This is a genomic window from Roseovarius sp., assembly GCF_048262375.1.
GTDB lineage: Bacteria > Pseudomonadota > Alphaproteobacteria > Rhodobacterales > Rhodobacteraceae > Roseovarius.
In genome coordinates this window covers 1-82,314 of the sequence record NZ_JBLXFE010000016.1, presented here as the reverse complement: position 1 = coordinate 82,314, position 82,314 = coordinate 1, and the positions used below count along the sequence as shown (strand labels likewise).

69 protein-coding genes, 1 tRNA gene, 2 pseudogenes and 1 riboswitch are annotated in these 82,314 nt (G+C 60.3%); of the genes and pseudogenes, 27 read left to right on the top strand and 45 right to left on the bottom strand.

Annotation, left to right across the window (positions count from 1 at the left end; translation table 11 throughout):
• The 3 genes from ACN0SW_RS15620 to cueR all read left to right on the top strand — a co-directional run.
• The coding region (locus ACN0SW_RS15620; protein ID WP_417728855.1) for a hypothetical protein at nucleotides 1-246 on the top strand (246 nt) is incomplete at its 5' end.
• A 53-nt stretch (nucleotides 247-299) separates the two neighbouring features.
• Nucleotides 300-2,759, top strand: a complete 2,460-nt coding sequence (locus ACN0SW_RS15615) for a heavy metal translocating P-type ATPase (protein ID WP_417728854.1) — start codon at nucleotides 300-302, stop codon at nucleotides 2,757-2,759.
• Nucleotides 2,756-3,142 carry a Cu(I)-responsive transcriptional regulator gene (gene cueR, locus ACN0SW_RS15610; protein WP_417728853.1) on the top strand — a complete coding sequence of 129 codons (387 nt, stop codon included), beginning with the start codon at nucleotides 2,756-2,758 and terminating at the stop codon, nucleotides 3,140-3,142. The genes ACN0SW_RS15615 and cueR overlap by 4 nt, the downstream gene beginning before the upstream one ends.
• Nucleotides 3,143-3,233: 91 nt before the next feature.
• On the opposite strand, the gene ggt is transcribed toward cueR, so the two are convergent.
• Genes ggt through ACN0SW_RS15595 form a run of 3 tightly spaced genes read right to left on the bottom strand, consistent with a single transcriptional unit; the run spans nucleotide 3,234 to nucleotide 7,157 of the window.
• Nucleotides 3,234-5,006 carry a gamma-glutamyltransferase gene (gene ggt / locus ACN0SW_RS15605; protein ID WP_417728852.1) on the bottom strand — a complete coding sequence of 591 codons (1,773 nt, stop codon included), beginning with the start codon at nucleotides 5,004-5,006 and terminating at the stop codon, nucleotides 3,234-3,236.
• 12 nt (nucleotides 5,007-5,018) lie between these two features.
• Complete coding sequence (locus tag ACN0SW_RS15600; protein ID WP_417728851.1) at nucleotides 5,019-6,131, bottom strand: THUMP domain-containing class I SAM-dependent RNA methyltransferase; 1,113 nt, start codon at nucleotides 6,129-6,131, stop codon at nucleotides 5,019-5,021.
• Nucleotides 6,132-6,170: 39 nt separating this feature from the next.
• Entirely contained in the window at nucleotides 6,171-7,157 is a 987-nt protein-coding gene (locus ACN0SW_RS15595; RefSeq protein WP_417728850.1) for a 2-hydroxyacid dehydrogenase, read from the bottom strand.
• A 103-nt stretch (nucleotides 7,158-7,260) separates the two neighbouring features.
• Between ACN0SW_RS15595 and ACN0SW_RS15590 the strand changes: the two genes are divergently transcribed.
• The 3 genes and pseudogenes from ACN0SW_RS15590 (at nucleotide 7,261) to ACN0SW_RS15580 (ending at nucleotide 9,525) form a co-directional block, all read left to right on the top strand.
• Entirely contained in the window at nucleotides 7,261-7,764 is a 504-nt protein-coding gene (locus tag ACN0SW_RS15590) for an SH3 domain-containing protein (protein WP_417728849.1), read from the top strand.
• A 128-nt stretch (nucleotides 7,765-7,892) separates the two neighbouring features.
• Nucleotides 7,893-7,967: transfer RNA gene (locus ACN0SW_RS15585), tRNA-Gln, on the top strand.
• Nucleotides 7,968-8,907: 940 nt separating this feature from the next.
• A pseudogene (locus ACN0SW_RS15580) lies at nucleotides 8,908-9,525 on the top strand (transposase).
• Between the two features lie 62 nt (nucleotides 9,526-9,587).
• Here the strand turns inward: ACN0SW_RS15580 and ACN0SW_RS15575 are convergent.
• Genes ACN0SW_RS15575 through ACN0SW_RS15565 form a run of 3 tightly spaced genes read right to left on the bottom strand, consistent with a single transcriptional unit; the run spans nucleotide 9,588 to nucleotide 11,878 of the window.
• On the bottom strand, nucleotides 9,588-10,553 hold the full coding sequence (locus ACN0SW_RS15575; RefSeq protein ID WP_417728848.1) for a glutathione S-transferase family protein: 966 nt from the start codon (nucleotides 10,551-10,553) through the stop codon (nucleotides 9,588-9,590).
• Between the two features lie 12 nt (nucleotides 10,554-10,565).
• Entirely contained in the window at nucleotides 10,566-11,387 is an 822-nt protein-coding gene (ygiD, locus tag ACN0SW_RS15570; RefSeq protein WP_417728847.1) for a 4,5-DOPA dioxygenase extradiol, read from the bottom strand.
• A gap of 59 nt (nucleotides 11,388-11,446) precedes the next feature.
• Nucleotides 11,447-11,878 (bottom strand): DoxX family protein, encoded by a 432-nt coding sequence (locus ACN0SW_RS15565; protein WP_417728846.1) that lies wholly within the window; start codon nucleotides 11,876-11,878, stop codon nucleotides 11,447-11,449.
• Nucleotides 11,879-12,023: 145 nt separating this feature from the next.
• Between ACN0SW_RS15565 and ACN0SW_RS15560 the strand changes: the two genes are divergently transcribed.
• Nucleotides 12,024-12,929, top strand: coding sequence for a LysR substrate-binding domain-containing protein (locus ACN0SW_RS15560; RefSeq protein ID WP_417728859.1), 906 nt, complete (start codon nucleotides 12,024-12,026; stop codon nucleotides 12,927-12,929).
• 151 nt (nucleotides 12,930-13,080) lie between these two features.
• Here the strand turns inward: ACN0SW_RS15560 and ACN0SW_RS15555 are convergent.
• Both ACN0SW_RS15555 and ACN0SW_RS15550 read right to left on the bottom strand, forming a co-directional pair.
• Nucleotides 13,081-13,513: pseudogene (locus ACN0SW_RS15555) on the bottom strand (hypothetical protein); the annotation flags it as partial.
• Nucleotides 13,486-13,662: a hypothetical protein gene (locus ACN0SW_RS15550; protein WP_417728858.1), complete on the bottom strand. Its 177-nt coding sequence runs from the start codon at nucleotides 13,660-13,662 to the stop codon at nucleotides 13,486-13,488. The pseudogene ACN0SW_RS15555 and the gene ACN0SW_RS15550, both read right to left, overlap by 28 nt.
• Nucleotides 13,663-13,853: 191 nt before the next feature.
• On the opposite strand from ACN0SW_RS15550, the gene ACN0SW_RS15545 reads away from it, so the two are divergent.
• Nucleotides 13,854-15,680: a S8 family serine peptidase gene (locus ACN0SW_RS15545; protein WP_417728845.1), complete on the top strand. Its 1,827-nt coding sequence runs from the start codon at nucleotides 13,854-13,856 to the stop codon at nucleotides 15,678-15,680.
• Between the two features lie 290 nt (nucleotides 15,681-15,970).
• Here the strand turns inward: ACN0SW_RS15545 and ACN0SW_RS15540 are convergent, their stop codons facing one another.
• Nucleotides 15,971-16,132 (bottom strand): hypothetical protein, encoded by a 162-nt coding sequence (locus tag ACN0SW_RS15540; protein ID WP_417728844.1) that lies wholly within the window; start codon nucleotides 16,130-16,132, stop codon nucleotides 15,971-15,973.
• A 148-nt stretch (nucleotides 16,133-16,280) separates the two neighbouring features.
• Here ACN0SW_RS15540 and ACN0SW_RS15535 point away from each other — a divergent pair, with 148 nt between their 5' ends.
• Nucleotides 16,281-16,949 carry a nuclear transport factor 2 family protein gene (locus ACN0SW_RS15535; protein ID WP_417728843.1) on the top strand — a complete coding sequence of 223 codons (669 nt, stop codon included), beginning with the start codon at nucleotides 16,281-16,283 and terminating at the stop codon, nucleotides 16,947-16,949.
• Between the two features lie 565 nt (nucleotides 16,950-17,514).
• Here ACN0SW_RS15535 and ACN0SW_RS15530 read toward each other — a convergent pair.
• Genes ACN0SW_RS15530 through ACN0SW_RS15510 form a run of 5 tightly spaced genes read right to left on the bottom strand, consistent with a single transcriptional unit; the run spans nucleotide 17,515 to nucleotide 23,801 of the window.
• A complete protein-coding gene (locus tag ACN0SW_RS15530) occupies nucleotides 17,515-18,840 on the bottom strand; it encodes an aspartate aminotransferase family protein (protein ID WP_417728842.1) in 1,326 nt (441 codons plus the stop codon).
• A 5-nt stretch (nucleotides 18,841-18,845) separates the two neighbouring features.
• Complete coding sequence (locus ACN0SW_RS15525; RefSeq protein WP_417728841.1) at nucleotides 18,846-19,901, bottom strand: phosphotransferase; 1,056 nt, start codon at nucleotides 19,899-19,901, stop codon at nucleotides 18,846-18,848.
• Nucleotides 19,901-21,190 (bottom strand): ArgE/DapE family deacylase, encoded by a 1,290-nt coding sequence (locus ACN0SW_RS15520; protein ID WP_417728840.1) that lies wholly within the window; start codon nucleotides 21,188-21,190, stop codon nucleotides 19,901-19,903. Before ACN0SW_RS15520 ends, ACN0SW_RS15525 begins: the two co-directional genes overlap by 1 nt.
• Nucleotides 21,191-21,213: 23 nt before the next feature.
• Entirely contained in the window at nucleotides 21,214-22,776 is a 1,563-nt protein-coding gene (locus ACN0SW_RS15515) for an acetolactate synthase large subunit (RefSeq protein ID WP_417728839.1), read from the bottom strand.
• Entirely contained in the window at nucleotides 22,773-23,801 is a 1,029-nt protein-coding gene (locus ACN0SW_RS15510) for a histone deacetylase family protein (RefSeq protein ID WP_417728838.1), read from the bottom strand. The genes ACN0SW_RS15515 and ACN0SW_RS15510 overlap by 4 nt, the downstream gene beginning before the upstream one ends.
• A gap of 164 nt (nucleotides 23,802-23,965) precedes the next feature.
• On the opposite strand from ACN0SW_RS15510, the gene ACN0SW_RS15505 reads away from it, so the two are divergent.
• The 10 genes from ACN0SW_RS15505 to ACN0SW_RS15460 all read left to right on the top strand — a co-directional run bounded on the left by ACN0SW_RS15505 (nucleotide 23,966) and on the right by ACN0SW_RS15460 (nucleotide 36,208).
• Complete coding sequence (locus tag ACN0SW_RS15505) at nucleotides 23,966-24,700, top strand: GntR family transcriptional regulator (protein WP_417728837.1); 735 nt, start codon at nucleotides 23,966-23,968, stop codon at nucleotides 24,698-24,700.
• A gap of 35 nt (nucleotides 24,701-24,735) precedes the next feature.
• The gene (locus tag ACN0SW_RS15500) at nucleotides 24,736-26,310 is read left to right on the top strand and encodes an ABC transporter substrate-binding protein (RefSeq protein ID WP_417728836.1); all 1,575 of its coding nucleotides are present in this window, start codon (nucleotides 24,736-24,738) and stop codon (nucleotides 26,308-26,310) included.
• Between the two features lie 82 nt (nucleotides 26,311-26,392).
• Nucleotides 26,393-27,364 (top strand): ABC transporter permease, encoded by a 972-nt coding sequence (locus ACN0SW_RS15495; RefSeq protein ID WP_417728835.1) that lies wholly within the window; start codon nucleotides 26,393-26,395, stop codon nucleotides 27,362-27,364.
• Nucleotides 27,361-28,200 (top strand): ABC transporter permease, encoded by an 840-nt coding sequence (locus ACN0SW_RS15490; protein WP_417728834.1) that lies wholly within the window; start codon nucleotides 27,361-27,363, stop codon nucleotides 28,198-28,200. Before ACN0SW_RS15495 ends, ACN0SW_RS15490 begins: the two co-directional genes overlap by 4 nt.
• Nucleotides 28,197-29,819, top strand: a complete 1,623-nt coding sequence (locus ACN0SW_RS15485) for an ABC transporter ATP-binding protein (RefSeq protein WP_417728833.1) — start codon at nucleotides 28,197-28,199, stop codon at nucleotides 29,817-29,819. Before ACN0SW_RS15490 ends, ACN0SW_RS15485 begins: the two co-directional genes overlap by 4 nt.
• A gap of 71 nt (nucleotides 29,820-29,890) precedes the next feature.
• A complete protein-coding gene (locus tag ACN0SW_RS15480; RefSeq protein WP_417728832.1) occupies nucleotides 29,891-30,910 on the top strand; it encodes a histone deacetylase family protein in 1,020 nt (339 codons plus the stop codon).
• Between the two features lie 150 nt (nucleotides 30,911-31,060).
• The gene (locus ACN0SW_RS15475) at nucleotides 31,061-32,440 is read left to right on the top strand and encodes an FAD-binding oxidoreductase (protein ID WP_417728831.1); all 1,380 of its coding nucleotides are present in this window, start codon (nucleotides 31,061-31,063) and stop codon (nucleotides 32,438-32,440) included.
• A 327-nt stretch (nucleotides 32,441-32,767) separates the two neighbouring features.
• Nucleotides 32,768-34,072, top strand: a complete 1,305-nt coding sequence (locus ACN0SW_RS15470) for a glycosyltransferase family 2 protein (RefSeq protein WP_417728830.1) — start codon at nucleotides 32,768-32,770, stop codon at nucleotides 34,070-34,072.
• Between the two features lie 8 nt (nucleotides 34,073-34,080).
• A complete protein-coding gene (locus ACN0SW_RS15465; protein WP_417728829.1) occupies nucleotides 34,081-34,293 on the top strand; it encodes a hypothetical protein in 213 nt (70 codons plus the stop codon).
• Between the two features lie 4 nt (nucleotides 34,294-34,297).
• Nucleotides 34,298-36,208 (top strand): glycosyltransferase family 2 protein, encoded by a 1,911-nt coding sequence (locus ACN0SW_RS15460; protein ID WP_417728828.1) that lies wholly within the window; start codon nucleotides 34,298-34,300, stop codon nucleotides 36,206-36,208.
• 111 nt (nucleotides 36,209-36,319) lie between these two features.
• On the opposite strand, the gene ACN0SW_RS15455 is transcribed toward ACN0SW_RS15460, so the two are convergent.
• The 4 genes from ACN0SW_RS15455 to smc form a co-directional block, all read right to left on the bottom strand.
• Nucleotides 36,320-38,566: a mechanosensitive ion channel domain-containing protein gene (locus ACN0SW_RS15455; protein WP_417728827.1), complete on the bottom strand. Its 2,247-nt coding sequence runs from the start codon at nucleotides 38,564-38,566 to the stop codon at nucleotides 36,320-36,322.
• A 285-nt stretch (nucleotides 38,567-38,851) separates the two neighbouring features.
• Nucleotides 38,852-40,651 carry an NAD(P)-binding domain-containing protein gene (locus ACN0SW_RS15450; protein WP_417728826.1) on the bottom strand — a complete coding sequence of 600 codons (1,800 nt, stop codon included), beginning with the start codon at nucleotides 40,649-40,651 and terminating at the stop codon, nucleotides 38,852-38,854.
• Between the two features lie 153 nt (nucleotides 40,652-40,804).
• A complete protein-coding gene (locus ACN0SW_RS15445; protein WP_417728825.1) occupies nucleotides 40,805-42,562 on the bottom strand; it encodes a sigma-54-dependent Fis family transcriptional regulator in 1,758 nt (585 codons plus the stop codon).
• A 162-nt stretch (nucleotides 42,563-42,724) separates the two neighbouring features.
• Nucleotides 42,725-46,180: a chromosome segregation protein SMC gene (smc, locus tag ACN0SW_RS15440; protein ID WP_417728857.1), complete on the bottom strand. Its 3,456-nt coding sequence runs from the start codon at nucleotides 46,178-46,180 to the stop codon at nucleotides 42,725-42,727.
• 209 nt (nucleotides 46,181-46,389) lie between these two features.
• Nucleotides 46,390-46,615: riboswitch (cobalamin riboswitch) on the top strand.
• Between the two features lie 32 nt (nucleotides 46,616-46,647).
• Between smc and ACN0SW_RS15435 the strand changes: the two genes are divergently transcribed.
• Genes ACN0SW_RS15435 through ACN0SW_RS15425 form a run of 3 tightly spaced genes read left to right on the top strand, consistent with a single transcriptional unit; the run spans nucleotide 46,648 to nucleotide 48,038 of the window.
• Nucleotides 46,648-46,812, top strand: coding sequence for a CbtB domain-containing protein (locus ACN0SW_RS15435; protein WP_417728824.1), 165 nt, complete (start codon nucleotides 46,648-46,650; stop codon nucleotides 46,810-46,812).
• Between the two features lie 3 nt (nucleotides 46,813-46,815).
• Entirely contained in the window at nucleotides 46,816-47,496 is a 681-nt protein-coding gene (locus tag ACN0SW_RS15430) for a CbtA family protein (protein ID WP_417728823.1), read from the top strand.
• Nucleotides 47,497-47,552: 56 nt separating this feature from the next.
• Complete coding sequence (locus ACN0SW_RS15425; RefSeq protein WP_417728822.1) at nucleotides 47,553-48,038, top strand: hypothetical protein; 486 nt, start codon at nucleotides 47,553-47,555, stop codon at nucleotides 48,036-48,038.
• Nucleotides 48,039-48,042: 4 nt separating this feature from the next.
• On the opposite strand, the gene ACN0SW_RS15420 is transcribed toward ACN0SW_RS15425, so the two are convergent.
• A complete protein-coding gene (locus ACN0SW_RS15420; RefSeq protein WP_417728821.1) occupies nucleotides 48,043-48,372 on the bottom strand; it encodes a DUF1636 family protein in 330 nt (109 codons plus the stop codon).
• 72 nt (nucleotides 48,373-48,444) lie between these two features.
• On the opposite strand from ACN0SW_RS15420, the gene cobW reads away from it, so the two are divergent.
• The gene (gene cobW, locus ACN0SW_RS15415; protein WP_417728820.1) at nucleotides 48,445-49,533 is read left to right on the top strand and encodes a cobalamin biosynthesis protein CobW; all 1,089 of its coding nucleotides are present in this window, start codon (nucleotides 48,445-48,447) and stop codon (nucleotides 49,531-49,533) included.
• Nucleotides 49,530-49,979, top strand: coding sequence for a GNAT family N-acetyltransferase (locus ACN0SW_RS15410; protein WP_417728819.1), 450 nt, complete (start codon nucleotides 49,530-49,532; stop codon nucleotides 49,977-49,979). Before cobW ends, ACN0SW_RS15410 begins: the two co-directional genes overlap by 4 nt.
• Nucleotides 49,980-49,981: 2 nt before the next feature.
• Here the strand turns inward: ACN0SW_RS15410 and ACN0SW_RS15405 are convergent, their stop codons facing one another.
• Nucleotides 49,982-50,143 carry a hypothetical protein gene (locus tag ACN0SW_RS15405; RefSeq protein ID WP_417728818.1) on the bottom strand — a complete coding sequence of 54 codons (162 nt, stop codon included), beginning with the start codon at nucleotides 50,141-50,143 and terminating at the stop codon, nucleotides 49,982-49,984.
• 92 nt (nucleotides 50,144-50,235) lie between these two features.
• Between ACN0SW_RS15405 and cobN the strand changes: the two genes are divergently transcribed.
• Both cobN and ACN0SW_RS15395 read left to right on the top strand, forming a co-directional pair.
• Nucleotides 50,236-53,964, top strand: coding sequence for a cobaltochelatase subunit CobN (gene cobN, locus ACN0SW_RS15400; protein ID WP_417728817.1), 3,729 nt, complete (start codon nucleotides 50,236-50,238; stop codon nucleotides 53,962-53,964).
• Nucleotides 53,965-54,031: 67 nt separating this feature from the next.
• Nucleotides 54,032-54,511 carry a GNAT family N-acetyltransferase gene (locus ACN0SW_RS15395; RefSeq protein ID WP_417728816.1) on the top strand — a complete coding sequence of 160 codons (480 nt, stop codon included), beginning with the start codon at nucleotides 54,032-54,034 and terminating at the stop codon, nucleotides 54,509-54,511.
• 2 nt (nucleotides 54,512-54,513) lie between these two features.
• Here ACN0SW_RS15395 and ACN0SW_RS15390 read toward each other — a convergent pair whose 3' ends face one another.
• From ACN0SW_RS15390 to ACN0SW_RS15320, 15 genes are all read right to left on the bottom strand, one after another.
• Nucleotides 54,514-54,903, bottom strand: coding sequence for a hypothetical protein (locus ACN0SW_RS15390; RefSeq protein WP_417728815.1), 390 nt, complete (start codon nucleotides 54,901-54,903; stop codon nucleotides 54,514-54,516).
• Nucleotides 54,904-55,359: 456 nt separating this feature from the next.
• Nucleotides 55,360-57,051 carry an ABC transporter ATP-binding protein gene (locus ACN0SW_RS15385; RefSeq protein WP_417728814.1) on the bottom strand — a complete coding sequence of 564 codons (1,692 nt, stop codon included), beginning with the start codon at nucleotides 57,049-57,051 and terminating at the stop codon, nucleotides 55,360-55,362.
• Between the two features lie 4 nt (nucleotides 57,052-57,055).
• Nucleotides 57,056-58,294, bottom strand: coding sequence for an ABC transporter permease (locus tag ACN0SW_RS15380; RefSeq protein WP_417728813.1), 1,239 nt, complete (start codon nucleotides 58,292-58,294; stop codon nucleotides 57,056-57,058).
• Between the two features lie 12 nt (nucleotides 58,295-58,306).
• Complete coding sequence (locus tag ACN0SW_RS15375; protein ID WP_417728812.1) at nucleotides 58,307-59,263, bottom strand: ABC transporter permease; 957 nt, start codon at nucleotides 59,261-59,263, stop codon at nucleotides 58,307-58,309.
• A gap of 204 nt (nucleotides 59,264-59,467) precedes the next feature.
• Complete coding sequence (locus ACN0SW_RS15370; RefSeq protein WP_417728811.1) at nucleotides 59,468-61,078, bottom strand: ABC transporter substrate-binding protein; 1,611 nt, start codon at nucleotides 61,076-61,078, stop codon at nucleotides 59,468-59,470.
• Between the two features lie 217 nt (nucleotides 61,079-61,295).
• On the bottom strand, nucleotides 61,296-62,603 hold the full coding sequence (locus tag ACN0SW_RS15365) for a replication-associated recombination protein A (RefSeq protein ID WP_417728810.1): 1,308 nt from the start codon (nucleotides 62,601-62,603) through the stop codon (nucleotides 61,296-61,298).
• Between the two features lie 3 nt (nucleotides 62,604-62,606).
• A complete protein-coding gene (locus ACN0SW_RS15360; protein ID WP_417728809.1) occupies nucleotides 62,607-63,983 on the bottom strand; it encodes a trypsin-like peptidase domain-containing protein in 1,377 nt (458 codons plus the stop codon).
• 163 nt (nucleotides 63,984-64,146) lie between these two features.
• On the bottom strand, nucleotides 64,147-64,569 hold the full coding sequence (gene rplQ / locus ACN0SW_RS15355; RefSeq protein ID WP_417728808.1) for a 50S ribosomal protein L17: 423 nt from the start codon (nucleotides 64,567-64,569) through the stop codon (nucleotides 64,147-64,149).
• Nucleotides 64,570-64,738: 169 nt separating this feature from the next.
• Entirely contained in the window at nucleotides 64,739-65,755 is a 1,017-nt protein-coding gene (locus ACN0SW_RS15350) for a DNA-directed RNA polymerase subunit alpha (protein WP_417728807.1), read from the bottom strand.
• A gap of 114 nt (nucleotides 65,756-65,869) precedes the next feature.
• Nucleotides 65,870-66,259 carry a 30S ribosomal protein S11 gene (gene rpsK, locus ACN0SW_RS15345; protein WP_009816463.1) on the bottom strand — a complete coding sequence of 130 codons (390 nt, stop codon included), beginning with the start codon at nucleotides 66,257-66,259 and terminating at the stop codon, nucleotides 65,870-65,872.
• A gap of 15 nt (nucleotides 66,260-66,274) precedes the next feature.
• The gene (gene rpsM, locus ACN0SW_RS15340; RefSeq protein ID WP_417728806.1) at nucleotides 66,275-66,643 is read right to left on the bottom strand and encodes a 30S ribosomal protein S13; all 369 of its coding nucleotides are present in this window, start codon (nucleotides 66,641-66,643) and stop codon (nucleotides 66,275-66,277) included.
• Between the two features lie 212 nt (nucleotides 66,644-66,855).
• The gene (locus ACN0SW_RS15335) at nucleotides 66,856-67,500 is read right to left on the bottom strand and encodes an adenylate kinase (RefSeq protein ID WP_417728805.1); all 645 of its coding nucleotides are present in this window, start codon (nucleotides 67,498-67,500) and stop codon (nucleotides 66,856-66,858) included.
• Entirely contained in the window at nucleotides 67,497-68,861 is a 1,365-nt protein-coding gene (secY, locus tag ACN0SW_RS15330; protein ID WP_417728804.1) for a preprotein translocase subunit SecY, read from the bottom strand. Before secY ends, ACN0SW_RS15335 begins: the two co-directional genes overlap by 4 nt.
• Before the next feature lie 111 nt (nucleotides 68,862-68,972).
• A complete protein-coding gene (gene rplO, locus ACN0SW_RS15325) occupies nucleotides 68,973-69,446 on the bottom strand; it encodes a 50S ribosomal protein L15 (protein WP_417728803.1) in 474 nt (157 codons plus the stop codon).
• Between the two features lie 134 nt (nucleotides 69,447-69,580).
• Complete coding sequence (locus tag ACN0SW_RS15320) at nucleotides 69,581-70,219, bottom strand: 2-hydroxychromene-2-carboxylate isomerase (RefSeq protein ID WP_417728802.1); 639 nt, start codon at nucleotides 70,217-70,219, stop codon at nucleotides 69,581-69,583.
• Nucleotides 70,220-70,378: 159 nt separating this feature from the next.
• Here ACN0SW_RS15320 and ACN0SW_RS15315 point away from each other — a divergent pair, with 159 nt between their 5' ends.
• Nucleotides 70,379-71,101, top strand: a complete 723-nt coding sequence (locus ACN0SW_RS15315; RefSeq protein WP_417728801.1) for a vWA domain-containing protein — start codon at nucleotides 70,379-70,381, stop codon at nucleotides 71,099-71,101.
• Nucleotides 71,102-71,107: 6 nt separating this feature from the next.
• On the opposite strand, the gene folD is transcribed toward ACN0SW_RS15315, so the two are convergent.
• From folD to ACN0SW_RS15265, 10 genes are all read right to left on the bottom strand, one after another.
• The gene (gene folD / locus ACN0SW_RS15310; RefSeq protein WP_417728800.1) at nucleotides 71,108-71,998 is read right to left on the bottom strand and encodes a bifunctional methylenetetrahydrofolate dehydrogenase/methenyltetrahydrofolate cyclohydrolase FolD; all 891 of its coding nucleotides are present in this window, start codon (nucleotides 71,996-71,998) and stop codon (nucleotides 71,108-71,110) included.
• A gap of 188 nt (nucleotides 71,999-72,186) precedes the next feature.
• Nucleotides 72,187-73,863, bottom strand: coding sequence for a formate--tetrahydrofolate ligase (locus ACN0SW_RS15305; RefSeq protein ID WP_417728799.1), 1,677 nt, complete (start codon nucleotides 73,861-73,863; stop codon nucleotides 72,187-72,189).
• Nucleotides 73,864-74,013: 150 nt separating this feature from the next.
• The gene (locus tag ACN0SW_RS15300; RefSeq protein ID WP_417728798.1) at nucleotides 74,014-74,619 is read right to left on the bottom strand and encodes an MOSC domain-containing protein; all 606 of its coding nucleotides are present in this window, start codon (nucleotides 74,617-74,619) and stop codon (nucleotides 74,014-74,016) included.
• Nucleotides 74,620-74,684: 65 nt separating this feature from the next.
• On the bottom strand, nucleotides 74,685-75,401 hold the full coding sequence (locus ACN0SW_RS15295) for a methyltransferase domain-containing protein (protein WP_417728856.1): 717 nt from the start codon (nucleotides 75,399-75,401) through the stop codon (nucleotides 74,685-74,687).
• A 62-nt stretch (nucleotides 75,402-75,463) separates the two neighbouring features.
• Complete coding sequence (gene ftsH / locus ACN0SW_RS15290; RefSeq protein WP_417728797.1) at nucleotides 75,464-77,386, bottom strand: ATP-dependent zinc metalloprotease FtsH; 1,923 nt, start codon at nucleotides 77,384-77,386, stop codon at nucleotides 75,464-75,466.
• 79 nt (nucleotides 77,387-77,465) lie between these two features.
• Entirely contained in the window at nucleotides 77,466-78,725 is a 1,260-nt protein-coding gene (tilS, locus tag ACN0SW_RS15285) for a tRNA lysidine(34) synthetase TilS (protein ID WP_417728796.1), read from the bottom strand.
• Nucleotides 78,722-79,564: a tol-pal system protein YbgF gene (ybgF, locus tag ACN0SW_RS15280; RefSeq protein WP_417728795.1), complete on the bottom strand. Its 843-nt coding sequence runs from the start codon at nucleotides 79,562-79,564 to the stop codon at nucleotides 78,722-78,724. Before ybgF ends, tilS begins: the two co-directional genes overlap by 4 nt.
• A gap of 21 nt (nucleotides 79,565-79,585) precedes the next feature.
• A complete protein-coding gene (gene pal, locus ACN0SW_RS15275; RefSeq protein ID WP_417728794.1) occupies nucleotides 79,586-80,095 on the bottom strand; it encodes a peptidoglycan-associated lipoprotein Pal in 510 nt (169 codons plus the stop codon).
• A gap of 74 nt (nucleotides 80,096-80,169) precedes the next feature.
• Nucleotides 80,170-81,495 (bottom strand): Tol-Pal system beta propeller repeat protein TolB, encoded by a 1,326-nt coding sequence (tolB, locus tag ACN0SW_RS15270; RefSeq protein ID WP_417728793.1) that lies wholly within the window; start codon nucleotides 81,493-81,495, stop codon nucleotides 80,170-80,172.
• A partial coding sequence (locus ACN0SW_RS15265) for an energy transducer TonB (protein ID WP_417728792.1) occupies nucleotides 81,492-82,314 on the bottom strand: 823 nt, incomplete at its 5' end. The genes tolB and ACN0SW_RS15265, both read right to left, overlap by 4 nt.

Sequence of the window (82,314 nt, the reverse complement as noted above, 5' to 3'; positions counted from 1 at the left end):
GCTAACCTACCTAGCGCAACCCGCCGATCCTACCTCCAAATTCCGTCCCGCGTTACAACCCGAAGCATCCGCCCCAGTCCGTCCCGCGTCCCAGTCAGCCGCCTCAGCAGCGCCGGTGAAGGGGTATTTACGGCTGAGCTCGGAGAGTCGCAAGGGCTTTTTTACAGAAAAATGAATTTTTCTTTGATCGGCCTGTTTTTTTCGCAAATCGCCCTGTTTTCCTACGTTTTGAGCATCAACCCTTGACCCTCCAGTCACTGGAAGCCCTATCTGCAGGGCAGTAAAGCAAAGGAATCATCATGTCCAAGTCGTCAGAATTGAGAATCGAGGTGCAGGGGCTTAACTGTGCGGGCTGTGCCGGTCGCGCTGAACGCGCGCTTTCCGGCGTCACAGGCCTGCGCGATGTCTCAGTCAATTTTGCCAATGGACAGGCACAGATGTTGCTGGATGGGGCACGCGCGACGGATATTGCTAATGCTCTGCGTGCTGCCAATTACCCGGCACGTGAAGAGACAGTCACCCTCACTATAACCGGGCTTAGCTGTGCGTCTTGTGTGAGCCGCGCCGAACGGGCGCTTACGGCCCAGCCCGCCGTGCTCGAGGCTCAGGTCAATCTGGCGAATGAGACCGCCTATGTCCGCTATCTGTCGGGCAGCACCGATGCGCGCACTTTTGCGCGCGCGCTCACCGAAGCGGGCTATCCCGCACGCATCAAAGAGCAGAGCGGCGATGATCAAGCCGCGCGACGTCTGGCAGAGATTGACCATGCACACCGACAGGTCTGGATTGCGGGTCTGCTGACTTTGCCGGTCTTCGCTCTTGAAATGGGTAGCCATGTGATTCCCGGTCTGCATGATCTGATCATGGGGACCATCGGCATGGGTACATCGTGGTCGGTGCAATTCGCCCTGACCACTCTGGTATTGCTCTGGCCCGGACGTCAGTTCTACCGTTTGGGCCTCCCCGCACTGTACAAGGGCGCACCGGATATGAACACGCTCGTCGCGCTTGGCGCTTCGGCGGCTTGGGTCTATTCCGCTGTCGCACTGTTTTTCCCGATGCTGCTTCCAGAGGGAACGCGCGCAGTCTATTTCGAGGCCGCCGCAGTGATCGTGACGCTGATCCTTGCAGGCCGCTGGCTTGAGGCGCGCGCCAAGGGGCGCACGGGCGCCGCGATCCAGCGGCTGATCGGATTGCAGCCCAAGACGGCGCGCGTTGAACGCAAAGGTCAGATTGCAGACCTCCCGATCGAAGACGTGGCCCTTGGGGATCTTGTGCATCTCCGTCCCGGTGAAAAAGTGGCGATTGATGGCGAGGTCATCGAAGGCAGTTCTTATATCGACGAATCCATGATTACGGGCGAGCCGACGCCCGTAGCCAAGGGCCCTGGCGATACGGTCGTGGGTGGAACGATCAACGGCGCTGGCGCGCTCAGCTTTCGCGCGACGGCCGTAGGACGCGACACGGTATTGGCCCGGATCGTCGCCATGGTCGAGGCAGCGCAGGGTGCCAAGCTGCCAGTGCAGGCCTTGGCAGACCGGGTCGTGCGGCTGTTTGTGCCGGCCGTAATCGCGATTGCCCTGCTGGCGATTGCGATCTGGTTGGTCTTTGGCCCGGCCCCGGTCCTGACCAATGCGCTGGTGGCCGGGGTTTCGGTGCTGATCATCGCATGCCCCTGCGCCATGGGGCTAGCGACGCCCACCTCGATCATGGTGGGCACGGGACGGGCTGCAGAACTGGGCATGCTCTTTCGTAAAGGCGAGGCATTGCAACGGTTGGATGATGTACGCGTGATCGCCTTTGACAAGACTGGAACGCTGACGCGCGGCAAACCAGAGGTGACCAAGATCGCCATAACACAGGGGCAGACCGAGGATGACGTGTTGCGCTGCGCCGCTGCGGCACAGGTCAGGTCAGAACACCCCATCGCCCGTGCAATCGAGTCAGAGGCGGCGCGCAGGCACCTGAGCGTGCCAGCAGCTACGGGGTTTCGGGCTATTGCCGGACATGGGCTGATTGCAGAGGTCGAGGGTCGCACTGTGGTCATCGGCGCACTGCGGTTGATGACGCGTGAAGGGATCGAGATCGACGCATTGGCTGGGGCCGCGCAAATTCTTGCAGAGGCAGGGCAAACAGCTATTCACATGGCGATTGATGGACGTCTGGTGGCGATCTTCGGCGTTGCAGATGCGGTCAAACCGACGAGCAAATCTGTCATCGCAGCGTTGCACGCCAAGGGCGTCAGAACCGCCATGATCACCGGGGACAGCAAGGCCACGGCCCAAGCAATCGCCCGCGACCTGGGAATCGATCACGTCGAGGCCGAAATTCTGCCAGATGGCAAGGTTGCGGCGGTGCAGGCATTGCAAGAACGATTTGGCACCCTCGCCTTTGTCGGCGACGGTATCAATGATGCGCCTGCGCTGGCGCAAGCCGATGTGGGCATTGCGGTGGGCACTGGTACCGATGTGGCGATTGAAGCGGCGGATGTGGTGCTGATGTCTGGCGACCTGACTGGCGTTGTAAATGCGCTCGATCTCTCGCATCGTACCCTGCGCAACATCCGGCAAAACCTGTTTTGGGCCTTTGCCTACAATGCTGCGCTGATCCCGGTGGCGGCCGGGGCGCTCTATCCGGCAACAGGGATGATGCTCTCGCCTATGCTGGCGGCGGGGGCAATGGCGCTCTCGTCGGTCTTTGTTCTGTCCAATGCGCTGCGCCTCAAGGGCCTGCGCCCGGTGATGGAGAAGGCAGCATGAATATCTCCGAGGTGTCACAGCAAACCAGTCTTCCGGCCAAGACCATCCGCTACTACGAAGACATCGGGCTTATTCACCCACTGCGGGAGACCAACGGATATCGTGTCTTTCGCGAAAGTGACATTCACAAACTTGCTTTCTTGGGCCGTGCCCGTGCACTAGGCTTTTCTATCGAAGACTGCCGCAAACTCATGGCGCTCTATGAGGATCAGGACCGCGCCAGCGGGGATGTCAAAAAGTTGGCAGAGGAACATCTGGCGCAGATCGAAGACAAGATCGCACAGTTGCAATCCATGCAAGCAACGTTGCGCCATCTGGTGCGGGAATGCGCCGGTGACGCCCGCCCCGATTGCCCGATCCTGCGGGATCTGGCCGAGGGGTGAAACGGCAGAGCGACATCCCGGCAACGCCCATAGGATTTTTGGCAAGAAGAATACGACAGCCGTTTCTTCTCGGGCTCAAACACTCAGATCTTTACTGGCCAAAGGCGAGCCCTTCGCGGCGCGGATCAGCCCCACCAAACAGGCGCGTTCCGCGCTCGATCGCATGCAGACCAGAGGTTAGATCTGTTTCGCGCACGTCAAACCCCATCTCCGCCAGGGGACCAGCCAGCGGCGCGGCTGCGGCTTCCATGTCATAGGGGCCAAAACGATTCACAAGATGCGGAAGGCTGACCGCCTCCTGAACCGTCATACCCCAATCCACCCAAGCGATGATGGCATTCGCCACATAACCAATGATTCGACTGCCGCCCGGACTTCCCAGAATCAGCGCCGGTTGACCATCACGGCGCAAAATCGTCGGTGCCATAGAAGAGCGCGGGCGCTTGCCCGGAGCCACCGCATTGGCAATCGGCACGCCATTCGCATGGGTGGCGAATGAGAAATCAGTCAATTCGTTATTGAGCAGGAACCCCCTGACCAAAAGGCGCGAACCAAAGCCGTTCTCGATGGTCGTGGTCATCGACACCGCGTTGCCATAGGCATCAACGATCGAGATATGCGAGGTCGAAGGCAATTCCAGTGACTGATCATCAGACCAGATGAGCGCGTGTTCGAATTCGGGTTTGCCCGGCACCACCTCTGGCAAGGCATCATCGCCCCGCAAAAGATCAGAGCGGGATTTGAGATATCCGGGCGCAAGCAGTCCTTTGAGCGGCACGGGAACAAAATCGCTATCCGCCAGATAGCGACCCCGGTCAGCAAAGGCGAGACGGCTGGCATCACCAATAAGTCGCCATGCCTCAGGGCTGTTGGGACCGAGCGCCGCCAGATCAAACGGCTGGAGCATCCCCAGAATTTGCCCCAAGGTACTCGCCCCCGACGAGGGCGGGCCCATGCCGCAAACCTCATAGCCACGATACGGCGTGCAAAGGGCGGGGCGCTCCTTGACCCTGTAAATCGCCAGATCAAGCGGGCTAAGCACGCCTGACCTATGCCCCGAGCGTTGGACCCGCTCCGCGATATCTAGCGCCATTTCGCCAGTATAAAACGCCGAGGCTCCATCAGAGGCCAGCAGGCGCATGGTCTCGGCATAGTCCGGATTGCGCAGGGCTTGACCTGCCTTGATCGGCATGCCGCCCGGCAGGAAATAGTCGCGGGTTTCGGTAAAAATCTTTAGGCGGTCAGCATCCTCGGCAACCAGTCCGGCCAAACGTGGGCTAACCGGAAATCCGTCCTCTGCCAATCGGATCGCATCCGCGAACAGCCCCGCCCAATCGGCGCGGCCCCAGCGGGCGTGCGCCTCAGCCAAGAGTGCCGGCGTTCCGGGCGTACCCACGGATCGCCCTCCCACTACCGCATCAAAGAATTGCAGCGGTTGACCGTCCTCATCCTGAAAGAGTCTTGGTGTCGCGGCAAGCGGCGCTGTTTCGCGCCCGTCCAATGTGGTGATCTCTCCTGTCGCGCCATCATGCCAGACCAGAAATGCCCCACCGCCCAGGCCAGAACTTTGTGGCTCAACCAGACCCAGCACCAGTTGCACCGCAACCATCGCGTCCGCAGCGGTGCCGCCCTCCGCCAACACCTTTGCCCCGGCCTCTACTGCCAAAGGGTGCGCAGCGACAATCATCCAGTTTGAGGCAACGGCCGGGAGGCCTGCGTCCTTGGCCGTCTGTGAGGTTGCAAGCATGGGTGGCACTTGCAAGACCCCTGCCCCGGCCCCTTCGGGCGCAACCAAGTCTGCCGCCTGCTGCGCCGGAACCGGACCGCAAAAGATCATCCCCAAAGCCAGAACGAGCGCGCGCATGAAACTCTCTCCCTACAGCGGATCAGTACGCCAGAGCGTCACCTTGAGCCCACCATGCGCCACCGGTGGCCCCGGTGGCAAGAAGGGCAGGCCCGTGGTCTTGGCTAGCCCAGCGTCGCTTGTGACGATGCCAACGCGCCAGCCGCGCATCTCGCGCATGAGCACCTCGCCCAGACTGGCATAGAGGCCAAAGAGCAGCTTGCGATTCCCGATCCGCGCACCATAGGGCGGGTTGATCATCACCAATCCCGGCGGGCCCTCAGGCCGCGTCAGTGCCGAGAGCGGCTGACAGGTGAACTGCGTAATGCTCTCCACCCCGGCACGCATGGCATTCTCGGTCGCCATCCGGACCGCACCTGCGTCACGGTCAAAGCCTAAAAAGCGCAGGGGCGTTTCGCGGGGGCTGACGGGACCGCTCATCGCTGCCCAGACGGCGGGATCAAACCCCACCAGATCCTGGAACGCAAAGGACCGCGCCCGGCCAGGTTTCAAGCCTGCGGCGATTTCTGCCGCCTCAATGGGGAATGTGCCCGAACCGCACATCGGATCGAGCACCGGTTCGCGCCCATCATAACCGCATTGCCGCAAAAAGAGCGCCGCCAAGGTCTCGCGCATTGGGGCCTTGCCCACGGCCTCCTTATAACCACGCCGATGCAGCGGCTCACCCGAAGTATCCAGACTGAAGGTCACCAGATCGTCCTCAATCCGCGCCATAAGACGAAGTGCGGCCTCGTCCTGCACCTGCACGCCAAGCGTCTCGGTGAGTGCCTTGACGATCCTCTCAGTGGCAGCGCCTGCATGATAGATTTTCGACTTGCGACAGGTGACTTCGACACGCAGCGGCACATCCGGGCGCAGATACGCGGCCCAGTCGAACTTGCGCGCACGTTTGTCGAGCTGAGCCAGATGAAACGCACGAAACGATCCGATCCGCGCCAGCACACGTCCTGCCCCGCGCAGCACCAGATTGGCACGCCAGACATCGGGCCATGTGCCCATGAAGCTCACCCCACCGGGCAGGACCGTGACCGGACCAAACCCGTGCTCACGCGCCTCTTCGGCAAGGGCGTCTTCATGCCCGGGCAGGGCGGCGAGGAAGATTTCAAAAGGCTGCGGCTGGCTCATCGCGCCGTCGTAAGGCAAATTACGGCCAAAGGCGAGCGGTCACAGCATCGCCGGAACGACTTGATCAGGTGGTCGGTGACCATCATCAAAGGTCTTGATGTTGATGATCACCTTTTCACCCATCTCAATCCGGCCTTCGACCGTAGCCGACCCCATATGCGGCAGCAGAACCACGTTTTTCAGTTCGCGCAGGCGCGGATTGATTTCGGCACCGTGCTCATAAACATCAAGGCCCGCGCCCGATATCTCTCCGGCCCGCAGCATACGGGTAAGCGCATTCTCGTCGATCACTTCGCCCCGGCTGGTGTTGACGATGACCGCGTCGGGTTTCATCAGCTTCAAACGCCGCGCATTCATCAGGTGAAAGGTCGAGGGGGTGTGAGGGCAATTGATACTGAGCACATCCATCCGCGCAACCATCTGATCAAGGCTTTCCCAATAGGTGGCCTGCAGCGCCTCTTCGATCTCGGGACGCAAGCGGCGTCGGTTGTGATAATGCACCTGCATGCCAAATGCCGCAGCACGCCGCGCCACCGCCTGACCGATCCGTCCCATGCCGAGAATGCCCAGACGTCGCCCGGCAACACGCCCCCCGAGCAAAGCGGTTGGCGACCAGCCTTGCCAGTCGCCCGACTGCATCATCGCCAATCCCTCGGGCAGGCGGCGCGTGACACTCAGAATGAGCGCCATGGTCATGTCAGCGGTGTCATCCGCCGAAACACCCGGCGTATTCGACACCAGAATGCCATGCTGGCGCGCCGTGCCAACATCGATATGGTCTACCCCCGCGCCATAATTGGCGATCAGTTTCAACCGATCCCCGGCCTGTGCGATCAGGCTGGCATCAATCCGGTCCGACAGGGTTGGCACCAACACGTCAGCCTCTTTGACGGCACGGGCCAGCTCCTCTCTGGTCATGGGAACGTCGATCTCGCGCAGACGGACGTCAAACAGTTCGCGCATCCGCGCCTCAACAGGTTCGGGCAAACGTCGCGTAACGACAACACTCAGGCGTGCAGATGGCATGAAGCCCTCCTTAAAACTTTCCTTTCAGGCGCGTTGCTGCCAGAGTGGCTCAGGAAAGAGCGGGGCACAAGAACCCCCATGCAATTTGTCGGGCAGAATTCGAATGACGTCGCTAAAATCAGGCCTTGTGGCCCTTGTTGCGTTGATATGTTTAGGCCCTCTGGCGGCCATCGCCGAAGAGCGTGGACCAGTAACAAACCTGCCCTTGCCACGCTTTGTGTCGATGAAGGCCTCAGAAGGCAATGTGCGCCGTGGCCCCAGTCTGACGCACCGCATCGACTGGATTTTCAAGCGCCGTGACATGCCGCTTGAGATTACCGCCGAACATGGCCACTGGCGGCGGGTGCGCGACAGAGACGGAGTGGGCGGATGGGTGCATTACACGCTCTTGTCAGGCGCGCGCACGGCAAGTGTCGAAATTGAGATGCTGGACCTGCTGGCCAAGCCTGAGCCGAGCGCCCTGATTGTCGCCAGACTGGAACAGGGTGTTATAGCTCGAGTCGAAGAATGCCAGCCCGACTGGTGCGCGGTCTCCGCTGCAGGATATGACGGTTGGGCTCCGAAATCAGCGCTCTGGGGCATCACGGCCGACGAAACATTCGAATGACGCAGCTACAAGGCCGGAAGATTAAGACGCTTTTTCAATTACATAGACTATCAATATGGAATGCCGACGTTTTTTTTGTCAAGCACTCTTGAACCGCGTCAAGGTCCAGAGTAATTAGCGCGTCACGTTGGGGTGTAGCCAAGTGGTAAGGCATCGGTTTTTGGTACCGTGTATCGTAGGTTCGAATCCTACCACCCCAGCCAAGTCCTCCCGATCCTTGATCTGATGAGCCGCTCGGGCTGTGTTCAGCGCGAGAGTGCCCCTTTTTATGCCCCCGCTACCGGGTGGCTCGGGTGGCTCGGGTGATACGGCGTGGGCTCATCCGGCGCGGCGGCCTCAGAGATAGTCCGGCAATTGGGGTTAGTATGGAGAACGCTTCCGGTATTACGGATAAGTAATGGGAAGAGGGGTCAGAGGGTGTCAGGCCAAGAATAGGTAGTTGTTCATGTCCCCCAAAGATGGAAAAAAGACCTAGGACAGAACAGGTGGGATGCTACAAGTCACCATGGCACGCATCGACCCGCACCACTCCCGCCCTTTGGACGTTCACCGCTGGTCCGACCATCCCGAGGTCAATCGGGTGGTGGCGGAGGTGTGGGGCAGTTTGTTTAGCGGACGGCTCTCAGGAAAAAACTAGACGTATCCTTCGCCGCCGCAGTTTCTACAACGCATTGTTTTCGAGCCAAAGCAACCACTGCACCGAGTATATTTCGTATTACCGAATGGGTCGCGTCCCGCAATCACTTCGCCCCTGCCGCCGCAAATCTCGCACGGTAATCGACCGGTCGCATAGCAACGGGTGCATCTTCGCTTGTCAGGTTTACTCTTTAGGCGAGAAGGGTGTTCTTCCATTCCTGATAACTTTCCAAGTTGACCAGTTATATTTTAAGAAAGCATAAATTGGTCCTTCTGTAACGCGAAACTGATTGTTGCTTGTGATCAGATCCGCTGGTTGACTCAAATGCCAATGGTATAGCAGGTTTCAACCGCTGCGGCTTCTGCTGTCCGATTACTGAGTCCTCATCGATTCTCCCCTTCCCCGCCTCGAACATTGCCTGGCACTCCAGAGAGCCACGCGTAGGTTTGAGCCGCCTCACCTCAGCGTAATCTGCCCTTCTCTCCTCGGGCGCTTCATCCCACCCCATCCAGTCGTTGGCGATCGGTAGCGGCTATGCGGTCAGCGAAGTGGCGGAGCGGCTGGGTGTGAGCACCAAGTCGCTTACACATGGAAGGCGAAGTTTGCGAAGCCTGCCAAGGCTCGAGAGGCGGAGGCGGATCTGGCCATCGAGCTACGTCGGGTGAAGAAGGAACTGGCCCGCGTCACAGAGGAGCGCGATATATTAAAAAAGGCCGCAACATACTTCGCGCGAGAGTCCCGTTGAAGTATGGTTTCATTCGGGCTCATCGCTGCGAGTTTTCGGTGACGTCAATGTGCCGCGTGCTGATGGTCCACGTCCGCGGCTTTTACGCATGGCTTAAAGAACCGTTAAGCCAGCGCACGCAGGACGATGAACGGCAGACAGAGTTGATCCGACAGGCTTGGGGCGACAGCGGCAACGTCTATGGCTACCGTACCCTACACGCGACGTCGCAAGGCAGGACATCTGCGAATACATCGAGATGTTCTACAATCCCAAACGCAAACACACGAACAACGGCATGCTGTCGCCCGTTTACTTCGAAGCAAGACAGCAAAACTGGACGAGGCAGGTGTCTAGGAAACTAGGCGCACCTCAGAACATCAAACTTCGGACGCGTTAGATTCAAATCTGCAAGAAGCTTGCTACTGATAGTTGTGAATGGTCCAACACTTTGTTCGTCCCCTACTTCGATTGCTCAAAAAGCAGCTGCACATGCTCAGGTGCCTTCGGTATCACACCCAGAGGATTGAGCGCCTTGATCGAATAATAACCCTGCAGAATATGTTCCATGTCTATAGTTTCACGAATACCGGGGACTTGCAGCATGCGCACGAGATAGGCCGACAACCGCGGGTAGTCCCGGATCGCCCGACGGTTGGTCTTGAAGAGACCGTGATAGGCCGCATCGAACCGGATCAGCGTGACGAAGGTCCTCAGATCAGTTTCCGTCAGCGTGTCACCAATCAGGAAATTGCCGGTCAGCCGGTTTTCGAGTTCGTCGAGCGTCGCGAAGATGCCGTTCATCGCCTCGTCATAGGCGGCCTGCGACGTCGCGAACCCGGCCTTGTAGACGCCGTTGTTCAAGAGATCATAGATGCGCGGGTTGAGCACATCGATCTCCGCCGCATATGCCTTGGGATAGAGCCGAATATCCGACGGCACGAGATGCTCGAAGGCGGTGTCGAGCATGCGCAGTATGTCGGCGCTTTCGTTGTTCACCATCACGTCCCGCTTCATGTCCCAAAGGACCGGCACGGTCGCGCGTCCGGTAAAATGCGGATCGGCGCGGGTGTAGATCTCGTGCATGTAGCGCGCGCCTAACAGCGGGTCCTCGTCCGCGCCGGGAAAGCCGCCAAAACGCCACCCCTGATCGGTCAGGATCGGGTTCACCACCGTCACCTCGATCATCTCCTCAAGGCCCTTCAGCTTGCGCGCGATCAGCGTCCGCGACGCCCATGGGCAAATTAGCGCGACATAAAGCCGGTAACGCCCCGGCTCGGCCTCGAAACCGCCCTCACCTGTCGGGCCCGGACGGCCATCCGGCGTGATCCAACTGCGAAAGCTCGAGACCTGGCGTACGAAGCGCCCCCTCTCGTCCGCCTTTTGAACCGGCTGCCACTTTTCCATCCATTTTCCGTCGACAAGCATGATTCCCTCTCCTCAATTCGCGTGAAAGATGAACGAACGCATCGACACAGATCCAAGATCAATGGCATCGGTCATAAACATCAGGTCGTCGCGCGCATCAGATGCGCCGGCAACAGCAAGCGCGGGCAGGTAGTGATCCACCGTCGGGTGGGCCGCAGAAAGAAGCGCGCCCAGCCCTTCGGCATCCGCAAGCGCGGCGAAATCCCGATCCGTAAGACGGTCAGCAAAAAGCGCATCGAATTCCAGGGCGAAGTCGAGCGGTTGGCCGCCCCGTCGCATTGCACGCAGATTATGGACGACATTGCCCGAACCGAGGATCAGGACGCCACGGTCGCGCAATTCGGACAGTGTTCGACCAACCTCGAGATGGTGACCAAGCCCGCGGCTCATGTCGATCGAGACCTGGAAAACCGGCACATCGGCCTCCGGGTAAAGAAACTTCAAGACGGCCCAAGCCCCGTGGTCGAGCCCCCAGCGGTCATCTTCCTGCGCCCGGTGGCTCTTCAGCAGTGTGACAACGTCCCGTGCGAGGTCAGGCTGGCCGGGTGCCGGGTATTGCTGATCAAACAAGGCCTGGGGAAAGCCGTAGAAGTCGTGGATCGTGCGCGGCATCGCCGAGATGTCAACCAGTGTGGAACCTTGGGTCATCCAATGGGCCGACACCACGAGAATCGCATTGGGGCGCGGGAGACTCTTGCCAAGCGCGGACCAAGAGCGGCTGTAGGCATTATCCTCAATTACATTCATCGGACTGCCATGGCCGAGAAAAACAACCGGTAGCCGGTCAGAGCGTGCGAAGCGGTCACGGACGTTTTGCAGGCTGTGGATTTGCATTATGAGTATCCCGGGTCACACCGGATCGCCACTTGACGATCCGGTCGCTTAAGCTGAGATCAGGCGAACTTGCCGAGGATGCGGTCAAGTACCGGCAGACGTAGTGCATAGGCACCCGCGCCAAGCATCAGGATCACAGTTTGGATAAGTGCCCAGAACAGTGGGAATTCCCAACCACCGCCTGAGTTCGAGAAGGTCCAGCCGTTGCCTAAATGCGCCCAGAGCGACCCAAGCAGGACCGCGATCAACGGGATCGAGACGGCGCGGACGCCTACGCCGAGGATCAGTGCCAGGCCACCACCCAATTCGGCGAGAATGGTCAGATAGGCGAAGAACCCAGGTAAACCGAGGCTTTCGAAGAAGGCCACGGTGCCGGGGATGGTAAATACGCTTACCTTCAGCCAACCATGGGCGAGAAAGGCCACGCCGCTTGTGACCCGAAGGACAAAGGCCGCATAATCCGTGCTGTTAGTTTCAGAATTGGTGGACATGTCAGTCGCTCCTTGGGATTTGGTCACGCCACTTGTCTACACAAGTGACGGATTTTTTCTGATGCCCGCAACCTAAGGCTTGAACACCATCAATAAAATAGAGATGTTATGGAATGACTATCTTCATTTTGTTCTGAATAGAGCTGTGGACCTCCTCGACCAGATCCGCGCCTTCGTCGCCACGGCCCAAACGGGATCGTTCACCGCAGCTGCGGGCCAGATGGGTATCTCGAACCGGTTAACCTCCAAATACGTCGCCGAACTGGAAGCACGTCTCGGCGTTCGCCTGTTCCAGCGCACCACACGCAAGGTTGGCCTGACGCCAGCAGGCGAAAATCTTCTTGCGCGGGCACCCGAACTTCTGGAAAATTTCGACGCCGTCCTGAGCGAGGTTGCCGAGGGATCGAAAGGACTCTCCGGGACACTGCGCGTTTCCGCACCCATCACGTTCGGAGAAATTTACGTTGTGGGCATGCTTGCGCGCTTCGCGGCCGCTCATCCTGCGGTGTTGATCGATCTGAGGCTCAACGATCGGTATCTCGACCTCGCGGCCGAAGGCCTCGATCTGACTTTCCGGCTCGGTCATTTCGACCAGGCCTCACTCAAGGTCCGCCGCCTCGGTGAGTTCCGAAGTGTCCTGGTGGCAAGTCGGGATTATCTTTCGCGACACGGCGCCCCTAAGGCACCGGAAGAGCTCTCAAACCATGCGTGTATTGTTGACACGAACCGACGGAACCCGCGTCGCTGGATGTTTCACAAAGACGGTGTCGAGACGATTGTGAATGTGACTGGTCGTTTTCATGTCAATTCCGCCACCGCCGCCGTGGAACTGGCGGCCGATGGTCTTGGCCTCGCCTACGTGCCAAGTTTCGCCTTGCGTGGCACCCTCAACGACGGCGAACTCGTCACACTCCTCGATGAATACCAATGCGAAAGCGGTTCGGTCGGCGCAGTCTATCTGGAAGGTCGGACCCTGCCTCGCAAGGTTCGCGCACTGATCGATTTCGCTTTGGACGATATTAAGACGGCAAGCCTGATGCAGGGCCTTTGACCAAGAAAAGGCCGCTCGCCATGATCGATGCCCGCTGTTTACCGGATATCTTGTACCAAAGGCCTACAGTGAAGCGCGCCACATTCGGAAGCGGCTTTGTCCAGTCACCTCGCCAATCAGGTCCTGCGCCTCTATCCACGCAAGGTTTCCCCAGGCGGCAGCGCGACGTGCGCCCGTCGATACTTCGGCCATGTTGCCCGTGACCCGCTAGGCTCCAGAGGGGAAACCCCATGCGGGCACGCGTGATTGGGTTTAGATCGGCTGCCAAAGCTATTACGTCCAGCCATCAGGCCCGGACCACCCGTCAGGCGACGAACAACCCATCCAATCCGGGCTAGTATATTTAGATCATCCTGCAGACCTGACAATCGCATGGAAATCCAAAGTGCCAGCCGATCTGGACTCACCCGATCACCCGCAAACCAGCTGAGGTCTGCCGCCTCAATCAGAGCCAGTCTATGCCGACAGCACTCTGGGCCGCGCAGCAATCGTTCATCCAGCGCACCCACACGTCCAGCCACCCTTGCGAGGCACCCAGCCTGAGCCGCTTCCGCTTTTACCCAGTCGTCGATGACCGAGTTATCGGGCGGTTGCCGTGATGCACATCCAGATCGAGGATCGCGACCCGCCGACCTTCAGAGGCCGCCAACTCTGCGGCAAGCGCCGAATTGTTAAGGTGACAGAAGCCGCCCGCAAGGTCGCGCGTGGCGTGATACCCGGGGGGCCGAGCCAGTTGTTTCCGACATGGGTCAAAATCATCAGCCGCACCGCAATTGACGCGAATAGCGCAACAAATTCATAATAAAACCATGATCTATTTGTAATGATAACGCTGCGGTGTTTTTCTTTATGGACTGAATTTTATCTCCTGGCTCTGCAGCAGGGGGTCGTCCTGTGGATTTTAGACCAATAGGAGAACACCATATGACTTTTTCCACAAAGAGATTTTCCACAGCTTTGCTCGCCTCGGCACTTCTGCCCGCAACAACTTGGGCGCAGGGCGTGCCGGTTGAACACTATATCGTCGTTCTGCACCCCGGTTCGGGCGCCCCCGCAGAGGTGGCGCAAGGGACTGCGAACCGCACAGGTGGCCGGGTTGGATACGTTTATAACGAGGCATTGCAGGGGTTCTCGATATCAATTCCGCCGTCGGCAGTCGCCGCACTGGAAAGCAATCCGCGAGTCGCCTTTGTCGAGAAGGACCGCCCCGTGAGCCTTTTCCAGGAGACCTCGCAGGAAATACCAACAGGCATCAAGCGCAGCTTTACCAACGAAGCGGCGCTGGATATCGACGGGACCAATGATTTCGTTGTCGATGTGGATGTAGCCGTGATCGACACGGGCATCGACTATGAACACCCCGACCTGAATGTTGTTGGCGGAACCAATTGTAATCAATCTGAAGCGGGCGGTCCGCCTTGGGCGCGCAGTTATTTCTGCGATGACAGCCTTGGCGGCGATGATGACCATTTCCACGGCACGCATATCGGAGGAACAATAGGTGCCTACGACAACGGAATCGGGGTTGTCGGTATCGCGCCTGGCGCACGTCTATGGGCGGTCAAGGCTCTGGATAGCCAGGGATCCGGTGAGTTGTCAGGGATCATCGCCGGTATCGACTGGGTCGTCGCACACGGTGGCATTGAAGTGATTAACATGAGCCTTGGCGGTGCCGGAACCAGCGCAGCAATGAATACCGCAGTTCAAAATGCCGTTGATGCCGGGGTTACGGTCGTCGTGGCCGCTGGCAACAGCGATGTGGATGCTGCGGGCCATACCCCGGCCAACGCACCCGCAGCAGTCACCGTGTCGGCTTTGGCCGATTTCGATGGTACCCCCGGCGGGTTCGGCGCCCCGACCTGCCGTGTCGATCAGGATGACACGCTCGCAGATTTCAGCAACTGGGGTTCGACAGTAGATATCGCCGCCCCCGGAGTGTGCATCCTGTCGACCTATCCGCTTGAGCAAGGCTCTTATGCATCGATCAGCGGCACCTCGATGGCATCACCGCATGTGGCGGGCGCTGCCGCGCTACTGGCCAGCAACGGCAGCACCCCGGCGCAGATTCGCAGCACGCTGCTGAACACTGCCAATTTCAATTGGGTGGACGACTCGGGCGATGGCCTTCTTGAGCCACTACTGGATATCCGCAACGCAGCCTATACTCCGGCACTGATTGTCAGCGACGGCGCAGTCGGAACGGGCAATGAAGCGCCGCTGGCGGCCTTCACCGCATCTTGCACGGGTCTGGAATGCAGCTTTGCCGATGAATCAACCGACAGTGACGGCAATGTCGTGAGTTGGGAATGGAGCTTTGGCGACGGGGCGAGCTCGACCGAGCAAAGCCCCGTTCATACTTATTCGGGCGATGGCAGCTATGGTGTTGCGCTGACCGTGACCGACGATGGCGGGCTGAGCGCTGAAACCGCAACCACTGTGACGGTCAGCAGCGACAGTACTACCGGAACGCCTGACAGCTGTGACGGACTTGCCGATATGGTTTTCCTGACCGGCAGTTCAGCCAGTCAAGGTTCGACATGGATAGCGACAGTTGATGCCCTTAAATGCGAGGCGGGCGACGTGGCAAATTTCACCATCCAACCGCAGTGGATAAGCAATGGCGGCAGCGCGAGCGGTGATTGTTCAACCGCAACGGGCGAATGCACGTCGACCCTTTCAGGCATGCGCAAGAATGTCGGCTCAGTCACGTTTGAAGCCGATGGCGCGAGCATCGTTATCAACAAGCCCTGATGGGGCGCTACAGGACTGAAATACGCCGGTCCGGAAAACCTGGGCAGGCGTATTTATTCCGGTCGGCTTGTGTTCATGATGTGGCTCTGCACCCCCGATCAACCGACAGCGGCCCCTGTCCGGGCAGGCCGTAGCAGTGTTCAAGCGGGGAGAACCTTGAAAAATCCTATGCTCTGGCGGTCCGGCTGAAAAGTAGCGGGGCCGACCGCGATTGGCGGCAGGCACACATGAAATCACGGCGAGAAATCTGAAGATGGCCCGACTGCAACTCTGCGACGGCCTGACAAGTTTCAATCTCGCTGTTCATTGCGGACAGACCTAAGACCACCGCCCACCGGCTCATTGATCGGCTCACCAGAGAGCGAGAGCAGCTTGGACGGCATTGCCAGAACGTCATAGCCCAGCAACTTGATAGCGATCCAGTTCTCGGGCTTCATCCGGGCCAGCGGCATTTACGCCGTGAGAACAGGTCGGACAACTGACCGCTACGCAAAAAGATCAAAACGACAACGAAAACTCTTGCAAACAGCGACCATCCACAAATGACAATGCCTCTGAAACTTTGGTAATATCCTCATTCATTAGAACGGAGAGACTTTGATGAGCAAACCACAGGCAGAAGGCATCGTTCATATCGACGATGTGCGTTTCAAGGTAACCGAATGGCGCTTTGCCCCCGGTGCGGAAACTGGCTGGCACGTTCATGGTCATGACTACGTCGTCGTGCCGCTGACGGATGGCACGCTGGGTCTGGACAATGCAGGGGGGACGGCACAGACCGCAGCGCTTACACAAGGCGTACCCTATTCTCGTCGCGAGGGCGTGAACCACAACGTCACCAACGCCGGTACCGCGCCGCTCGCTTTCCTCGAAATTGAAGCCGTGGCAGAGGCGTCCGCGCTGCGGCGGCGCGAGGTGCTCGAGCGTTTCATGGCGGCGTGGAATGCACGCGACCTTGATGCGCTGATGGCCTGTATGGCGACGGAATGCGCGTTCAACGCTGCTGCGGGGCCCGAGGCAGAAGGGCACCATGTTTCTGGTCACGATGGCGTGCGCGCCGCCTATGCCACCGTGTTTGACACCTTCCCAGAGGCTGCTTGGACCGCTGGCACCCATCACGTCTTTGGGGATACAGGCCTGTCGGAATGGCGCTTCACCGGCACCGACAAGGCGGGCCAGCGCGTAGATGTACATGGCTGTGACATCTTTCGCTTTGAGGGGGATCTGATCGCCCTAAAGGATACATACCGCAAGGCGCGCAGTGCCTGACGTTTTCGGTTGTCGTGGCGAAAGGGGGCCGCTCAGGCGACGCGGTCATAAAGTCGGCGCGCTTCGGTTTTGAAATGCTAGGTCAGCCAATAAACTGCGGGCGTGCCATTGGCATCGTCCGCAGCAAAGAGGCCTTAATCCAGACGCGGCCAACATCTGTTCCCCGCACCGCGGGGTCATCATCCAGATCTTTCAGATAGCAGATGTTCCCGACCTTCCGGCAATGGCGGTGGAAAGGTTGTGGACCAAGCCCACAGGAAGACCGGGCGAAGTATAGCTAGTACGGCCTTCTGCATTCGCGATCGCATGGATTTCGCATCTGTCAGCAAAATCCAAAGCCCTCGGGCCTGTTTTACAGGTGCGGGCGAGCGGAGTTGTCGAAACCACGAAACGTCTTGGTGCCGTCGTCAAAGAAAGCCTCGACGATTGTCCGCAACCCCGGGGGCGGTTCCCCTCAAATTGAACGCTCGTCTTTATTCGGTCAGGCGAGGTTGAGAAATCTTGCGGACCATCATCGCAGGCAGAGCGCGCTCGATAGCTTGATGATGCCGGTTGGCACTGAATGTTATGCGCTGGACGCAGCAGCAAAGGCAGCCTTCACAGCGTCCAGAAAAATCTCTGCTTCTACCTCTTGCAGCACCAGCGGCGGGCGAATTTTCAGGATGTTGGCCCCAGGGCCAGAGGCGCTGATCAGCACGCCGTTCCGGCGCAGGTGATTTACGACAAAACCCGCCGTGGCGGCGTCTGGTGCGTTGGTTTGTCTGTCGAGCACACATTCCACCGCCAGAAACAGCCCTGCGCCGCGCACCTGCGCGATCGCGGGGTGACAGCGCGCAACCTCTTCGAGCCCCTCTTTCAAAAACGCGCCCACGCGGCTGGCATTCTCCTGCAAACCTTCATCTTGGATCACATCCAAGACGGCCAGTCCGGCTGCGGCGGCGACCGGATTGCCACCAAAGGTGTTGAAATACCGGGCTTTCGCCCCGAACTCCTGCACCAAATCTGGTCTCATCGCTACGCCTGAAACCGGGAAGCCATTGCCCATTGGCTTGCCCATAGTAACCATATCTGGAACCAGATCATGCCTCTGGAAGCCCCAGAAATGATCTCCGGTACGGGCAAATCCCGGCTGGACCTCGTCGGCGATGAAAATCCCGCCTTCCGACCGTATCAGATCGACGGCGGGTTGCAAAAATCCTGCGGGATCCGGGTGCAACCCGTCACTGGAAAAGACGGTATCGACCAGAAACGCCGCTGGTTCGACTCCGTCGGCCCGCATATCGGCAATCGCAAGCGCCAGATCCGCAGCCAATTTCACGCCCTGATCGGCTGCGGGTATGCGCAGCCCGTCGGGCGCATCAATCAGCCGGACACGCGAGCTGCGCGGCACGAAATCACCCAAGGAAGGGGACAATTCCGACACGGCTTCGGTCACCCCGTGATAGGCCAACCGGGTGATGATCACCCCCTGCCGTCCGGTGTAACTGCGTGCAATCCTCAGGGCCAAATCATTCGCCTCAGAACCGGTACAGGTGAACATCACATGCCCGAGCGTATGAGGCATGGTGGCCAGCAACCGTTCGGCATAGGTGACAATGTCTTCGTGCAGATACCGTGTGTGAGAGTTTAGGACACTCATCTGTGCGGAAACCGCCTCGACAACGCGGGGGTGGCAATGGCCGAGCGAGACCACGTTGTTATACGCATCAAGATATTTGCGACCCGCCTTATCCCAAAGCCAGACCCCCTTGCCCCGGACAATGTGCAGCGGTTCCTCATAAAACAGGCGATAGGCGGGGCCCAGCGCCCGCTCGCGCCGCGCGATTAGGGCACGGTCCTGTGGATCAAGCTGCCCGGCGCGGGCCCTGTCATAGGCGTTGATCATGGTCATAACAGTTACTCCGATTGGAGGGCGTCCAGCGCTGCCTGCGTGCCTAGCCGGTCCAGCACCGTCAAGCCAAGCAAAGAGGCGGCGGCGTTGCGCCGGATATAGGCTGTGTTCTCAGGATACCGCTGGGCTCGCCAAGCGCCGATGGCCAGCGTGGTGGCATGGCGAAGACGTATAAGATCAGGCAGCAGCAGGAGCTCCTCTGCCTCCAAAGGCAGATGCGCAGCATAACCCGCAACCAGCCTTGCGACCCCTGCCAGCGGCTCAGGCCCGTCTCCGACATGGTAGGAACAGGCCACGGCCAGATCACAGACCAAAGGCGTGTGCACCATGTCGCCAAAGTCGATCACGCCAGTCAACCGGGTGCCACCGGGCGCATCAACCAACAGGTTGTCCGGGTTGAAATCATTATGCACGACCTGCGCGCGCAAGGCGGGCAGACGCGGGGCGATTTCGGCCTCAAAATGGTCGATCAAACGGGTCAGGCGGCAGCGCAATTCACCATCTTCAATCGCCTGCAACATGGGGCGTAACCTGTGCGCCTGTTTGATGTCCCATTGCAGCACATGCGTGCTGGCCGGATGAGCAAAGCCGCGCAACCCTAGCGTCAGCCGGGCCAGTAGGGCGCCCACCTCACGATGCAGCCCAGAAGCGGATCCCGCCGCCTTGAGCGTTGTGCCTTCGAGAAAACTCAACAGCCGCACGACATGGCTCTGACCATCGGTCAGAATGACGGTCTGCGATGGTGCCCCGTCCCGCGTGGGAAGGATATGCGGAACCGGGAGCGTAGAATCGACGCGGGCCAGATGCATCAACGCAGCCGTTTGCATGTCGGTCACGCCACGATCCTCAACCGCGTTGGTGATCTTCAGGAGCACGGACGGACCGGTGCGCGGCACAATCCGGAAATTCGCATCCTTTTCCGCTCTGAGCCTCTCTATATCGCCAGTGACGCCAAAAATATTGCGCGCCAGTTCTGCTGCCTCCGCCGGATTGATGGCGGGCGCAGCATGGTCAAGCAGGTCTGGCTGGTCGCCGCACTGGGCACGAGTCGGTCTTTGCATTACTGTTCCAATGGCTCTACACCGCACCACTCAGCGATAAACAGCGCCATGGCCTGCGTAATCCGCTGGACCGAGGACAGGCTGACACATTCGTCGATGCCATGAATATTCCGCGAAACGGGCCCATAACAGAGCGCGGGTATCTTATTGTATAACGCATAAACGCGCGTATCGAGATAACCCGCCGTCATAAAGGACTTGAGGGGCGCGCCGATAGCAGCTTCATGGGCCCGTCCCAGCACCGCTTCAGCCTCGCTTCCCGGCTCCAGCACATAGCCTTCGGCATAAAACCCATTGAACACCACCTGCGGCGGGTTGTTGGACAAAAAGGCATCATTCTGGGCGAATGCCGCTACTCGCTCGCGGATTTCGCACGCCGCGTCCTCGGCGCTGCGGCCCGGATATATCGAAACCCGGCAGTCGATGGTGCACCAGCTGGGCACTGACGAGGCCCAATCGCCCCCCTCGATCTTGCCGATATTCAGGTTGATCGGATGCTCTTCCTGTTCGAAATACGGATGATTGGCCTTATCGGCGTTCCAATCGGCCTCCATTTCGCGCAGGGCTCCCATGACGCGTGTCACGCTGTCAATGGCGTTCGCGCCTTCGCCCATCTCGCGCACATGCACGGGCACTCCACGCACTTGGACCTGAAACCACAGCACGCCGATATTCGCACGCACCAGCATTTCATCTTCGGGTTCGGGAATCAGTACCGCATCGGCGCTGTACCCCTGAAGATAGGTCTGCAATGCGCCATTACCGGTACTTTCCTCTTCGACCACCGATTGCACATAAACCGTAGCCGCCGGTTGCAGCCCCGCCCGACGCAGAGCATCGAGCGCAAAAATGTTGGCCGCCGCGCCCGCCTTCATGTCAGCCGCACCGCGACCATACATCCAGTCGCCCTCGACCTTGCCTGAAAAGGGTGGATCGGACCACATCTCATGCAGGCCCTCGGGCACAACATCGAGATGCGATTGCAGAATCAGCGACCGACCCTTTTCCTCGCGAGGGCGGTAGATGCCCACGACTATGGGCGCGTCGGAGTGATCATCGGAAAATTTCGACCCTCCCTCATGCGCCGAGATTGCCTCACGGTCCATATTGAAGCGGTCCATGGCAAAACCCCGCGCCTGCAATTCGCAAAAAACGAAATCCTGGACGGGGTGTTCGTGCCCGCGCAGCGAAGGCATTTGGACCAGTTTCTGTGTAAAGGTGATCTGATCGTCAAACCCGTCACTGACGGCTTTCAGGATGCGGTCGCGCAAGGCGGCATCAAGAGGCATTACATTTCCTTTCACATAAAGGCTCAGATCATCGCTTCGATCAGGTAGGGGCCAGGTTCGGCCATCGCATTGCGCAGGGTGCGCATGAAATCCTCGGCGTTTTCCACCCGGCAGCCCGGCACGCCCATTCCTTTGGCAAGCGCTACGAAATCCAGATCAGGGCGATTAAGGTTGAGCATGCTCAGCGCATCAGCCCCTGGCTGAGCGCCGACATTGTACAATTCGCCTTTGAGAATTTCATAAGCGCGATTGGCGAGGATTACGGTGGTGACATTCAGGCCTTCTCGCGCCTGCGTCCAAAGACCCTGCAATGTATACATGGCAGAGCCATCGGCCTGAAGTGTCACCACCGGCCGGTCGGGACAGGCAATCGAAGCACCCGCCGCCAGAGGAATGCCAATGCCGATGGACCCGCCGGTCAGCGCCAGCCAGGAATTGGGCGCGGCGGCATCACCATACGGAAAGATTAATCCGCTGGAGGATACGCCTTCATCTATGACAATCGCCCCCTCGGGCAGCGTGTTGGCCAGAACGGCGCCGATAATTTCTGGGGTCAGCGCCCCCCCCTGCGGCACTGGGGGTGGGGTTGTGTCGCGCGGGCCTCCGGGCCGGGCGCCAATCCGGTCGGCCAATGCGGCGAGCGCACCGGGGCCATCGCCGTCGAACCCTGCCAGAGTTGTGGTCTGGCAAGTGTCCGGCAGCAGCAGGCTGGGCTTGCCCGGATAGGCAAAAAAGGCCACCGGCGGCTGCGCTTCCACGAGAATGGCGCGGGAATAGGGGCTGAGCATGTCGAGCGCGGCGTTGATCGGATACGGGATTTTAGTCACCGCCACGCGCCCGTGCCCGCGCTCCATCCGCCGATTCGAGGTAGGGGCGAGGATGTCCGCCCCGGTTTTCTCGGCGATCCCTTGAAGTTGGGCCAGCGCCCGCACATCCTCCAGCACCGAGAGGCCTGCGATGATCACCGTCCTCTCGCCACTTTCCAACGCGGCGACGGCGGCATTCAGTGCATCCTCATCCAGCGGAGCAGGGCCAGACGGCGCAACCGGCCCGGCCATCCGCCCACCTTCATCCCAACCGATATCGGCGGGAGCGATCAGCGTTGCAACCTGTCCCGGCTTGCCCTTGGCCACGGCCAGCGCTTCCATCGCATCGGCGGCAAAGCTTCCCGCATCCCGGCCAGATCGCACCCAGTCGCTGAACGGCGCGCATGCGCCTTCCACATCCGCTGAGAGCGGCGCATCATATTGCTGATGACGCAAGGCATGATCGCCCACGAGGTTTAGCATTGGCACCCGCGCCTTGCGCGCGTTGTGCAGGTTGGCGGCGGCATTGGCGAATCCGGGGGCAAGATGCAGCAATGTCACCGCTGGCTTTCCGGCCATGCGCGCATAGCCATCAGCGGCGCCGGTCACCACACCTTCGAACAGGCCCAACACGCAATGCATCAACTTGGTGCGATCCAGCGCATCAACGAACTGCATCTCGGACGTGCCGGGATTGGCAAAACAGACGTCTACGCCTTCTGCATGCAGGCTGCGCACGACACTTTCGGCACCGTTCATCTCGGCAGGATGGTCTTTCATTTTACGGCCTCGCGGAAAGTGGTGAGAAAACTGCGTGCATTATCGGCCAGAGATGGCCCCAGATAGCCGCCCTCCTGCACCAGCACGGTCGGCAGGTTTAAGGCCGCCAGACGACGGGCCATTTCGGAAAACCCGTCCGGGTATACCGCCACAGCAGCCAGCGGATCGTCGGCCGCCATATCAAAGCCCAGCGAGACCACCAGCGCTTCGGCACCAAAGCTGCGTATAGCGGCAAGCCCCTTGTCGAGTGCGTCCATCACATCTGCCTCACTTGCACCATGCTGCAAAAGAATGTTGAGCGATGCCCCCTCACCTTCGCCCTCGCCGATTTCGTCCTCATGGCCAAGATAGAAGGTGGGATAGGTCTTGGGATCGGGATGCAGCGAGCAAAAGAAAATATCACCCCGCTCGTACAGGATATCGAGCGAGCCGTTGCCGGTGTGCACATCCACGTCAATGAGCGCCACCTTGCGGAATCTGCGGGTCAGGTGTTGCGCGGCAATGCATGCATTGTTGAAAAAGCAGAACCCGTTGGCGCAGTCGCGCATGGCGTGATGACCCGGCGGACGGCACAGCGCATAGGACGCGCGCGCACCTGAAAGCACCTCCTCGGCGGCCTCAATGGCAGTCTGAGCCGACCAATAGGCCGCCTCCCATGTGCCTGCGGTCAACGGGGTCGATGTGTCGGTCATCCACCAGCCAAGCTGGCCGTGAATATCCTTTGGCTCCTGTCCCCGCCGTCGGCCCGGATGGGCAGTGGGGATGGCCAGCGCATCTGCCCCTGCATCGGCCACGAATCGCGTGTAAGCGTCAGGCAGGAAATCAACGTAGTCAGGATTGTGCACAGCCTTGATCGGCCCCAACCCGTGATCGCGCGGTTCGATGATGGGAAATCCTTCACCGATCAGCATATCGCGCAATAATTCGGCGCGGCGGGGCTGTTCCTGATGCGGCATCGCCGCGCCGCGCCGAAAATAGATTTCGGGCGCATGGCCAAGCTGGCGCATATCGAAAAAGGCTTTCATGGTCAGACCTTTCGTAACATCAACGGATGACGGCTGGCCGTTTTAGCTATTCGCCGCAGATTGAACCATTACAGTTTTGGTTTGCCGTTTCAATAAAAACGATGCATGATGCATCAAAATAAACCGACAGGCCTCGACAGCCCAAGCGATTCCGGACGGGAGCGATGAGAGAAATCAGCAAGGATTCACTCGGGGACGCGATCTACCGGCAGATGTGCCGGGATTTGGTGCGAGGCAAGCTTCGCCCGGATCAAAAGGTCACCATCCGCAGCCTGGCTGAGTCGTTGGGAACCAGTTCCACTCCTGTGCGCGACGCGGTCCAGCGGCTGTTGCGCGACAACGCTCTGGAGCAGCGCACGGTAAGAGATGTCCGCGTGCCGGTCCTGACGATCAAACAATACCTTGAGATTTCCCGGATTCGCGCGGAACTGGAAGGGTTGGCCGCTGAACAGGCCGCCAAACGGGCACAGGACAAAGATGTGGCGAGGCTCCGCCGACTGGTTCAGCGCAACGAAGACGCAATCGCTTCGGCGCGCTGGCCGCAGGCGACCGAGTCGAATCAGCAGTTCCATTTCGCTCTGGCAGAGATCGCAGATATGCCAGTGCTGCTGAATATGCTGGATCGGATCTGGCTGCGGATGGGGCCGCTGCTTGCTGGCTATTATGCGAGCACAAATCAGGACATGGTGGAACACCACCACATCATCATTGCAGCCTGTGAGAGTCACGAGCCCGAAAAAGCCCGTGCTGCAATGCGGGCAGATATCGAAACGGCAAGGGAGGGGATCACCGCTTACATCGCAACGCTCAATTCCGCCTTAAATGGTCGCTTATCTCTCGGACAGACAGATCAAATTGGGGAAAGCTTGGATTTTATTCAGCCGGGCAACCCGGAATAAACAAACATAAACAACATTAACGACAGGGAGTGAACATGTTAAAACATCTCAAAATTGCAGCGGCAGCCACAGCGGCGGCCTTTGCTCTGGCGGGGCCGCTGGCGGCGCAAGACGCCGCGCCGAAATCAGGCGGCACACTGAATGTCGTCATTCAGCCGGAACCGCCGGGGTTGATGATTGGCCTGATGCAGAACGGCCCGACGCAGATGGTCGCGGGCGAAATTTACGAGAGCCTGCTGCGGTACGATTCAGACCTCGAACCCTCGGGACAGTTGGCCGAATCCTGGGAGATTTCGGAGGATGGGAAAACCTACACGTTCAAGCTGCGTGAAGGAGTTGTCTTCCACGACGGTACGCCGTTCACCTCGGCGGATGTAAAGTTCTCAATGGACAAGTTTTTGCGGGAAACACATTCCCGCATGCGGACCTATATGAAGCATGTCGAGAGCATCGAGACGCCTGACGATCATACGGTGGTCTTTAAGCTCGTACAGCCTTTTGGCCCCTTCATCGGGATTTTCGAGCCGGGGACCGCGCCGATGATCCCCAAGCATATCTATGACGGCACGGATTTTGCCAATAATCCTGCGAATAACACGCCGATCGGTACTGGCCCCTTCAAGTTCGACGAATGGGTCAAGGGCAGCTACATCCATCTTGTTAAAAACGATGGTTACTACATGGACGGAAAACCCTATGTAGATGAGGTGTATTACCACGTCATTCCGGACGCAGCATCGCGCGCCGTCGCTTACGAAACCGGACAGGTCGATGTCTTGCCTGGCGGGTCAATCGAGAATTTTGACGTGTCGCGTATCCGCGCCCTGGACAACACTTGCATCACCGACAAAGGCTGGGAATATTTTGGGCCGCTGTCGTGGATGTGGATCAACCTCAACAACAAGCCTCTGGATGATCTCAAGGTGCGGCAGGCAATGATGCATGCACTCGACCGCCAGTTTGCCATGGACGCGCTATGGAACGGTCTGGGCAAGGTCGCCACCGGCCCGCTTTCATCTTCGACCAGGTTCTACGCAGGTGATACACCGGATATTTCCTATGATCCGGTCAAGGCCAAGCAACTGCTGGAAGAAAGCAGTTATAACGGTGAAACCATCCGTCTGCTGGGCCTGCCTTATGGTGAAACATGGCAGCGTTGGGCCGAAGCGGTAAAACAAAATCTGAGCGAGATCGGCATGAAGGTGGAAATCGTGCCGTCGGATGTGGCGGGCTGGAACCAAAAGGTGGCCGACCGCGACTTCGATCTGGCGTTCACCTATCTGTATCAGTACGGCGATCCGGCGCTTGGGGTCTCGCGGACCTATATGAGCACCAACGCCGAACCGGGGTCACCTTGGAACAACGTGGCCAATTATCAGAACCCCGAAATCGACAAGATGTTCGACGAGGCAGCGCTGATGGCCGACCCCGAAGATCGCCGCGCGTCGTATAAGAAGATACAGGATAAGATCGTCAGCGACGTGGCGAACCTGTGGCTGCTTGAATTGGGCTTTCCCACCATCTACCGCTGCAACATCAAGAACCCGGTCAGCACCGCCTTGGGCGTGAATGACGGCTTCCGCGACGTGTGGATCGACAAAGCCGAATAAGGACGCAAAGTCCGACGGCCCGGACCGCCTATGCGGTGGCTCGGGCCGTCCCAATCACAGGACAAAAAGCGGGACAGAAAGCGTGATACGGTTCATTCTCGGCAGGCTTATCAAGGGGGTCTTCATCCTACTTGCGATCCTGATATTCAATTTTCTGCTGATCCACGCCGCCCCCGGCGACCCTGCTGCGGTCATGGCGGGCGAGGCGGGCGCAGCAGACGCAAAGTTTCTTGCCGATCTGCGCATGCGCTTCGGACTGGATCAGCCACTCTACATCCAACTGTGGACGTATCTGAAGGGCGCGATCCAGTTAGATCTGGGCTTTTCCTATCGTCAGCAAATGCCGGTAGCCGAGCTGATTGCCGACCGGTTGCCCGCCACCCTGCTGCTGACCGGGGTCGCCTTCGTGTTATCGCTGGTGCTGGGGGTGATCGCAGGTGTTGCCGCCTCGGCCCGTCAGGGGTCTTGGGGGGACACGATTATCTCAACGCTGGCGCTGTTGTTTTATGCGACACCGTTGTTCTGGGTGGCGTTGATGGCAGCGCTTGTTTTTTCGGTCTGGTTGAATTGGCTGCCGGGCTTTGGCTATTCCACCATCGGCGCAAACTACACGGGTTTCGCGCATGTGGTGGACGTAGCCAAGCACCTGATCCTGCCAGCCTCCACGCTGGGTCTCTTTTTCATGGCGATCTACATGCGCATGACACGCGCCTCGATGCTAGAGGTCAGTCGGCTGGATTTCGTCAAGACGGCTCGTGCCAAGGGACTAAAGCGCCGCCTGATCCAGCGTCGGCATATCCTGCGCAACGCGCTTTTGCCTGTTATCACCTTGGCCGGACTTCAGGCAGGACAGATCTTTGGCGGCGCAATTCTGACCGAAACGGTGTTTGCATGGCCCGGTATCGGGCGGCTGATGTTCGAGGCGATCAACCAACGCGACTACGCTGTAATCCTCGGCGTCTTCTACATCTCGGGCGCCATGGTGCTACTCTTCAATCTGATCACCGATGTCATCTACGTCATCGTTGACCCGCGTATAAGGCTGACAGGATGAAGGATTTCTGGAAACGTTTTAGCTACAACCGCGGGGCGGTGATCGGGCTGGTGATTCTGGCCGTGGTGATCGTCACCGCCATCGCCGCGCCGTTCCTGTTCCCGACAAGCCCATGGAAGATGGTACAGCGTCCCTTCCTGCCCCCGTTCACGCAAGACGGTCTGCCACTGGGAACCGATGCGCTTGGGCGAGACGTGCTGTCGGGGCTCGCCCATGGCGCCTATGTAAGCCTGCTGGTCGGGCTGGTCTCGACCATCGTGGCGCTGACCATCGGTGTGCCGGTGGGGGCGCTGGCGGGCTATTTCGTGGGCCGGGTGGACGACGCGCTGATGCGCTTCACTGAGTTCTTTCAGACGATTCCCAGCTTTGCGCTGGCTATCGTTCTTTTGGCGATCTTCCAGCCAAGCCTGACCTTCGTGATCATCGCCATCGCCATTGTCTCTTGGCCACCCGTGGCGCGACTGGTCCGAGGCGAGGTGCTGAGCCTGCGCACACGCGAGTTTGTCGAGGCCGCCACCCTATCGGGGTTGGGGAACACCCAGATCATCTTGCGTCATATCCTGCCCAACGCGCTCCCGCCGATTATCGTGCTGGCATCGCTCATGGTGGCGCAGGCGATCTTGCTGGAAAGCTCGCTCTCCTTCCTTGGCCTTGGCGACCCGAATATCATGTCTTGGGGTTACATGATCGGCGCGGCACGCACCGTGATCCGTACCGCATGGTGGCTATCCTTTCTGCCCGGCATGGCAATCCTGCTGACGGTTTTGGCCCTGAACCTGATCGGCGAGGGATTGAACGACGCCCTGAATCCCCGTTTGACAAGGAAGTCCAAATGAGCCTGCTGAGCATCCGCGAGCTAGCCATCGCTCTCCCCGGGGGGGCTGACCGTAAATATGCTGCAAAGGACATCAATTTCGATCTCGCCCCCGGAGAGATCCTGTGCATCGTAGGGGAAAGCGGATCAGGCAAATCCATGTCCGCGAATGCGGTGATGGGTTTGTTGCCGCAGGGCGTCAAACCCGTCGCTGGCACCATCATGTTTGACGGACAGGATGTGCTTACCCTGTCCGAAAAACAGATGCTGGAACTGCGCGGGCGGCGGATCTCCATGATCTTCCAAGAGCCGCTGAGCGCGCTGAACCCCCTGATGCGGGTGGGCGCGCAGATTGCCGAAGTGTTCGAGGCGCATGGCGAACTTAACCGCCAGGAACGGCGCGCACGCGCCCTGAAACTGCTGGACGAGGTCGGCATCCCCGATCCCGAAGCGGCAATCCGCGCCTACCCTTTTCAGCTGTCCGGTGGGCAGCGGCAGCGGGTGATGATCGCGATGGCACTGGCGCTGGAGCCTGACATTCTGATCGCGGATGAACCGACCACGGCACTTGATGTCACCACACAGGCGCAAATCCTGAAGCTGATCGAGAGTCTGCGCCGCTCGCGGGACATGGCTGTGATTTTCATTACTCATGATTTTGGCGTCGTCGCTGACATTGCCGACCGCGTTATCGTCATGCAGACCGGCGAGATTGTTGAAAGCGGGCCTGCGAATGAGGTTCTGCTGCACCCACAGCACCCCTATACTCGCGCCCTGATCGACGCCATTCCCCGGCTAAACCAGCGTGAAGATGTCGAAACGCACGAGCATCGGCCAGTGCTGAGCGTCGAGGGGCTGAACAAGACCTTTATCACCGGCTCGGGTAAGCTTTTCGGCAAGCCGCGGGTGGTCAAGGCGGTGCAGGATGTAAGTTTCGAGCTTTACGCCGGTGAGACAATCGGCATCGTTGGCGAAAGCGGGTCAGGAAAATCCACCGTCGGACGTTGCCTGACCCGACTGATCCGCCCAGACGAAGGCCGCGTGATGCTTGATGGGGCCGATCTTGCGCATATGTCGGGGGCTGAACTGCGCGACCAGCGGCGCAAACTCCAGATGATCTTTCAGGACCCGTTTTCGTCACTCAACCCGCGTGCGCGGGTGTCGCGTATCCTGACAGAAGGGCTGATCGCCTATGGCACGCCCAGCGCGCAGGCAATTGACAAAGCCCGCGAGCTTCTCAATCTGGTTGGGCTTGATCCCTCGGCGATGCAGCGCTTTCCGCATGAATTTTCCGGCGGTCAGCGACAGCGGATCGGCATTGCCCGTGCGCTGGCACTCGACCCTTCGATCATCATCGCGGACGAGGCCGTTTCAGCCCTCGATGTGTCCATACAGGCGCAGGTTCTGGACCTACTGGCCGATCTTAAAACCCGGCTGAACCTGTCCATGCTGTTCATCACCCATGATCTGCGCGTCGCCGCGCGCATCTGCGATCGTATTATCGTGATGCAAAAAGGGGCTATTGTCGAAATGGGACCAACCAGCAAAGTTCTGCACGATCCCGACACCGCCTATACGCGCAGCTTGCTGGATGCGATTCCGGGACAGGAATACGAACGCGCATTGTCAGGAGCCCGGTAGGATGGCCGACGCCCAGCCAAACCGCAGTTTAGAACAAGCCCACGCGGCGCAGGCTTGAAAAGGATAGACGGATGAAAGTATTTTTTGACGACCGCCAGCGTATCCATGATCCGCAATTTCGCTTGTCGGATGGGCGCGTCATTTTAAATCCTGACCGGCCAGAGCGCGTGGATCAATTGCTGCAAGGCGTTGCAGAGGCGGGCCTTCGCACCCAAAGCCCTACCGATTTCGGACTGACCCCGCTGGCGGCGCTGCACACGCCACGCTATCTGGATTTTTTGCGCACGATCTATGCGCGCCGCAGAGCAGTAGTGCCTGATCTGGCCGAAGTCGTGCCCGGTCGAATCTGCGTCGATCCGCTTAGAAATTATTCGACCGACACTGAGGCTCAGATCGGGTTTCACAACGCCGATACCTCTTGCCCGATTTCCGAGCACACTTGGGACGCGGTCTACTGGTCGGCCCAGACCGCGCTAAGCGCCGCATCAGAGGTTCTGCACGGCGCGCGCGCGGCATATGCGCTTTGTCGTCCATCTGGCCACCATGCCTACCGCGAGATCGCTGGGGGCTTTTGCTTTTTGAACAACTCTGGCATCGCGGCAGAGTATCTGCGTAGTCAGGGGCACCGCCCGGCGATCCTTGATATCGACGTGCATCACGGGAATGGAACACAGGCGATTTTCTATGACCGCGACGATGTGCTGACTGTCTCAATCCATGTCGATCCAGCGCAGTTCTATCCCTATTACGCCGGCGCCGCGAACGAGGCAGGCAAAGGGCGAGGTGTTGGCTGCAACCTGAATCTGCCCTTACCACGCGGCGCTGACAATGCGACCTATCTCTCCGCCCTTGACATAGCGCTGCGGCAGATTGCTGATTTCGGGGCCGACGTGATCGTTGTGGCTGTGGGGCTTGATACCCATGAAAACGATCCGTTTCATGGAATGGCTGTGACGACCGACTGCTACGCGGATATTGCTGCCGCGATCCGTAGTGTCGGGGTTCCGGTGCTGAATGTACAAGAAGGCGGCTATTCACAGCCCTATTTGGGTGCGAACCTCGCCCGCTATCTTGGCGATTTTGCGGCCTGAGCCGTATCATTAAGGACGACCCGATGACCGCTATCTCCCGTCACGCGTTTGGCCCAAGGATGGACCAGGCCGCCTGCCACAGAGGTCTGCTCCGGCTTGCCGACATGGTCGAGGGGCAAACGATCATGACCAGTTTCAAAGGAGATATCCATGCGTCAGCTATTTGAAGATATCTGCCCGCCAGAGGCTATCGTTGCACCGGCACAGTTGCGCCTCCGCGATCCGGGCTACTCCGCCACCAGCCGTGATGCTGGCCTGTTGCTGCGTCCGGACACGACCGCGATGGTCGCGGCAATCTGCCGGACGGCGCAGGCGCAGGGTATCGGCATCGTGCCGCAGGGCGGTCTGACCGGTCTAGTCGACGGTACGGCGACGACAGCCGATCAGATAGCACTGTCGCTGGAGCGGATGACAGCGATCCTGCGCGTCGATCCGGTTCAGCGCATCATCGTCGCCGAGGCCGGGGCGACCCTGCAACAGGTGAACGACGCCGCAGCGCGCTACGGTCTGATGACCGGCATCGACATCCCGTCACGGGGCAATTGCACGCTGGGCGGTATCATCTCCACCAATGCTGGCGGCATTCGGGTGATCCGCTATGGCATGACGCGCGACAACGTGCTGGGCCTGACCGCCGTTTTGCCCGACGGGACGGTGATCGAGGACATGAACACGCTGCTAAAAAACAACACCGGCTATGATCTGAAACAGCTTTTCATCGGCAGCGAAGGCACGTTGGGGATCGTCACCGCCGCCGTTCTGCGGCTTTACCCACGGCCTGATACGACCGGGGTTGCGCTTTTGTCCTGCCCGGATTTGGGCGCGGCACAGGCGCTTTTGGCGATTGCACAACGCATGGCCAGCGGCAATCTGCTGTCCTTTGAGGCGATGTGGCCCGAATATTATGCCCTTACGAGCGGGCTTCTGTGCAAGGGGCACGAACCGCTGCCACCCGACGCGGCGCTAAAGATCATTCTCGAGGTCGCCGGCAAGGACAGTGACGCGACCGAAGCGCTGCTGCTCAGCATTTTCGAGGACGCCGCCGAGGCCGGGCATGTCGCGGACGGCGTGATCGCCAAATCGCAGACCGAACAGCTGGCGATCTGGTCGATCCGCGAAGACACTGATCTGATTGCCCAACCGCTTGGGGCATTTCTGTCCTATGATATCAGCATTGAAGCGAATGAGATCACGGGTTTTCTGGACCGTTGGGACCGCGCACGGGCCACACATTTTCCAGAGCTTGATAGTTTCGTCTTCGGCCATCTTGGCGACTGCAACCTGCATGTCTGTATGGCGGTATCACCTGATACAAAACAGAATCGCGGGCCAATTGATGATATCTTCTATGATACCGTTACCAGCACGCCGGGCTCATCAATTTCGGCCGAACATGGTATCGGGCTTGGCAAACGCAAGCAACTGCCCCACAACCGCTCGCCTGCCTCACTCGCGCTGATGCGTCAGATCAAGGCTACGCTGGACCCCAAGGCCATCATGAATCCCGGCAAATTGCTGGCCGAGATTTAGCCGGTATAGTCGCGCGGTTCCAGCGGCCTGTCTTTCCTTGACATGTCCAAGTCGGTGGATCGCGGCTCTGTGGGCCCAAAGCAGACATTGCACGGCTTCATCTCGCGGTATGGTCAACCCACAGGTCGAATGCGCCTGAGCGTACGCGGCGATAGGACTTGGCAACAAGGCCGGGACGGCTGGGCGAAAAGAGTACCGCACAGAAAATGGCACATTACAAATTACGACGCCAACTTGGCTGGTCTGGCCAATTTCCTGAAAATCAGTCACAAGACATGACGTTCGACAGGAAAGAGACCATCCGCCATGCCTGCCAAGCATTTAGACATGCCACACCTTCTGGCAGATCTCCTGCATTTTCTCGAAAGGCCGTCTATTGACCAATCCGGTGCGCCGTCATTGGCATTGGAACCACAGTTACAGGCAGGGTTGGCGTGGCTGCGGGGGCTGGACTCTGAAGCCGCTGAGCCCCTCGCTGACCTGATCGGGTGTTTGATCACACGGTTGGCTCAGGACCGGCTGGCCGGACGCATCGCCCTGCAATCTGCGCAGTTCGAGCTTCAAACTCTGCGACAAAACTGTGCCTCCGAGGATCAGGACCGCCTCACCGGCGAGGCGCGTGCATTGGGCCTGCTCCTGGCCCGTTTGCTGCCCGATTTACCAGACAGCTTGCAAACGGTGGCCTTTTCAACCGCAGACTATCTTGCGCTCAATCCGGACGTGGCCGAAGCGGGCCTCGACCCCTTGGAACATTACCTCTCAAGCGGCGCTATGGAAGGGCGCGCGCCCCGGCGACTGGCCACAGGGTCTACTCAACTCGGCGGTTCTGACGCCGGCAAGGGCCTGTCCGCGTTCACAGGATCGTCAGAGTCACCCCGGTTCTGTCGCGACATGCCTGAAACGCTGCGCGATGAGGCGCTGATGTTGCTAGGGGCCAAGAAACCCGATGTGACCGTTATTTTACCAACATGGAACCGGGCGCACACGGTGCTGTCATCAATCGCCTCAGCGCTCTTGCAATCCTATCCGCCAAAAGAGGTGATTGTCATAGACGACGGCAGCACCGACGCCACGGTCGAACTCTTGCAACAGCGCTTTCCTGAACCCTTGCAAGAGGGGCGGCTCGTGCTCATCACGCAGGCCAACATGGGCGTTTCGGCCGCCCGCAACGCAGGGCTAGAACGCGCACAAGGGGATTTTTTCGCCTATCTCGACAGCGATAATCATTGGGATTCCGATCACCTTCTCTATGCACTGGCAGGATTGCTTGCGGTGCCCCATGCCCAGTGCGCCTATACGGCGCTCAGCCGCCACAATCTCTCGCATGGCTGGAGCGACATTCTTTTTCACCCCTATGACAAGGCAAAACTGGCAGAGACAAACTACATCGACCTCAACAGTTTTGTGCATCATCGAACGCTCTTTGACAAACTTGGGGGCTTTGATACCGGTCTCACGCGGCTCGTGGATTGGGACCTTATAATGAGATACACAGCCACCGGGGACCCGGTCGCCCTGCCTGTCATCACCGGACATCATGTCGTAGACAGCGTTAGTCTTAACAACATCACGACCAGCGAAAACCTTGCACCGAACCTCGCCTATATTCGCGCCAAGCAAAGCATCACCTGAGAGGGCCCGTGACACAGTCCGAAGACGACAACGCACAGCGGGGCATCGCCGCACTCAAATACCAGAACAGGTTGCTTCTGGCTCAGGTCGAGGAACTGCGTGCAACCCTAGCCACGCGCGATGACGAAATCACCCGCCTGATCGGTCGCCTGCTAGAGCAAGAGGCTAAGACCATGGAACGGCCCGGCCATTTGGCGTGGCTGCGCAATTGGTGGCGCTGAGCACATGCGGCGATTGGTTAAAAATGGGGATATCGCGCGCATACGCACCAGCCCGCTCTTTGATCCCGGATGGTATAGCAACACCTATCCGGACGTGGCGCGCCTGCCGTTGGACCCCGCGTCACATTTCGCGCGTGTCGGCGCATTCCTCGGACGTGATCCGGGGCCTAATTTTGCGTCAAGATATTATCTTGCAACCAATCCAGACGTTGCGGCGGCAGGTCTCAGCCCCCTGTTGCACTACCTGACGGCGGGACAATCCGAGGGCCGGGCACCGCATCCCGGCGTACTGCCACCACGCCCCGCCGCACCGTTGCGACGGCTCAAGCATTTGCGCGACCTTTTGGAAACCGGCGGGCTCGACGCTGGACCGCGCGCCGCACTGGCAGATATGGCAGAGGGCGGGCACGGCCCTGACGCCGCGGCTGGCGCAGCCGAGGCGCTTGCCCTCATGGCGCTCCGACGCAATGACAACGCCGAGGCACGCCATTGGCTGGATACCCGCATCAAGATCAGCCGCGATGCCATGGCCCGGCTCGCGCCTCTCATGGCCCTTGCGGCAGCGCGCGATGGGGATGTGACCACAGCGCAGGGCGTGGCCGACGCAGCCCCCCAAACTGCTGCATTGCATCTGGCACGCATCTGGTGGGCTAAAACCGAAGCCGAAACTCTGGCCTGTCTGAATGCCGCACTGACCCAGTCCAATCTTTTGCCCGTCGCACTGCAAGAAGGGAAAGGCCCTTTGTTTGACCGGCTTATCCCCGGCATGCCGCGTCCGGCAAACTCTCCGGACAGCCCGGTCGTCAGCGTCTTGATGGCTGCATTTAACTGTGAGGATACGATACCGACAGCACTGCGCGCCATGCAGGCCCAGAGCTGGACCGCGTTTGAGCTTTTGGTGATCGACGACGCAAGCACGGACAACACCCCCCGGATCGTTGCTGAATATGCGTCCCAAGATCCCCGCATCCGTCTGATCCCCCTCTCCCGAAACCGGGGTGCTTATGCTGCGCGCAATGCCGGATTGGCCGAGGCGCGGGGCCAGTTCGTGACCTTGCATGACGCTGATGATTGGTCACATCCCGACCGGCTGCGTCTTCAAATCGAATTCTTGCTTGCAAATCGCGGCATTGTCGGCTGTCTCAGCCAACAGGCCCGCTGCACCCCCTATCTGCGTGTCAGCCGCTGGACGGGTCAGGGCGCGCTGTTCTTTGAGAACATGACATCCTTGATGCTACCCACTGACCTTGTGCGTAACTGTCTCGGGGGATGGGACGATGTGCGCGTTTCGGCCGATAGCGAACTGCTGCGGCGGGTGCGCCGCCTGTTCGGAGAGAGGGCCGTTGCCGCCCCGGACACCGGCCCGCTGGCCCTGCAACGCGCCAGTGACACCAGCGCAACAGCGGACAAAACCATCGGCATGGATTGGTTCTATTACGGGGCACGGCGCGAGTATTACGAGGCGCAGTTGCATCACCATGCCACCGCATGGCATTTGTGCTATCCACCGGACAAGGCCCGAACATTCCCCGCCCCCGACAACCTTCAGACCGGGCGCAGCGAGACTAGGCTCGACCGCGTTTATGCCGGGCTGCTGACCGTGCAGGATGAGGCGCTCAAACGTTTGCTTGACTGGCTCAATGAGGATCAAGCACAGGGCCGCAAGGTCGGGCTGGTGCCGCTTTATGCCAGTACAATGCCAAGCGACGGTGGCCTTTCGATCCATCCGCACCTGCGTCACCTTATCGACGGGATCAATCTGCGTGTGCTCTGCTACGGCGAAGAGGTGCACTGCGAACGCTATATCCGCTTGCCCGGACAGAGCATAACCGAGCCGCACCGCTATCTGCCAACGGTCCACGAGGGCAATCGCTGCGTGCTATCGCCGGGACGGGTGCCGGCAGAACAGGTTTAAATGCCGCCGCCCCCCTGCGAAGGGTGACAAAGTGGCGGGTCTTAAAATCATACTCAGATCGGTTCGGCGCAGGGTTTGCGGCCTTATCCCCAATCTCAAAGAAACTGGAAATCATCCAAGGGCAGTTCTCCCACCGAGCGGATCATTCCCTTCTTTCTGATTTTCCAGATCCACCTTGACGCTCTGCGTCTTGCCATCCTTGGACTCGCCGAAATAGATCGTCTGGTGCGGGAACGGAATCTCGATGTTGCGCGCATCAAAGACCGTCTTGAGTACGCCGTTATAGGCTCGCCCAATGCCCCATTGCCGCCCCGGAACGCATTTGATCCGGGCACGCAGCATCACGGCACTGTCACCAAAGCTGTTGACGCCGAACCACTCCAACTCGTCCAGAATTCCATTCGCCTGCTCGGGATCGCCCTTGAGTTCGGCAAAGGCGTCGAGCATCGCCTGTTTCGCCTCGTCGATGTCTTCGCGATAGGCAACGCCCATATCACAGACGAAATAGCCGTAGTCCTTGACGTAGTTTGACACCATATCGACCGACGAAAACGGAATAATGTGATAGGCTCCCTGCACGTCGCGCAGACTTACAGAACGGATCGTCAGGCGCTCTACGGTGCCAGTAACGCCCCCGACCGTGACCACGTCACCCACATTCATCGCATTCTCGAACTGAATGAAAATGCCGGTGATGATGTCCTGAACCATCTTTTGAGCGCCAAACCCAATGGCCAGACCCAGCACCCCCGCAGAGGCCAACAGCGGCGCGATGTCGAGACCGACTTCGGACAGCACAAACATCAACGTGATGACAACAAGAGCAATGGTCGCGGCGTTGCGCAGCAAGGTGAGCAACGTCTTTTCGCGCGCAGTGGCCACGCTGCCAAACTCCGGGTTGAGCCGGTAGTCCACCCAAGAGGTCAAGCCAAGCCATAGGCCAAAGGACACCAGCAGCACCAGAGCCACCGACAGGATCGTGCCGGTGAGGCGCAGACCAAACTGGCTGACCATCCAAGCGCGCAGGTCGATCAAACCGATGGCGTTTAGCGCCAGCAACATGACCAGACCAAAAATCAGGGCGCGCAGCGCAAAGAGCATCTTAGGCACAAAGGTATTAAGGCGTGCCTGCAAGAGCGGCACTCTCGCTGACACCCCCGCCGGAAGCATCACCCCCCGCACCATCGCACGGCTCAAGAACCCTGCGACAGAGAACCCCAAGAGGCCAACGACCAGAACCTGACCTGAGGCAAGGAAAGTCTGGAAAACCGCATTACCGGGGCGAAGCAGGACGATCACGAACATCGCCAAGAGATAGCCCACGACCGGCCAGTGCCAGTGCCGCGAGAGATAGGCCAGCGCACCCTGGCGGCGGGTCCCATCGTCACCATGTGCACCCAGCATCCATTCCGTCACGATCTTGCGATTGCGCAGCACCAACCAGATGGCAAAGGTCAGAACGACAAACGCGATCAGTGCCGATACCGCCCGCCCTGCGGCATAGGACACATTGCTGTTGATGATCGGCACAATCAAAAGCTGACCATATCCCACAACCCCGACAATCAGGTTGATCCGCGAAGACAGATAGGACGCTGCCCGGTCAGTGATCGGCAATGGCCGCAGTGACGTTGCAGAGGGCGACAAGACGAGCCGCACCGCGACCTTTGCCATTTCCACCAGAAGGAACGCATTGAGATAAAGCGTCTGACGGATGCCGATTTGTCCAAACTCGCCCAGCGCCAGAATTACCAGAACATATCCCGCAGCCCAAGCGACGAGGACAATCAAACCATCAATCACGGCGGACATGATAAAGAGCATCACAGCCCGCGCCATCCCGCCATCACGCGCAGAGGCGCTCATCCGCGCATAGAGCGATTTACCAAGACCACGCAGCACAAAGAACGCCGCCACCGTGCTGGCGATCACGAGCGCCAGTTCGGCCAAAGCATCAAGCAGGACGCTGGCCTCGCCGCCGCTCAACCCGTCGAACACCTCAGGCGCGCGCGCGATCTCGCGCGACAGGCGCGCGGTCCAACCGGCGATATCTTCGGCGGCAGCCTGCGTGATCAAGGCCACCCTGCGCCCGAGGGACAGATCCTCGGACGGGGCCTCGCCTTGGGTAAGCGTCGCGCTCACCTCTTCCCCGAGTGTGGCGGTATCAGACACGCCCACCGCACGCAGCCTATCAATCAACTCGGTTCTTGTCGCTTCGTTCTCGATCACGCCGATGAGCAGGTCAACGCTGGTCTGTTGTGCACTCGTATCGCTGGGGGCTGCCCGGCTCTGCTGTGCCGGGACCGCAGAGACCGTCAAGAAAAGTGCGACGAGAAAACTCGCAAAATATCTTACCATGACACACAGTCTCCATGTCCCGTTCGAGTTTTGGGCACATGGAAGCGCCCGTCAGGTGGCGTTGGTTCCGAATGAACCCGCACCTCGCCTTTCAGCGTCAGGACCCTGATATCTATTGGAATATCATTCGGGGTCAAGGACAGGCCGGTAATAAGAGACTTTCAGCGGGGATTTGCGACACGGGCTGAGCCCTCAGTCTGCCCGTCCTGATGCATAGTCAAACCACTGCGGAATAATCCCGAAAAGGATCGCGACCCGCCCCATCCAGACGGGCCGCAGTTTTCATCATCCGAGGTGGTGCACCTCCTGCCGCCCATAAACCGGCGTGGCAATTCCCTCCATCCGCGCCTTGAGTTGTAGGGCCAGGAATTGCGAGTAATGGCGTGACTGGTGCAGGTTGCCACCATGAAACCAGAGCGCGTCTTGCTGTGTCGGTTTCCACATATTACGTTGCTCACCCTCCCATGGGCCGGGGTCTTTGGTCGTATCGGACCCGAGCCCCCAAACCTTGCCCACACGGTCGGCCATGTCCTGCCCCATCAGGTCCGCAACCCAACCGTTCATCGAATTATAACCGGTGGCATAGACGATCAGATCAGCTTCCAGCTTTTCGCCGGTATCAAGGAGCACGCCGTCCTCCACCACCTCGGTCACCTGCCCCTTGGCAAGCTTGATCTTGCCGTCAATGATCAACTGACTCGCGCCCACGTCGATGTAGTAGCCAGACCCGCGCCGGAGGTATTTCATAAACAGCCCCGATCCGTCATCACCCCAATCGAGCCGGAATCCTGCCTTTTCAAGACCTGCGTAGAAATTCTCATCGATCTCGCGCATCTTGTCATAAAGCGGGATCTGAAATTCATGCATGATCCGATAGGGCAACGAGGCAAAGATCAGATCAGCCTTTTCCGTGGTCATGCCGTCACGCACCGCCTGTTCCGAGTAAAGCGCACCAAGACCAATATCCATGAGAGTGTCAGAGCGCACGATATGCGTGGACGACCGCTGCACCATGGTCACATCGGCGTCATGCTCCCAGAGCGCGGCGCAGATGTCATGCGCCGAGTTATTCGAGCCGATCACCACGCATTTCTTGCCTGCATAGGCATCGGGACCGGGGTGCTTGGACGAATGATGCTGCTCCCCCTTGAAGGTCTCCATACCCGGAAACTCCGGCATGCGCGGCTTGCCCGACATTCCGGTGGCCATCACAAGCTGTTTGGGGCGCAGCGTCACCTCTTCACCGTCACGGTCCACGACAATGGTCCATTCGCCCTTGGTCGCGTCATAGCGTGCCGATTGTGCCTCTGAGCGGGTCCAGTAATTCAGCTCCATCACCTTGGTATACATTTCCAGCCAATCACCGACCTTGTCCTTGGGAGCAAAGACAGGCCAGTTCTCGGGGAACTTGATATAAGGCAGGTGGTCGTACCAGACCGGATCATGCAGGCAGAGCGACTTGTAGCGCCGCCGCCAGCTATCGCCGGGACGATCGTTCTTTTCCACGATGATCGTGGGCACACCCAACTGACGCAGCCGCGCACCCAGCGCGATACCGCCCTGTCCGCCGCCGATGATCACCGTATAGGGCTGCGTCTCATAGCCCAAGCTCTGCAATTCGTGCTCGCGCTCTTCCTTCCAAGTCGTGCGATGTTTGTCTGCACCATGCTTGGCCCCCAGAGGCCGGTCAAATCCCTTGGCCTCCTCATACCCTTTCAGCTCGACCATAGTCGTCAGCAGCGTCCAGATCTTGCCGTCCTTGAGGCGGACCAGACCATAGCCGCGCGCCACATCCGTCTCAAACTCGATCCACGCCGTGATCACACCTCCCGCCTCATCTGGCATCTCGCCCGCCGCGAGCGTCCAATTGCGCGGTTTGGTCGTGGCAAGCTGATGGCGCAGCATATCCTCGACCTGATCCTTGCCTTCGACCGTCTTTAGGTTCCAGGTGAAACTGACCAAATCACGCCAATAGCAATCGTCCTGAAACATCTCGCGGGCGGCGGCGATGTCGCCTGCCTCCAGCACCTTACCGAACTGATCCAGAAACGCCTGCGTTTGATCGACCACTGTCGAATCGAGCATATTATCCTCCCTTGGTTGTGATTGCTCCCACACAAAGGGTGTCACGCGAAGCGCGCCACTGACTATGGCTTTAGATGGCACTCAAGACCAAATCCTCGCATATGCGTTTGCCGCGTTGCGCACGCAACAGCGTGCAACAGCAGGGGCACATGGCTAGTGCGGCGGCATGAGCCCCGCTTTGCGCACCCGTCGCAGCACCGTAGAACGATTGAGCCCAAGCCGTTTGGCTGCCTTGGACATGTTCCACCCGCAGGCATCCAAAAGTGCTTCGAGGTCCTGTTCCGCCGTTGTGTCCGTTTGCGGGGCAAAACAAGGCGCAGGCAAGTCCGGCAAATCAATCACCCTGCCCTCGGTTACGGTCACGGCGACCTTGATCACGCTTTCCAGCTCTCGGATATTGCCCGGCCAGTCGCGTGCACCCAATTCTGCGCGGGCGGACGGCGACAGGCTCAGATCCACATCACTGTGCCGCCTCAAAATCCGGTCGATCAACCAATCCACATCATGCCGCATGCGCAGCGGCGGCAAACGCAGGCGGTCTCCGGCCAGTCGAAAGAAAAGGTCAGTGCGAATCCGCCCGTCTTGCGCCGCGCGCGCCAGATCACAGCGCGCTGAGGCGATCGGGCGCAAACCGTCATGCGTCCCGAGCAACCGCAGCAACACCGCCTGACAGGCCGCGTCCAGGTCCTCGACACCTTTGAGAAAGAGCGTGCCGGCGGGTGCCTCGGCCAGAATTTCGATCGCTTCGGGCCGCAGGGCTGCACACTCCAGCACATGAAACGAGCGCCCCACCGAGCCGCAGACATGGATCGCCCGCACAAGGCGTTCCTTGCCAGTTCCAGTTTCACCCTCAATCAAGAGCGGCACCTGAGTTGCCGCCAACCGCGCGGCCCGCTGCAGTACCGGCCCCAACACCGGGTCAGCCCCGGCAAAGCTCGACAAGGCCCCCGGCAGTGGCGCGCGCTCCAGCCTCCGCGCCACGCGCGCCGCTTGTGGCGCAATGGCATGACCAAATAGGCCTCGCCCATCCTTAAGGCGCAAAACCCGGTCCTCTGCTGGCCGCCCGCGCATCAGGTCGGGCAGATCATCCACCGAAAGTTCGAGCAGTTGGTCAATTGGGGTGCCGATCACGCCTTCTACCCGCCCCGGTGACAAGAGGCTTACTGCGGCATGCGTCATGCCCACGATCCGGCCCGATCCATCCAGCGCCACCGCCGCCTCTGGATCCACCTCCAGAAACTCTGGCGAGGCGGAAAACCGCAGCACCCATTCCCGCCGCGTCATCGCCATGAGGTTGGCCATCTCCACGCGCCGCGCGGACGCCTTGACCAAATTGATCGCAAGGTTCTGGCTGGATTTCGGCGAGGGCGAGCGCAGCAGCGAAATATCCAAAACCGCCGCCAATTGCCCCTGCATGTCATAGATCGGCGCAGCGGTGCACGAGAGCGGCGTGTGCGCCAAACCGAAATGATCGCTTTGATGGATTGTCACCGCCTCGCCCGTGACCAGACAAGAGCCCACACCGCAGGTGCCCGCCAGATCCTCGGACCAATTGGATCCAAGGTAAAGCCCGGCCTGACGTAGATCATCCTCGAACCGTGGGTCGCCGAAAAAATCGACACATATCCCTTCGGCATCGGCCAAAAGCAGAACGTAATTCTGCCCTGCCACCTGACGAAAGAGCGATTGCAGCCCAGACCGCGCCGTCGCAATCAACCGTTCCGATTGTTCGCGGTGGCGGCGCAATTCCGCATCGGTCACGATATGCGCGGCGTCCGCCTGTGCCGGGTCCATGCCATAGGTCTCAACACAGCGCCGCCAACTGTCCAGCACCAGCGCATCACGGCCCGATCCCAGCGTCGCGCCCCGTAAGGCACGATCGATCTCTCTGACATGGTCCAGATCACTCATGCCGTCCTCCCTCGGCCTGAAAATCCTATCCTGACAAAATGAAGGGTTTCTCCCATTACGCAAGAAGAGTCACAGGCGTGCCATTGCGCCAAGCATATCAAATGCAGATCTCAAAGGCTCTAGGCCTTTGGTATCCCTGGCTCGCCCCTTCGCGTGCAGCCTTCAGGCCACCATTTGCGCAGCCTTCTTGAGATCCACCGACACAAGCTGACTGACACCTTGCTCGGCCATCGTGACACCAAACAACCGGTCCATCCGGCTCATAGTGACGGCATGGTGTGTAATAATCAGAAACCGTGTTTCGGTACGGCGGCACATCTCGTCCAGCAGATCGCAGAACCGTGTGACATTCGCGTCATCCAGTGGCGCATCGACCTCATCAAGCACGCAGATCGGCGCGGGATTGGCAAGAAAGACCGCAAAGATCAGCGCCAATGCCGTCAGGGTCTGCTCCCCCCCCGACAAAAGGCTGAGCGTCGAGAGTTTTTTGCCCGGTGGCTGGCACATGATTTCCAGTCCCGCCTCCAGCGGATCGTCACTCTCGACTAGAACAAGGTTGGCCTCCCCGCCCCCAAAGAGGTGACGAAAGAGCAGGGTGAAGTTGGAATTCACCTGTTCGAACGCTGTCAAAAGCCGTTCACGCCCTTCGCGGTTGAGGCTGGCAATACCGCTGCGCAGGGTCTTGATCGCCTCTTCCAGATCGGTTTTCTCGGTGATCAGGCTGCTATGCTCGGCCTCGACCTCCTTGGCATCCTCTTCGGCCCGCAGATTGACCGCGCCCAGCGCATCGCGCTGCCGCTTAAGCCGGTTCACATCCGCTTCGATCGCCTCAGAGGCAGGCATCGTGTCGGGATCGGCACCAAGACTTTCCAAGAGCGCCTCGGGTGTAACCTCAAGCGTCTCGTTGATCCGCTCTGCGGCATAATCGCGGGTTTCGCGGGCCGCATCGAGCCGCGCTTCGGCGCGGGCGCGCATCTCGCGGGCCTCCGAGGCCAGCCGCTCTGCCTCGCGTTCGTCCAGCGCGGCCTGACGCGCGGCGCCTTCAGCCACCGAGAGCGCATCAGCAGCAGCGGCCCTTCGGGCCTCGCTGCGGGTGATTTCTTCGCCCAACTCTGAACGTTTCGCGGCAAGTATTTCCGGCGCGGCACTGGCCTCGGCCAAGGCATCCTCGGACTCCAACTTGCGTTCCGCCAGTTCTGCAATGCGTCTTTCGGCGGTGTCCAGACGGTGCCGCCAGCCGCTGATTTCCTTGGTAATCTCCTGACTGCGGCGGGTCCGACGCTCGCCCTCACGGCGCAGTTCATCCGCGCCTGACCGTTTGGTCATCATCGTCATGCGCGCGGCCTCGACCGCCATCTTGATGTCTTCCAGATCGGCACGAGCCGCCTCCAGATCCCCCAGATCGGCCAGCCCTTTTTCCGCCTCGCTCAGGCTCTTGCGTGCGGACATCGCTTCTTCGTCATGGCGCGTCACGGCAAGGCCAAGGGATTCGAGCCGCGATCCAGCAAGGTTGCGATCTGCCTCGGCACGGCTGAGGGCGCGATTGGCCTCGTTCACCGCGGCATCGGCGGCACGCCGGGCTTCACGGGCGACGCGATCTTCTTCGGTGCGGCGGATCAAGGCCTCGCGCAATGCCTCATGGCCGCGCGCAGCCCCATCGGCACGGGCCGTGGCATGCTCCAGCTGCTGCTTGAGTTCCTCCAGTCGGTTGAGTTGTTGCAGACGCAGCGCGGCGGCAGAGGGCGCGTCCTCAGCCCAAGCGCGAAAACCGTCCCAGCGCCACAGATCGCCCTCGGTGCTGACCAGCCGCTGACCCGGCTTCAAAAGCGGTTGCAAACGCGGGGCGTCCTCGGGATCAATCAGTCCGATCTGCGACATGCGCCGGGCCAGCACCTCGGGGACCGAAACATGATTGCTGAGTACGGTCACACCCTCAGGCAGGGGTTGAGGGGCGGCATAGGCAGGCAAGACCGTCCAGCCCGACGGGCCCTCGGCGTCGACCTCGGGCGCGCGCAGATCGTCGGCCAGCGCGGCCCCCAGTGCCTTTTCAAACCCCTGCTGCACCTGAAGCCGGTCCATCACCTGCCCGCCCTCAGCCGTGTCGCGCTGCACCAGCTTGGCCAAGGCCGTCACCTCGGCGCGCAGGGCATTGACCTCGCCCTCGGCCTCCGAGCGTATGGCGCGGGCCTCGGCTTCTTGCGCCTGCGCCTCAGAACGGGCCTCGTCTGCATTGACAAGGGCCGCTTCCGCCGCTTCCGCCGCGGCCACGGTTTCAGCTTCGGCCCCTAGCGCTCTGGCATGATCGGCTTGCGCCTTGATCAAGGCATCGTTTGATTGTGTCTGTGCGGCGCGCGCGCGCTCGGCCTCGGCCTCGCTCTTGGCCAATGTTTTGCGATTGTCGTCCAGCAGGCGTTGCGCCGATTGGTGGCGGGCGGCGAGCCGCGCCATATCCTCGGTCATCTGGCTCAGATCGTTTTCGCGCTGTTGCAGGATCTGCGCCGCATCGCGGGCCTCGGCCTGCGCGGATTCCAGCCGGGTCTCATGCCCCTCCGCCCCCTTGGCCAGCTCGCCCGCTTCCCAATCGAGCCGAGCGATGGTTTCACCCGCATCCCGGTTGAGTCCCGCCTCGCGATCCATATCTCGGGCGAGTTGTTCAATCCGGTTGCGCAGGGTGGCAATCCGGTCGCGGGCATTGGCCTCTTGTTCCGTCAGCGTATCGCGTTGCACACTCAGCCTTTGCAGGATTGCCGCCGCAATCGCCTCTTCCTCGCGCAGCTTGGGCAGGGTCTCTTCGAGCTTGGCGCGGGCCTTACCCGCTTCGCGTGCCGTGACCTCTGCCCGCGCGGCTGCGGTTGTGCGATCGCGCAATTCATCCTCGGCGCGCGACCGCGCCAGATCCGCCTCTTTCCAGCGCCGATACAGCAACAACCCCTCGGCCAGCCGCAACTCCTCACCAATCTGCCGATACCGCGCCGCCTGTTTGGCTTGCCGCGCCAATTGCGCAAGTTGCGCCGCCAACTGCTCGACCACATCATCAACGCGGGTCAGATTGGTCTCTGCGGCGCGCAGCTTCAATTCCGCTTCATGACGGCGCTGATAGAGACCGGAAATGCCAGCAGCTTCTTCAAGAATGCGCCGCCGTGATTTTGGTTTGGCATTGATCAGTTCGGAAATCTGCCCCTGTCGGACAAGCGCCGGTGAATGCGCGCCGGTTGAGGCATCGGCAAACAGCATCTGAACATCGCGCGCCCGTACTTCCTTGCCGTTAACTTTGTACGCCGATCCGACATCGCGGGTGATTCTGCGGACGATTTCCAAATGGTCTGCATCGTTGAATCCGGCAGGGGCGAGCCGGTCGGAATTATCGAGATGGATGACAACTTCGGCAAAATTGCGCGCCGGTCGCGTGGCCGCCCCGGCAAAGATCACGTCCTCCATCCCATCGCCACGCATCGCGGTGGGGCGGTTTTCTCCCATCACCCAACGCAGCGCCTCAAGCAGGTTCGACTTGCCGCAACCGTTGGGGCCGACAACACCGGTCAGCCCACCCGCGATGATCAGATCGGTCGGGTCGACAAAGCTTTTGAAGCCGGTCAATCTGAGTTTCGAGAATTGCACCTGCGCGCGCGCCTCATATCCGATGATTCCGTTATCATGGAATTGTGAAGGTCCGGGCACATGCCTGTCAACGATCAACCACATGATATGGGGCGGAGCGCACAGTTATCCACACGATATTGGGCGAACCTTTGCCAAGGGACCCCAAAAGAATGCCGCGAACCGCACTTGAGCCGTCGGAATCATCCTTGACGCATGCCAGTGCAACCTCCATACCAAAGAGGCAAGGTTCCTCGTTTCGGTGCAAAGCGCCGCGAGGATAAATGGGAATGACGTGCCGGCGGACCCAATCAGGGCGTCCAGGCGTCAGCCGCCCCCGCGACTGTAAGCGGTGAGCCCCTGCCAAATGCCACTGAGGTGTCTATGACCTTGGGAAGGCGGCAGACAGGCGACGACCCGCAAGCCAGGAGACCAGCCCTGCGTTTGTCAATCCCGCCTCGGGTGAGAGGTTTAAAGGAGATACTGCTATGACTGCACTGGTTCAAACCGCCGCAAAATCCACTGTCCTGCCCTTCGTCGCCGCGCTCTTTCTGGGCCTTGGCATCGTAACTGCCGCAGGTCATGTGCAGGCCTCTGCCCTGCATGACGCCGCACATGACGTGCGCCACGCGACCGGCTTTCCCTGCCACTAACCTATGTTTTCAAAAATCGTCACCAGCGCGTTGTTCGCTGGTTTCTGTGCGGGGCTGATTGCCGCCCTGTTGCAGTTGGTATTCGTGCAGCCCGTGCTTTTACATGCGGAGCTGTATGAGGGCGGCGATCTCGTGCATTTTGGAGCAAGCGTGGTCAGCGCTCATCCAGACCTACCAGGTCTTGATCCAGTGCGCGACGGTCTAAGCCTGCTGTTCTCCGCACTGATCTATGTCGGCTATGCGCTCATTCTTGTGGCCGCCATGGCTATGGCCGCAGATCGCAGTGTCACAATCAATGCGCGGACCGGGATAATCTGGGGCATTGCGGGATTCATAGCGTTTCATTTCGCGCCTGCCCTGTCCTTGCCGCCAGAGGTGCCGGGCGTTGCCGCCGCCGACGTGGCGACGCGTCAGATCTGGTGGTGGTCCACCGTTGCCGCGACGGCAGTTGCGCTTGCACTGATCGCATTTGGTCGCAACTGGGTCTTTTGGGGAGTCGCCGCTGTGCTGTTGCTCGCGCCGCATCTCATCGGCGCACCACATCCGGATGAATTTTCCGGACCAGTTCCGCCAGAGCTTGCCTCGCTCTTTGCTACACGCGCCCTAGGCATCGGATTTGCGTCATGGGTGTTGCTTGGCCTCTTTGCCGGGCATTTCTGGCAGCGCGAGAGCGACGCGGCGTGATCAGACCATGACTCGGCACGTCAGTGCCGAGTCTATGCGACAGGAGACAGAAAGATATGTCAAAGCCTCTTGCCTTTCTTGGCATCGGCCTCTTTTTTGGCGCAGGTCTTGGTTTTTTGGTGGCGGCCACCTCTGGCGTGCAGCTAGAAGGCCACGACCATGGCAGCGCGGTGCATGATCACGGCGCGCATAATCATGATGGCGCCGCTCATACAACACTGACAGAGGCAGGCACACCCGCCCCCTCATTGACACTGAGCCTGCACCCCGATGGGCCACAGAGCCGCAATCTTTATATCGCTGTCGAAAATTTTGCCTTTGACCCCGAGGCTGTGAACGGGCCGTATGTATCCGGACGCGGCCATGCGCATCTCTACCTCAACGGGGTCAAGATTGCCCGCGCCTATAGCCCTTGGATGCAGATTGATGCGCTGCCTGTTGGTACGCATGAGCTGCGCGTGACGCTCAATGCCAATGATCACACACAACTGGCGTCAGGTGGCGCACCGATCGAGGCTACGATCGAGGTGGTGATCGAATGAACGCTCAGCCCGGCACCCGCCCAATCAGGCAATGCCGCAGCCGCCCTGCCGGGCGCGCATCCTCGATCCAGCCATCCTGGCTGTCGGCATATAGCGCCGCAAAGGCCAGCGTGTCATCCAGATCGCGCGCAGGATCGATGTCGCCAAAGAGATATGTCGCCTTACCCGGTGCCGAGAACGCCACACTGAGGGGCCGCGCGCAGTTTGACATGCAATCATGGTCCTGCACGGAGAAATTCATCGCCTTGACGTCAAGCCCTTCGCGAAGCCGGGCCGCAAACCCCTTGCCATCCGTGCCCTCGCACGTAGAACAGACCACAATCCGGTGCGCCATCGCCGATCCCCTTTCTGTCATCGCTTAGGCCAGCAGCGCCCTCCGATGCAAGCCCTCTGAAGGAGCCACACCATGCCCGCCAAGATTCCTGCCACCGTCGTCACCGGCTTTCTCGGGGCTGGCAAGACTACCCTCATCCGCCATATGCTGGAGAACGCGAATGGCAAGCGTATTGCGCTCATCATCAATGAATTCGGTGATCTGGGGGTGGATGGCGATATCCTCAAAGGCTGTGGGATCGAGACCTGTTCGGAAGAGGATGTGATGGAACTCAGCAACGGCTGTATCTGCTGCACCGTCGCCGAAGATTTCATCCCCACCATGCAAAAGCTATTGGATCGCGAAAACGCGCCCGACCATATCGTGATCGAAACCTCTGGTCTGGCGCTACCACAGCCGCTTGTCCGAGCCTTCAACTGGCCCGAAATTTCCACGCGGGTGACGGTCGACGGCGTGGTGACGGTGGTTGATGGCAAGGCCGTGACCGAAGGCCGCTTCGCGCATAACGTGGCGGCAGTGGATGCGCAGCGCAAGATGGATGAAAATCTTGACCACGAAACCCCGTTGTCGGAATTGTTCGAGGATCAGATGGCTTGCGCCGATATGATCGTGATCAACAAATCTGATCTTATGACGTCGGAGGAGATCGAAGCGCTCAGCGAGAGGCTTCGCTCTGAGGCACGCAGCGGTGTGCAGGTTGTGACCTCAACCATGGGCGCCCTGCCGACCGAAGTTTTGCTTGGTCAAGGCATCAGCGCCGAAATGGATATGGAGGCACGCCACGAACTGCATCACCACCATCACGACCATGATGACGACGATCACCATGACGAAAGCGACCATCACGAGGATCATGATCATGATCACGATCATGGTCACGACGCCTTTGAGAGCTTTGTCGTGACGCGGGCCGAAATCACTGATCCCACCAGCTTTGCCAAACAGGTCTCAGAGGTTATTCGCGCCTATGACATTCTGCGGCTCAAGGGGTTCGCCGCCGTTGCTGGCAAACCGATGCGCATGACCATTCAGGCCGTGGGGCCGCGAGTCGATAGCTATTTCGACCAACCCTTTGGCAGCAATGCACGCGAAACGCGGCTGGTGGTGATCGGCGAGACAGGATTGGACCGGGCTGCGATCACCGAGGCCCTCTCGGCATGATCATCGTCGAGGCAACGGACCCCCGGCACCCGCAAGCAAGTGCGCTCTTGCGTGCAAGCCATGCATTGATGGAGGCGCTGTTTCCACCAGAAGAAAATTTCTTTCTTGATATCGATGCGCTGACCGCGCCCGAAATCCGGTTCTTTACCGCGCGGATCGGTGAACAGATTCTCGGCACGGGTGCACTGGCGATCCGCGAGGGATATGGCGAGGTGAAATCCATGTTTGTGGATGAGGCCGCGCGCGGACGCGGCATCGCAGATGCCCTGTTGCGCCGAATCGAGGACGAAGCGCGCAACCTCAATTTGCCCTGTCTGCGGCTGGAAACCGGGAACCTGCTAAAGGCGGCACACGCGCTATACGCACGCCACGGCTTTGATCTGCGCGGGCCATTCGGGAATTATCCCGACGCACCCTCGTCCATCTTCATGGAAAAGCAGTTATGAGCCTATTTCGCGGCTTTCTCGGTCTTGGCCTTGAGCCGGGCAATCAGTTCTTCCTTGGAGGGGCGCTTGCCAAACGGGTTCTTGTCGGTGCCGGGCGCGTTATGCTCCTTGTGACGCGGGATCTTGCCGCCCTTCTTAGAGGCACCCAATGCGTTGTAATCCATGTTGCTGCCCTTTCGGTCTCGCGCCCTACAAGGGGCCGCTCTGACCCTGCTCTTGCCGCAAATCGTGGCCTCGTTCAAGTCGGAACCGTTTGATGCATCTGCTTGCCGCAACCCCTGGGAGCATTGATGACGGGCGTGAACCCGTCGATCTGGGGCAAACGCCCAGTGATGTGATCTTCATCTCTGCAGCCGATACCGAACTAGCGGCGTTGAGCGAAGCGCGCGCCGAAATGGCAGAGGCCCCCGGCCTGAGACTGGCCAACCTGAACCACCTGCAACATCCGATGTCCGTCGATCTACATCTCGACGACTGCGCAACCAAATCGCGGCTGGTGATCGCTCGGGTGCTGGGCGGTGTCGGGTATTGGAAATACGGGGCCGAGCAATATGCGGCTCGGTGCCATGAGGCAGGTGTGCCGCTGGCGCTTTTGCCCGGTGACGACAAACCCGATGCCGAAATGCGCGGGCTCTCAACCGTGTCTGACGGCGATTACGATGCGCTCTGGTCCTATCTGGTCGAGGGCGGCCCAGAGAATGCCTGCAATTTCCTGCGCTATGCGCGCGTGATGCTCGAGGGCGGCGACCGGCCTGCCACCGCCAGCCCGCTCTTGCGCGCCGGGGTCTATTGGCCGGGCGCGGGTGTCGCGGGCCTTACTGCAGCCCAAGCGGCATGGAGCGAAGGGCAGCCCGTTGTTCCGGTGATCTTTTACCGCGCGCTGGTGCAGGGCGCGGGGCTGCATCCGATCAACCGGCTGGTGAAATCGCTATTGCGGACGGGTCTCAACCCCTTGCCGATCTTTGTTGCTTCGCTGAAAGACCCTGTATCGGTTGCAACATTGGAACATCTCTTCACCGCCGCCCCGCCTGCGGTAATCCTGAATGCCACCTCATTTGCCGTGGGCTCTCCGCACGCGGGCGATGACAGCCCCGCAAACCCGCTTGCCATGCCCGCGGTCAATGACGCGCCGGTGTTTCAGGTGGTGCTGGCCGGATCTTCAGAGGAGACATGGGCCAAGGGGCTGACGGGTCTTTCGGGCCGTGACATCGCCATGAACGTCGCCCTACCCGAGGTGGATGGGCGCATTCTCAGCCGCGCCATCAGCTTCAAGGGCGAGGCATTTTTCGACGCCGCCACCGAATGCCCCATCGCCACCTACCGCGCGGTGGGTGACCGGGTAGATTTCGTGGCAGAGCTTGCCGCAAATTGGGCACGCCTGCGCCAGACCCCCGCGCCTGCCCGCCGGGTGGCGCTGATCCTGGCCAACTATCCCAACAAGGATGGGCGTCTGGCCAACGGGGTGGGTCTCGACACGCCCGCGGCCACAGTGCATGCGCTGCGCCTCTTGGCCAAGGCAGGCTATACCGTCACTAACCAGCCAGAGGATAGCGACGCGCTGATGCAGGCGGTGATGGCCGGGCCGACCAACTGGCTGACGGATCGCGCCACGCGCGAGGGCGGCGAGACCCTGCCGCTGGACATTTACATGGAACATTTTAACGCTCTGCCTTGGGCGCTCAGGGAGGCAATGACCGCCCGCTGGAGCGCGCCCGGGGATGACCCTTTCATCGTTCCGCAAATACTCAAATCCGACGGCACCACCGGCGCAGGCTTTGCCCTCTCGATCCTGACCTTCGGCAACGTGGTGGTCGGGCTGCAACCGGCGCGCGGCTATAACATCGACCCGGCGGATACCTATCATTCCCCCGATCTGGTGCCGCCGCACAACTATCTGGCTTTCTACATCTGGCTGCGCCACCATTTCGGTGCACAGGCCATCGTGCATATGGGCAAGCATGGCAATCTCGAATGGCTGCCCGGCAAGGCGCTGGCGCTGTCAGACGAATGCTGGCCCGAGGCCGTGCTCGGGCCGACACCGCATGTCTACCCGTTCATCGTCAACGATCCGGGCGAGGGAACGCAGGCCAAGCGCCGGACACAGGCGGTGATCATTGATCACCTCACCCCGCCGCTCACCCGTGCCGAAACCTATGGCCCGCTGCGCGATCTCGAAGCGCTGGTCGATGAATATTACGAGGCCGCAGGCGTTGATCCACGCCGGATAACCCACCTGCGCCGAGAGATCCTGACACTGACATCTGCCACCGGACTTGACAAGGACGTGGGCATGGCGGGCGAGGACGAGGATACTGATCTTGCCAAACTCGACGCTTATCTCTGCGAATTGAAAGAGGCACAGATTCGCGATGGGCTGCATGTGTTTGGCCAATCGCCCACGGGTCAGCAAGAGGTCGATCTGGCCGTTGCACTGGCGCGCGTGCCGCGTGGTGATGGCAAGGGGGCCAACGCCTCGTTCATCCGCGCCCTAGCTGCGGATCATGGCCTGAGCTTCGATCCGCTTGATTGCGATATGGCCGCGCTGGCATCCGAAAGGCCGCAGGCGCTGGCTGATCTCTGCGCTGACCCTTGGCGTAGCAATGGCGACACGGTCGAGCGGCTGGAACTCTTGGCTCAGCGTCTCTTGGCAGCGGATGGGCAAAAGGCTGGCCCACATACCACCGCCGTTCTGGAGGAGATTGCTCACCGCATCCGTCCCGCGATTGCCAACTGTGGACCGGATGAGGGCGCGGGCCTGCTGCGGGCGCTCGATGGTCGCGCCGTTCCCCCCGGCCCCTCGGGGGCACCAACACGTGGTCGGCTTGATACCCTGCCGACGGGGCGCAACTTCTTCAGCGTAGATAGCCGAGCGGTGCCGACGCCTACCGCTTGGGCTCTGGGCTGGAAATCCGCCAATCTACTGATTGAAAAACACTTGCAAACCCATGGCGACTGGCCCCGCACCTTGCTTATCACCGCTTGGGGTACCGCCAACATGCGTACCGGCGGTGATGACATCGCACAGGCGCTCGCACTGATGGGCGTCAAACCGAAATGGGATACTGCCAACCGGCGTGTGACCGGGTTTGACATCCTGCCGCATGGCGTTCTGGGACGCCCCCGCGTCGACGTGACTCTGCGCATTTCGGGGTTCTTTCGTGATGCATTTCCCCAATTGATCGCGCTCTTTGATAGTGCGGCGCGCGCCGTACAGGCCTTGGACGAAACCGAGGATTTGAACCCGGCCGCTGCGCGTGCGCGCAGCGAAGGTGTCGCCGCACGCATCTATGGTGCGAAACCCGGCGCTTACGGTGCGGGTCTTCAGGCGATGATCGACGAACGGCTTTGGGCCGACAAGGCTGATCTGGCAGAGGCTTATCTGACATGGGGCAGTTACGCTTACGGCGCCAAGGACGAGGGCACGCCCGACCGTGCCGGGTTTGAGGCCCGCCTGCGCCAGACCGAGGCCATCGTGCAAAATCAGGACAACCGCGAGCATGACCTCCTTGATTCCGACGACTACTATCAATTCGAAGGCGGAGCAGCGGCGGCCGTCAGCACGCTTCAGGGGCGTGACCGACCGATTTATCACAACGACCATTCCCGCCCGGAACGCCCGCTGATCCGCACGCTCGAGGATGAGATCGGCCGCGTCGTTCGGTCCCGTGTCGTCAATCCGAAATGGATCGAAGGGGTCAAGCGCCACGGCTACAAAGGGGCCTTCGAGATCGCGGCAACGGTCGACTACCTCTTTGCTTTTGCCGCCACCACCGGGGCGGTACGCAGCCATCATTTCGATCTGGTCGAAGCGGCGTTTCTCGAAGACGACGACACCCGAGACTTCATCGCCGATCATAACCCGCCGGCTCTGCGCGAACTGGCAGAGCGTCTGGCCGAAGCAATGGACCGGGGGCTCTGGATGCCGCGCTCCAACTCTGCACGCGCGCGAATCGAGGCGGCGCGCAAAGGTGCAGCGGCCCCGTAAAAACCTGTCTGCTTTTTCGCTCAATGGCGCTATTCTCTGACTGACCACGCCAGACTAGAGCCACATCATGCGCCGCTATCTGCCAAACGATGACTTCTCGGCGCTCCACGCGCTCTTGATCCGCGCCTTTGCCTATATGGAAGGACGGATTGACCCACCCTCTTCACTGGAGCGTCTGGATGCGGACGCGTTGCGCGCCATGTCGACCACCTCGGAAATCTGGGTGATCGAGGACGGCGGCAACCCCATTGCCTGTATGATCCTAACGCCTCAGCCTGACGCGCTCTATCTGGGCAAGCTGGCGGTGGATGTGATCAGACGTGGCCAGGGTCTGGCACGCGATCTGGTGCATCACGCCGAGGCTCGCGCCCGCGCTCTCGGGCTCCCCCGATTGCGCCTACAAACCCGGGTGGAACTGCTTGAGAACCACGTCACCTTTGCTGCGCTCGGTTTCGCCATAACGGCGCAGACGGCGCATCCGGGCTATAGCAGGCCAACCAGCCTGACCATGGAGAGGGCAGTATTGTCTTGCCCAAGTGAGACATGACCTTACTCCCGCGCCGAGCAGATGAAATCGGCGTAACCCCGATAGACTGGCTCGCGCTCGCAATCAAAGATCTCAGTGACAGGTAACGGCGGCACACCCGCCCCGCAATCCAGCTGCGCCTCCATCACGGCCTGATCGCCCGAGAGCCGCACCACCCGACAACCGCTGACTGCCTCAATCGCCAAGATACCGCGCGGAGCGACAGCAGGCAGACGTGGGGCCCATTCCGGGTTGCGTCTAATCGCCTGCGCATGCGCACCTGAGACCCGCACGTCAAAAACACTTTGTCGAATAGTGATGCGGTGGGGGGCAACATTCCGAAACGCAGGGTCAGGCGCATCGCACCCCATAAGAGTGGTCACAAGAGCCCAGATTATCCCACGCGTCAGCATTGGCCAGTCTTGGCACTTGCAAGTTAATCAAGGATTAACCCTTGGCAGTCATTCCAGCGAGACATGTCGCTAAATCGTGTCGCATTCAGGCACTCAACCTTCGGAATCCCCCGATATGTCAAAACCGTGCAGGAGACATGCTGAAAACGCATAGATTCTCAATGAATTTGCCATTGCACGGTCACAAATTTCCATTATGTGCGCATCGTGACCGCGAGAACGGTCGTAACCTAAACCCTTGGAATGGAGGCAAGCCGATGACACGCGACGAACTAAACCGCGAACTGCGCGCACACAGTGCCTCCTGGCAGGCTGTTGTGATCGTCTATGCCGCTATTATTGGCACCTTTGTGCTATCGGCAATGGCTGTCCTGTAACCACCCGAGAGACCCGTAGAATTCAGAGCAAACGTTCGGTGGGGGGTTTGACCCCACCGCCGATTTTTGTTTGATCGACTCAGGCGTTCGCACCAGAGACCTTGGGATCTTTGGGGTCGATCCGTGCCGCAGCGGCATCTCCGACATTATCCACTCCACGCTCTTCGAGCAGTGTGGTCAGCCAATTGGGATCCATTTCGGGCACCGAGCTGAGCAAGAGGTCAGTATAGGGGTGGTGCGGCGGCGTGAACATCTCGTCCTTTGGTCCCTGCTCCACGACCTTGCCATGTTGCATCACGACAACCTCATCGGCAATCGAACGCACCGTGGCGAGATCATGGGTGATGAACATATAGGCCAGACCCAGTTCGTTTTGCAGCCGGTCAAGCAAGCGCAGGATGCCCTCGGCCACAAGTTGGTCAAGCGCGGACGTCACCTCGTCGCAGACAATGAACGATGGTTCCGCCGCCAGTGCCCGCGCGATACCGATCCGCTGTTTCTGCCCGCCTGACAACTCTGGTGGGTAACGGTTATAATACTGTGAAGGCTCCAATTCGATAAGGTCGAGCAACTCGTCCACCCGATTCTTGAGCGCCGCACCTTTGAGCCCGGAGTAGAACGCTGCAGGGCGTCCGATGATTTCAGAGATGCGGACCTTGGGGTTGAGAGCGGTGTCGGCCATCTGATAGATCATCTGACATTGGCGCAACTGGTCCTTGGTGCGATCCTTGTAACTGGGTGGAAACGGGTTGCCCTTGAACAAGACCTCACCTTTTGACGGCGGCAATAGTCCGGTGATGACCCGCGCCGTCGTGGATTTTCCGGAACCGGATTCGCCCACCACGGCGACTGTCATGCCCTCATAGATATCAAAGCTCACATCATCGAGCACCTTGTCCCCACCTGTATAAGACGCATCGACATTGCGTACCGATATCAGTGGAACGCCGTCCTTGGGCCGGTAGCGCTGCGGGCTTTCAAAGCTGCGGACCGCCCAAAGAGATTTGGTATAATCCTCTTTGGGATTATCCAGCATTTCCTTGGTTGACGCCTCTTCGACCTCTTTACCCTTGAGCAGCACCTTGATCGTATCAGCCATCTGCGCCACCACGGCAAGGTCGTGGGTGATGTAGATCGCGGCGGTGTTGAACTGATCAACAATATCGCGGATCGCGGCCAACACTTCGATCTGCGTGGTCACGTCGAGCGCGGTTGTCGGCTCGTCGAAAATGATGAGATCGGGGCGGCAGGACATCGCCATTGCCGTCATCGCGCGCTGTAACTGCCCGCCCGAAACCTGATGCGGATAGCGAAAGCCGATTTCCTTGGGGTTGGGCAGGCGCAGCCGCTCATAGAGGTCCATGGCATCCTCTTGCGCCTCCAGCCGTTTCTTGAGCCGGTATTGCAGAGGTGCCTCGGTATGTTGGTCGATGATTTTATGCGCCGGGTTGAACGAGGCCGCCGCCGACTGTGCCACATAGGCGATACGAGAGCCGCGCAGCGCGCGGCGCTCGCCCTCGGAGGCTGTGGTCAATTCCATCCCATCAAACTCGATCGAGCCGTTCGAAATGCGCGTGCCGCCCCGGGCATAGCCCATGCAGGCAGCACCGATGGTGGATTTACCTGCGCCGGATTCACCGATCAGGCCCATCACCTCACCCCGATGCAGGGTAAGATCTACACCCTTGATGATGTCGACCCAAGATTCATCAGAATAGCCTTGAATTTTCAGGTCACGGATTTTGAGAAGAACGTCTTTTTTCTTGGGCATCGATTCACACCTTCAGGCCAGAGGAGCGGTAGAGCATCCAGTCCACCACAAAATTGACCGCAACGGTCAACAGCGCGATGGCCGCCGCGGGAATGAGCGGAGTGATGTCGCCAAACGAGATCAGCGTTGCATTCTCGCGTACCATTGATCCCCAATCCGCCGTGGGCGGCTGGATACCAAGGCCAAGGAACGACAAGCCCGCAATAAGCAGGAACACAAAGCAGAATTCCAACCCAAACTCTGCAATCAGAGGGGCTGTCGAGTTGGGCAGGATTTCCCGCCGGATCAGATACCACGTCCGTTCGCCGCGCAGCTTAGCGGCCTCGATATAATCCATCACCACGACATTGCCCGCCACAGCCCGCGTCAGACGGAAGACGCGCGGACTGTAGATCACTGCCACGACGAGGATCAGAATGATCTCTGACGGGTTGAAGATCACGAGCATAAAGCCGGCAAAAAGCGCCGCGACACCGGCAAGAATGGAGAGACCGATAAGCCAGCCGATCACGCTTCTTTCAGAAACCGCAGATACGACAAGCAAACCGGTCACAATGGTAAATCCTGCCAGAAGCCAGAAACTCGTGGTGTCATTGGCCAGATCACCCCCAAAGATCGACAGCATCAGAAGCGCGAAGATCAGCGAGGGAATCGACATGATCACATCCGATGTCCGCGCCAGAAGCTGGTCGAACCACCCGCCCGACGTCGCCGCCAAGAGGCCAGCCAGAGCACCCAGCATGAACGCCATCACGGTCCCAGCAAGCGCCAAGGCAACGGTATTGCGCGCGCCGTAGACCAGCCTGCTAAATACATCACGGCCCAGTTGGTCCGCCCCAAGCAGCATGTTTTCATCCGCCGGAGCAAACGCCGAGGTGATCACCTGAGCCTCGCCATGGGGGGCGATGAGAGGGGCAAAGATCCCAGCAATTGCCACAGTAAAGATTACGAACATCCCAAACGCCGCCGTGAGCGGCGCAGTCCGTAACTCCTTGGCCAGGTTATGCGAGGCAATGGCGATCAGGAACTCTCGGAAGGCATAGGACACCATCGCCGAGAGCGCCAGCAGGCCAGCTAGGATGGCCACGATCCGCAGCGCCGAGACACCACCGATGATCCCCAGAACAAAGGAAACCAGCGTCAGTGAGAAGAGCAGCAAAAATGCTGAACGTTTATTGAAATAAGCCGCAAGACAGGATGCGCCCAGAAGCAGTGTGTAGTAGATGATGACGAAAGCACTCATATTTCTGCCCCCTTACTTTGGATGCCGCAGGCGCGGATTGGTCAGGATAGACCCCACATCCGCCGCAAGATTGAGCAGGATGAACGTGGCGGCAAAGATCAGGCAACAGGCCTGAACCACAGGAAAGTCACGTTTGCTGACCGCATCCACCAATGCCTGACCGATGCCCGGATAGACGAACACCACCTCCACCAGAACCACGCCAGTGATGAGATAAGCTAGGTTGAGTGCGACGACGTTGATGATCGGGGCCCAAGCATTGGGTAGGGCGTGCTTGACAATCACCTTCCACGGTGGCGTGCCTTTGAGGCGAGCCATCTCGATATAAGGTGAGGCGAGCAGGTTGATGATCGCCGCGCGGGTCATGCGCATCATGTGCGCGGTAACCACCAAAACCAGCGTTAATGCAGGCAGGAAGGTGCGATAGAGGAGGTCGCCAAAGCTCATGTCGTTGCTGAGGCTCGCGATTGCCGGAAACATTCCCGTCTTGACCGCGAGGTACAGGATCAGGATGTAGCCCAGAAAAAACTCCGGGCTAGAGATCGAAGTGAGCGTGGCGACGTTCGCGACCCGGTCAAAGATCGAGTTGCGCAGCAGCGCCACCAGAACACCAAGGACGATCGAGATTGGAACGGCAATTGCCGCGGCATAGGCGGCAAGGAACAGCGTATTGGCGAATCGTTCGCCAATCGTCTGAGCCACGCTGGCACCTGTCACGATAGAATTGCCGAAATCGAGCATCACCGCGCCCGAGAGCCAGTGCAGGTAGCGTACGATCGCTGGCTGATCGAGCCCCATTTCCTTGCGCAATGCGGCAAGGTTCTCTGGCGTTGCCCCCTGCCCCAGAACCGCCTGTGCGATATCGCCGGGCAATAGCTCGACCATGAAGAATATAATTACGGATATGACCAATAGAATGATCAATCCCATTCCGAGCCGTTTTGCAACGAGCCCAAGGATGTCCCCCATCTTTCCCTCCTGCTTGTTTTTGCCTTTTCGCCTTGTGGACAGGCGTGGCCTATTACCGCTTAGGCTAACAGTTTTTTTATGACACGCACGGGAAATACTCTCCGCTTTATGGCTGTAGCCGTGACGCGATAAGCCGAAGTAGGGTTTCCATTGCCTCGGCGGTTAAAAACCCGGCACCTTGCGATGCCGGGTCAAGAGATCGCCTCAGGCTTCGAACCACCAGCGGCTCGCGGCACGTGCCCCGTCACAGCCCCAGCTTGCCGCAACCTGCTCGGGGCGCTTAACACCCTTGCCACGCGCATAGACCCAGTTGTTGAAGAACGGCAGAAGCGTGCCGCCATCGTCGCGCATCAACAGGCACATCTCGCGATACATTTCCGCGCGCAGGGTCTGGTCCAACTCTGACTTGGCTTGAAGCAGCAATTCGTTGAAGCGTTCGTTTTGCCAACGGCTTTCGTTCCAAGCGGCATCATTCTTGTAGGCCAGAGTGAACATCACGTCTGGCGTTGGGCGCGCCCCCCAAGAGACAGCGCTGAACGGCTTCTTCAACCAAACATCGGAATAGTAGCCATCAGACGGCTCACGCACGACCTTGATATTGATCCCGGCCGCCTTGGCCTGTTCGGCATAGAGCACGCACATGTCGACGGCCCCGGCATAGACGCTATCGGCCACAGAGAGGTTGACGGTCAGCCCCTCTTGCCCGGCGTCCTTGAGCAGCGATTTTGCCTGATCCGGGTCATATTCGCGCTGCGGGATGTCATCGGGCCAATAGGGCTGAACCGGCGACAGGTGGAAATCATTGCCCTTGGTCGCGGCGCCAAAGGCGATCTTTTCGATGATCTCGTCGCGGTCCATCGCCAGTTTCAGCGCTGTACGCACGCGGGCATCGCTGAAGGGTGCCGTATCGCAAAACATCGGCATGGTGATGGCACCGCCGGAGGGAATGTTGTCCACCGAAATATCCGGGTTGCGCTGCAACAGTGCCAGCGTCTTGAGTTCGATCAGCGAGACGCAGTCCACATCGCCCGTGACCAGCGCGGTTTGACGCGCGTTGGGGTCATTGAGAACGATCATCGTCACCTTATCGAAATAGGCGCCCGTTCCGTGCCAGCCGTCGTGGCGCGTCATTTCCCAGCGGATGCCGAATTCACCAGAGTCGATCTTGTAGGGGCCAGAGCCGTCGCCGGATTTCCAGTCAATCGTGCCATCGCCGTTCGAGGGACAAATCGCGAAGTGATAATCGGTCATGAGCCATGGCAAGTCGGCATTGCCACGCGCGAGCGTGATTGTCACCGTGTGATCGCCATCCGACGTGATATCGGTGACATCGGTCAGAAGCGCCTTGGCCGCTGAGGTCGAGGCGTCGCCACGGTGATGGTTAAGGCTGTCGATCACGTCCTGCGACGTGACCGGCTTGCCGCTGTGGAACGAGGCGTTCTGGTTCAGCTCAAATGTCCACTGTTTGGCGTCCGGCGATGCCTCCCAGCCGGTGGCAATATCACCGCCTAGGCTGTTGTCCGGCTCGATCAGCGTCAGATAGCTGCGGTGCGTATGGGCGAGAAAGATGTTCTGGCGGGTCACGTAGGTGCCCGGATCATGCGTGTCGGAAGTGTTTCCGTCATGCACGCCCCAGCGGAAGGTGCCGCCGCGTGTCGGGTTGGCGGCAGCCGATGTGCCCCAAAGCCCGGTCGCGGCAGAGGCGGTGATCCCCGCCGCTGCGGCAAAGTGCATAAATGATCTGCGCGAGATATCGCCGGTCCGTGCTGCCTGTGCCAGCCGGTCCAAAAGGACCTGATCGGTTTTCTTTTTCATCGGATTTCCCTGTTTTGATTAGAATCTGTCATTGGTGAGGCTGCAGCATCAGCCCACTCTGAAAGCTTCCTTTTCAGAGGGCCGACTAGGATGCTCAAATACGACATTCTCCTAACAAAACACGAAATGCTCGGTGTTTCCAGACATTAATCCCCCCAGAACGAGAGTTTAAAAGGTCAGAAAACCTGAGGTTTTATGAAAATTTCTGCGGAATTTGTCAGACCCGGCGCTGACGCAGCTTGGCAAAGTAGTCGAGTCGTTTTTTGAGCTCGCGCTCGAACCCGCGCTCGACCGGCTGGTAGAGAACCGGGCGTTTCATGGTCTCCGGAAAGTAGTTTTGACCCGAAAATCCGTCTTCTGCGTCATGGTCATAGGCATAGCCTTCGCCATAGCCCTGCTCCTTCATCAGGCGGGTAGGCGCGTTGAGGATATGCTTGGGCGGTGGCTCGCTTCCGGTCTTTTTCGCCTCGCGCAACGCGGCTTTGTAGGCCGTGTAACCAGCGTTAGATTTGGGGGCGAGCGCAAGATAGGTCACCGCCTGCGCCAATGCCAGTTCGCCCTCTGGGCTGCCGATCCGTTCATATGTCTCCCAGGCATGCAGGCAGATCGATTGCGCCTGCGGATCGGCAAGACCAATGTCCTCAATCGCCATACGCAGGATACGCCGTGCAAGATAGCGCGGGTCCTCGCCCCCAGTCAGCATCCGCGCCAGCCAATAGAGCGCAGCATCAGGATCTGATCCGCGCACCGATTTGTGCAGCGCGGAAATCAGATTGTAATGTTCGTCACCCGATTTGTCATATTTCGCGGCGCGTTTCATCAGACGTGTGGCGAGGGCTGCGCTATTGAGCTTGCCCTCAACCTTCCAGGCCGCGACTTGTTCGATAAGGTTCAAAAGCGCGCGACCATCGCCATCGGCCATTTCCAACAGCGCCTCGCGGGCCGGGCCGTCAAGCGGCAGGGGGCGGCCCAACTCTTGCTCTGCGCGCTGCGCGAGCCGTTCCAGAGCAGCAAGGGCAAGGCGGGTCAAGACCAGAACTTGGGCCCGGCTGAGAAGAGCCGCGTTCAACTCGAAACTTGGGTTTTCCGTAGTCGCGCCGACCAAGAGGATCGTACCATCCTCCATATGCGGTAGAAAACCATCCTGCTGCGCCTTGTTGAAGCGGTGGATCTCATCAACGAACAGCAGCGTGCCCTGTCCATTTGCGCGGCGATGCTTGGCTTCTTCGAACACCTTGCGCAGTTCGGGGACGCCCGTGAAAATTGCGCTGATCTGGACAAAATGCAGATCGGTTTCATCCGCCAAGAGCCGGGCAATCGTAGTTTTGCCAACACCAGGGGGGCCCCAAAAGATGAGCGATGACAGGCTACCTGAGGCCAACATCACCCCCAAAGGGGCCTCCGGACCCAAGACCTGTTCCTGGCCTATCACCTCGTTTATGGTGCGCGGCCTGAGCCTGTCGGCCAAGGGGCGGTGCGCGGTGTCAGGCCGGTGCGTGTCGCCGGTATCAAAGAGATCCACCACCGCTCAGATCCGAAACCGGAGGGCCATGCGCCGGCCATCGCGCTGCACTTCAAGCACGAGCGTGCCGCTGACCTGTTCCAAGGCGCGCGCCACTGAACCACTATCTGTAGCGTCCTGCCCATTGACGGACTTCAATATGTCGCCAGCCCGCAAGCCGGCGCGGGCACCATAAGGGCCGGGATCATCGACGATGACCCCCCGTGACATGAGCGGCAGACGGTACTGTTCAATCACCAATGGATTGATGGTCGAGAGCAACATTTGCGGAATCACAGCGTCGTCTCCGGTTACGATCTGAGTGCGCAAAGGGGAGTTTGGGGCAGCAATCAACTCGACCTCGATCTGGTGCTCGGCACCGTCGCGCAGGCGAGTGATGCTGGTTTTGGCGCCGATTCCCGCAAGTGACATGCGATAGACGACCTCTGCGGGGCTGTTGACCGGCTGACCGCCGACATGGGTGATTACATCTCCGGGGCGGATATCCCGGATAAAGCTGCTGCTCGGATGCACCTCGGAAATCAGGACACCGTCAGGGCGCGCGATACCCAACCCCTCAGCCATGTCGGGGGTGACAGGCTGGCCTCCCAAACCTGCCCAAGGGCGCTCAAACAGGGTTCTGCCACCGCGTGCCTGCGCTACGAATTGCGCCACAAGACCAGAGGGAATGGCAAAGCCGATACCGTTCGAGCCCCCCGAACGCGACAGAATTGCTGTATTGATTCCAATAAGATGGCCGTTCACATCGACCAGAGCGCCGCCGGAGTTACCGGGATTGATCGGCGCGTCGGTCTGGATGAAATATCCCCGCGCGTTACCGGTAGCGGTGCCAGAGCGGGCAAGCCCGGAAACAATACCGCTGCTAACCGTTTGGCCCACCCCAAAGGGATTGCCGATGGCCAGCACCAATTCGCCCACCTGCACAGTGTCGCTGTCGCGCAGATCAAGCGCGGGCAGTTCGGGCGCATTTTCGATCTGCAACACCGCAAGGTCCGCTTCTTCATCGCCCAAGAGCACTCGTGCGGCATATTCGCGACGGTCGTTGAGGACCACGCGGATATCCGTAGCCTCACCCACCACATGATAATTCGAGACTACGATACCATCCGCAGAGAGAATCACACCGGACCCAAGCGAGTTCTGAACGCGGGGGCGCGTTGCGCCCAAGTCATTGAAGAACCTCTCAAAAAAAGGATCACCCCGGAACGGGCTGGCGCGTGTGGCGACGACGCGACTGGCGTAGATATTGACCACAGCCGGGGCCGCCTGCTGGACCACGGGGGCAAAACCCAACTGAATTTCGGCTTGCGACACCGGCACACGGGTTTCGGCGTGCAGCAGGCCGGGAAGGGCCAATAAAACAAGGCAGAGAAGGCGGAACATGACAGGGTCTCCACGGCTTCGTTCGGCCCTAGAGATATGCTGGGACCGGCGCGGCAATGCAAGGCTTTGCGGTTTCTTGCTGGGGCAAATACTTAGTCCCAGACATGCAAAACCCCCGCCGGTGAAGGCGGGGGCGTAACAATAACCACATGATATGGTTGTATTATTCGTCGTCAGCCATTTCGAAGGCGGCGACTCGAGCTTTGTCAGCTGCGCCTTTTGCGTCGACGTCACGGTCGACGAATTCGATGATCGCCATCGGAGCCATGTCACCATACCGGAACCCGGCCTTGAGAACGCGGACGTAACCGCCCTGACGTTCCGCATAGCGCGGCCCGAGAATGTCGAACAGTTTGGCCACATAGGCATCCTGCTTGAGCTGGCTCGCAGCCTGACGGCGTGCGTGCAAATCCCCACGTTTTCCGAGGGTTATCAGCTTTTCAATGATCGGACGCAGTTCCTTGGCCTTGGGCAAGGTGGTCTTGATCTGCTCATGTTCAATGAGCGAGCCGGCCATGTTCGCCCACAGCGCCTTGCGGTGCTCGTGGGTGCGGTTGAGGCGGCGGTATCCTCTTGCGTGACGCATTTTCTATCTCCTAAGCGTTTTTGCTTTGTCTGGCGGTCTGATGCGTGTCAGCCGCTCTCCTTGGGGCGGGATTGCCCGGGTCGTATTGTGTACAAAGTGTCCAATGTGGACGCAGTTTGTGTACGCAGCGGGGTGCAAGGTGCGCAGGCTATGCGCACCTTACGAAATCTTAGAACGCATCCTCGAATTTCTTGGCGAGATCTTCGATGTTGTCGGGCGGCCAATCCTCGACATCCATGCCAAGGTGGAGCCCCATGCCCGAGAGAACCTCTTTGATCTCGTTGAGCGACTTGCGGCCAAAGTTCGGGGTGCGGAGCATCTCGGCTTCGGTCTTTTGGATGAGATCGCCGATGTAGACGATGTTGTCGTTCTTGAGGCAGTTCGCAGAGCGCACCGACAGTTCCAACTCGTCCACTTTCTTGAGCAGGAGCGGGTTGAATTCGAGGCCGTCGTCGTCGTCCTGACGGTTTGCCGATTCGGGCTCGTCAAAGTTGACGAAGATCGACAGTTGATCCTGAAGGATGCGCGCGGCATAGGCCACGGCGTCATCCGGGGTGATCGAACCGTCGGTTTCGATCTTCATCGTCAGTTTGTCGTAATCCAGAACCTGACCTTCGCGGGTCGGCTGAACCTCGTAGCTGACTTTGGAGATCGGCGAATAGATGGCATCAATCGGGATCAGACCGATGGGTGCGTCTTCGGGCTTGTTCTTGTCGGCGGCGACATAGCCCTTGCCCTGATTCACGGTCAGTTCCATGAACAGGTCAGCACCTTCGTCGAGGTGACAGATCACGTGATCCTTGTTGAGGATCTCGATGCCTGCGCTGTCCGAGATATCACCAGCAGTGACGACGCCCGGACCCTTGGCATTGACCGAAAGGCGCTTGGGCCCTTCGACTTCCATGCGGATCGCGACGCCCTTGAGGTTGAGAACGATGTCGGTCACGTCTTCGCGGACACCGGCCACCGAGGAGAACTCGTGCAGCACGTTGTCAATCTGCACGGCGGTGATAGCCGCACCTTGCAGTGAGGACAGAAGAACGCGGCGCAGCGCGTTGCCGAGCGTAAGGCCAAAGCCGCGCTCGAGCGGTTCGGCGATCAGAACCGCCTGACGCAGCGGGTCATTGCCCGGTTTCACGTCAAGCTGCGTCGGCTTGATCAATTCAGCCCAATTCTTGTGGATCATGCGTCCCTCCATTCTTGCTCTGTTCCCATGTCCAAAGGTTCAGAACGCCCGAGGATGTAAAATGACGAAAGCGGGACCGCGCCATAGCGCGGCCCCACCAAGAGATTTGTCGGATCAGACCCGGCGGCGTTTCGGCGGGCGGCAGCCATTGTGAGCCATCGGCGTCACATCACGGATCGAGGTGATGTTGAAGCCAACAGCGGCCAGAGCGCGCAGCGCCGATTCACGGCCCGAACCCGGACCCTGCACTTCGACGTCGAGCGAACGCATGCCGTGTTCCTGCGCCTTTTTGCCAGCGTCCTCAGCGGCCATCTGTGCCGCGTAGGGCGTGGATTTGCGCGAGCCCTTGAACCCCATGGTCCCGGCAGAGGACCATGCGATTGCATTGCCCTGCACATCCGAGATCAGGATCTTGGTGTTGTTGAAAGACGAGTTCACATGAGCAACGCCGGTGGCGATGTTCTTGGAGACCTTTTTCTTGGTGCGTTTGGTATCGCGTGCCATATTGAATGCCCTCCCTTATTTCTTCTTGCCGGCAATGGCTTTTGCCGGGCCCTTGCGGGTGCGAGCATTGGTGTGGGTCCGCTGACCACGCACCGGCAGATTGCGGCGGTGACGCAGGCCACGGTAGCAACCCAGATCCATCAGGCGTTTGATGTTCATCTGGGTGTCACGGCGCAGGTCGCCTTCGACGGTATAATTCGCGTCGATATGTTCGCGCAGGGCCAGAGCCTCGGCATCCGAGAGCTCGTTGACGCGACGCGATGTGTCGATGTTCAGGGCTTCACAGATGGACTTGGCCGATGCATGGCCGATTCCGGTGATGTAGGTGAGGGCGATTGGAACCCGTTTGTTGGTCGGGATATTGACGCCGGCGATACGTGCCAAGTGCAGTTTCCTTCTTCGTTGCGGTTCCGTAGCACCAGAACCTTTTTTCACAACGTAAGCCCGAGGCGATCACGCACCGGGCCGCGGCTGATATCAGATGAGTGATTCACGGATTCGGGGGCGCCCCGGAAACAGAATCAATCTCGCGTTCGAGATAGGGCTGGTTAGGGGGAAATCAGCGGGGCGTCAAGGCCCCGCCCCCAAGCTTTGCCCTATTTGTCAAGTGCCTCGGCAATTGCCGCCTGAACCGTGTCGATCTCGGCCAAGCCATCGACCGTGTTCAATTGGCCATGCGCGTAGTAATAGCCCAAGAGCGGCGAGGTTTTCTTGTAATATTCCATCAGGCGGTTGCGCAGCGCGTCCTCGTTGTCATCCGCCCGGCGCTTGACCTCTGTCGAGCCGCATTTGACGCATTTGCCATCTGCGGGCCAAGGTTTGGTGATGTCGTTATAGACCTCGCCGCAGCCGCCACAGGTCGAGCGGGCGGTGATACGCCCGACGAGCGCCTCATCATCGACCCGCAGTTCGACCACCGCGTCTAGGGTTTCGCCCACTTCTTCGAGCAGATCGGCCAAGGCGTCGGCCTGAGCCAGCGTGCGCGGGAAGCCATCAAAGATGAAACCGCCTTTTTGTTCGCCCTGCAACTGTTCGCGGATGAGGCCGATCACGATCTCATCGGTAACAAGATCCCCGCGCGCCATCACGTCGGCCACGATCTTGCCCATCTCCGAGCCGCTGTCCTTGGCGGCGCGCAGCATGTCGCCGGTGGAGAGCTGGATCATGTCCCGGCTCTCGACCAGATGATGCGCCTGAGTGCCTTTGCCCGCGCCGGGCGGTCCGAGAAGAATGATGTTCATCGCCGCGCCGGTGCCTTTCTGCGGCTGCGTTTCTTGCCCTTGCCGCTGAGTTGGGATTTCTCGATCAGTCCTTCGTATTGATGGGCGAGGAGGTGCGATTGCACCTGCTGGATCGTGTCCATGGTCACAGAGACCACGATCAGAACCGAGGTACCGCCAAAGTAGAAGGGAATGGAGAACTGATTGCGCAGCACCTCGGGCAGAAGGCAGACCGCTGCGAGATAGGCAGAACCGATCACGAGGACGCGGGCAACCACAAAGTCGAGATATTCCGCCGTCCGCTTGCCCGGACGAATACCGGGGATAAAGCCATTCTGGTTCTTGAGATTATCGGCAACCTCATCGGTCTTGAACGCGACGTTGAAGGTGTAGAAATAGGCGAAGAACACGATCATGATCGTGAAGAACAGCAGATAGAGCGGCTGACCGGGGCCAAAATAGGCCATCACGGTCGAGAGAACCGGATTGGTCGTATTGCCCGAGAAAGTGGTGATCGTGGCAGGCAACAGCAGGAGCGATGAGGCGAAGATCGCCGGGATCACGCCCGCCGGGTTGACCTTGACCGGCAGATGCGAGGAGCCGCCATCGTAGATCTTCATGCCGACCTGACGGCGGGGGTATTGAATGTGGATCTTGCGCAGAGAGCGCTCCATGAAGACCACAAAGGCGATCACGGCCACGACCATCACCATCACGCCGACGATAACGGCGGGGCTTACGGCACCCGAGCGACCCGAGGCAAAGAACTGTGCCAGAGCGGCGGGCACCTCGGCGATGATGCCGACAAAGATGATCAGCGAGATACCGTTGCCCACACCGCGCGCGGTGATCTGTTCGCCCAGCCACATCAGGAACATGGTGCCCCCCACCAGCGTGATCATGCAGGAGACGATAAAGAACATGCCGGGACTGGTGACCATGTCGCCCGATTGCAGGCTGACGGCCAGACCGTAGGATTGCAGCGTGGCAAGGCCAACCGTGCCGTAGCGGGTGTATTGGTTGATCTTCTTGCGGCCCTGCTCGCCTTCTTTCTTGAGCTGCTCAAGCGCGGGGACCATGGCGGTCATCAGCTGCACAATGATCGAGGCCGAGATATAGGGCATGATCCCCAGAGCAAAGATGCCCATCCGGCCCAGCGCACCGCCAGTAAACATACTGAGCATACCGCCAATCGAGGCCTGCGCGCCCTCCATGAAGTCGCGCAGCGCGCCCCCGTCAATGCCCGGCACCGGAATAAAGGTGCCGAGGCGATAGACGATCAGCAGGCCGAGGGTGAACAGGATGCGTTTGCGCAGTTCGGTGGCTTTGCCAAGCGCGGACCAGCTTGTGTTGGCCGCCATTTGCTCTGCTGCAGATACCATTCGCGGGTCTCTTTCATGTGACAACGCCGCCTTGGGCTGTTTTCCAGCTCAGGCGGCGTCAAAGGAAAACTTGGGCCATATGTAAGCGGCACGGGGGCCGCTCACAACCTCTTATTCAGCCGACTGAGCGGTTGTGACCGAGAGGGTGCCACCGGCCTTTTCGACCGCTTCGATCGCGGCGCGCGAGGCACCTGTGACCTGAATGGTCAGCTTGGCGGTCACGTCACCCTTGTTGAGCACGCGAATACCGTCGAGCTTGCGGCGCACCAGACCGGAAGCGACCAGCGCATCTTCGGTAATCGGCTGTGCGGCGTCGATCTTGCCTGCTTCGACGAATTTCTGGATCAGGCCAAGGTTGATGACGGCAAATGCCTTGCGGTTCGGCTTGGTAAAGCCGCGCTTGGGCAGACGCTGATAGAGCGGCATCTGGCCACCCTCGTAGCCACCGATCGAAACACCCGAGCGGGATTTCTGACCCTTGATACCGCGACCAGCGGTTTTACCCATGCCAGAGCCGGGACCACGGCCAACGCGCTTTTTGCGCTTGGTTGCACCGGGATTGTCGTGCAGTTCATGCAGTTTCATTGTCGCTATCTCCTTGCCGGATGCGGCCCCCAGCGACGGGAGCGGCCGAACGCGGCGTGTTTAAAGTTGAGTCGGACCTGACGGTCACCGGGGGCGTATAGACCCGAGCCGCGCCGGGATCAAGGGCGGTCTTGTCAGCCCACCGACGGGTTGCGCCATCTGGAGGTGGCAAAACGGCGCGTCAGCGCGCGCTCGATCAGATCGAGCCGGTCTTGGCCGTAGAATGGATCGCCTGCAACGATATAGGTGGGCGAGCCGAATATAGAGCGCGCGATGGCCTCGGCCGTGTTGGCGGCATGGATCGTTTGGATTTCGTCCGAGAGGGCCGCGCGCAGGATCGGTTCAGGATCGAGGCCGCAGCCAGCGATGAGCGGTGCAAGGGTGGCGGGGTCCGCGATATCGGCGTCGTCGCGCCAATGCGCACCGAGAATGGCATGCGCCAAAGCATCCGCGCCCTGCCCCATCTCTTGCGCGGCGATGATCGCCCCATTGGGCAGCGTGAGCGCATTGTCGTGATGGGTGGGTCGGTGATGGATCACCGCGACGCCGCGATACTCTGCCCAATGTTCGATGTCGCGGCCAAAGAAATAATCCACATGTGCCTGAGTGCGGGCGGCAAAGGGCAAGCCGCCCGCCGCCTCGACCACCGGGGACAGGTTGATCGGCTTGTGGATGAGGCGCGCGCCATGGCGGGCGCAGATCTGCATCAGGCGCGCCGAGCCGAGCCAAGCAAAGGCGGAATGGGCGGAATAGATGTATTCTATGGTTTGCATGAGAGGCACGCTAGGGCGAGGAACCGGGCGCTGCAAGCGGCGCGTCGCCGGGAAAACACCATTACCCCCAGCGTAGCCCCTGGATGACGGTTCGTGATCGCATGCCTGGACATGTGGCGGCATCGCGATAGGCTATGGAATGATATGCCGGAGCATGAGATGCGCGCGTTTGCCCTTTGGCTTGCCCTTCTCCCCCTGCCGGGGCCTGCACCGCAGGCGGCGCCGGGCTGTGCCACCGATGCGATGCTGGTGTTTGACGGATCAGGTTCGATGGCGGAGCTGGGCCATGATCCGACCGCCGCCACCCGGATCGCCGAGGCACGCGCGGCGCTGCGGCGTGCGATGCCCGAGATTGCGCCCTACCGGCGGATCGGTCTGATGACCTATGGGGCGGGGGGCAATCATCCCTGTTCGGGCATCACCCGGCACTTTGCCCCCATCCCGGATGCAGGGGCGGCGGTGGTGGCGGGGATTGAGGCGCTTGTTCCCGGTGGTCTTACGCCGATTGCCGACTCTGTCGCGGCGGCGGCGGATGTGCTGGAGTATCGCACGCGGGCCGGAATTGTAGTGTTGGTGACCGATGGCAATGAGACCTGCGGCGGCACACCCTGTGCTTTGGGGGCGGCGCTGGCGGAGGCCGCGCGCGATCTGACCGTGCATGTGATCGGGTTTCGCGTGGTGCACGATCCGTTCTCGTGGAACAGCCCAGAGGCGCAGACCTATGATGGGCAGACGGTGGCGAAATGCCTCGCGGATGCCACGGGGGGCATGTTCGTCTCGACCGAAACGGTGGACGAGTTGGCGGCAGCGCTGCGTGAAACGCTGGGCTGTCCGCTGATTGGCTGGCAAGAGGGGGTGGCCCCGCCGCGTGGGCGGGGCTGAAATCCGTTACGCTGTCAGACCTTCCGGCTCTGCCAGACCGTTGGCGCGGCAGCAGGCGGTGAGCGTATTGGCGAGGAGGCAGGCGATGGTCATCGGACCAACACCACCCGGCACCGGGGTAATGGCACCGGCCACGGCTGCGGCGGATGCGTAATCGACATCGCCCACGAGGACGTTCTTGCCGTCCCGCTCGATGCGGTTGATGCCCACGTCGATCACGGTGGCCCCCGGTTTGATCCAGTCCCCCGGCACCATTTCGGGACGACCGACAGCGGCCACGACGATATCGGCGCGGCGGACGACATCAGCGATGTCCTTGGTCCGGCTGTGCGCAATGGTCACGGTGCAGCTATCGCCCAAGAGAAGCTGTGCCATCGGTTTGCCCACAATGTTCGAGCGGCCCAGCACCACGGCATCCATGCCCGCGAGCGATCCGTGATGGTCGCGCAGCATCATCAGGCAGCCAAGCGGCGTGCAGGGCACCATGGATTTCTGTCCGGTGCCCAAGAGACCCACGTTGGAAATATGAAAGCCGTCCACATCCTTGGCGGGGTCGATGGAATTGATCACCAGATCGGAATCAAGATGGCCCGGCAGCGGCAATTGCACAAGGATGCCATGCACATCCGCGTCCTTGTTCAACCGGTCGATCAGCGCCAGAAGGTCGGCCTCTGAGGTGTCAACGTCGAGCTTGTGCTCGTAAGAATTCATGCCCACTTCGACGGTCTGTTTGCCCTTGGAGCGTACATAGACCTGGCTGGCCGGATCTTCGCCCACAAGCACCACCGCGAGACCCGGCGTGATGCCGTTTTCCTCTTTCAGTCGCGTCACATGGGACGCCACCTTGGCCCGCACCTCTGCTGCAAAAGCCTTGCCGTCGATCACTTTAGCCGTCATTTCCAGCCCTTTCACTGTTCTTAAAATACTCAAGCTTTCCGGTTTTCCATCGAAACCCCGAAAAGCTCTGATCGCTTTATCTGGCGCAGTTTCGAACCGAAAAAGTCTATCGCTTTTTCCCGAAACCGCAGTCATGCGCACCGCGCAGGGCCGCCCGGGGCAACCACCCCGGACGGCCCTTTTCCAACTTAGAACAGGCCTTCGATCTGACCGCCCGCGTTGAGGCGGATCGTCTCGGCCGCCGGTTTGCTGGGCAGGCCCGGCATGGTCATGATCTCACCGCAGACCACGACCACAAAGCCAGCCCCGGCCGACAGCCGCACTTCGCGGACCGGCACCGAGTGGCCGGTGGGCGCGCCGCGCCGGTTGGGATCGGTGGTAAAGCTGTACTGAGTCTTGGCCATGCAGACCGGCAGGTTGCCATAGCCTTGCGCTTCCCATTCCTTGAGCTGGTTGCGGATCTTTTGATCTGCAAGCACTTCGTCGGCGCGGTAGATACGCTTGGCGATGGTTTCGATCTTTTGGAAGAGCGACATTTCGTCGGGATAGAGCGGCGCGAAATTGGCATTTCCGGCCTCGGCCATCTCGACCACTTTGCGCGCCAGAGGCTCGGAGCCTTCGGAGCCCAGTTCCCAGTGACGCGACAGCACTGCTTCGGCACCATGGCCCGCGACATAGGCCTTGACCGCCTCGATCTCGGCCTCGGTGTCGGTGACGAAGTGGTTGATCGCGACCACGACCGGCACACCGAAGGATTTGACGTTCTCGATATGACGCCCAAGGTTGGGGCAACCCGCCTTGACCGCATCGACGTTCTCGGCCCCCAAATCGGCCTTGGCGACGCCGCCATTCATCTTCATCGCCCGCACAGTGGCCACGAGCACGACGCAATCAGGCGCAAGACCCGCTTTGCGGCATTTGATGTTCATGAACTTTTCAGCGCCCAGATCGGCACCGAACCCGGCCTCGGTCACCACATAATCGCTGATCTTGAGAGCGGTGGTGGTGGCAATGACCGAGTTACAGCCATGTGCGATATTGGCGAAGGGTCCGCCATGCACGAAGGCGGGATTGTTTTCCAGCGTCTGCACAAGGTTGGGCTGCATCGCGTCCTTGAGAAGCACGGTCATCGCGCCTTCGGCCTTGATATCCCGGCAGAAGACCGGCGATTTGTCGCGGCGATAGGCGACGATCATCGAGCCCAGACGATCTTCGAGATCCTGAAGGTTCTTGGCAAGGCACAGGATCGCCATGACCTCGGAGGCCACGGTAATGTCAAAGCCGCTCTCACGCGGGAAACCGTTGGCAACACCGCCAAGGCTGACGTTGATCTGCCGCAGGGCGCGGTCATTCATGTCCACCACACGACGCCAGACGACGCGGCGGGTGTCGATGTCAAGCTCGTTGCCCCAGTAGATATGGTTGTCGATCATCGCCGACAAAAGGCTGTGTGCGCTTGTGATCGCGTGGAAGTCGCCGGTGAAGTGCAGGTTCATGTCTTCCATCGGCACGACCTGTGCATAGCCACCGCCGGCAGCCCCGCCCTTCATGCCGAAGTTCGGCCCGAGCGATGCTTCGCGGATGCAAACCGTCGCCTTCTTGCCGATCCGGTTCAGGCCATCGCCCAGACCCACGGTGGTCGTGGTCTTGCCTTCGCCAGCCGGCGTCGGGTTGATCGCAGTCACAAGGATCAGCTTGCCATTCTTGTTGCCTTGCACAGAGTCGATAAAGCTCTGGCTTACCTTGGCCTTGTCGTGCCCATAGGGCAGAAGGTCGTCGCTCGAAATTCCCCGCTTTGCCCCGATCTCTTGAATCGGTCGCTTCTGCGCCTCCCGTGCAATCTCGATGTCGCTCTTGTAACCCATAGTCGTTTCCTTCCCTCGTCTGTTGGGCTTGATCTGACGACGGTCATAGCCAATCCTTGGCATCCCACAGCATGCGAATCCGACACATGGACCCGTTGTTGCGGCGGGATGCAGCAGTCTGTTTCGGATCGGAAACGATTTCAGGGGCTTTTAGAGCAGGCTGCCACGGGCGCGAGAGAGTTCGGACCAGATCGGTTGATCGGGGATATGCAGGCGCAACCTGTCGCCAAGGGCAAGCCGCCCCTCGCGTTCGACCCATGCGGTGACGCCGCGCCGCCCCAGGGCCGCGCGTTTGAACCCGGCGCCAAAACCCGGCGCGTGGGAGTCGATCACCTTGGCGGGCAATTGGCAGGGACGGTTTTCCATATCGACCACCAACGTCACCCCGTCTGGCCCTTGCAGGCGCGATGACGGCGGCAGATGGCTGACATCGGGAATGCCCTCGATCACCAGCGAGGCCCCGAGCCATGCCGGATCAAGCCGTTCTATGCCCATGGTCGCGGCGATGGCGGCCAATTCCTCGGTCGAGAGCAGCGAAAATTGCCGTACATTGCGAATTTCAGTGTCCCTTGGGTGCTGCGACAGCACACGGCTGCAGGAGGGGCGGGTGAGACCTGCGTGTTCCTCGCCTGCGATGCCTGCAAAGGTTACATTAACCGCGTCGAGCGGTTCTGCGGCCAGCGTCGTCTCGCGTTGCGCCACCCGGCCCAGCCAAGTGATTCGACCCTGATACTCTGTCGGCATCAATGCTGGCATGTTATGCGCGCCCTGCTTCTTCTTGGTTACAAATACTCGGCCAGCAAGGTCGCTGGCGGTCCGGCTCAGACGGTGAGGGTAAAGAACATGCGGCGGAACGGAAACAGCACCGTGCCATCGGCGCGCACCGGATAGGCCGTGTGCATCACCTCTTCGTAGCGCCGGATAAGATCGGCTTTTTCGTCCGGCTCCAGTGCGGCCAACACCGGGCGGGCATAGGTGCTCTCGGTGTAGCGGCGGACCGGGTGGCTACCGGGCTCTGCGGTCAGACGCTGGTAATAATCGGTTTCCCAGAGGCGGAACTGGCCCAGAGGCGCAAGCAATTCCTCGTATTTGATCGGGGTCATCACGCCGGGGGTGCCCATTTTCTCGATCCGCCCGCCAAACAGTTCCTCGACGAGCGAAAGCCAGACACGGTGCGAGGGAGCCTTGTTCTGATGCGGCATCTGCACGGCAAGCGTGCCCCCCTTGCCCAGCATGCGAACAAGCCGGGGCATCAGCGCCTCATGGTTGCCAACCCAGTGCAGGGCGGCGTTGGAATAGATCAGACCCGGCGCGCGGCGTGGATGCCATTCGGCGATATCGGCCTGTTGCAGCGCGTCATATCCCGTGCCATGCGCCTTTTCCAGCATGGCGGGGCTGGCATCGACACCGACCACGGTGCGGTTGCCCGCGCGGGCGCGCAGCGCCTCGGCCATCACGCCATTGCCGCAGCCCAGATCCACGACATCGCCTGCGCCCATTTGCCCGACCGCGTTCAAGAGGTCGAGAGCAGGACGCAAACGCTGATCCCGGAACCTAGCATAGGCTCCGGGATTCCAATCCGGTTTGGGTTGTGTCGTGCTCACGTCGAGGGCTCTGGCTCCAGCCCGCCGTCACCGGTCCCCGGCGCGGATTTGGGCTTGGTTTTGGGAATGGCGGTTACAGAGGGTTTATTCGCCTCGGCACCACCGTCCTCATCGTCACCTGCGGCGGGCGGTTCCCCCCGCATGACGCGCTTGATCTCTTCGCCGGTCAGGGTTTCATATTCCAAAAGACCCTGTCCCAGACGCTCCCATTCGTCTTTGCGTTCGGTCAGGATCTTCTTGGCCCGCTGATAGGCCTCGTCGATCAGGCGTTTCACCTCTTCTTCGATCAGCTCTTTGGTATGTGCGGAAATCGAAAACCCGCCGGCACCGTTGCCCATATAGCCTTCGTGCGCCTGTTCGTAATCGATATTGCCGACCTTGTCGGACATGCCCCAGCGCATCACCATCGCGCGCGCCAGACCGCTGGCCTGCTGGATATCACCGGCCGGTCCGTTGCTGACATCATCCTCGCCATACTTGAGGATTTCAGCGGCTTTGCCAGCCATGGTCATCGCCAGCTTTTCCTCGCATTCCGAGCGGTGCCAGTTCAGGCGGTCGATCTCGGGCAGGCTGACCACCATACCCAACGCGCCACCGCGCGGGATGATCGTGGCCTTATACACGGGATCACATTTCGGCAGAGCAAGGCCCACGACCGCATGACCAGCCTCGTGATAGGCGGTCTTTTCCTTTTGATCGTCGGTCAGAACCATCGAGCGGCGCTCGGCGCCCATCATGACCTTGTCCTTGGCATTCTCAAAGTCGATCATGGTGACAAACCGACGCCCGACACGGGCCGCCGTAAGTGCCGCCTCATTGACGAGGTTGGCAAGATCAGCCCCCGAGAAACCGGGCGTGCCGCGCGCAATCAGACGCAGGTCAACATCCGGGCCAAGCGGCGTCTTGCGCGCGTGGACGTTGAGGATCTTCTCGCGGCCCTTGATATCGGGGTTGGGCACGGTGACCTGACGGTCAAAGCGACCGGGGCGCAGCAATGCGGGGTCAAGCACGTCCTTGCGGTTGGTAGCGGCGATGATGATCACGCCTTCGTTGGCCTCGAACCCGTCCATTTCCACCAGCAACTGGTTGAGGGTCTGCTCGCGCTCGTCATTGCCGCCGCCATAGCCCGCGCCACGGTGGCGACCGACGGCGTCAATCTCGTCGATGAAAACGATACAGGGCGCATTTTTCTTGGCCTGTTCGAACATGTCGCGCACCCGGCTTGCGCCGACGCCGACAAACATTTCCACAAAGTCAGAGCCCGAGATGGTGAAGAACGGCACGCCCGCCTCGCCCGCGATGGCGCGCGCCAGCAGGGTTTTACCAGTGCCCGGAGGCCCCACAAGCAGCGCGCCTTTGGGGATCTTGCCGCCAAGGCGGCTGAACTTTTGCGGGTTGCGCAGGAATTCAACGATCTCTTCCAGTTCTTCCTTGGCCTCGTCGATACCTGCAACGTCGTCAAAGGTGACGCGGCCGTGCTTTTCGGTCAGCATCTTGGCCTTGGACTTGCCAAAGCCCATTGCCCCGCCTTTGCCGCCACCCTGCATGCGGTTCATGAAATAGATCCACACGCCAATCAGGAGCAAGAACGGCAGGAGCGAGACAAGGAAGGTCTGAAAGCCGGATTGTTGCTGGCTCTCGGCCTTGACCGGGATGCCCGCGTCGATCAGCCGTTGGGTGATTTCTGCATCTTCGGGCTTGATCGTGGCGTAATCCTGACCATCTGAACCGCGATAGCGGACGGTTTCTCCATCCAGCGTCACCTGGCTCACGCCGCCGCTGTCCACCGCCCTGACAAAGTCGGAATACGGCACCGCGCGGCTCTGGAGTGTGTTGCCTGAGCCGCTGAACAGGTTGAACAGCGCGAGGATCAACAGGAACAGCACCAGCCAGAAGGCGATATTTCTTGCGTTACCCAAGGGTTCTCTCCCAAAATTCGTATCCCGGTGCGTCTAGCACAGAGTGCGTGGATCTTAAATAGAGATCACGGGCCTATCTTCAATGGGATAATAGCGCCGTGAGCAGATTGTCCCGCGTGCGCCGCAGGGTCAGGGACCAGCCGTTGGGCAGGCCCATGAGCGGGGCGGCAATCAGGGTGTCGCCGCGCCAGAGGCCCGGTAAGGCAAGGGCAGAGGCGTGCGGCAGGCCGCTGGTGCGCCAGTCGGGGCAGGCCCGCAGCCCCTCTGGACCCAGCGCCGCGATCTCGATGTCGGGCGCAGGATCGGGGCCGGTTGCCTGCCAGCGGTCATCCCACAGGGCAGATGCCGGAACGCGAAGCGCCCGGACCGCGTCATATTCACGCGTAAGACGGAGGGTCGCATTTTTGAGGGGCAGCAGGAGACAGCCGTGCAGGGTCATGGTCTGACCGGCACGTGCGGCATGGATCAGCGACAACATGGCCGCGCCGCGCGGCGGATATTCGGCCCCGGTGAGCCAGCGCAGGCCAGCCTGCAACAGGCGGCGGGCGATCTCATCCGGCAGATCGGCAAAGCCCGCGTGGTCGATCAGCAAATCGCCCGTCTCGACACGGATCAGGGTGCGGGCAGCGGCGTGGGCGGTGTGTTGGAGCGCCGCGCGCGCGTCCGACAGATTGCGTGCCACATCGGCGAGGGTTGCGGCATCAAGGCCCAGAGGGCTCAGCGCCGCAAGGATCTGGCGCGCGCGGGGGCGCAAATAGGTGACGTCTTGGTTGGTGGGATCATCAATCCAGCCTTGTCCAAGCCCGCGCAGATGATCGCGCAGGGTTTCGCGCGCGACGTCCAAGAGCGGTCGATGAAAGGTCACGCCCGATTGGGTCCATCGGGGGCGCATGGCGGCAAGACCATCCACGCCCGCGCCGCGCGCCAGCCGCATGAGGAAGGTTTCAGCGAGGTCGTCACGGGTGTGACCGATGGCGATGTCCGCGAGGTCGTTGGCCCCGGCCCAATCGGCCATCAAGGCATAGCGGGCGCGGCGGGCGCGGTCGGACAGGTTGCCTGTGTGGTCCCAACCCTGCCAGTGACGGGTTTCGTGCGGGATATTCAGGCGGGCGCAGATCTGTGCGACCTCTGCCGCCTCTTGGGCGGATGCGGCGCGCAGCCCGTGATCGACGGTGACGGCCGAAAGTTCGGGGCCACCGACGCGCTGCCAGTCACGGAGGAGATAGAGAAGCGCCAGCGAATCACTGCCGCCTGACACGGCAACCCCGAGCCGCGCCGGGATTTGCCCGGCGAAATATGCGGCGACGCGGTCGCGCAGATCCGCATTTGCCGGACTCACGAACAGCCCAGGAGGCTCATCTCGGATTGCGCAGAGACGACCGCTGCCGCGTCTGGGTAGCGCGCCGCGACCTGCCCCAAGGTCACGCAGGCCTCTTGGGTCTGGCCCAGTCGGCCCAGCGCCCGGCCCAGACGAAACAGCGCCTCTGGCGCATCTGCCCCATCGGGCGCGGCGCTGAAGCTCTCAAGATAGGCGCGCGCGGCATCGCTTTGTTGGCCTGCGGCCTCAAGCGCTTCGCCGCGCAAGAGACCGGCACGGCCCGACAGGGGGCTGCCGGGGTAGGTGGACAGGAAGGCGGCAAACCCTGCTGCCGCCTCGGCGTGATTGCCCGCCTGCAAGGCCGATTCGGCCCGGTCAAAGTCATCGCGCTCGCCAATGGCGAGCTGTGGCGCATCGCCGGTGACCGGATCCAAGGTGGCAGGCAGAGGCGCGGCACCGCCACCGGCGGTCGCGAGCTCGACCCCGCCCAGCGTGCTGCCGGGTTCGAGATTGGCAATGTCACAGCCCGGCTCCAGCTCGCACAGGCGGAATTCCAGATCGCCCACGCGGTTGGTGCCGTCAGACACCACGCGGTCGATGCGGAATTCCAGCTCTTCGGTTTTGGAGGTGAGCCCCTGCAAGGCGCTCTCGATGGCGTTGACACGGTCCACGAGAGAGCCACCGCCGCTAAGTTGCCCCACACCGCCGGTGGTGCTGAGTTCCCGCTTGAGGTGCTGCAAGGTCACAAACAGGACCGACAATTCCTGTCGGATGTCGGCCAGCGTCTGATCCGATTGCGCCGCGCCCCCGTGGGGCACGACAAAGAGGCCAGCGGCCAGAAGAAACGCGAAGCGACGCATGGTGCTGCCCTCTCTGTTGGCTTAGCTGCCCAGACCGGCGGCAAGCACGGTCACCGCGCGACGGTTCTTGGCATAGCAGGCCTCGTTGCTGCAAATCTCGATCGGGCGTTCCTTGCCAAAGCTGACGACGCGCAGGCGATTGGGCGCCACGCCCTGACCGATCAGATATTCCTGCACGGCATTCGCGCGGCGTGCGCCCAGAGCCAGGTTGTATTCCCGTGTGCCCTGCTCGTCGGCGTGACCTTCGATCACGGCCGTAAAATCGCGGTTGGTCATCAGCCAGTTGGCCTGACCGTCCAGCGTGGCCTGTGCCGATGCGTTGAGGGTGGATTGATCCACCTCGAAGAGCACACGGTCACCAACCGCCTGCTGGAAATAGGCGGGCGAGGTCGGATCCTGCGCGGAACCGGCATAACCTGCGGCACCGTTGTTGAGGTCAACGGCGTTGCCATCATCAAAGCGGTTGGGATTGGTACAGGCGGCCAGCGCCAGCCCTGCACAGAGGATCAGTGTCTTGCTCAGATAGGTCATTTTAGCCCCGTTTGTTTCTGCCTTGGCCTGTCATATCACAGCCTGCGCCCCAAGGAAACGCGGGCCGTATGGGTTCAATTCTGAAGAGGCGACCACGAGGGGTCGCTGGCCCCGGTGCCAGTGGGCACCTGTTTGAGATTACGCCCGGTGATGTCCACCGAATAGAGGCTGGCCTGTCCCTGTGCACCCTGGGTTTCGCGGGTGAACATGATCACCCGGCCATTTGGCGCCCAAGTCGGGCCTTCGTCGAGGAACGAAGCGGTCAACAGGCGTTCTTCGCTGCCGTCGGTGCGCATGACCCCGATGTGAAACCGGCCCTTGGATTGCTTGGTGAAGGCCACAAGATCACCGCGCGGCGACCAGACCGGCGTGCCATAGCGCCCCTCGCCAAAGCTGATGCGGCGCGCCTCGCCGCCACCGGCCGCCATGATGTAAAGCTGCGGTGTGCCGGAGCGGTCACTCTCGAACACGATCTGGCCGCCATCCGGGCTATAGCTGGGCGCGGTTTCAATCGAGGGGGCGGTGGTCAGCCGGGTGCTGACACCACTGGCGATATCCATGGTGAAAAGGTCGGTATTGCCGCCTTGGGTGAGCGAATAGACCACGGTGCGCCCATTGGGCGCAAAGCGCGGTGCAAAGCTCATGGTGCCATCCTGCGTGGGCAGTTCACGGCGGCCGACATTGGCCACATCAAGCACATAGATCCGCGGAAACCCGGTTTCATAGCTGGTATAGAGCACCCGGTCGCCGGTGGGCGAAAAGCGAGGGGCCAACACGATGCTGGTGCTGTCGGTCAGATACTGCACGTTGGCCCCGTCGTAATCCATGATCCCCAGACGCTTGGCGCGTTGATCCTTGGGGCCGCTTTCAGCGACGAACACGACGCGGCTGTCGAAATAGCCACCTTCGCCGGTGATGCGGCTATAGACCTGATCGGCCACCTTGTGGGCGATGCGTCGCCATCCGCTCTGAGTGCCCACGAGTTGCTGGCCCGCGCCCAGTTCCTGACCGGAAAACACATCATAGATGCGGAATTTGGCGACGATCCGTCCGGCCCCATCGGTGCTGACCGCGCCGGTGATCAGCGCCTGCGCATTCACAGCACGCCAGTCGGCATATTGCACCGGACTCTCGAAGCTGGTGATCCGGCTGATATGGGCCGCATTCGGGATCTGGCGAAAGAGGCCGGTTCCGGCGAGGTCGGCGGCAATCACACTGGCGATATTTCGGCCAAGTTCCTGACCGGCCACGCTGTCGGATACGAAATCGGGCGCGGCGAAGGGCATCGGCTCGATCACACCTTCGGTGATCTCGATCCGAAGCGGGCCGTTGCCCTGCGCCAGCGCGGGCAGGGCCCCTAACGTGAGGGCTGCAAGGAGGGTCATTATAAAGCGCATCATTTGATCCTCATACTCTCCGGATTGAATGTCATTTCGATATCACGCCACTGGTCGTACTTGTCGGTTGGCAGGTCAAATCCATTGGCCCCACAGCGGATGATGGCGCGGCGGGCGGCCTCGAAGGCCTGACGCGCCGCCGCATCGCCGCCGCCGGAAAAGCTGTCCATACGGATCGAGCCGTTGTCGGGCTTGCCATCCTCGCCCATGCGGACCGAAACCACAACCGTCGTGCCCAGCGCCTCGGTGCTGAGCGAGCCTACGTTCCAGCATTGTTGCACGGCGACGCGCAGCGCGTCCTTTTCGCCCGATGTCAGCGGCGGACCGCTGGGGGCGGTGTTGGTCTGCTGGCCAGCGCCAAGGACGGCGGCGAGGGCATCGTTTACGGCATTCTGGTCAGTCTTGGGGGCTGTTGGGGCCAGTTTGGGTGTCTCGGTCGCCGCCGGTTTCGGGGTTTCGGCGGGTTTGGATTCGGCCTGTTCAACCGGGCGCGCCGGGCGCGGCTTGGGGCGCAGGGAGGAGGTGGGCGCAGTGTCCTTGGACTCTTCCGCCTCGGTCACGATCTCGGTTGCGGCCTCTTCCGGGGCGGTCGCCTCGGACGGGTCTTGCTGCACTTCGGCACCCTGATCAGGCGTGACTTCGGGTTGCGCCACATCGTCGATGCGCACATCTGGTTCCGGCGGGGCCACGGCCTCGGGGGCGATGCGGGGTGCCGCGCGAGGTTTGGGCCGGGGTGAGACCTCGGGCACCATGACGGCCACATCCTCTTGCGGGGGGGGCATCACGGGGGCGGTATCCGTCACCTCGGCGGGTGCGGGCGGG

Coding starts and splice junctions, on each gene's coding strand:
- ACN0SW_RS15540 (WP_417728844.1), bottom strand. CDS start 16,132: ATGCCGCTGGCCCGGATGAAGCCCGAGAACTGGATCGCTATCAAGTTG.
- ACN0SW_RS15500 (WP_417728836.1), top strand. CDS start 24,736: ATGTTAAAACATCTCAAAATTGCAGCGGCAGCCACAGCGGCGGCCTTT.
- ACN0SW_RS15370 (WP_417728811.1), bottom strand. CDS start 61,078: ATGAAAAAGAAAACCGATCAGGTCCTTTTGGACCGGCTGGCACAGGCA.
- ACN0SW_RS15385 (WP_417728814.1), bottom strand. CDS start 57,051: ATGCCCAAGAAAAAAGACGTTCTTCTCAAAATCCGTGACCTGAAAATT.
- ACN0SW_RS15445 (WP_417728825.1), bottom strand. CDS start 42,562: ATGAGTGATCTGGACCATGTCAGAGAGATCGATCGTGCCTTACGGGGC.
- ACN0SW_RS15390 (WP_417728815.1), bottom strand. CDS start 54,903: ATGCTGACGCGTGGGATAATCTGGGCTCTTGTGACCACTCTTATGGGG.
- ACN0SW_RS15590 (WP_417728849.1), top strand. CDS start 7,261: ATGACGTCGCTAAAATCAGGCCTTGTGGCCCTTGTTGCGTTGATATGT.
- ACN0SW_RS15335 (WP_417728805.1), bottom strand. CDS start 67,500: ATGAACATCATTCTTCTCGGACCGCCCGGCGCGGGCAAAGGCACTCAG.
- ACN0SW_RS15545 (WP_417728845.1), top strand. CDS start 13,854: ATGACTTTTTCCACAAAGAGATTTTCCACAGCTTTGCTCGCCTCGGCA.
- cobN (WP_417728817.1), top strand. CDS start 50,236: ATGCATCTGCTTGCCGCAACCCCTGGGAGCATTGATGACGGGCGTGAA.
- cobW (WP_417728820.1), top strand. CDS start 48,445: ATGCCCGCCAAGATTCCTGCCACCGTCGTCACCGGCTTTCTCGGGGCT.
- ACN0SW_RS15600 (WP_417728851.1), bottom strand. CDS start 6,131: ATGAGCCAGCCGCAGCCTTTTGAAATCTTCCTCGCCGCCCTGCCCGGG.
- ACN0SW_RS15510 (WP_417728838.1), bottom strand. CDS start 23,801: ATGAAAGCCTTTTTCGATATGCGCCAGCTTGGCCATGCGCCCGAAATC.
- ACN0SW_RS15565 (WP_417728846.1), bottom strand. CDS start 11,878: ATGTCCACCAATTCTGAAACTAACAGCACGGATTATGCGGCCTTTGTC.
- cueR (WP_417728853.1), top strand. CDS start 2,756: ATGAATATCTCCGAGGTGTCACAGCAAACCAGTCTTCCGGCCAAGACC.
- ACN0SW_RS15525 (WP_417728841.1), bottom strand. CDS start 19,901: ATGCAAAGACCGACTCGTGCCCAGTGCGGCGACCAGCCAGACCTGCTT.
- ACN0SW_RS15515 (WP_417728839.1), bottom strand. CDS start 22,776: ATGAAAGACCATCCTGCCGAGATGAACGGTGCCGAAAGTGTCGTGCGC.
- secY (WP_417728804.1), bottom strand. CDS start 68,861: ATGGTATCTGCAGCAGAGCAAATGGCGGCCAACACAAGCTGGTCCGCG.
- ACN0SW_RS15460 (WP_417728828.1), top strand. CDS start 34,298: ATGCGGCGATTGGTTAAAAATGGGGATATCGCGCGCATACGCACCAGC.
- ACN0SW_RS15535 (WP_417728843.1), top strand. CDS start 16,281: ATGAGCAAACCACAGGCAGAAGGCATCGTTCATATCGACGATGTGCGT.
- ACN0SW_RS15450 (WP_417728826.1), bottom strand. CDS start 40,651: ATGCTCGATTCGACAGTGGTCGATCAAACGCAGGCGTTTCTGGATCAG.
- ACN0SW_RS15315 (WP_417728801.1), top strand. CDS start 70,379: ATGCGCGCGTTTGCCCTTTGGCTTGCCCTTCTCCCCCTGCCGGGGCCT.
- ACN0SW_RS15305 (WP_417728799.1), bottom strand. CDS start 73,863: ATGGGTTACAAGAGCGACATCGAGATTGCACGGGAGGCGCAGAAGCGA.
- ggt (WP_417728852.1), bottom strand. CDS start 5,006: ATGCGCGCGCTCGTTCTGGCTTTGGGGATGATCTTTTGCGGTCCGGTT.
- ACN0SW_RS15470 (WP_417728830.1), top strand. CDS start 32,768: ATGCCACACCTTCTGGCAGATCTCCTGCATTTTCTCGAAAGGCCGTCT.
- folD (WP_417728800.1), bottom strand. CDS start 71,998: ATGACGGCTAAAGTGATCGACGGCAAGGCTTTTGCAGCAGAGGTGCGG.
- ACN0SW_RS15575 (WP_417728848.1), bottom strand. CDS start 10,553: ATGCTTGTCGACGGAAAATGGATGGAAAAGTGGCAGCCGGTTCAAAAG.
- ACN0SW_RS15420 (WP_417728821.1), bottom strand. CDS start 48,372: ATGGCGCACCGGATTGTGGTCTGTTCTACGTGCGAGGGCACGGATGGC.
- ygiD (WP_417728847.1), bottom strand. CDS start 11,387: ATGCAAATCCACAGCCTGCAAAACGTCCGTGACCGCTTCGCACGCTCT.
- ACN0SW_RS15380 (WP_417728813.1), bottom strand. CDS start 58,294: ATGAGTGCTTTCGTCATCATCTACTACACACTGCTTCTGGGCGCATCC.
- rplQ (WP_417728808.1), bottom strand. CDS start 64,569: ATGCGTCACGCAAGAGGATACCGCCGCCTCAACCGCACCCACGAGCAC.
- rpsK (WP_009816463.1), bottom strand. CDS start 66,259: ATGGCACGCGATACCAAACGCACCAAGAAAAAGGTCTCCAAGAACATC.
- ACN0SW_RS15595 (WP_417728850.1), bottom strand. CDS start 7,157: ATGCCATCTGCACGCCTGAGTGTTGTCGTTACGCGACGTTTGCCCGAA.
- ACN0SW_RS15360 (WP_417728809.1), bottom strand. CDS start 63,983: ATGTTCCGCCTTCTCTGCCTTGTTTTATTGGCCCTTCCCGGCCTGCTG.
- ACN0SW_RS15480 (WP_417728832.1), top strand. CDS start 29,891: ATGAAAGTATTTTTTGACGACCGCCAGCGTATCCATGATCCGCAATTT.
- ACN0SW_RS15320 (WP_417728802.1), bottom strand. CDS start 70,219: ATGCAAACCATAGAATACATCTATTCCGCCCATTCCGCCTTTGCTTGG.
- ACN0SW_RS15375 (WP_417728812.1), bottom strand. CDS start 59,263: ATGGGGGACATCCTTGGGCTCGTTGCAAAACGGCTCGGAATGGGATTG.
- rplO (WP_417728803.1), bottom strand. CDS start 69,446: ATGAAACTGCATGAACTGCACGACAATCCCGGTGCAACCAAGCGCAAA.
- ACN0SW_RS15490 (WP_417728834.1), top strand. CDS start 27,361: ATGAAGGATTTCTGGAAACGTTTTAGCTACAACCGCGGGGCGGTGATC.
- ACN0SW_RS15430 (WP_417728823.1), top strand. CDS start 46,816: ATGTTTTCAAAAATCGTCACCAGCGCGTTGTTCGCTGGTTTCTGTGCG.
- ACN0SW_RS15395 (WP_417728816.1), top strand. CDS start 54,032: ATGCGCCGCTATCTGCCAAACGATGACTTCTCGGCGCTCCACGCGCTC.
- ACN0SW_RS15350 (WP_417728807.1), bottom strand. CDS start 65,755: ATGATCCACAAGAATTGGGCTGAATTGATCAAGCCGACGCAGCTTGAC.
- ACN0SW_RS15520 (WP_417728840.1), bottom strand. CDS start 21,190: ATGCCTCTTGATGCCGCCTTGCGCGACCGCATCCTGAAAGCCGTCAGT.
- tolB (WP_417728793.1), bottom strand. CDS start 81,495: ATGATGCGCTTTATAATGACCCTCCTTGCAGCCCTCACGTTAGGGGCC.
- ACN0SW_RS15475 (WP_417728831.1), top strand. CDS start 31,061: ATGCGTCAGCTATTTGAAGATATCTGCCCGCCAGAGGCTATCGTTGCA.
- ACN0SW_RS15435 (WP_417728824.1), top strand. CDS start 46,648: ATGACTGCACTGGTTCAAACCGCCGCAAAATCCACTGTCCTGCCCTTC.
- ybgF (WP_417728795.1), bottom strand. CDS start 79,564: ATGCGTCGCTTCGCGTTTCTTCTGGCCGCTGGCCTCTTTGTCGTGCCC.
- pal (WP_417728794.1), bottom strand. CDS start 80,095: ATGACCTATCTGAGCAAGACACTGATCCTCTGTGCAGGGCTGGCGCTG.
- ACN0SW_RS15530 (WP_417728842.1), bottom strand. CDS start 18,840: ATGACCATGATCAACGCCTATGACAGGGCCCGCGCCGGGCAGCTTGAT.
- ACN0SW_RS15615 (WP_417728854.1), top strand. CDS start 300: ATGTCCAAGTCGTCAGAATTGAGAATCGAGGTGCAGGGGCTTAACTGT.
- ACN0SW_RS15455 (WP_417728827.1), bottom strand. CDS start 38,566: ATGGTAAGATATTTTGCGAGTTTTCTCGTCGCACTTTTCTTGACGGTC.
- ACN0SW_RS15505 (WP_417728837.1), top strand. CDS start 23,966: ATGAGAGAAATCAGCAAGGATTCACTCGGGGACGCGATCTACCGGCAG.
- ACN0SW_RS15485 (WP_417728833.1), top strand. CDS start 28,197: ATGAGCCTGCTGAGCATCCGCGAGCTAGCCATCGCTCTCCCCGGGGGG.
- ACN0SW_RS15410 (WP_417728819.1), top strand. CDS start 49,530: ATGATCATCGTCGAGGCAACGGACCCCCGGCACCCGCAAGCAAGTGCG.
- ACN0SW_RS15425 (WP_417728822.1), top strand. CDS start 47,553: ATGTCAAAGCCTCTTGCCTTTCTTGGCATCGGCCTCTTTTTTGGCGCA.
- ACN0SW_RS15405 (WP_417728818.1), bottom strand. CDS start 50,143: ATGGATTACAACGCATTGGGTGCCTCTAAGAAGGGCGGCAAGATCCCG.
- ACN0SW_RS15300 (WP_417728798.1), bottom strand. CDS start 74,619: ATGCCAGCATTGATGCCGACAGAGTATCAGGGTCGAATCACTTGGCTG.